Source organism: Legionella antarctica, from assembly GCF_011764505.1.
GTDB lineage: Bacteria > Pseudomonadota > Gammaproteobacteria > Legionellales > Legionellaceae > Legionella > Legionella antarctica.
On sequence record NZ_AP022839.1, the window covers coordinates 3,227,501 to 3,342,843 of the forward strand.

Sequence of the window (115,343 nt, forward strand, 5' to 3'; positions counted from 1 at the left end):
GGCAACGGAGTCATAACCTTGCAGTAGCGGATATAAAAATTCATGTATAGCAATTGGCTGACCAGATTGGTAGCGCTTGTTAAACTCATCGCGCTCCAACATTCTTGCTACAGTATGCGTGGCAGCCAGACGAATTAAGTCAACGGCGGTAAATTTGCTAAGCCACTGGGAGTTAAAAGCTACCGTAGTTTTTGCGGGATCTAAAATTTTAAAAACCTGGTGCTGATATGTTTTTGCATTCTCAATAACAGTCTCTTCACTCAAAGGCATGCGGGTAACATTCTTTCCCGTTGGATCGCCAATAAGGGCTGTAAAATCACCAATTAAAAAAATGACCTCATGTCCATAGTGTTGAAATTGTCTTAACTTATTAAGCAGTACTGTATGCCCTAAATGAAGATCGGGGGCTGTGGGATCAAAGCCCGCTTTAATTTTCAAAGGGGCGCCCTTTAGTAATTTTTTTCCTAATTCATTCATGGGAAGAACTTCTTCACAGCCGCGAATTAACTCGCGTTGATCTTCTGTAATTATTTCTAACATATTATTAAAACCTATATAAATGATTGACCAATCTTCTCACACCGAGTATCTTAGCCCGGTTAGCAAATTCCTGCTATACCAAAGTTGTAATTTTAGGTAAATTGTTACACGATGTTAAAAAAAAAATAACAAAACACCGAAATAAGAGGTCAAATTTATTGACTCTGAGTAGTGGTCACCTCCACTTAATGACTGTTATTTATTATACATTTAAATTAAACCATCTTGTGGATGACAGCAGTATAGGCAGCTAATGGATAAACGACCCAATATCCCAAAACAACATCAAGGTAAACCATCAAAATTATTAATGGCTTGTGCATTAGTTTTTGCCTTTTCGTTGCCTTACTTTCTAGTAACCCATTTCTCACATAATAAAAAAAATGACTTTAGTAAAAATTTAGCACTACCCGATCTGGACAGAACCTCAACCCATCAATCCAACAGACAAACTGATAATAACTTCTCGAAACCTGAACTTGCAAAAGCGCCTCCAAATCAATTATTTAAACTGGCCAAAAAAGCACCCCCACTCAAAACAGTAAAAGATAATGAATGGCAAACAATCAACCCCAGATCCGGGGATTCTATGGCTACGATTTTTCGTCGACTTGGGTTAAGCGCACAGAACTTACATGCAGTATTACAAAAAAATCCCCATGCAAAAGTCCTCACGACCATTAAACCAGGCCAAAAATTACAATTTTTGGTTAGTAAACAAAGACTGGAACAATTGATCATACCCATGAGTGATATTCAAACACTAACCGTTTATAGACAAGGTTCTGTGTATCAAACTCGTGTCGACTCGAAGAAAACCATAAGTCAGAACCAATATATAACAGGTGTCGTCAACGGCTCTTTGTATTCTACTGCTCAACGGCTAAATATACCCTCAAAATTAATTCGTCAGATGACTCAAATACTCAATAAAGAAATTGATTTTGCCCATGCCATACGTGCCGGCGATCAATTTTCAATTGCTTACGATGCCCTTTATGTCGACGACAAGAAAGTAGGTATTGGCGATATACTCGCAGTTTCCTATACCAATCTGGGTAAAACCTTCCAAGCAGTGCGACATACTAAAGCTAATGGTGATTTTGATTTTTATACCCCTCAGGGAGAAAGCTTGAAAAAAGCATTCTCCCGCTACCCAATTAAATTCAGCCACATCAGTTCAACTTTTGCTTTATCCAGGTATCATCCAGTTTTGCATTATCGAAGAGCACATAAAGGGATAGATCTGGCAGCACCTATAGGAACCCCCATACAAGCAACTGGTGATGGGGTGATTACTATTATAGACAGACATAATGGCTACGGTAATATGATTAAAATTAAGCATGACAAAAAATTTAGCACCGTTTATGGGCACATGCTTAAATTTCAAAAAGGACTTTCCAAAGGAAGTAAAGTAAAACGCGGTCAAGTGATAGGCTATGTAGGACAAACTGGTTTAGCTACAGGCCCCCACTGTCATTACGAACTGCATGTGAATAATCAACCGAAAAATCCAACAACTATTCCTCTACCTACTGCAGCTCCTATTTCTTCCAGAGAAATCGCAGCCTTCAAAGCAAAAACAAAAACATTGCTTTCCAGATTAAAATTGGTTGAAGAAGCAAGCCGCGCAGGAAAAAAAAATATTGACCTAGGCTAATCCCCTGGTTCTGTAATTGAGCAGCTTAAAAGCTCATGACTAAGAAACGTTTACAAAAAATACAGCGCCCCCTCAATACACGTAACCGTTCACGAGACGCGTCATCCGGAGCGAAGCGAAGGATGACGTGCATAAACTGAACGGTCGGATTTGAGTGCAGGTTGGGCGATCTCACCCGGATAAAAAGCGCAGCATACATCAGGTATGTGAGCATTTTTAGCCGGGTGAGATCGCCCAATCTGCGCCAAATACGGCCCGTTCAGGCGAAGAGGTAGCGGCAGATTAGGACCGCAGCCACAACCCCTGCGAAATCAGCTAATAACCCAGCAGGGATGGCGTGTCTCGTTTTTCTGATACCAATAGCTCCAAAATAGACTGCAATAACGTAGAATGTTGTTTCTGTGCTTCCCATCATGGTTGCAGCAGTTTTGGCAATTAAAGAATCTCCGCCATATTGGTGAATTAACTCTGCCATTACTCCGGTTGATGCGCTTCCCGAAAAAGGTCTGATTAAGGCAAGAGGCAGTACCTGAGGGGGCATCCCTATCATCGTCATCAGAGGTGCCAGTAGTTGATCCATCAAACTAAAAAAACCGGAAGCTCTTAACATTCCAATGGCGACCATCATCGCGATAAGATAGGGGATAATACTCACGCTGGTATCAAAACCTTGCTTGGCACCAATAATAAAGGCATCGAAAACATTTACTTTTTTTATAGCGGCATATAACGGAATACCTACAACAAAAGCTAAAAACATCCAATTAGATAATTGATTTGTAAATCCACTCATAAGCTGTCCGTCCTGTCCACTCGAAAGCGAGGTAGTTTCGCTAATTGTTTCACTGCAACTATAGCGACAATAGTTGAAACTGATGTGGCTATTAAAGAACTAAAAATCACGCTACTGGGATTGGTACTACCGTTCGCAGCTAAAAAAGCAATGGCTGTAGCAGGGATTAGTTGGACACTTGAAGTGTTAATTGCCAAAAAGGTACACATTGAATTAGTGGCAATTGTCGCGTGATTGTTCAGGCTTTGCAGCTCCTTCATCGCTTGCAGGCCAAAAGGGGTTGCAGCATTTGCCAATCCTAGCATGTTTGCAGCAATGTTCATTACTATGGCTCCCATGGCGGGATGCTCTGTCGGAATATCTGGAAATAGACGCTTGAGAACAGGCTTGAGAAGAGTTCCTAATTTTGCTACCAGACCTGACTCAGTTGCTATAGACATAATTCCAAGCCATAGAGCCATAATTCCAGTCAAACCAATAGCTACCTCAAATCCAAGTTTGGCAGAGTCCGTTACCGCTCGAACCACTTCATCGATACGGCCTTCAATAATGCCTACAATGATAGAAATTAGTATCATTCCTAACCAAATTATATTGAGCATTCTTGCCTCCATACCCTAAAAAGGGGTAGAATGTAGCACAATTTGCGCCTTAAACAGAACAAAAGACTCATGAAATACACTACCGCTCCCTTAAACTATTTGTTCTTTATTGCTTGTTTTATTAGTAGTTTTTTTTGTCATGCAGTTGACTCCAGTGCTCTTGAAGAACAGGCGACTTCAACTATAAACGAACTATACCATACACTTAATTCCATGCCGAACACTTCAATGGCGGAACGAATAAATTGGATTAGTAATCAATTTTCAGGAACAGTTTATGAACTGGGTTCTTTAGGTGAAGGCTCCAAAGCTCGCTATGATCAATTCCCGCAATATCGTGTAGATGCCTTTGACTGTGATACCTATGTCAATACCGTAATTTCGTTAGCTTTAGCAAACTCGGTTGATTCGTTTAAGCAATGTTTGAAATACACTCGCTATAAAGATGGCAGAAAGGCCTATATAAATCGCAATCATTTTACATCTATTGACTGGAACAAAAATAACCAACGACGTGGGGTTCTTAAGGATATTACTGTGAGTATCAAGGATCAAAACAATCGCTCTGTAGCGTTAGTTTCAGAGGCTTTAATTAACAAACCTGACTGGTATGCTCATAAAACTCTTTCTACTGTTAGATTGAAAAATGATAATAAAATAAAGCAGCAAGAACTTTTAAATGAATTAAAAACAAAAGGAAGTCGACTGGAGACCATGAATTCTAAAATTCCTTATATTCCTTTAACTGCATTATTTTTTAAAGATGATAAACCTAATCTTTATTTATTTTCACAAATCCCTCATGGAGCAATCATAGAAATAGTAAGGCCCAATTGGGATTTACGAAACCTAATTGGCACCTCATTAGATATTTCTCATTTAGGTTTTGCTATACGGATTCAAGGCCAGTTATTTTTTAGGCAAGCCTCTTCTCAAAAGGGTAAAGTGATCGATGTTCCATTGATTGATTATCTGAAAGAGGCGCAAAGTAGCCCTACGATAAAAGGGATTAATGTGCAGGTGGTAGTACCCACAAAACCCTTAGCAGATGCATGTAGTGTGGGGAATGAGGCTGAGCTTACGAAAAAACTGTGAACTATTGTTATGTGACTCAAAGGGATAATCAATCTTGTTTCCTAACCTTTATTTTATAAAGAATGAATTAATAATATTTAATCTCTTATTGCTTACTCATATCCTATGCGGAAGTGTCAGTATGGCCTACTCCATTGCTGCTATTGCTACCCAAAAAGGAAGTAGACAACATAAACGATACGGTCGCTATTTTTTTTACGCTATGACTGGTATTTTTATCACAGCGATACCTATGGCCATTATGAAGTCAAATACCTTTCTTTTTCTAATCGCCATATTCAGCTATTACCTGGCTTATACCGGCTGGCGTTATGCCCGACACCGTGAAAATACTATTCCTAAATCAGATTGGTTTGTTTGTTTGATGATGTTGGCTGCTTCAACAATTATGATGGTAATGGGAGTACGGGAATTTAATCTTGAGAATACTCAATCAATTGTACTCATAATTTTTGGATTATTAGGGGCAATTTTTAGTTTTAATGATGCGCGACTTTATTATCAGAACACTATTTCTACAACGACTCGAATAGTGAAACATTTAGGAGCTATGCTAGGTGGAACGATTGCCATTTACACTGCATTTCTAGTTACCAATGTACGCATAGGCTCACCCATAATACTGTGGCTAGGTCTAACCTTTCTTATTTCACCAGTCATTATTTATTGGACAAGAAAAGTAGAACAAAAAAAAGGCTTATTTGATTGCAAATAAGCCTTTAATAAGTCTATGAACAATGGTCCACCGGACTTTATTATTTCTTTCCCTCAGCAGTATCTTTCGCCTCTTTAGCAATTCCTAGCATTGCTTTTTCAATGATTTGAAAAGACTGTTGTAAATAATCTAATGCCTTATGACCATTCTCCACAGCCAGATTAATTTGCTTTTCCAGCATTTCCTCTGGTTTTTTAACTTGAGCGAACTCTTCAGGTTTTAAATACGTTAAGCCTTGTAGTGTTTTAACATTTAATTCAGCTATGGCTTTGAAAGGCTCTTGTATTTTTTTAGCCATTTCACCCCATTTATCAAAATTTTGTTGGTTCATGATATTCTCCATTATGTTGCAATGCACAATTTAATATTAGTACTGATCTCTGTTGTTTGTCAATGATATATTGAAAATAAATATTGCACTGCAACATATTAATTGTTTTCATTATACTTTAAATACTTTCTGCCACTCCTTCATCATTTGTTGCATTTGCTGATTCCAGACGTCTGTTGCCTTTTGATATGGATTATTTTGCAAGGGTTTATCCATAGAATGAAACAGTTGCTCTATCATCGCCTTTAAAGATGCATGCATGGGATGATTAGCTAAAGAAATTATCTGACGCAAAATATCAGCTGACAAAAATTGAGTAGGACCGGCCTCCATTTCAACAATTATTTGCAATAAGGTAGAATTAGTTAGATCTTTTCCAGTTTCTGAATCTTGTACCTTAAATAACACTCCCTCGACTACATAGTGCTGCAACTGATCAACGGTGATGTATTGGCTTGTTTCTGTATCATATAGTCTACGGTTTTTATATTTTTTTATTAATCGAGTCATTATTTACTCATAATTAGCTATTGAACACGAATACTTCTCAATTAGTTTTATAAACTCTATATTCGGCAGGAACTATTCGAAGACTCCAAAACTCGCCACACCAAACCATATCCTTGTGTTTAATGAGATGTAACTGGGGTCCTCGAATAATTCGACGGACATTGATGAAGCGAACTCCATGTCCTGATTATAAACTATTAAATATTCTATGCTATAAAGTTCAAGGATTTAGTACATGTGCAACCCACCATTCACACTAAGATTTGCACCTGTAATATAACGACTTTTTTCGCTGATCAAAAACTCAACTGCCCAAGCAATTTCTTGAGGTTCAGCTAATCGTTTTGCAGGGATGAGATTAATAATTTCGTCTAATATATCGGGTCTAATTCCCTGCATTAAGCGAGTATTTACATAGCCAGGAGACAGGCTGTTTACCGTAATATTTTTCATCATGAGCTCTTGAGCCAAGCTTTTTGTAAAACCATAAACACCCGCTTTCGATGCTGCGTAATTAGCTTGAGAAAACTGCCCTTTTTGCGCATTTACAGAGGAGACATTAACTATCCTACCTGAAGCTTGCTCCTTCATACTGTCAACAACCTGATGAGTTACATTAAACATTCCATCAAGATTAACTCGCAACACTTCATCCCACTGCTGCTTTGTCATTTTAGTAAATACTGCATCACGAGTGATGCCCGCGTTATTTATCAACGCATCAACGTTACCGTATTCTTTAATAATCGAACTAATAACTTCTTTGCACTGATCAAAATCAGTAACATCCATATGTCGAAAAGAGATATTTTTGTAATTCTGCTCAAATAAATCCTGTTCCCATAATTTACCCTTCTCATCGGAAATCAAATCAAGTGCAACTACATATCGATAAGTTGCGTCTAGTTCTTTGGCGACCGCGGTACCTATATCTCCTGTGCCCCCAGTAATCAATACGACGTTGTTATTTTGCATGTTATTCTCTTTAAGTTATGTCAATACAACTATTATTAGCCTGTCATCCTCACACAAAAACACAGTTGTCTTTAGAGGATGAAAGGACTCCAATTACATGTATTGGCCACCATTGACGTCCAAATTAGCCCCAGTGATAAACCCACTATCGGAAGATGCTAAAAAGGCCACAACATCGGCAACTTCTTTTGGATAACCCAACCGTCCAACGGGAATGCTGGCTATTATTGAATTTAGAACCTCTTCTTTTACGGTGGCAAGCATTGGTGTTTCTATATAGCCTGGAGAAATAGTGTTTACGGTAATGCCCTTTGAAGCTACTTCCAAAGCTAAACTTTTGGTAAAACCAAATAAGGCAGCTTTCGTCGAAGAATAATTACATTGTCCGAATTGTCCTTTTCGTCCATTAATTGAAGAAATACTGATGATACGTCCATATCCTTTGTCCAACATGACGGGTATCACATTTCGCGTCATATTAAATACGCTCGTTAAATTGGCATCTATTACTTGCTGCCATTGCTGTGGCGTCATTTTTCGCAAGGAACAGTCTTTGGTGATTCCCGCATTATTTACTAATACATCGATTTGTCCATAACGCTCTAAACTCAGAGCTACTAATTTTTCGCAATCATTGTATTGAGCGATATCACCATAGACCACATCAATATCAAAGCCTGCCTTTTGTTGTTCTTCCTGCCATTTTTTTGCCTCTTCGTGTCTTCCATCCTTGAAATAACAGGCAATAACTTTAAAGTCTGCAGCAAGACGCTGGCATATAGCGGAACCAATACCCCCGGTTCCCCCGGTTACAAGTGCAACTTTCTTTTCCATAACAACTCCCTGTTTTAAAAAATTACTCAATGATAATACTACAAATTAAATTGTTTCACTTGTCATTTTCGAAATTATTTTATCATTTAAAACCAGCAGGCATAAATACTGAGTATCAACGTCCCTGACGTTTTACTGAAAATTAATTAAATAAACCCTGACTTAGCTAAATAGTTATTTATTAGATTAAATGGTTTAATACTGGGTCCTGTTTTCACTTAAAAAGAGGTTATATGCTAAAAAATATATTGGTTACAACTTTGTCCTTAATCTCCGTTATTACCACTCAATTTTCTTATGCTAGCGACGATTCCTGCGAAATACAGGTTGCTGTTTCCAGTCCACCCATTTTGCCCAATAACAGTGTCGCTTTTAACGTAACTAATGACGAAGGTTTAAGTAAATCCGTTACTCTTCGTGGAGGTAATGCGCCGAAGATGATCGAAAAACTCAACTGTTCTCCGCGTCCTTACACTGTAAGCGCAACTCAATACTTCAATGCACCCATAGTAAAACTAACACCCCCCATTGGAGAATGCACATTAAAATCAGGAAATATCATCCTGAATGGTTCTGGCAATAGCGTTGCGGTAGTTTTTCCCAATGATTTTATTTGTACTCAATAAAAATCTGAGGTTTCTAAAAGAAGGTGAGTGTGGATTTAGAAATCCACACTCATTAAGAATTAATAGGCAGGAACATAACCCTTTAATTGTTGAGCAAATTGTCTTAATACATCAAGGCCGGACTCTTCGGCTTGACGACACCACTGCTGTAGTGCCTCGATCAACTCTTTTTGACTTGATGCAGTTTTTAACCAGACATTTTGTAATGATTGTTTGTAGCTGTACACAACTCGCAACTGTTCACGAGCTTCTAACAAAGTTTGCAAGCGGGTCTTTGCTTTAGTTGTTAATAATCTATCTTCACGACGTAACAAACTTCCTGCCCGTTGAAACAGTTTTTTATCTTCTTTAGTTTCTATGCTGTTGCTCTTCTCGTATTTTAAAATAGGTCTGATCACACTTTTGTAATAATTAGACATCACTTGAAATCGATTAGAGATCACTGCTTTTACTGTATCTATGTCTACCTGGAGCTTGCCTTCATCCATAGCCAGTTTGGGCGGTAATTTCTTTACTTTAGCCAGCCCGAAAAAAGAAAGAATACAGATATACATCCAGCCAATGTCAAACTCCCACCATTTTACAGAAAACTTGGCTGAGGAAGCAAAAGTATGATGATTGTTATGAAGCTCTTCTCCCCCAATCCAGAACCCCCAGGGAATAACATTGGTTGCCGCATCCAGACATTCAAAGTTACGATAACCCCAGTGATGACCTATGCCATTGACAACTCCCGCTGCCCACAAAGGGATCCATATCATTTGGATAGCCCATACAGTAAGCCCGGGAATACCAAAGAAAAACAAATCCACCAAAAGCATTAACAAAATGCCTTTTGCAGAGTGACGAGCATATACGTTACGCTCTATCCAGTCTGTTGGAGTACCATGAGAATATTTAGCTACCATCTCTTTGTCTTTACGAGCAGAGCGATATAGTTCAGCCCCTTGCCAAAACACTTTTTTTATCCCTAGAACTACAGGACTATGAGGATCACCCTCTACATCCGTTGTTGCATGATGTTTGCGATGAATAGCAACCCAATCGGCAGTTACCATCCCGGTGGTCAGCCACAACCAGAAACGAAAAAAATGACTGATGATAGGATGCAAGGTTAACGCGCGATGCGTTTGATTGCGATGAAGATAAATTGTTACAGCTGCTATAGTAATTTGGGTTAAAACAAGTATTGCCAGTATATAGCCCCAAAAAGTCAGGTTCAAGTAGCCGAAAACCATAGTAACTCCTGATAAGAAAAAAACAGTTTATAATATTTGATTAAATACAAAAAAACATTATATCCATATCGTATAATCATAACACATTTTCGATCATTATATTGCATGATTTCACTATGTAGCCGATAATTAACTAAATACCTACCGATTTTAATTAAAATATTTACTTCAGGATGACGCTATGAACGAAAAAATGCAAAAAATATTTGAAAATTTACTTCCGTTTGTAGTGGTAGGGGTCGCCATTGCATTATTTATAGGTTTACTGTTTATGTTTTTTTACATTGCAGTCTGGGGATTAATTATAGGCGGCGTGCTCTGGCTTATAGCTCTTGCAAAGCAATACTTGTTTCCTGATAAATCCACTAGAAAAGAAGACGAAGGCAGAATAATTGAGCATGATGATAAAAAATAATGCCTGAGTTACCAGAAGTGGAGACCACGAAGCAAGGAATTAAAAACCACCTCGAAGGTCAAAAAATCATTAATGTTACAGTAAGAAATTCTAAACTTCGCTTGCCTGTTCCATGTAACATGGATGAATTATGCTCGGGGAAAAAAATAACAGCTATTAGTCGCAGAGCTAAATATATTCTCCTTCATCTCACCCAAGGATACATTTTAATCCACCTTGGCATGTCAGGCCATTTGCGCATTGTGCCTGGTAACACTAAACCCACAAAACACGACCATATTGATTTGATACTGTCTAACGGGCTAAGTCTAAGATACTGTGATCCAAGACGATTCGGCTTGTTTTTCTATATTGATGACAATCCTCACCAGCATTCATTACTTGCTCATTTAGGCCCTGAGCCACTCTCACAGGATTTTACCAGTGAGTACTTATATCTGAGAACACGTCAAAAAAATAGTCCAATAAAGTCGCTGATTATGAATAATGAAATCGTGGTGGGGGTTGGTAATATATATGCAACTGAAAGCCTTTTTCTGGTCGGTATCCACCCCCAAACCACAGCAAAAAAATTAACGAAACAAGCATGCCAGACACTCACCACTCAAATCAAACATACACTCAAAGCAGCAATTGATGCAGGGGGTACTACTCTCCGTGATTTTTATACTTTCGATGGAAAACCAGGTTATTTCAGTGTGGCCCTAAAGGTGTATGGGCGAAAAAAACAACCTTGTTTTCAATGTAATGAGCTAATCGAAACAGTCGTCATCGCTGGGCGTCACTCCGCATTTTGTCCTCAATGCCAACCTTATAAATAGGGTGTGACAATTAAGATCAGTTTACAAATTAATTGTCCAGTGACCTGGTATCATGTAAAATGCAACCGCTCAACTCACCGTCAGGATTTATGATGTTACGTTTAAGGTTAGGAGGTCGTTTAACACAACACTACAAAGAGACAGGCCTCGTTTACCTTCCTGATTTTATGATCTACAACATCGATGAAAGAGAATATAGGAATTTTTGGAGTAGAATAAAAAATTATCCCCAAAATCGCTTATACACCGATGGTCTACAAGTCTATCGAGTGAATTGGTTGCAATCACTCTTTCAGTTACTCAAAGGATGGCTTGGATTTGATAATCATTGCGCTACTGATAAAGTAGAACTGACTTTAGCTAAAATTGCTTACTATGGTTATCTAAGAGGATTTCATCCGGTAGAGTTTGATGAATATAACCCGCCAATAATCTCTGATCGCTTTAAAAGCTTAATCGGTTCCGAAAGAAATAATCAAAACTCAGTTCAATTACAACAACTCTTAATGAGCTATTATCTAACTCACTCTACTAACTTCCCAACATTGAACCAACCCATTCTCCAGGATTTTCCATTTGGTCATACATTGGTTAGAGAGCAATTATATGCTTTGGTACCCTCCATTGATCCCCAGGAGGGGCAGATTGTTACGCAATCAATTAGAGGAATACACGGCCAAAACACATCGGCACAGCAGTCAGATTGTTTTAAATTAAGCCCCTTTGCCGAGGCATATGCGGCTCATCTTGTTGGCGAAAACAGACTTACCGAAGCTTTAAATTGGTCAGAGCAAGTTAAATTTAATTTTAAAGAACAATTTATTGATTTTTATATATCCCAAAAATACTGCGATTCAGAAGCGCTTCAAAAAGCAGTTGAACTTATTAAAATCTTATTCCGCTCCCCCAATGAAACAGCCCAAGCTAACGCGGTTAATTGCATAAAGCAACATTTCAGCCCGGAAGAGCAATTATACCATCTACAATCCTGTCCAGAATTAAGAACCAGGGTTGCGGTTACCTATTTAGAAGAGGCTAAAGCAGAAAAAAACAGATTCAGTTTAATAAAACTGATTCATGGGGATAAAGTACTCCCCTTATTAGCTCATGCAGTAAAGCTCGATCCCGGCATCCTGGATCAAGATAACTCGATGCAAGATATTGTCATGAAGGAGGAGTGGACTACGTTCCAATTTAACGAAGCAATTAAAGACAAACGGTTCCAGAAAGCAAAAATGCTGTTTGAAAAACATCCTTATTTTAATTTTAATAAAAAAAACGTGATGACCTTACGAAACTATCTTGATTCGGAAATAGATAGCAAAGCCTTATTAATCAAAACAGCACTGAAAAAAAATGATGTATGTTTAGCAGAAAAAACAGCATTGGAATTAGTTATTATTGCAAAATTAATAGCACGCATCACCCCTCATGAAAATCCTCTTTTAGCAGCTAACGTAAAATATGCACAGACTCTGCTTTACATTGACGAAATCAACAATCCTGATGTTAAAAATGCTGATTTGAATCGACTGAATAAAGCTCAAGAGAAACTAAATCAATGTACTTTATTTAATAATTTTCCAGGAACAGACCCGGTTCTGAATAAAGTGCTATTACGAAAAATTAATTGTCTTATTGAAAAAATCAGAGTATCCGTTCTTTTTGACGGCAGTTGGCAAGTGCGAGAGGTTTTTGTAAAAGAACATCAAGCAGAAATAGCCGCTTTAAAAAATAGCCTGAATGCCTTTATTTCTCTAAATGATAAAAAACAATCCAAAGAATTTCGTCCTATTCTAGGTAAAATGCATTACTTACTGGGTGATGTGATTCACTTTTTCACCCGAAACAAAGAGGATGCCATCCCCCATTTTAAAAGGGCTTTTCAAGTGATGCCTGAAAATCCATATTATCGTCTACGCTATTATGAAATGACAGGACACGATAGATATTCTGATGCAGTTAAAGAAATAGATAACATTGGTTTTCTTCAGTATACTAAATATAGCCATTGGATGACGGAACGATGGAATGATGAACAGTTTATGTCTGAAGGAATGGATATACACAACGTTACCGCCCGAGATCAGGGGGTATTTTCTAGCTTGAGTAGAATATTCTCCTGATCTATTCATTTTGATTCGGGCGGGTTGTCCAGGGAGTAAAGATGCCTTGCTGAAATCAGCTAGGCAATTTAATCGACTTGCTGTAAGATTACTTTCCTGAAAACAGAATGTCTGACAATGAAAATAAGCCGCATAAGAACTTTTTGGATCGTTACCACATTATTTTTTTATACAGCAGTAGTTTCTATCCGCTCAATACTTAAATATTTTTTTAGTACGCCAACCAGACCCTGGGTAGATAAAACCATCCATCATTGGATTGATCAACTATTAAAAAAAGTTCAGGTTCAGTACACCGTAGTTAATCCCCACAATGTACAACCCCAACCGGGTCAAGCAACTATTCTGATGTGTAACCATTCCAGCGCATATGATATTCCTCTTGGCTTTAAAGTATTTCCTAATCACTCCATAAGAATGCTTGCTAAAAGAGAGCTTTCCAAAGTTCCTCTGATGGGAAAAGGTATGGCTGCGGCTGAATTCCCTTTCGTAGATAGAAAAAACAGATATCAGGCGCTAAAAGACCTGGCTTACGCTCAGAAATTAATGGAAAGTGGGATCATTATTTGGATTGCTCCTGAAGGAACTCGCTCAAAAGATGGCAAACTCGCCCCTTTCAAAAAAGGCTCCTTCATTACCGCCATACAGGCAAAAGCAACAATCATTCCTATCGGGATAAGAGGTGCTTTTAATATTCTACCCGCTCGAACCTTCAGAATTAATCTGCAACAAAAAGCAGAAATTCATATAGGTAAGCCCATCCACGCAGCTGAATTCACTATTGAAAATAAAGATGAACTGATCGACCTAACCTTCCAAAGCATCAAGGAACTGGTTGGCGAAGAGAAATCCTAGTCTTTTATACCATAGCCGCCCAAACTGGTTACTACTGCTGCAGCGAGACCTATATCTCTTGGATCTGACGTTGCCGTTAATATGTTGCTGTCTTTATCCCAGGTAATAGCTTGCATGTCCCCATAGTTCTTGCGTAGTGGCATCAGCTGATAACCCATCGCTTTCAAACCCTCTTGAATAGCAGCTGAAAAGGTATCCGGCTCAAATTGGATGACATCAGGCAAATATTGATGATGAAAACGCATCGCCGAAACCATACTAATTGCTCCATAGGAATCGTTAAAAATTAACGATGCAATTAAAACCATACTAGGAATACGGCTCCCTCCTGGCGTTCCAAGAATTGCAACACGTCCAGGTAACTCAAGAAAGGTGGGTGTCATGCTGGACAATGGTCTTTTTCCAGGTGCAATTGCATTTTTCTCACTACCCACCAGACCAAAAACGTTTTGCTCGCCTGATTTAGTAGCAAAATCATCCATTTCATCGTTCAACAAAACTCCAGTGCCCGCAGCAACAACACTCGAACCAAAAATATAATTCACCGTCGTTGTCGCAGACACCCGATTGCCTTCCGAATCAATAATAGAAAAATGAGTGGTATTGGGGTTTTCTTTATTCGGCGCTGTGCCTTGTAATAGTTTACTGTCAATCGCTTTATCAGGAGCAATTAAACTACTTAATAGTTTTGCATTTTCTGCCGAAATTAACTTATTCACCGGAACAGTTAGAAAATCCGGGTCTCCTAAAAATTGGTCTCGCTGCCAATAGGTTAAACGCATCGATTCAACCAGGTAATGTACCCATTTCAATTTGGAAAATGAAGATAAATGATAATTTGCTAGTATATTTAGCATAGTCAACAGCCCCACACCTCCAGCAGAAGGAGGAGGGGCAGTAATTACTAACATATTGTGATAAGCACCCACCAGGGGTTCCCTAAGCTTAATTTTATAATCTGCTAAATCCTCAAGAGTCCAGATACCGCCGGCCGCATTGACCCCCTTAACCAGAAGTTTTGCTATTTCACCAGTGTAAAAGCCTTGCTCCCCCTTGGTTGCAATTGAACTCAACGTCTTAGCCAGATCTGTTTGAATCAGGCGATCACCAAGCGCATAAGGCTGATTATTTTTCAAATAAATTGCAGCCGTTGCAGGATATTTTTTTAATAAAATCAGACGATCACCCATCTGGGAAAAATGTCTAAATTGGGTGTCTACCGGAAAGCCTTCTTTAGCGAGCTTGATTGCTGGTGCAAGCGATTTTTCAAGGGGTAATTGTCCGTAGTGCTTTGCAATATACGCCATGGCGGCAGGCTGACCAGGAATAGCGGCCGCCAGACCACCATTCAATGACAAGCCAGGAATAACGTTACCATCACCCCCCAAAAACATGTTCTTGCTGGCTTTTTTGGGCGCAGTTTCCCGACCATCTATAAATATATTTTTATGATTCTTTTCATGGTGTAACAACCAAAATCCACCACCACCAAGACCCGAATGATAAGGAGCGACTACTGCTAATGTGGCTGCCACAGCAACGGCAGCATCAAAGGCATTGCCACCTTGTGCCAGAATTTCTAAACCTGCATTGGTTGCTAACGGATGAGCACTTGCTATGGCATAGCCTGGTGGGTAAGATGGCGATGGTTCTGCATTTAAGGGACTGGCCTGGAACAGAAAAAAAAAGACCAAGCGACCCAAGAATAACTCATATTTGCGATTCATTTTGCCTCTTGTGCAATTCCCTGACTACCACATCAGGTACAAATTGAGAAATATCACCATTTAAAGCCGCAATTTCTCGCACCAGAGTGGATGAGATAAACATCAGATTTTCAGAAGGGGTTAAAAATAAAGTCTCTACTTGTTTCGAAAGTTTTCTGTTCATTCCGGCTAATTGAAACTCATATTCAAAATCAGATACGGCCCTTAAGCCGCGTAGTATAATTCCAGCATTTTGTTCCATCACAAAATCGATTAACAAACTGTCAAAGCCAACCACCTGTACGCCGGGAATATCACCTACAACTTCTTCCAAAAGTTGAATTCTTTTTTCCAGGGAAAGAAAAGGCCTTTTAGCCTTATTACTGGCTACAGCGACTATAAGTTCAGGAAATATTTGAGCCCCTCGAGTGATAATATCGATATGACCATTTGTTACAGGATCAAAGGTACCAGGATATACTGCTTTTTGTTTCATATTATTTAATCATTAATTGATTATAAAGGCAGTCTAGCGTATTGTTAATTGAAAAACTACAGCAATGGACTTGAGGTAAGTAATGAATACAATAAAACAGTTAGGTATATTATCCTTTTGTTTATTAACCGCGTGTGCTCCCCCACCACAGCCCTCAGAAGAGTTACCAACAAATAAAATTATCCCACTGGAAAAACGCAAATCCGAAACAGCCACTGTTTCATCTTGGCAAATTCGGGGTGCTATGGCTGCCAAAAATAAGGCCAAAGGATGGTCTGCAACGATGAATTGGGTGCAAAATGGCCCAGACTCCTACCAAATCCGCTTGATGGGCCCCTTAGGTGGCGGTGCTGTAGTTATTAACAAAAAGGGACGTGTTATTACCTTCAAGGATGGGGCTAAAACGTCTACATCCACCAATGCAGATGAATTACTCCTGAAACAAACAGGAATTCGACTGCCGGTCAATAATCTTTACTATTGGGTCCGTGGATTACCTGCACCAGGAGGAGTTCAATCCGAGCAACATGATAGATACAACCATTTGGTGCAATTAAAACAAAATGGCTACACCATTAACTTTACAAAATATACCTCTGTTAAGGGAATCGATCTGCCTAGCATGATACGACTGGATGGTAATGGAGTAATGATTAAAGTAGTAATAAAAAACTGGACGGTTTAGGTGTTTTGCCATCATCATAACCTGCAAGTAATATGACTTTTGCGTTGCGGGTTGTGATTCAGTAATTTCCTGTTGCAACAGGTTAAGAAGCGAATAAATGGAGCAGTCTAATTTGACATTAATAGCAAGCAGGGTAAAAGGAGCTTAGCATTTCTGAGAGGGGTCACTTTGCAGTAACGTGTTAACACCCTTTAGCCTTAATTGCCCTACAGTAAAATTTAAAAATTAATTTGCTTTCTAAAGTTGACATCACCATAAAACCACTGCAAAATACGCAGCACAACGCAGGGATGTAAATTTTAGCTCAAGGATGAATTAAGAATCCACAAATTTTAGGGGTGTCGCCAAGCGGTAAGGCACAGGGTTTTGATCCCTGCATACCTAGGTTCGAATCCTAGCACCCCTGCCATTTTCTTGTTGATTCAAGTAAACAGACGGCAGAAGATACCCTGGAAGGATGCGTTCTTCGTATCGCTCAAATAATAATAATATCTTTCTGGCTGTCTTCTGCTATGTGTTTAAGTTAAGTGATTCACCTAATCTAAGGCTTTTTACACATGTCCACAATGATGATTTTTACTGGAAACGCTAACCCTGAATTAGCATTAAAAATTTCCTCTCATTTACAAATACCTATTGGCAAAGCTACTGTTGGTACTTTTAGCGATGGGGAAACTCTGGTTGAAATATTAGAAAATGTCCGCGGTAAAGATGTTTTTGTTCTCCAGTCAACCTGTGCTCCCTCAAACAATAACTTAATGGAACTGCTAATTATGGCGGATGCATTAAGAAGATCTTCCGCTGCTCGGATTACTGCAGTTGTTCCTTATTTTGGATATGCCCGTCAAGATCGAAGAGTCCGTTCTGCTCGTGTTCCTATCACCGCTAAAGTTGTTGCTGATATGATGGCATCGGTTGGAATTTGTCGCGTACTTACTGTTGATTTACATGCCGATCAAATCCAGGGATTTTTCTATATGCCCGTTGATAACGTTTATTCAACGCCTATTCTTCTAGAAGACATTAAGAACCAGAATTTAGATAATATCATGGTAGTCTCTCCAGATGTCGGAGGTGTCGTCAGAGCCAGAGCAATGGCAAAAAGACTCGATGATGCTGAGTTATCAATCATTGATAAACGCCGAAGTGGGCCAAATAAATCTGAAGTAATGCACATTATTGGCGAACCTGCTGATAAAAATTGTATCATTGTAGATGATATTGTAGATACAGCAGGAACCTTATGTTCCGCTGCACACGAACTAAAGAAAAATGGAGCAAAAAGTGTGCGGGCATATATCACTCATCCGGTATTATCTGGTCCTGCGGTGAATAACATCAAACATTCCGGACTTGATGAAGTCGTTATAACGGATACCATCCCATTATCAGAAGAAGGACGAAACTGCGAAAAAATTCGCGTGGTTAGCCTTGCGGATATGCTTGCCCAGGCAATTAAACGAGTAAATGTCGAAGAATCTGTCAGCTCAATGTTTGCTGAGTAAATCGCTCATAGCCCGTATTTGAACAACGTAATACGGGCGATACCTCAAACCTCTCAGCTCTATGCTTATCTGCTAGGTCTATTTCTAATCTGCTGGAATGAAAAATTATAAATACTGATTCAATACGTGCATCTGATAGGAATCTGGTTTTACACGAAAATTGTAGCCACCCCAGCCATGCCCTGTCGACCAGATTGTCCAGCCTACAAAGCCAAAATCTTTATCTTTGATTGCATTATCTTGCATGTATTGCATGAATTCATTAAGAGGCTGACTGCAGCTTGAAGCATTATTCCCTGTGCCGAACTCAGTGACCATCGCTTTAAGCCGATTTTTTTCCAAATATTGAGTAAAAGCATCTAAATTAAATCCATCTGGACCTTCTGTTTTAAGATCTTGCTGGCAGGTATCATGAGTTCCACTATAATCACTATCCAGATATTGATGCACGTTAATAACTATATTATCTAAATCAGTTATTCCTGATTTAGCAAAATTCTCCCGAGTAAATAAACTCGCATTGGTATAGACTTTCCCATCGCCTCCCGTCCATTCTCCAGTGGTCCAGGAATGAAGACCCGTCCAATTATTCCCTTCTATTAAAATTGTACCCTTAAATTGCTGAGCACGAAGCATTTTTATCAAAGCGACTTGGATTGTAAAAACTTTATCATCTGGAACCGCAACAGGCTCATTCATTAGATCAATCACAATATATTCTTTATCAATGCTGATGTCTTCTTGGATGAGGGTAACTAATTGTCCCCATGCGGATTGATAAGCCTTTTCATCTAAAATTAAATCACCATCTGGACAAGAAGCATCTCCAAAACAACCTGAATACTGCTCACCAAATTTCGAATAGCGCATATAAGCATGTAAATCTACAACAGCATGTACTTTAGCCTTGGTCAAAGTTTGCAAGAGGGGCTTGATATAATTGACATAATAGTCCCTATTGATACTACCAGTACCAGGACCATCCAATTGTAAATACCCCCAACTTACAGGGATTCTTACAGTATTCATGCCCGCTTCAATAAAAAAAACAGTATCTTTAAGATCAGAATAAGGGCTATTTTGATCAAGAATAGATAGGTTAGGAACTACTGCGGGATCAATCACCTTTCCAAACTCAAGACCAGATAAATTAATCCCTGCGAATTGCCAATTAGTAGCAGGTTGAGCTCTAACTAAGTCCTCATTAATTTCAATAGGTGTATAGGCTATAGACCCGCTGATCCGCCCCTTATTATCAATTCCAGGATTACTATATTGGATATGTATACCCTCTGGAGGTAGATAACTTATTATTGTATTCCCTTCTTTACTTAAATTAAGGTTCATCCACCCCAAGTACGTATTACTTACGTCACAACCATTGAAGCGAAGTGCGGCGCCCGCATAGCTAACTGTTCCGACATCTACTGAGCTGTCTGGAGCTAGCTTTAGCTGACTTTTTTGAATGCAAACATAGGGTTTCAAAATACCTTTAGGCCCTACTCCTTCTATATTATTGGTAAGGATAGTTGCCAGAGCCACTCCCGGGATTAAGGAAATCAACGGTATCGTTTTTATCACAATGTTCTCCAGTGAATTTATTTGATAAAATGTGTATAATATTGCATCACAGACGGATTAATAACCTGTCTTTTATAACAGGTTTTGGAGGAAAAATGCATGAGTTGACTTGTCAAATGTCTGAAAGCCTCACAGTAGATACCTTAAAACGGATCATTATCGAATTTTTTGCCAAAGAAGGGATAACAAGTCTCGCATTTACATTTTATAAGTACCACACCAAAACAGGCAGCCAAATCATTTATGACTGGGTCAGTCCCCCACTGCTCCCATGGCATCAGCATTATCTGGAACAAAAATATGCCGATATCGATAGAACACTGGAATCTTCGGAACACTCACTTATCCCTGTTTATTGGAATGTGAATCAACAATTAGCCCAGGCCAAAAATAGCCGTGAGCAGCGGATACGAAAAGAATCCATCGATTTTGGGATAGAAAAGGGGCTTAATATACCCGTCCATGGTTCATTCGGTGATTTTGTCGTACTAGTATTGCATCAACGGGTGCATCAGAATGGATTAGAACAGTGGCAAAATAAACAATATCAGTGGATGACAATTGCGCAGTATTATTTTCATTACTTAAGGAAATTACTGCTATCCGAGCAAGAAGACTCAAAAATACATTTAACCAATCGAGAACAGCAATGTCTTGAGTTAACGGCACAGGGTATTCGCATTGGGATGATTGCAAAAAATTTGGGTATTACCCAACGAACCTGTAATTTTCATTTACAAAATGCCAATAAAAAGCTGGGGGTAACCAATAAATACCTGGCTGCAACTCGCTGGCTGGAAGAGAAACAAAATTAAAATAACAAGTAAAGCCTTATACACCCTGTCATTCAGGAGGTAAACCAGTCATTTTTCTAATATGCCTCCCATCATCTCGACGACAGCAAAAGATGTCACGGATATAGCATCCCACATTAATTATATATCGATATATTCCTTCCTTATACAACTATCCGCCAAAGATGTTCTAAAGTTAATGTAGGCAATTAAATATTTTGAGAACAAGCATGTGTCTTGCCATGATAGCTTTAGACCAACATCCGCTATATCCCATTATCATTTTATCCAATCGTGATGAGTTTTATAAAAGAGCAACTGACCCTGCTCGTTATTGGCAGGAAAACTCTAATGTATTTTCTGGTAAAGATTTAATGAGAGGTGGTACCTGGCTGGGTGTTAATAGAGATGGAAAATTTTCCCTTATAACCAACTATAGGAGCCCTGACGGTTATAGATTATCGATGCAATCGCGAGGACTTTTAGCAAAAAAATTCCTATTTGAGAGTAAAGATACTTCGCCCTCAGCTTATGTAAAAACAATCGAGGCAGTTGCCAACACCTACAATCCATTCAATATGATTGTTGGGGATAGAACGAATGTTGTTTACTATTCTAATGTAATAAATAAAACCACCGATCTAATCTCTGGTTTGTATGGCATCAGTAATCATTTATTAGACACTCCCTGGTATAAGGTATTAAAAGCCAAGAACTTATTTAATCATTTATTAGTCGACCTGATAACCTATGAGGACCCTGGGATGATAGCAAAGATGTTATACCCTATTTTAGAAGACAGAACGCTTGCACCAGATAATTTATTGCCGAATACCGGTGTCCCCATGAATGTAGAGAAATCACTTAGTTCAATTTTCGTGGATATACCTGGTCAGGCATATGGAACAAGGAGTGCTACAATGATTTTGTTTAAAAAAAAGAATATCTTTTTTTTTGAAAAAACGTTTACAAACGGTAAGCTCATCTCTTTTAATAGTACGAATTTAAGAACAGGGTAGCTCCGAGGCTTTGCTACAGAAAAATAATGGGGCTCAGTCAATGGATAAAGCACCCAACTTTTTATTTCTTAAGTTTACCATTCTACCAGTTCGTCCTAACAAACTTACCTTAAACTAAGGACTATACACTTAATACTTCCTTAATCCATTTGGCTTATTATATGTTCAGTTTTACTTATTAGTTTGATAATTTTGAAAGAGAAAATTGAAGATTTATGCCCGCAATTAACCTTAGATGAATTGCAAAAGGTTGTATACGCAAAATGGCCTGGTACTCCTGGTAAAAAAATAACCACTATTAATTATACTTTTTATCCGGGTTTTCTATCATCAGATGTCACAAAGGTTATCTACGATACGTATTCAGATGCCACTCTAAAATCTCTGTCAGCGGAAACTCGAGAAAAAGTTGGACTCTCTTTAGAGCTTTGGCGTCTGGCTTGTGGTGAAACCATTAAGTTTAATTATGTAGAAAAGCTTCTTGTGAATCAAAGAGGTATTACTTTCATCGGTTGCGATAATCTCGGGCCTGCAAGTGGAGTAGCTTATCCCAGAATAACCGGTACCAGTATCGATGACGTACTGGTATGTCTTCCCAATATTATTTCAACTCCCTTTCAAGTAAAAACACTTTTTCATGAAATAGGGCATGCCTTGGGATTGGAACACGTCCATGAAGTCGACTCAATCAAACAACAATTAATGACCACAAAAGAAGGCTTGGGTTGTTCCACCATGACCTATAATCAGCTGCTTCGCTCAACTGTTAATAACTGTACAACTAAAGAATATTGCGGTGATCAATCCTACGCAATTTATCCAGGCCCTATGGATAAACAAATATGCAGCGCCTTATATCCACCTTTACCCACTTCTTCTCCTGTTGGAAAGTACTATAACTCTCTTTTTTTAGGTTTTTTAAATGGCTCTATAGAAAAAACTCTTGCTTCATTATTGATGAATCTGGAATTTATAAATCTTGATCAAAAAAATACTGAACTGGTATCTTTACTTTCTGCAACCATGTTGCGAATTTACCTGCAAGATTCAGCTTTCAACTCCATCAATGCTATAGCTTTATTAGAGTTCCTGGCTCGAGTTAATGATCTTCACCTCATTAAATGGATTGAGCTAATTAGAACTCTAGCAAATATTTCCGGTCTATTTATGTATCTTTCTGAAATATATGCTAATGAAGAGGCTATGATGCGTGGAATATATTTAAGCGCTTTATTAGGGGGTAGCGTTGCCGGCACCTTGATTGGACCTTTGGTTGGTGAAAAAGCTGCTAGTGTAACAAATACTGTTATACAAAATGTGGGTTATTTTTTTAACTGGAGCACCCAAGCAGTCTCCAAAATACTCCCAACTACCCTTCGAACTCATTCTGTTTCAAGTCGATTCTTTGGGACAATTGAAAAAGTCTCTGGAGATACCCCAGTAGAATCTGAAAACAGTGCTACAGATTATAAATCCGAAGGTGATTCCCATTATGATTCAGAGTCCTTTTATGATTCAGAATCCTTTTATGATTCAGAATCTTATTATGATTCAGAGCCTGAGCAAGCTCAATTAGATTTTTGTCAGTAGTATAAGGGACAACTACTGGGCAAATCCTATCTCATCAATTTTTCCTAATCCTCTTCTTCGGATCTGGGTATAATTTTATCCTGGAAAATCTAATAAAACCAGTACCACTAATAGGACAGCGATTAAATACAATACAGGTATTGTTTTACAACGGTCATTTCAAGCACTTCATGGCTAGAATGTAGGGTATTTCTATCGCTGCAAAGCTATCGAATTTTCAAGATTTGAAGCGAAATAGCCCTCCTTTTATTTACAGTCGTTAATCTAATTTAGGAGAATAAAGTTGTTTTAACTCTCTCTCCAATTCTTTTGCATTTTCGACTGCGCCAGAATCCTTTACCTTAAAGAAGCCTGGATGACGACCAACGGTAAAGAATTTTACTGCGCTATTGCAAAGTTCCGTTGCAAGATTAGTCAAGTAACTTCCCCAACCCAAATCTTTTTGCAATAAAGGCGTTGCAATAGTGATCAGACTTTGTGCCTGTTGAGGAAAAGCAGCTAATTTTTCATCATCTAGTTTATTAAACGTATTTTCATTGAGTTTGGTTAAGTCCTTATATAAATCTTCTGCTACTTTTATTGCATCCATGTGATGCTGCCCGACAGTGTCAATTTTTACTTTAAAACCATCTAAAATTTGTTGGATTTTGTGGCTTGCTTCAATCGACTTAAAAAACACGCTGGCATAAGATTTTTTGTGAAAATTATCCTTTCCACCATTTTGTAAAGCATCAGACTGACCAGGTACGTTCAGGCTTGATAATTGTTCATCGGTTAGGTCCGACAGGGCTACGGACATGCAGTGTCTCCTCAACGATTCAGGACAACAACCTTTTTGCCAACCTGTTTCAAAACCTTCTTGAGTATAATATGTAACGCTGGGTTTGTCATTTTGACTATGGAGATCAAAAGTAATAACCATTATTCCATTCTCAGCTGTAATAATGTCAAATGTAATTGGACATTCATTTGTATATTCTCTAGATTTCGTCATGACTAGCTCCATACATAAGCATTGTGTTTGGTAATTGTAGACAATGAATATTAAGAGACTATTAAAAGAACCCTCTAAGCCCATTATTGCGGGATATTTTTGACTAAGATTTGATTTTTTTGCAGGTATTAACCTTTCTCGATAGTGTCGCTAAGCTCGTGATTGATTTTAGCCATCCATGGCTGAAATCGACTCGCAAACGCGACAAGTATGCCTCCGGCGGCCCTGGCCGTCCTGTGTCCGCTTGTTTTTTCACCCCATTCGGGGTTCAAAAACAACGCTACCCCAATGACTGACGCCTTTTCGGATGCCTTATATTTTGCCTGCGGCAAAACATCCGGCTCTAAGGCTACCAGGGACTACCAGCCTCGCTCGTTCCTCGCTTCCTTGGCTGGCAGCGATAGATCATTTTCAACCTACTTAATCACTATAATGGACACTCCAATATATAATACTGAGAATTAATCCCTGTTTATCACTGTTCTAGAAAAACTGATCGGCTGTAACCGTCTGGCTTTAATACGCTGGCGGACGGATGGTAAATTTTCAGAACAGATTAATTGAATGGAACCACTTTTAGCCTGGTATAATAAAATAATAAAGTGATATGGGATTTTAAAGTTAGGAAGTTCTAAAATCGAACAGGCTACACCAGCCTGTTTTTTGTTAAAAAAATTGGCCTCATCTGGTTGCAATAGTTGAGGGAAAAATAATTGGTTGGTGTGATATCACTGCACTCGATCGACCTGTTTTCGCTCACATTGGCTCATTAGGCATTGGTGTACTAGCTCCCTATAGAAGTAAAGGCATAGGAAAAGCATTAATGGAAACAACTCTTCAAAAAGCAAAGGAGAAGGGATTCACAAGAATGCTGTTTGCATTGATGGGAACTATGAAAATCATATTTTTATGGCACGCCTATATCTGCAATAATTATCTTAATCACCGGAATAATTTTGATAGTTGCAATCGAAAAAAGAGTCAGGCGAGCTTTAATAAAATACAAAAAAAGGGAGTGAAGCTCCCTTTTTCTATTATAGTATAAATTTATTAATCACGTGTACCAACGTATTTATCATCAAAATATCGTCGTAATTTAGTTCTTAGAGTTCCACGACTGATTCCCAGCATAATAGCGGCACGGGACTGATTATACTTGCAATGTTCCATGACTGCACGAAAGAGAGGTGTCTCAATTTCTTCAAGTACAAACTGGTATAAGTCAACAGGATCAGTTCCCTTAAGCTCTGAAAAATATTTTTGTACTGAGTGAGTTACGCTTTCGGCCAGTGATGCTGTGGTATCCCCCGCATCATTACTGATTGTTGTCATTATTTTTAGCTCCTCCTTTTAAAAACGGTATATTACCGAATTGAGCAATTCGAGACAAGAGTAGAACGGAAAAAACTATATTAATATTCAATATATACGTTTATCCCTTTGCTTGATGCTCCTTCAAAATCCTTTGTAAATATAACAGGATAAGCTGTATTAAGCAGCTTATCCTGTACCAAATAGCTACTATTTCAGCATTGCAGGATCAAAGGGTTTTCCATTAACTGAGAATTTACCTTGCTCCAATTTAACTTCGGTCACATAGTCAGCATCCTGGCTTCTAATCAAACCGTTTTGCTCCATAGCTCCAATTTGTTTGTCAGCTTGCATTCCTGCTAACTGCTCCTGACTTGGTGGAGGCTGAGTCGCTTGTGGTTGACTATTTGCTTGCTGCGTATTTTGCATCTGCTGGAGCAGAGCTTGTTGCACATCAGGCTGTTTTGACATTTGTTGCATCACTGATTGCTGCATCAGTTGTTTCACGAGTAATTTGGGCATTTTCAGCATTGCATTACCTTGGATCTTTTGGATCAGTTCAAACGGATTTGAACTATCACCTGGAGGTAATGAAACAAGCAGGTTACCTTCAATTACTCCTTCAGGTATTTTGAGGCTTAACTTGGAAACTTCAAACTCAGCACCTTTATTAAACAACTTGGGCAACTCAGGAAGCATTGCCATCATCGCTTTTTGACGCTCGGCATCGGTACCATTTTGCATCGCATTCGCTTGTTTGTTTATATCTGCAAGAACTTCTGCATCAAGATTGCGAAGAGAAACCTCAAGTACACCTGGCCCATAATTTAGTCCATTAGCAACGACAGATTTTACCGCAAGGTTAAACTGAGTGCCAAAGAGTTTGTCCTTAATATCACTATCTGAACTTACAGTAAACTCACTGACTTCAAACATCTTTTTATCTTTCACCATTACATCAAAAGTAGGTAATGAAAGTTTTGCATCGCCCAAGTATAGTCCTGCAGGAGTTTGATGTAAATTGAAGTCACTTGATACTTTACCTAAAGTGACCTTGGTATCATCTTTAGACATCGTCATGCCATCTATAAGAATATCTCCATTTACTTTGGTCATATCAGAAGACATTTGTGTGGTGCTGTTCATTCCCATCCAATCAAAATTGCCTGTACCATCTTTAGATATTAGTTTAAATGAAGGAAGAGATAACTCTACAGTGCTCTTGTTTAGGTAGTTTACAAAAATGCTTAAATCTAATTGTGGTTTTTGTGAATCTTTGGAGAATGTTTCATCGAATTTTTGATTATACTGCTCTGGAATATTGAATGCGGTTTCAGCATAACCCATTCCAAAACGCAAACGATTGTTGGCATAGATAAAAGGACCATGATGGATTTTAACAGGCATTTCCATTTGATAATCCTGAGCTGCAACAGTTTGTGACTTACCATCATCAGCAGTGATCACACGCTCAGGAATATGTAAACGCCATTTAATTTTGGCATCAGAACTGAACCAACTTCTGTCATATTGCTCTATTTGAGCAAACAAACCATTAGTTTGGTTAATTACCTCTATGTTCTTTTTGATTGTTCTTTCAGTAAGAACTCCCATGCCATAATATCCGCCTAGGATTAAAACAGCCAGGATAATTATTAATCCTGCAAGTTTTTTCATTATTATCTCCATGTTATTAGTTTGCGAGCAGCATTACTCTAGTCCAGCAAAGCGCTGGTAAAAGTATAACAGTAAATAACCTAAGAGTGCGATATTCTATTGAAAGAAGATTGAAAGTAAACGAAATAATATTATCGAGTTCAGCACCTTTTAAGATGATGCTGAACGATCAGATTTGAGTGTTTTTAAGTGGTCATCCATGTTTCACAGGCTTACAATATGTTTCTTTAATAGTAAACGCTAAAACTAAAGCGACTACAGAACATAAAGGCAGGATTTTTAGCCCAGCCTGAAAATCCGAGAGCAATAAACTTTCAACATTATAAGCACGGGAACCCGAAACCATATCAACCAATCTTCCAACCAAGGGTTGTAACATCGCACCAACAAAAATTGAAGTCATATTAGTAAATGCAATGGAGGTACCTACCACATTTCTGTCATGTAGCTCAGTAGAAACAGCATACGCAATGGCAACACCAGTATTAGTAACACCAAAGGCAAAAAATATTAAGTAAGCTGTAGTTTGACTTAAATGAGGCAGAAACACAAAAAGGGTAGTTAAAACTATCCCACAAAGAGCCGACACGATCATCAGCGGTTTACGACGCCCCATTTTATCGGACAACCAGCCGGATAAAGGGCCACTGATACCCCATCCAATAAAAATTAAGCCTGTTGCAAAAGCTGCTGCGTGCATTCCTAAACCACGTCCATACTGCAAATAAGCAGGACCAATTGCCTCACCTATTACCGCAGTAGGTCCAAATAAAAATCCAGCATATAAGGCATTAAGCCAGGTTTGTCGACTTGATAAGATAATCTTTAAACTTTGAAAAATGCTTACCTTATTAGCTGATTGAACTTCATGGCGCTGTCCACCTGGCTTATCTTGGATAAATTGATATAGCAGACCAGCCAGTGCAATAAAAAGAAATGCAATGATTAACATACTGTGGCGCCAGCCTACATTACTAACTAAAAACGAAACTGGGGCCTCGCCAGCTGCTGCACCAAGCATACCTAATGATTGGGTTAAACCGGATAACAAACCAAGCATGGTTGGAGGAAACCATGACGTAGCAAGTCTAAGGGAACAAACAAAAGCAAAAGCAGCACTAAACCCGATTAACATTCTGCCTATAGATGCCATCATTAGTCCATCTGCCAGACCAAAAACACAGCAGCCAAAAGCGGTCACTAAAGACATAACAGTCAGTAACCAACGAATACTCAGACGGTCAACAGTCAACCCCACCGGGATTTGCATTAAAATATAAGGAACATAAAACGAAGCGGTCAATATGCCAAAGCCAGCTTCATTAATACCAAAATCCATTTGCAAGTAGCGGTGCATAACACCTGGAGCGACTCGGGCCAAGTAGTCAGAAAAATAAAATGCAGCAGCCAGACCCCAAACTAACCAAGCAAATCCCAAATTATTTTTACGCTTAATTTCCAATTTAGACACATTAATTTCATTCATGAGTTCTCTACTTATTACAGTCCTGATCCGATGACTAATCTAATAAATTTATCACTTATCAGCTCATCACAGATTATATTAAATTAGAGTGTATGGCTTTCAAGATAACTCTTGTGAATATTCATACTCCAGAAAAGCAAAGTGATAATCGCCTAGCTAACAAGTAAGTTCCAAATATTGCAAAATATTTTCAAGCGTTAACCGTATGCCATATTTATTTAAAATCTGATCAATAAATCAGCAAAATCCAGCATTCATTATACTGTTGTTGCAAGTTATTTCAACACGTAAGGACGTAAAAAGCAGGAAGACCATTTTAGCGATCCTTTGAGTGTGACATTAATCTTGCTTTGATGAAAGTAACTTCTCAATTTGACCAGGAATCTTATTCTATTGAAACACAGTGAAGGATAATGTTCCTAGGATTAAGAAAGCGATCCACGCAAGTAGTCTCGTGGCTGGAGTTCAGCTGTTGTTATTAGCGATAGCTACCAGACTCAGTTATAATAGTTCTTTTTTATAAGAAATAATAATGAACAGTCTTAACTCCGCTATTAAAGAGGCACTTCAATCTTCTGGAAATTTGAAGGAAGCAAATAAAGCCTACCTGGAATTTATTAAAGCCAACTTTATTATTCCGATAGAACAAAGCACTGATGATGAAAATCCCAAGGTATTATTCTTGCAGGATACTGCTAACCTTTTTCTTCCAGTGTTTACCGAGATGAACTACCTAGATGCCTGGGCAGCTGAAATCAGTACAGAAATAAAATTGCTCAGATTATCCGGAGTTGATTTATTGAAGGGATTGGGAGAAAACGTCACAGTATGTCTTAATATTGGAAGTGAATTTTACAAAGAATTTAATCCTTCAGAAACTGCAAGAATGAGATCTATGGTTCTGAAGTTTTTCAAATAACATTATTTTTTTAAGCCCTTGGGTATTCATATCCAATTGAAGAAGCATTAACACCATGCTCTTCAATTGGATGCGAACATCACGCTACTAGCTCAAGTAACTGATAACCTACTATTGCTGAAGCTGCTATCGCACCACTAATTTCAAAAACTAAAGATAGAAAACTGTTTTTCTGACAATATTGTTGATCATTTGCAGCAATTACTTTTTCAATACGTACTTCTTTGAGTTCTTCCTCTTCAAGACTACTCATATCAAATAGAGGTTTTTCACCATACGCTCCTGCCCACCAGCCCTCTAGCCATTGTTCTGCTTCTTGAGAGCCTTCTCGGAATGGATTATCTTCCTCAGTCACTTCCAAAATAGCACACTCGTAGCCAAAGAGATAACACTCTTCGTAACTTGGATGATCAATGTTAAATCTTAATTTAATGTGTGGTAATAAGGCTGTTGTGTCGTTCATGTTCGTATCCTCTCTTTATGGATCCAATATATAATTGCCTTTATTCAACTGTCTTTACTCCTGTGTTTAAATTAAAGCTCATGCATAAATTTCATTGTTTCCAAAGATATTTTCTGCACTTAAAGCAATTTTACGACTTTATTCTACTGCGTGCTCTCCGAAATAAAATATTTACATTTTTTTGACAAAACTATTTTTTATTTCTGAATAAAAATCAATGCTCTGATTATCGATTTTGATTTTGTATATAGAGATGCAAGTATCAGGCCAATATTTCAGAATTTTTTTCTTTCATGATTTAACCCACATTAATTGGTAAGTCTCTGGAGAAAAATAGAAGGGAATTTTAGGCGCCCGGCAAATTCTGCCGTTTGAAGGAATGTAAAAAAATAGCAGAAATATAAGCATTACCTTGAATAATCAGCCCCTATTATAACCATTATGGAGCCAAACGACGATGCTCCCACTTTCCTTCTAAGCGATAATATTGAATCCTGTCATGTAAACGGCTATCACGTCCTTGCCAGAACTCAATTTCATCTGGAATAATCATGTATCCACCCCAGTTATTTGGCCTGACCACTAATTCTTGGCCCTGCTGTAAAATTAACTCATTTAAAGCATGTTCCAAAAAATCTCTATCCTGTATTTCCTGACTTTGAGGGGACACTATAGCGCTTAATTGACTTTTAACAGGTCTTGAAGAGAAATACTCATCTGATTGTGCTTTACTTACTTTTTTTATACGACCCCGAATTCGTACCTGCCTGGCCATTTGTGGCCAGTAAAAATTTAGTGCAGCATAGGGATTATTTTGAATTTGTATTGCCTTGGCACTTTGATAATTAGTGTAAAAAACAAAATTACCTTCCTGCAAACCTTTTAATAAAACCACTCTCGAATCTGGGCAATTTTTTTCATCAACTGTGGATAGCACCATCGCCGTAGGATCATTTTTTTCATTTTTTAATACATCCTCCAACCAAACTTTAAATTGAGCTATTGGATTCAGGGAGGCAGAGTCCTCGCTTAAACTTAATTCACCGTAATCTCGTCTTATATCTGCAAGAGTTCTAAAGTTATTCATAAAACACCATGTAGTGAAATACTGATGGCAATTATACGATCAAGAATCCATATTTTGCGAGTGGGTGAATTATTAAAAAATTAAGACGTGTCACCAATTAAAATCGACTCCTCTCTCCACCGCGCGAAGCGGCTCATTAAATAGACTGTGAAATCAACTTAAAGAGCTCAAAGATGCTATTACCCTAAAATTGCGGCTATGAGCTTGAACCCATAGCTGCACGAGAAGTATCTTAGTATCAGCACTATATACTTGTAACAATGCAATGCACTGATTTTCATAAAAAAATCCGAACTGGATTGCTTCGCCAAGCTCGCAACACCTGAGTTTTATTCAGCAGACTTTACTTAACAGCTCAGCTGAATGGGCTTACAGAAAACTGATACTGTTATCAAAATTCAAATCACCAGCCAGTTACTTCAGCAATCGCATCACCTAAATCGGCCGGAGAACGAACTGTTTTTACACCAGCGACCTCCAGGGCAGCGTATTTTTCTGCGGCAGTTCCTTTACCCCCAGATATAATTGCCCCGGCATGCCCCATACGTTTTCCAGCTGGTGCTGTAACTCCCGCGATGTAGGAGACAACTGGTTTGCTTATATGGGATTTAATATATTCTGCTGCTTCTTCTTCTGCTGAACCGCCAATTTCTCCAACCATTATAATGGCCTGTGTTTGTGGATCTTTTTCAAATAAAGCTAAAGCGTCAATAAAATTAGTTCCAGGAATTGGATCTCCACCTATTCCTATGCAGGTACTCTGACCAAAGCCTTTATCAGTAGTTTGTTTTACTGCCTCATAAGTGAGGGTGCCTGAACGTGAAACGATCCCTACTTTGCCGGGCAAATGGATTGATCCCGGCATAATACCAATTTTGCATTCGCCAGGAGTAATAATTCCAGGACAATTGGGACCAATTAAACGTGCCTGAGTATTATTTTCCAGATACACCTTTATCTGCAGCATGTCGAGAACCGGAACACCTTCAGTAATGCATACTATCAGTTTAATACCAGCTTCTGCTGCCTCCAGGATAGAATCCTTACAAAATGGGGCTGGCACGTAAATCACACTTGCATCAGCTCCAGTTTCTTCCACCGCTTCGCGCATGGTATTAAATACAGGTAAACCAAGATGCGACTGACCACCTTTACCTGGTGTGACACCACCAACCATATGTGTTCCATAAGCGATTGCTTGCTCAGAATGGTAGGTACCTTGTTTACCGGTAAACCCCTGACATAATACTTTAGTTTGCTTATTAACTAATACACTCATTGTTAACCTCGAAATTTTAAACCGTTGTTGCATCAATAACCTGTTTTAACGTAACAGCCATAGCCAATCTTCAATATTTTGGGTCAATAAACCTGATTGTCATTGATGCAATACCATAAATAATTAAGCGACCGCTGCGACTATTTTCTGCGCCGCATCTGTTAAACTAGTTGCTGCAATTACGTTCAAATCACTTTTATTTAAAATATCAGCACCTAGTTGAGCATTATTACCCTCAAGTCTGACGACTACAGGAATTTTCACATCCACTTCTTTAACTGCAGCGAGAATCCCATCAGCAATGAGATCACAACGAACGATGCCACCAAAAATATTCACTAAAATACCTTTGACTTTTTCATCAGATAAAATAATTTTGAGTGCTTCACTCACTCTTTCCTTTGTAGCACCACCACCCACGTCAAGGAAGTTTGCTGGTTCACCACCATGAAGTTTAATCACGTCCATTGTTGCCATGGCCAAACCCGCACCATTTACCATGCAGCCGATAGTCCCATCAAGAGGAATATAATTCAACTCCCAATCACTGGCACGGTTTTCACGATCATCTTCTTGTGAGGTATCACGCATACTTTTTAGTTTGGGTTGTCTGTATAAGGCATTACCGTCTATATTAATTTTACCATCCAAACAAATTAACTGGCCTGATTTCGTTACTACCAAGGGATTTATTTCCAGTAAACTCAGATCGCACTCAACAAACATTTTACCCAGACACATCATTAAATGAGTAAATTGTTTGATTTGTTCGTCTTTCAAACCTAACTTGAATCCTGTTTCGCGACATTGAAAAGGCATCACCCCCACTAAAGGATCTACAATCACTTTGAATATTTTCTCTGGGGTTTCTTCAGCAACTTTTTCTATCTCAACGCCGCCTTCAGTAGAAGCCATGATCACGACACGACGGGTGGCTCTATCAACAACCGCACCAAGATATAATTCTCTGGCGATATCACAAGTCTCTTCGACTAATACTGCATTAACCGGTTGGCCGTGTGCATCAGTTTGATAAGTAACCAGTCGTGTTCCCAGTAATGATTTTGTTATTGCAGCAAGCTCATCTTTAGTAGAGACTATTTTAACACCCCCAGCTTTACCTCTTCCGCCAGCATGCACTTGAGCTTTCACTACCCATTTAGGAGTTGATAATTGGGAGGCTACCTGTAATGCATCATCAACATTATATGCAACTTCGCCATTAGGGGTAGGCAAGCCATAGCTCGCGAACAATTGCTTGGCTTGATATTCATGTAAATTCATTTGTCGTTACCTTTCTAAAAAAGCAAAACCCGTTTACACGGGTTTTGCAGTTAAACGTGATTATTAAACATTAAGTAAAAGACGAGCTGGATCTTCTAATAACTCTTTAACACTCACCAAAAATTGTACTGAGTCTTTTCCATCAATTAAGCGATGATCATAAGACAGGGCCACATACATCATGGGACGAATAACAACTTGTCCTTTTTCTGCTACAGGTCGGTCTTCGATTTTATGCATCCCTAAAATACCTGTTTGGGGAGGATTGATTATTGGAGTAGCTAATAAAGAACCAAATACACCACCATTGGTAATAGTAAATGTCCCCCCTTGCATTTCCTCCATTGATAATTTTCCTGACCTGGCTTTTGCTGCAACATCATTGATGGCCAGTTCAATCTCGGCCATACTCATTTGATCTGCATCTCGAATCACAGGCACTACCAATCCTCTCTCAGTAGACACGGCAATACCAATATCATAAAAGCCATGATAAACAACATCTTGACCATCTATAGACGCATTCACAGCAGGAAAACGCTTTAATGACTCAACCACCGCTTTAGCGAAAAAAGACATGAAGCCTAATTTCACACCATGTTTTTTCTCAAAGCTGTCTTTGTATTGGGCACGCATGTCCATCACTGCTTTAAGATTCACTTCATTAAAAGTGGTAAGCATGGCTGCATTATGCTGTGCTTGTAATAAACGCTCGGCAATTTTAGCCCTTAACCTGGTCATAGGAACACGTCGCTCTTCCCGAACTCCCATAGGAGTTGTTACAGGCTGCGCTTTTTTATTTTCGGCAGGTTTAGCAGATTTTTCTCTGTTGGATTCTATAAAGGAAATAACATCCTCTTTTGTAATTCGTCCTTCTTTACCCGAACCTTGAATTTGCCGTGGCTGTAAATCATTTTCTGCAAGCATGCGTCTGACTACTGGGCTTGTAGACTTATCTTCACTGGCGCTTATCGACTCTTTGGCAGAAGATTTTTCTTCTTTTGCAGGAGAGCTCGCAGCAGGAGAGCTCGCAGCAGAAGCGCCTTCAGTAATTGTTGCCAATAATTGACCTGAATTTACAGTATCTCCAACCTGGAACTGTATCTCAGAGAGTATTCCATCGGCAGGTGCTGGAACTTCAAGCACTACTTTATCCGTTTCCAGATCCACTAAATTTTCATCGCGAGTTACTTTATCACCCACTTTTTTATGCCACGTGGCTATAGTGGCGTCGGCTACTGACTCGGGTAGAACAGGTACTTTGACTTCAATAGACATGGTTATACCTTCTCATTATATTGTTTAAACTTATGTAAAAATCAGTACTACTCATTGGACCGCAGATACAGCATGGGATTAACCTAAAAATACACCTCCTTTGAGGTTATTTTTTACAATACTTCCCTTGCAAACTATCCAACTCCCCTATTCACCACGATCTTAAACTCATGGTGAGCAGATGCAACCTTATTTATTATCCAGTAAAGCTTGCTCAACCAAAGCATTTTGCTGTTCAGCATGCAGTGCAGGATTACCTACAGCTGGAGCAGCAGCAGATTCTCTACCTGCATAAGCCAAGGTTTGATCTGGACGCAGGCAATCTTTCATATTGTGCTGAGAAGAGAACCAAACCCCCTGGTTTTTAGGCTCTTCCTGACACCACACTATTTCTTTAGCCTTTGGGTATTTATCCAATTCAGCAATCAGCGCTTTCTTGGGAAATGGGTACAGTTGCTCGATTCGCACTATGGCTACATGCTCCAATTTCCTGTCACGGCGCATTTGCAATAAATCATAATAAACCTTACCACAACATAACACCACTTTTTTGACTTTTTGTTCTTCTATAGCATCAATTTCTGGGATAACAGTGTAAAACTTGCCCTTCATTAAGTCTTCTAAAGGAGAAACAGCCAATTTATGCCGTAACAAACTTTTAGGAGTCATTACAATTAATGGCTTGCGGAAATTACGAATGACTTGTCTGCGTAATAAATGAAAAATTTGCGCTGGGGTTGTTGGCGTACAAACCTGCATATTATGCTGAGCGCAAAGTTGCATGTAACGCTCTAACCGGGCTGATGAATGTTCAGGTCCTTGTCCTTCATAACCATGAGGCAGCAGCATCACTAAACCACATAATCGGCCCCATTTTTGCTCGCCAGAACTAATAAATTGATCCATTACAACTTGGGCCCCATTTGCAAAATCACCAAATTGAGCTTCCCAAAGAACTAAGTAAGAAGGTTCGGAGGAAGCAAATCCATATTCAAAAGCTAACACGGCTTCTTCAGATAATACTGAATCGATTACCGAAAATGATCTTTTAGTTTCAGTTGATATTTGTTCTAGTGGAACGAAGGTTTCACCTGTTTCTACGTCATGGAAAACAGCATGTCGGTGTGCAAAGGTTCCACGTCCACAGTCCTGACCCGATAATCTGACTCCAAAACCTTCCTGCAATAAGCTGGCATAAGCCATAGTCTCTGCATAGCCCCAATTCATCGGGATTTCACCCTCTGTCATTTTCTCACGTTCATTCAACAAACGCTGGACAACGGGATGCAACTTAAACCCATCGGGTAGAGTACTCAATTGTTTCGTCAATTTTTTTAATTCAGCTTTGCTAATCGTGGTATCGACCTTATCCGTCCATTTCGCGCTTATGTACGGCGTCCAGTCTATAGCAAATTTTCCTTCATAATTTTCATGGACCACATTTACCACCGCTTTACTGTGATCCAGACCATCCCTATAGTCATTGACTAACTGCTCTGCATCTTTGGCAGTTAACAAACCTGAATGAACCAATCGCTCAGCATAAATTTCACGTAACGGGCGCATTGATTTGATTTTTTTATACATGGTCGGTTGAGTTACCGCCGGTTCATCCGCTTCGTTATGACCATTACGTCTGTAGCAAACGAGATCGAGAACTACATCTCGCTTAAATTTCATTCTAAAATTAAAAGCAATCTGGGTTGCAAAAACCACAGCATCAGGATCATCACCGTTTACATGAAGAATTGGAGCCTGAACCATTTTAGCCACATCGGTACAATAGAGTGTCGAACGAGCATCAATAGGATTACTGGTTGTGAAACCTATTTGATTGTTAATAACTATATGAATGGTACCACCAGTGGAATAACCACGAGCTTGTGAAAAATTAAAGGTTTCCATGACCACTCCCTGACCTGCAAACGCAGCATCTCCATGAAGCACAATTGGAACAACAGTGTCTTTTTTTATCAAATCTTTGCGACGATTCAGTCGAGAACGCACAGAACCTTCAACCACCGGGCCAATAATTTCTAAATGCGATGGATTAAACGCCAAAGCTAAATGTAATATAGCTCCAGACTCCGTTTTAATATCTGAGGAGAAACCTAAATGATATTTCACATCACCAGTTCGATCATATTTAACCTTTCCTTCAAACTCCTGAAATAAATCTCCTGGTTCTTTACCAAGCACATTAATCAATACATTTAATCGGCCTCTATGCGCCATTCCGATCACTAATTCTTTTACACCCTCTTCGCCGGCCCGATTAATAATTTCCTTCATCATGGGAATTAACGAATCTCCTCCTTCAAGAGAAAACCGTTTTTGTCCAACGTATCGGGTACCCAAATAACGCTCCAAACCATCTGCAGCAATCAAATCTTTTAAAATATCAAGTTTTTTGGTTTTGGTAAAAGATGCTCGTCCCCTTACTGACTCCATTTGTTTTTGTAACCATTCCGTTTCCTCAACATCAGAGATGTGCATGTATTCAATACCAATACTGCCACAATAAGTCTCCTGCAGTGCCTGGTATATTTCACCTAGGGTCATTTCTGAACTATTGAAGTTTGTGCCAGCAAAGAACTTGCGATTTTTATCTGTTTTATCTAAGTGGTGGTAGGCTAATTCCAGACCGGGTACAGGTGCTCGCTCAGTCATCTCCAAGGGATCAAGTTGTGCTGCATGATGCCCTAAAGCTCTAAAATCATTTATTAAGTTGGCAACCTGGTATTGCTGACTGTCAGTTGATTGAATTACCGGACTGCTTTTCTTATTTGCGTTCTGCAGAAAATAATCACGAATATCCCTGTGAGATGTTTCTTTCGTTGCCCCGTTAATTTTGGGCAGGGCGCTGAAAACAGCCCTCCAATCGTCTGAAACTGATTCAGAGTCAGCAAGATAGTCCTCATAGAGACTATCAACGTAAGCCATACTTCCACCAGACAAATAGGAAGAAGCCCATTCATTTTGCAGATCGGAACTGCTCATTATTCTCTCCAAACGGTTTACCAGGTCACACGTCATGAAGCTAGCAAAATCATCATGATATTGCCCATCACAACGGAATCTATTCTGCCTGGTTTAGGGCTCAGTGAACGATTCCGACGGTGGTGGGAACAACAATATTCATTTAACTTATGACAATGTCCCAGATATTTAGCTGAGTACAAAAAATTTCTATTAAGTTTCCTGCGTCAACATTTGTGTGCGAATTTTGGCAATCGCTTGCGATGGATTGAGTCCTTTCGGGCATACATTCGTGCAATTCATAATAGTACGGCAACGAAACACACTAAATGGATCTTGTAATTTATCCAATCGATGATTTGTTGCTTTATCGCGACTGTCTGCTAAAAATCGCCTTGCTTGTAACAGTCCAGCAGGGCCTACAAATTTTTCTGGATTCCACCAGAACGAAGGACATGAGCTTGTACAACAGGCACATAAAATACACTCATATAGTCCATCCAACTGCGATCGCTCTTCAGGGGATTGTAACCGTTCCTGAGCCGGAGCGACCTTATCATTTTGCAAATAAGGCTCAATACGTTCGTATTGGTGATAAAATTGAGACATATCAACCGCTAAGTCGCGTATCACCGGAAATCCAGGTAATGGACGAATCACTATTTTGTCAGTCTTTAAGTCTGAAACGTGGGTAATACAAGCTAATCCATTAGTTCCATTGATATTCATACCATCAGATCCACATACTCCTTCACGGCAGGATCTTCTATAGGTTATTGAAGAGTCCTGTTCGGCCTTCAAGCGCTCTAGCAAAGTGAGCAGCATAGGATCGCTTTTAGCAGGTATTGCCAGCTCATAATCTTTCATGTAAGGTTTGGCATCGACCTCAGGATTATAGCGATAAATTGACAAGATTAAATTTCTACTATCGACCATGATATATCCTCTTTAGTAAACGCGTTCTTTCGGCTCTAAAGGCTCGACATGTTTAGGTGATGTATTCACAGGACGATAATCTATTATTTCATCTTCCTCAAAATACAGTGTGTGCTTAATCCAGTTCGCATCATCTCGTGCAGGGAAATCTTCCCGACTGTGTGCTCCCCGGCTTTCTGTTCGAGCAATTGCGGATTGTGCTGTAGCATAAGCTGTTGCCATTAAATTATCTAACTCTAAAGCACCGACACGCTCTGTATTAAATATATGACTTTTATCTTCGAGTTTAGCATGCGCTAATCGGTCACGAAGTACTTGCAAACGTTTTAAACCGGAAGCCATTACCTCACCAGTGCGGAACACACCAAAATCCTCTTGCATCACGCGTTGCATTTCATCACGAATTACAGAGGGACTCTCGCCATCTTTAGACTGATCCCAACGAGTGTAACGAACCAACGAGGCAGCAATATCATCTTCACTTATATAAGGCATATCGGGTAATTGATTTGATTGCCATAACTCCTCGACGTGTAAACCAGCCGCTCGTCCAAAAACAACCAAATCCAATAAAGAATTACCACCTAAACGATTGGCACCATGCACTGAAACACAAGCACATTCACCAACAGCATACAAGCCTTCTACTATATGCTCTTGTCCTTGACTTTTAGTAATCACTTGTCCATACATATTCGTTGGTATTCCACCCATACTGTAATGACAGGTAGGTACCACTGGTATAGGCTCTAAAATAGGATCTACACCGGCGAATTTCATAGAGAGCTCGCGAATACCAGGAAGCCGTTTCATAATAAGATCGGCGCCCAAGTGATCCAGCTTGAGTTTAACGTGATCAATACCTTGAGGATCAAAACCTTTACCGGCACGAATCTCTAAAGCCATGGACCGAGCTACCACATCCCGCGAAGCCAAATCCTTAACTCGGGGAGCATATCGCTCCATGAAACGTTCACCGTCTTTATTAATTAAATAGCCCCCTTCTCCCCGACAGCCTTCAGTTACTAAAGTTCCTGCTCCTGCTATCCCCGTAGGATGAAATTGCCACATTTCCATATCCTGCACTGGAATTCCCGCTCTTAAAGCCATTCCAAAACCATCGCCGGTATTAATAAAAGCATTAGTTGTCGATTGATAAATACGGCCAGCACCGCCAGTAGCAAGAATACATACTCGCGTTTGAAAGAACTCTACGTCACCAGACTCAATATTCATTGCAGTAACACCTGCAATGCGCCCGTGAGAGTCCTTAACAAAATCAAGAGCATACCATTCACTAAACACATGTGTTTTTGCTTTTAAATTTTGTTGATAAAGTGTGTGTAGTAATGCATGACCGGTTCTATCTGCCGCAGCACAAGTACGAGCAGCTTGTTCACCACCAAAATTCTTCGATTGACCACCAAATTGCCGCTGATAAATTTTACCATTATCCATGCGTGAAAAAGGCAAACCCATATGTTCTAATTCATAGACGGCTTCAGGTCCTGTCTTACAAAGATACTCAATACAGTCCTGATCACCAATATAATCAGCACCTTTAACCGTATCGTACATATGCCAACGCCAATCATCTTCATGAGCATTTCCAAGTGCCGAAGTAATTCCGCCCTGAGCCGAAACAGTATGAGAACGCGTAGGAAATACTTTAGATAACAAAGCGACCTTTAAACCTGAATTCGCCATCTGCAGTGCTGCGCGCATTCCAGCACCACCAGCACCAATAATTACTGCATCAAATGTGTTGCGTGCAATTGTCATGCTCATTGTCCCCAAACGATCATTAAGCCCCAAATAAACTGACTAAGGAGCCATAAAACAACCATCAACTGCACCGATAAACGTATCGCGGTACAGTTGATATAGTCTGTAGTTACTGTCCAAATACCTACCCAGGCATGCAATGTAAGGGCTAATAACCCAATTGCTGTTGCAATTTGGAATACATGATTGGCAAACAGTTCATGCCATTGTGTAAAATTTAAATCAGGATGTAACAGCAAGAAAATAAATAAAAAAATGGTATATACTGCAAAATATACTGCAGTAACTCGCTGAATCAACCAGTCTTTTAACCCATTACCTGTTAGGCTCGTGACATTATTTACCATATCCAAATTCCTAGAAAAATTGTCAAAATAACGGAAAGAACGATAACAAAAATGGCGCTGCGACGCGCTGTCTCAAGATGCTCGCCAAATCCCATATCCATAAGCAGATGTCTTATACCGGCAAGCACATGATAGATCATCGCTGCGCTGAAAGCCCATAACGCTAATTTGTAATAAGGGCTGGTTAGCATGGATTTTGTCTGTTCAAAAATTTCTTCAGAATGCAAAGATTTTCCCAGAATAAATAACATAACAGGCAGCAATATAAATAATAAAAGCCCTGAAATCCTATGTAATATAGAAGCGATAGCCATAGGAGGAAATTTCAAACTACCTAAATCAAGATTAACCGGTCTTTTCTTGTTCACTATTTGTTTCTTCCTCATTAGAAAATATTTTAAATAGAGCACCTTCCCCAATACAACTCGAATAAGTTCATTTCCTCACGGAATCCTTGTAAGGATTTTTTCTCAAACCATAACTTTATTGACAACTATTTTGCCAGAAAACAAAAAACAGGCAGAGATAGAACCACTTAGAACAACTAAATTCTATACATACTCGCGAAGTATAGCACTGAGTTTTTATCACGCAAAGTTAAGTCGTAAAGTAAAATGCATCACACTCTGTTCATTTATTAAAACCAGTACTATGATTACATAAACTGATTACAATATGATCGAAATGCTTGTTAAAAGGCCTACGTATAATCAACGATTAAAATGTGTAGCCTTTGCAATTTTGTCTTATCAAAATTTCAAATTCAATGAAGAAGTGACCAATACTCTTTTGGAGCTCATCCATAACTCGGATACCCAGTTGCCTTTGTTTATGCCCTTTGCCTTAAAAAAAGCTCTTGAAGAATTTGAGCTTCAAATACCTAACCCAATTATTTTAAAGATTCAAGCGGAAGAAATTGAATCTATTTACTCTTTGACGGAACTGCAGGAGTCTTTGTTTTCAATCGCCTTATTGATCAATACTCCCCAACAATTAGCTTGGTTGAACAGTTCAAAGGTCAGGAGTTAAGTAAACTTTATATCGAGAGCCTCAACTTTGTTGCAAAAACAATGCATATCTAAGAGACTATAAAACTCGCGTCCTTGCGAGCGAAATGACTAGGGTCTGTTGACATTTCACCTGCTGTCTACGTGCCCCGGCTTGTCCTCGGCATCCATTAGATCTAAATCATTGGCAAATTTCTTCATACAGATCACGCCATTCTGGATTAAATTTCTCGATTAAATTTATGTTCCATTGTCTTGGCCAATTTTTGAAACGTTTTTCACGCTGATTTGCGAGAATATAAACATAAGATGGATGCATTATATTTCCTTGGATGTTGGACAAACATCCAGATAATACCGCAAGAAATGCTACATAGGTAACCATAAAAATAAACACGCCATAGCAACAACAGAAGCATAATTTCGCTTTAATTTATCAAATCTTGTGGCAATTGCACGAAAATGCTTTATTCTAGCGAATAAATTTTCAACTAAATGCCTATATTGATATAGACACCAGTCCATATCTATATTGCCAATTTTAGAATTATTCTTTCTTGGGATAACTGGAATGGATGATTTTTGACGAACCGTGTCCCTTACCTCTTCACTATCATAACCTTTATCAGCAATAGTATGACCTGCGGCAGGCAGTTTTTCGATAAATTCTGGTGCAACTTTACAGTCGTGTATTTCACCACCAGTTATTTCAAAATCGATGGGTAACCCATGAGCATCAACAGCCATATGAATTTTTGTTGTATTGCCCCCCTCTGGATTTTCCAATAGCTTGATTTTCTTCAGAAGCTGCGCCAGCACTGTGTTGGTGCGCTTTTACAATGCTGCCGTCAATAAACTCCCATTCAAGATCTGATTCTTGAACAAGTGCTTTGAATATGCTCATCAATTTACCTTTTGATGACCATCGATTAAATTTTTGTTAGATTGAGTTCCAGCATCCAAATTCTGCTGCTAGGTCGCGCCAAGGGCAGCCAACCCGCATACGATATAACATTGCTTCCACTACCATACGAAGATTAGGCTTGTCATAAATCCTATGCTGTAGCATGATCTCCTTTAGCTTCGACCAAAACTCATCATTGAGCATTAATCTTAGCATTGCAAACTCGTTTTATACTTGGTATCAAAATCGTTAAATTATGAGTTTGCTCCTATTATTCAATGGATTAGGTAGTGCTGTTTTTGATTTGACTATCTACTGGATGCCGCGGACAAGCCGCGGCACGTAGGCGGCAGGTGAAATGTCAACAGACCCTAATTTAATTGGGAAAACTTAAGGTCAATTGATGTGAAATTTTTCATAAGATACTTTGGAGCATTGATCTATGATGCGATCATCGTATTGGTTCTGCTATTCGTTTTAACGGGGGTAATCGTTTTATTTAACAACGGTCACGCTGTTTCCCCTGAAACGCCCTGGTATCAATTCACCCTTGCCTGGGTCGCATTATTTTATTATTACAGTTCAATGAGGTCTGGTGGACAAACTCTCGGAATGAGGGCATGGCGAATTGAATTGGTTGCCCGTGATCGGCAAAAGCTCACCAGACAACAAATTCTCTCCCGTATCCTGTATTTCCTACCCGCAACATTTATAGCTCCTTTTTGTTTCACTCAAAGCCATATTATATTAGGTCAGTGGACAAAGACTTACTTTATTGTAAAGGGAGATGATGCTTCTTCTTAATCAAATCGTTAAAAAAATTTTTTATTAAACATTTAATTTATCGATAGATAAAAAACTATATTCATTGCTGCGCACCGAAGCAACCCGGCAAATTAAGCACCAACAGATCTCAGCTGAAGTTAAGATCTCTTAAAAACGCAACCCCTGAGTTAGCGCTTTATTCCGGCAGAATTGGAGTTATAGGAATGTTTGTAGGTCTCACGCGGTGCCTCAGGAGGATAGCCGTACTTGCTCGCCATTCGTTTCACATTTTCCAAATATCGTTCGCCCCATTCACCTGGTTCAAAATTAGTAACCACAACGTTATAACTTAAATTAATTATGGATTCAAACGCCTTTCTTTGCGCAATTTCATGTCCACCAAAGGCTACCTGAACCTCCGTCTCCGTACTTATTCCCCCGGATTTGAGGCGGGATATCAGTATATTGATCATTTTTTCTATGGTAAAAAATAATTTACACATCGACATGCCGGCACTCATCATATCTTCACTTTTTGAAGCAGACAGCTTATTCCCGGAATCATGGATAGAGTAGACAAACTCAAGCTCGTTATCGCTATCAGAGAGACTTTCAGGTTCAATAATTATTGGAGGAGAAATCCTTTCAATATGCGGGGAAGAGATGTAGAGATGAAAATCGGCCCAATGCCACCAAATTTGATAAACCCGCTCTACTATGGTTACAGGATTATTCAAATCTTGTTCTATTGAAAGCTTACGAAAATCAAGAGTGGTTTCTTTGATACCGGGTTTATCTTCATTCTCTGAATCAGGCATTTTTTACCCAAATATAAAAGTTTATAATGCTATATTAGCCCAAATTTAATTGATGAGCACGAAGGATAGAGTTTTTAAAGGTAAAAAACCCGTAAATATAACTAGTTACGACTAAATTATTTTAATCAGTCATTATATCACAGGGAAAACTAGTCCATTAGATTAGTTCGAAGAAAAGTATTGATAATACTCTGGTGGTTGAATGCGACATTTAAAACAAGTACTTTGACAATTTGCTTTCTCTTGGCATTTTCGAATTGCTCCTTTTTTAACCCATATATCCAACATAGGCTGCAAAGCAAGCAGGTCCAAATTAAACTCCCGAGTCAATTGTTGTGTACTTACAACCCTTTCACGACGGATATAATCACGTATTTGCAGCAGCACTAGACCTCCTCAGGCTTTGTCCGCCATAAACAAAAAGAACAATAACGAACATTAAACCAAGTAACATGCTTATTATCCAAAACAAACTAGACTGGGGGTGTTCTAAAAATTTAGCGGCCTGATAAAAAACAACCGCTGCGCTATAAGCGATGATAAAGGACCAAATAACCGAGATCCACATCAGTTGCTTATTTGCTTCTTGACGAATCACAGCCATCGTTGATACGCAGGGAATATAGAGAAGAACAAAAAGTAAATAAGCATATGCCCCTATTTGGCCATCAAATCGTTGAAACATTATTCCATAAACTGATTGAGATAACTGGCTGTCTGCTGCACTAGCCACTACAGGATTCCATAAAGCAGAGCCTAGTTGAGATAAATTATGCGGAATGGACCACAAGGAGGTCTGAATTCCTCCCCATAAATCAAAATGAGCCGTTGCCGTTTCCCCCAGGTGACCTAGTTGAGCATAGAGAGAATTTAAAGTGCCCACAACTACTTCTTTAGCCAACATTCCTGTTAACAGCCCTACTGTTGCAGGCCAGTTATCCTGATGAATACCCATAGGGGCAAATAAAGGCGTAATCCATTGTCCCATTATAGAAAGCAGTGATTCGGTATTTGCTTCCCCTGAATTAACTCCCCCGCCAAGAGTAATAGCATTCAATCCACCCAGAATAACGCAAATGGGAATAATCAATTTTCCGGCTCGAAAAACAAAAAAGCGCAGCCGAAGCAATGTTTCTTTAAACAAACGTCTAATTGCTGGTTTATGATAAGCAGGGAGCTCTAGAATTAATGGTGAGGCATGACCTTTTAAGGTCGTCTTGCGTAAGATGAGACCGGTAAATACAGCCATCAAAATACCAACAAGATATAAAGAAAATACTACATTTTGACCACCTGTTGGAAAAAATGCAGCAACAAATACCGCATAAATAGCCAACCGTGCGCTACAAGACATGAAAGGACTCATCATCACCGTTAGTAAACGATCCCGTTCTGAGTCCAGGGTACGTGCGGCCATAATTGCAGGTACATTACATCCAAAACCAACAATCATAGGTACAAATGATTTCCCGGGTAAACCCATGGCACGCATGGCTTTATCAACGACAAAAGCCGCTCTGGCCATGTAACCAGAGGTTTCCAATAACGATAGAAAGAAAAACATAGCTGCAATAACGGGAATAAACGTCAGGGTAGTATTTATTCCTTTTCCAATCCCATTGGCAATGATAGCAATTAACCAGTTGGGAGCGTGCCATCGTTGCAACAACCACGCGCTTCCCTGGACAAAAAGAGTGTCGGTACTGATGTCAAAAAAATCCTGAAAGGCGCCACCAATGTTAATCGCAAATAAAAACATCAAATACATCATGGCAAAAAATATGGGTAAAGCCCAAAAGCGATGCAAGACGATTTTGTCTAATTTTGCGGTAAAATGCTCACTGGCATCACTATGCTTTTGTTGAGCAACAGAAACAATTTCATGAATTTTCTGATAACGAGCATCCGCGAGTAACACATCGATACCAAGCCCAGGTTCAGGACACTGGTTTAAATCCATCGTAAGGAACTCATCTTCAAGTAAAGCATCGCCCTCTGCCAGCCTGCGAGAATAATAATAAGCAAGTGCCTGCTTGTAGCCTTTATTAATTAATTTTTGCTCCAGGGTATTTAATGCGTGTTGAACAGATGGTACCAAGGAGAGATCCAGCGGTGGAGTGACTTTGGGGAACTGAGCTAGTGCCTGAAGAAGAGTAGAAATGCCTATATTTTTATGTGCTTGAACTGGAATAACTGGACAACCTAATTGTTTTGCTAATGCATCGATATCAATGGCTATGCCGCGTTGCTGGGCAATATCCATCATATTAAGCACAAGAATGACAGGCTTGCCAAGCTCTAAAATTTGACTGGTTAAATACAAATGTCGCTCAAGATGACAAGCATCAATAACATTAATAATGCAATCAGAGTCCATAGTAACAATAGATTGGGCAGCAATTTGTTCATCCTGACTTAAACCATTGGCATTTGCCATCAGGGAATACACCCCCGGCAAATCGGTTACTTCAATTGCTTGCTCATCAAAAGTCAGTACGCCTGTCTTCTTCTCAACCGTTACCCCGGGCCAATTTCCTACTCGTTGATTATCACCAGTTAACGCATTAAACAGAGTAGTCTTACCACAATTAGGGTTGCCTATTAATAATACATGAGTCATATACGCTCCAATATTAAATGACTCGCCTCTTCTTTGCGCAAAGTTAAAGAGGTACCTCTGACTTCAATTTGTACAGGACACCCTAAAGGTGCGATTCTTGTTACGGAAAACGCTACACCACAGGTTACTCCCAAAGACAAAAGTCTGTGTCTGTATTGCGACTCAGTAGAACCAAAATCAACCAAGCGAACTCTATCACCTCGCACTAAATCTTTAATTTGCATGATGTAACAACACACTATTGTTTAATAAATTAATAATACCACAAATGCTATCGAGAAGCATTCTCAATTAAGCAAAAAAATAAACATTATTTATCCAAAATCTATTTAGACCAGGCCCATCTATCAGAGGATCTCGACCCTAAATAAGGTATATCCTCCATTTTTTATCGGAGCCTGATTGGAGAGCCCGGGTGATTATCCGACTCTGTTGAAGCTTCATAGAGTTCACTTTTTAACCGATCCTTCACACTATATCCTGAACGATTCGTCGTGGATGACGACTGAGGTAGTCGACAGATTGCATTTCTATTAAACGACTTAAGGTGCGGGTAAAGGTATCTTTCATTTCACCTTTAACATAAAGATCGGCAAGAGGAACTTCAGCAGAAATGATGAGATTAATTCCCCGATCGTACATCACATCAATCAGGTGAATAAACATAATGGTTTGTGCTGTATGATTTTCAGTTAAACAAGGTATGTCACTAACAAATACACTATCAAATTTATCGGCTATTTCTAAATAATCCAATTGACTACGTGGCAGGTTGCACAGAACCTCAAAAGCAAACCAAATGGATTTTTCATCACGTCGAATAAATGGAATATCTCGATTTTGGATGGTAATGCAACCATGTTCCCTAACACCATTAGCCAGAAGAAGAAACTGTTGTTTCATTGTTTTTTTAGTGGCCTCATTCAAAGGGTACAGATAAGCATCGAGTAAAGGCTGTCTCCCCATGCGATAATCGCGGTTTTCATCAAGTAAAAGGACTTCGCAATTAGTTTTAATGACCGCAATAGCCGGCAAAAATCGAACACGCTGAACCCCGTTGAGATATAAATCGTCTGGTTTTGTGTTAGAAGAGATCACCAGAATAACCCCCTGGGCATGCAAAGCCTGCAACAACTCGGCCAGGATCATTGCATAAGCCACATCATGAACCAAGAATTCATCAAAACATAATAATCGAATTGATTTTGCAATATCTTTTGCAATTTGCTTCAAGGGATCTTTTTGTCCTTGTGCGCGTCTCAGTTGCGTATCAATTTGTTGCATAAAATGATGAAAATGAAATCGTGCTTTTTGTTTTTCTTCAACATGCTGATAAAACAAATCAACCAAGTATGTTTTTCCAACACCAACTGGTCCATAAATGTACAACCCTTTAATTGAATTGTGTTTTACCCAATGAAACCAGGAGGGTTTAGGCTTTTTTAATTCATCGGCAAGCCGCTGCATGTGTTCCAATATTTCTCTTTGTAGTGGATCATTACCAATATCTTTACGCAGAATAGCTGCTTCATATTGAGCCACTAATGTCATAATGATGGTACCTGACTGTGCATGAATTCAATCAGTCGCTTTTTAAGCTCTACCAGTTTCCCATGAAAAAAATGTCCTGTATTCGAAAATTCAATTACCGGTAATACAGGAGAACACTGTTTGGCAAAATCCATTACTAAAGAATAAGGCACTACTTCATCTGCGTCCCCTTGCATGATTAGCCAAGGATGGGGGGCGGGATTAAATTCTCTGTAATTATAATGATGTATTGGTGGTGCAATAGTGAGTAACATTGTGTGTTTCAATTGTGCGGCAGTTCTGTAAGCAACATAAGATCCAAAAGAGAAACCAGCAAATACAGGTCTCAGATCCGCTTGTTCTTTTTGCCATTCCTTAACCAGGGCTATCATATCCTCACTTTCACCAATACCCTCATTGTAAGAGCCTGCAGACTGTCCAACACCACGAAAATTAAAACGTAATGAGGGAATACCCAGTTCCTTAAAAGCCCGTGCCATAGTGGTCACGACTTTATTATTCATCGTTCCACCTTGTAAGGAATGAGGATGACCAAGAAAAGCGACCAAAGCGGAACTTATCTGTTCAGGCACAGTTAATACCGCTTCAAGTTGGCCCGAAAGACCTTGAAGAAATATGGGATGCTCACCAGGACTATCTAATTTTTCAATGAAACTCATACCAAACCTGTTATTATAAAATACACAAATAATAACCTAGATTTTAAATCGATATAACTGCAGATTCAGGATTTAGCCAATTTTCCCAAACACATCCCTTTGATGCCTGGACAATAACCTATATAATCCTGGTTACCATCATAAAATGGTTGGGCAAAGCCGAACCATACAGGGTAAAGGATGACAATGTTTCAATCAGTTCTGTTAATTACACTAATGACCTTTAGCATCTTAACTCGAGCAGCCCTGCCAGCTGATTCAATCCAGCGCTGTTTAGATGTCAGAAGGTTCGCTGATTTGACCACGAGACAGAAAATGGCTGCCAAAGAGCCTGGTGTGTTGCGCTTTAAATTTCATAAAATTTCCGCATCGGAGCTTCCATTAGATAACCCTGTGGGCAATATGGATGAAATTATCAACGCATTAAATAATCAGATTGAAAACTGCAGCCAAAACCAGGGTGAATTTCAGACTGTTACTATTGCAGGTCATCAGTTCAAACGCCAAGAATGGTGCCTTGATACCAACAAAAAAATGCTCTCCCTTGCAAAAGAAGCCCATGGTGATTTTCAAAAATATTTATCAAGCATCAAAACTGAGTTTGATTGGTACAAAAGCGAGGGCTGGCCTGAAAATCATGCAGGATTTAAAAAAGGTGATTTTCAATTTACTGCCTATTACGCGCCAGCAGCCGTTGAAGCCCGCACGAAACCTGGCGGTGAGTTTTTATATCCAATCTACAGTAACCCAGGTGTTGTAAATGTTGCGTTGGAAAGTAAGAAATTTAATTTGAAAGTTCCGCTTTGCGGAGTTGACCCGCTTACCAAAATGGTACGCGGATTTTGTCTTAAAAATGCCAATGGCACATACTCTATAGCACCAGACCGAGAAGAAATTGATCATGGGGCTTTAAATCAAAAATATATAATTGGCTATGTTAAAGACCCAAATGACCCTGCTTTTTTAATGGTTGAGGGCTCTGGCGCATTAATTCTTGATGGAAAAATATCTCATCTTAATTACGATGGCTACAACGGCCGGCCACGCACCATGCTTGGCCGTGTGGTTCAATGCGCCCAAGACCCAACCTGTGGTGGCAATCTTGATACTATTGAACGTTGTTCTAAAGATCCTAAATGCCATGATGAAGCAAAGTTACGCTGTAACGTGTCTAAAAAAATAAAACAAAGTGCTGCATCAGAAAAGCAAATTCGCCAATATCTGGATAGCCTTAACCACGATAAAGCCGCTGACTTGCGAAATCGGGATCAAAGCTTTGTATTTTTTATTAAAGAAGATGGTGGGCCTTATGGTTCAGAAAATATTACTCTAACAGCACATGCTTCATGCGCGACAGATCACAAGGTAATCCCTGTTGGAATGATTTTTACCTATAATTGCCAAAAATCTACTTCGTGGTGTGTGGCTCAAGATACAGGCGGTGCGATTATGGGCGCTCATGTTGACGTCTATAAGGGAGAGGGAGATCAGGCGGGTGTTGAGGCAAACAATCTGAATCACACAGGCTCATTATTCGTGGCACTGCCAAAACGTAAATAATCTGAAGCCCAAGGGCTGTGGAGATAGACGTTTCGGCGTACCCGCGATATATTGCTGATAGTTCGTCAGTTTTTTGCCACGAACACGTTTCAGCATGTGATTTTTTTAAAAGACAAATTGTCCACTGCCCCGGAATTAGTCACGCTCAATCTTTAAAAAAACCGAATTTGGTGTCTTGATAAAAGAGCACTTGACCTGTTGAGATATCATGAATGCCGCCAATAATTCCGCACTCGCCTGTTGCAATAAGCTCTTTTAAAATGGGACTACGTTCCATAACAGCATGCACCGTTTTTTTCACATTAATGGTTGTAACCTTTTCTACAAACTCCTCGTTACATGAGGTGCGATTTTCGACTGTGGTTTTTTCAGCACTTACAGCTGGTTGTATTTTACTTAACAAGGCAGTCAAACTTCCCATTTCTACTTGATCACATGCACCTTTTATCGCGCCGCATTTCGAATGCCCCAAAATCACTATTATCTTAGCCCCTGCTACTTTGCAAGCAAACTCCATACTTCCCAGGATGTCTTCGTTGATAATAGTTCCCGCAATACGTACACTAAATACATCACCCAAACCTTGATCAAAGATCAATTCAACCGAGGTTCGTGAATCAATACAGCTTAAAATGATTGCAAAGGGATGTTGCCCATCAGAGGTTTCATTCACCTGCTGCAACAAATTACGATTGATTTTCAGGTTATTTACAAATCGTTTGTTTCCTTCTTGCAATAAGTGCAATGCTATCGCGGGAGTGATAGCTTCTTGCATTTCTTTGGTCAATGTTTTCATCGTTATGCTCCCAGGTAGAATCTAAGTATTAGGTGAATTCAATAAAATCTATCGTTTCCACAGTAATGTTTTTCTGTTTTGCGTTTACCCTGTAATCACGTATGTATTCAACAACATCATAAGCAATAGACTTTGATTTTGAACAATCAATAATCACTTTTGAATAAGGAGGGATATCATCCAAAGCTTGAATGATGCTGGCCTTATTAAAAAAAGATACCTCTTCTGCCAATACAAGATGGTGAATCGTATGCTCATTTTCCTTGGTGATTGTATCTTCCATATAATAGGCATTAAGATAGCTGTGGCGTAAGGTATAAAAAATACCAAAAGCCATACCTATACAAATTCCTTTAAGCAAGTCAGTTGCCAAAATGCCCACAATGGTGGCAACAAAAGGGATAAATTGCTCAAAGCCTAGTTGATATAAATGTTTAAACATTACAGGGTTTGCTAGCTTATAACCTATCATGATTAATATAGCTGCAAGGCTTGCCAGGGGAATCAAATTTAGAAATTTAGCAATAGTAGCAGCACTGATTAACAAGAAAATACCATGCAGTATTGCAGAAAGTTTGGTTTTTGCACCAAATGTAATGTTTGCGGAGCTACGAACAATTACCTGGGTAATTGGTAATCCGCCACACAATCCGGCTACTATGTTACCAAGTCCCTGTGCTTTTAGTTCTCTGTTTGTGGGTGTCACCCTTTTGAATGGATCCAGCTTGTCAGTGGCTTCCACACATAGCAGTGTTTCCAGGCTTGCAACAATGGATAATACAACAGCAGTTTTCCACACTTGAAGCTGGCTTATTGCAGAAAAGTCCGGCAAGGTAAATTGTTTGAAAAATTCGATTAAATTATTGGCAACAGGAATCTTCACCAGATGATCTGGATCCAGCTTAAAATTGAAGATATTTGATTGGAACAGCAGGTTCATTGCAATGCCCATTAAAACAACGACTACAGGACCCTGTACAAATTGAAAAAACTTATGTTTTTTTGTTAAAACTGTTTCCCAAAGAATCAGCAATGCTAACGATAGGACCGAAATTAAAATGGCACTAGGGGTAACAGCATTTAATGCACTACTGATAGTGTTAAGCGTGGCTTCGCCATCTGTTTGGAAATATGAAAGGCCGCCCACTGAGTCGCTATCATAACCCAAGGCATGGGGGATCTGTTTTAAAATAATCAATAAGCCAATCCCTGCAAGCATCCCTTTTATGACTGAAGATGGAAAGAAATAAGCAATAAATCCAGCTTTTGCATATCCCATAATAATTTGAAAAATACCGGCTAGACTTACGGCCAATAAGAACACCTGCCAGGAACCTAATGTGTTAATGGCCATTAATACAATTACAGCCAAACCTGCGGCTGGTCCGCTAACGCCCAAGTGTGAGCCGCTGGCTAGACCGACTATTATACCGCCAATTATCCCTGATATAATGCCTGCGAACAAAGGGGCTCCCGATGCCAAGGCAATACCAAGACATAATGGCAGAGCAACAAAGAATACTACTATACTTGCCATAAGGTCGTTTTTAAATTCTTTGAACATACTAAATCCCTCTCTAGACGCACACATATTGCTTACCAATGTCTTGATTAGTCAAGGTTTCCAAGTGGTTACAGTATAATGAATTATGCATTTGATCCACCATCCTTATATGGATTATCTGAAATATGACTCCATATAGTCTTGACTCCATTAATGGCTAATCGACTTTCTTCATCAAATTGTAAAACGCCTCCAAGATAAGCTAACCCTTGAAGTAGCCAGTTTGCTAATTCCGGTTGAATCAATTGATAATAAACCTGAGTCCCTTCTTTACGTTGTTTGACTACCTTTTTGGCTCGTATAGCAGACAGATGCTGCGATACTACCGAGTGACTGGTTCCTAAAATTGCTTGAAGACTATTGACGTTTTGCTACCCTGCATTCAGTTCCTCAATGATTCGAACCCGGTACTGATGAGCTATTAATATAGGCGCGGTTTTCTGGACACAAAAAAAGGTTTTTTAAGAGCTATTCTTCTTAATACAAAGAGGAGAATAAAATGTCTAAAAAGCGAGCTTATTATACGGCGGCCAAGAAGGCAAAAATAACGCTAGCTGCGATTGAGGGGAAACTCACACAAGCGCAAATTACCAGTGAATACGGTGTTCACGCAACGCAGGTAAAAACTTGGAAGCAATCGGCCATCAAAGCCATTAACGATTTATTCTCTGGGGCTAATGAAAAAGAAGCCAAGTCCCAAGAGCAGCTTGTTGAGGCATTATATCAAGAAATTGGTCGACTTCAAGCGCAGCTATCTTGGCTAAAAAAAAAGCATGAACTTTAGTCTGGATGAAAAGCGCGTCATGATTGATCCTCTTGCCGAGCTCACCATTCGTGAACAATGCTTGCTATTAGACTTGCCTGTTTCAAGTTATTATTATAGTGCCAAGCCCATTTCTGTCGAAGATGAAGCGCTTATGGCGCTACTTGATGAGCACTATCTGCAGTATCCATGTGAAGGTAAAATTAAGCGGGCAAGATGGCTGTCAAAAGAAGTAGGCTATCCTGTTGGTAAACGTCGAGTAAAAAAGTTGATGGAAATGATGGGGTTATCGACTGTTTACCCAAAGCCAAATACAAGCGTTCCCAATAAGGAGCATGAGGTGTTCCCTTATTTATTAAAAGAGGTGGATATCACCAAACCAAATCAGGTTTGGGCCGCAGATATCACCTACATCCGCATGAAAGGAAAGCATGTGTATTTAGTAGCTATTATGGACTGGTATAGTCGTTATGTGATTGGATGGGCTATTTCACCTACTATGGAGGCTGAATTTTGTATTGAGGCGCTTAGAAACGCTTTGCTGCATTCGCGTTGTGAGATCTTTAACACGGATCAGGGTTCTCAATTTACCTCAAAAGATTGGATAAATACGCTAAAATCTCACCACATTTCTATCAGCATGGATGGGCGAGGACGTTATTTAGATAATATATTTATCGAGCGATTGTGGCGTAGTGTTAAGCAAGAAAAAATCTACCGGTATGATTTTGATACAATTGAAGAGGTTGAGCTGGCCTTAACGGAGTATTTTGAGTATTATAATAACCGAAGGCTTCACCAGTCCTTTAATTATTTAACGCCCGCAGAGGTGTATTATGGCCGGAAAAGACCATAAACCCTAAATGAGAGCGTCATGACTTACCCACAAGGCCCACAGGCCTATACGAGAAAGTGAAGCTCTCCTGACCTGTGGACTTGTGGATAAGTCATTCTGATAGAGTTGTGGTAAAATGACCTAAGACAATTCGTAGTAGCAATCACTATTCATACGGTATTGAGTAGGTTTAAATAGGTTAATTTGAGTGAATTTTTAACTATAAATGATGGATGAATAGCTCTTATTTTTCCTTAATTTTGTTCCAGACATGCGGACCCATATCACAATTCGTTCTCTGAGCGATTTAATAGAGAAATTATACCCATGGGAAAAATCAGACGACTTGTTATTCTTGTTAATGGAACGGTCTCCATAACACAGAAAAAACCAGCTAAAGCAGGTAATTTCGGCTTTTTTAATCTTAGTAAGGCAGCAACCTGGTTGATGCATGATCCAAGTAATTTTATTAGTCAATTGTCGGAGCATTGCAAAGAAAAAAACATGCTTATTCTCGATGGCCCTGGAACAGATGTTACTGCTCCAGAGGGGTCGTTATTAAAATCAATGGGGGCCATGATCGATGGCCATATTGGTAATGGCGGACTTAATGCTAATCTTGAAAGAATAAAACAATTTTTAGAGCAACATTCGAAACAAGCGCTACAAGCAGATGAAACATTGAGCATTTGCGCTGTTGGCTGGAGTCGAGGTGGGTTTATGTTGATTCAAATAAAAAGCTGGCTTGAACAAAAATCAGCACAGGGGGATATCAAACTACACGCTGCGAATTTTCATTGTATCGATTCAGTAATAGGCGGTCCTACCGACAGACTGCGATATCTCTTCAGAAAAGAGATAGATTATAAAAAAACTCCAATTAATATTGGGGTGCATAGCTATTTGTCACACACTGGCAATCTCAATATATGGGCATCTCTCATTAGGTATCTTCCTGAAAAATATCAGATAAACTTGCCTTTCTTTAGTGCAATTCTCGATAATACTCAAAATACAACCTACTCTATTAGTGGGCAAGAATATACTCATAGTTCGGTTAAATGGCTATTCCCGGCAACTCACGAAGCGCTGGTTGGGAGGCCCAAAAACCAATCTGACCAATGGGCAGGAGATATTGTTCTGGCTGAAATTGTTCGTAATTTCATGGATCGTTCCTTTGCCCTTGATGAATCCTGGGCACAAAAGACGATTACCAAAGGACAAATTGGACTAGAGCAGCTACGTCAAAGCAATATATCTTTGGTAAGCTGCAGAAAATATTTGGATTTTGATAATCTTACAACCACTGTTTTTGGCAGAGTACCCAGAGAAAGCGATAAAATTAATTCATTTATGGATATCAGCGATTTTTCCCCGGAACCCGAATGTGATGGAAAGGCAAGGCCATGATTTCTTATCTAAAATTATCCAGGTATCAGGAAAATCAAGATGAAGACAGCATCCTGTCAAGCAAGTAAATTTGTTAGTATATATTCAACTCCATTCTATTTAATTATATGATATCAGATGATGCGTTGACCTAAATCAGGCAGCGACTTTTTATTTTACATTATTGGAGGACTTGATCATGAGACAGGTACCTGAATTACTAATTTCTTTCCGCATTTTTGTTCGTTTTCTCCTGCACAGGAGAACTGTATGAAAATCCTGGATTTTAAAAGAAAAAAACAAGAGCATCATAAAATTTCTATGATAACCTGCTACGATTATCCGTCAGCATGCATCGTTGCCGAATCGAATATCGATTGTGCTTTGGTAGGAGACTCTGTAGCCATGGCAGTACATGGCCATGACACGACCATTATGGCCACTATAGAGATGATGATACTGCATACTCAAGCAGTTGCTCGAGGACTAAAGAAACAATTTTTAATCAGTGATCTGCCTTTTTTAAGCCATAAATGCTCCCAAACCCATACTATTGAACACGTGAAAAGCTTGCTCCAGGCAGGAGCTCATGCAGTTAAAATTGAAGGTGCAGATAACGATACATGCCAAACGATCGCTCATTTAGTAAAAGCCGGAGTACCAGTCATGGGGCATATAGGATTAACCCCACAGTCCATTCATCAATTGGGTGGTTTTAAAGTACAAGGTAAAAATCAAGAACAAGCAGAAAATTTATTACAACAAGCCCTGGATTTAGAACAGGCAGGGTGTTTTGCTCTAGTCATTGAATGTGTACCCCAACTTCTGGCCAAGACTATAACCAGCGCGCTAGCAATACCAAGTATAGGAATTGGTGCAGGCTCAGATACTGATGGCCAAGTGCTTGTTTGGCACGATATACTCGGTTTACAAACTTCATTTAACCCGAAATTTGTCAAACGATATGCCAATGGAAAAGACCTTTTTGTCGGAGCTCTAAATTCTTACGTACAACAAGTACAGCAAGAACATTTCCCTACAGCTGAATACGCTTTTTAATAAAGAGAGCAAAAAAATGCAAATTATTTCTAATCTAAATGACTGGGTAAGCTTGCGTACTAGTTTACCCAATGATCGTACTCTAGGCTTTGTGCCAACTATGGGCAATTTACATGCGGGACATGCCTCTTTATTTTTAGCCAGTAGTAAGGAAAATAACCACACTATTGCCAGTTTATTTATTAATCCAACTCAATTTAATAAGCCAGATGACTTTACCCATTATCCGCGCACTCAAGAGGCTGATATCGAACTTATGGCCAATTCTGGAGTGAGCTTTTGCTTTATACCTACCGAACAAGAGATTTATGCCGATAAGTACACGTATCAAATTCAGGAAAATCAACTCTGCCAATTGATGGAAGGCAAATACAGACCAGGTCATTTTAATGGTGTATTAACCGTTGTGATGAAACTGCTCAATTTAACACGTCCAAACAGAGCCTATTTTGGTGAAAAGGATTATCAACAATATTTGTTAATTCAGGGAATGGTTAAATCACTTTTTATGAATATAGAGATAAAAGCCTGTCCTATTGTTCGTGAAACCAGTGGACTAGCATACAGCTCGCGAAATAACAGACTAACTAAAGAACAACGAATCCTTGCAAATCAATTTGCATCTATATTCCATCAGAACAAGCCTTGTGCCATGATAATTGAGGAGTTAACTGCAGCAGGTATTGTAGTAGAATATATTGAAGAATACCAAAACAGAAGATTTGCGGCAGTTATGATAGGCGATATTCGTTTAATTGATAATTATTTTTTACAACAAAATCTTTAACCGCAACATCGCACAGTATGCACGTTACCAGGAGCAAAAACTATTTCACAAAAAACACTGATTCATGATTAAATTTCATGACGAACTTTAAGAAAATACGGCACTTGGGTTTTTCAAAAAAAATCGAAAATCACACAATCGATTGATGACTGTATTCAGGATGAATATGATTGAAACAAATTGGCATGTAATTACTGGCGCTCCCTCTTCTGGAAAAACCACTTTAATTAACCAATTAGCAGCTGAGGGTTATTCCATAGCTCCTGAGGTTGCCAGAGAGTATATTGAGCGGTTATTGGCTAATAATCATACTTTAGCTGATATTCGCCGAGATACGCATCAATTACAGCGAGGAATCCTTGCAGTTGCACTTAAAAGAGAAAGGCATCTAAAAACAGATCAATTAATTTTTTTCGATAGAGGCACTGCCGATAGCCTGGGCTATTTTAATTACTATAATTTAGATGCGGCTCATATAACTCAAAACCTTCAAAAAACAAGATATAAAAAAATATTTTACTGCCATCAATTGCCGGTAGAATACGATAAAGTCCGTGTTGAAAATAATTCAAGTGCTAAAAAAATAGGAGATTTTATTTATCAAGCATACATTAAGCTTGATTATCAATTAATAGAGTTACCAGCCATTCCCGTAGATCAACGTATGGATATCATCTTGACTCATATCCAACCTGATTTAAAATCCACGATTAAAGAATTTTAACAGGGATCTGGTACTGGAATAAGGGGATGAAATCAAATTCGACGGTTTGGAAAAACCTGCATTACACCGCGCAAAATGCGGCAACATTTGATTACGGCAAACCAAAGCAATTTAGGAAGAACCTCCTCACAACGTACAGAGCAATAGCCAATTAATCTATTGGATAATAGATTATGGGTATTTCCAATTCTGGCAATTATTTTACCTTTTGGTTGTACATTGTTATTGCCGCAGCAAGAACAGCCGCTTTATGTTGCGGTAAGGATTTGTTGGAATACTTTAACCACTCCGGATGAGCATCAACCAATCCCGTAGTGAACCCCCCCTGCTGAAACTCTTCCGATTGAATCATTTCCAAATAATAGGGAATGGTAGTTTTAACACCGAACATACGCATTTCATCTAAAGCACGACGCGCACGGCGTAACACAGAAGACCAATCAAGAGCCCAAACGGTTAATTTCGCGCATAAAGAATCATAATCAGGGGGGATGCTATAGCCAGTATAAACTGCACTATCTGTCCGAACTCCGGGTCCTCCGGGTGGATAATAGCGGGTTATCCGACCAAAACTGGGTAAAAAATCATTTTGAGGGTCTTCTGCATTTATACGAAACTCAATAGCACAACCAGTGCGCTTAATTTGCTCCTGAGACATAGCAAGACGCTCTCCTGCTGCAATTCGTATTTGCTGCTGTACAATATCGATCCCGGTGATTTGCTCGGTTACTGGATGCTCTACCTGCAATCTGGTATTCATTTCCATAAAATAGGGTCGATTTTGTTCATCCAATATAAATTCGACTGTACCAGCATTAGTGTAGCCGACTTCCCTGGCCGCTTTTATAGCATCACTATAAAGCTGTTCTCGTATACCGTTATCCAGGCATGGGGCAGGAGCAATTTCGACTAATTTCTGATGGCGACGCTGGACAGAGCAGTCTCGCTCAAAAAGATGCAACAGTGTACCGAAATGATCCCCTAAAATTTGTACTTCTATATGACGTGGGTTTACAATAAACTGCTCCATATAAACATGAGCATCTCCGAAAGATTTCTGAGCCTCTGATTGAACACGAGCAAATTGCTGTCTGACTTCACTAGCACCATGACATAATCTTATCCCTCGTCCACCCCCACCAAAAGTCGCTTTGAGCAGTACTGGGTATCCCAGCATTTTGGCACAGACAACAGCATCTTCTGCCGTATCCAGATTGCCCTCACTTCCAGGAACGGTACGGATACCCGCCCTGCGCATAGCCTCCCTTGCGGCAATTTTCGACCCCATAGTCTTTATCACTGAAGAAGATGGGCCAATGAATACAATTCCTGCCTTTTCGCAGGCGGCGGCAAACTCAGCATTTTCGGATAAAAATCCATACCCGGGATGAATAGCCTCACATCCGGTTTCACGAGCACATTCTATTATTCGTTGCCCGTTAAGATAAGCCTCTAGAGGTTTTTTACTCAAACAATGAGCATGGGAAGCCCTTTTCACATGAAGAGAAAATTGGTCTGCTTCACTGTAAATAGCAACGGGCGCGATACCCATTTCGTTGCAAGCACGAACAATACGCAGAGCGATTTCACCACGGTTTGCAACGAGAATCTTTTTAAACATTTTACTCCTTAGAAAATCTCGCGTAAAAAATTGGTCATCGCCAACCAGGAACGTTGCTCTGCAAGCTGATTATAAAGTATTCCAGAATCTGCATCCTGTGCCTGCGGATTAGTAAAACCATGCTGCACATTTCCATACATATGCACCTGCCAATCCACTCTCGCTTGCGTCATTTCCTGACAAAATACGTTAACCTGCTCTGGCCTGACCATAGGATCATCGTAACCATGCAAAACCAGAACTTTAGCCTTGATTTTTTCAACCTGAAAATTTTCTGGTTTGCCAAGCAGCCCATGAAAACTTATGGCTCCTTTAATATCTGCTCCTGAACGAGCCAAATCCAGCGCGCATAATCCACCAAAACAAAAACCAATCACCGCAACACGGTTTTTATCTACCTCAGGCCTGTTAATCAGGGCATCAAAGGCTGCATTAATTCTAATTCGCAACTGCTCACGGTCAGAAATCAACGGCTCTATGAGTGCTTGCTTTTCATCGGTGGAAGTCGCAACAAGTCCTTCACCAAACATATCTACGGCAAATCCGACATACCCCATCTTTGCAAACAATTGTGCTTTTTGACAGGCAAATTCATTTCGTCCACTCCAATCATGGGCCACAATAACTGCAGGACGAGGTTTTTTAATCTTATCCTCATAAGCTATAAAACCATGTAAATCGAGTTTGCCATCATGATAAATATAATTTGATGTATGCATAAAAAATTCCTCTAAACTATAAAACCAGTCTAGGTTAATCATTTCAAAAGTCCAGTAATTTAACCTGAATTCCGCAATCGAATCCACCGGAAAGATACAATGTACTGAATTTTAATGTACTTTAATCATATAGGTATTAACTATTCCTGAAAATATTTAACGTCAGTTATGGATAAGATGCTTATTAAACCCAGCCACTATCTCGATCCGTTCGCCCTGAGGAGTCACTTTAGCGACGTCTCGAAGGGTTCTGCTACAGTGCCTAGCCTTCGAGACGGGCTAAAGCCCTCCTCAGGCCGAACGGAGCAAGGTAAAATCTGAGTTCCTTAGCCATAACTCACGTTATTTATCAAAGAAAAGGTAAAATCAGCGCATTAAAAACATCACTGCAATTTAGCCTTTTGAAATTTGACCTAAAATAAAAATTTTAGTCTAAACTAAAAGTAAATTGTAAGGGATATCATCATGATGACTGATTCAATCACTTATCTGCGAGATTTATTGCACGCCCAGTTATGCTATCAATTTTTTATTACTCCGATCCATCTGCCAATAGAAAAGAAATATCGGGATTTTGCCAAAATGGCTTGTGAGTTTATTGAGGACAAACGCAGCGAGGTGATTCATCAGGAGATGCCCCGTCATCATGTGTTGCATCGCTTTATCCCCCCTGATAATACTGCAGCTAAAAAAGTTCTTATTACGCATGGATGGATATCGCGTGCTGCTTATATGATCAAGTTGATAAAGGCACTTCATCAACAAGGTTATGATGTGTATGCTCTTGATTTTCCGGCACACGGAGAATCTAAAGGCCTTCAACTTCCATGGCCTGATGCTGTTGCCATTTTAAAGGAAATCATGAATCAACATGGCCCCTTCTACGGAGTTATAGGACATTCTTTCGGTGGATCGATGTTATTAAATACGCTTAATTTAGCGGGTCAACGTCCCGAATGGCAATTAAAACATACGCCTGAGCGTGCGGTACTTATCGCATCGCCTACCCGCATGCGCAGCCCAATAAATACGATAGCCAGGCGCTTTAAACTGACTGGAAATGGGTACCTACAACTGCGTGAGTTAATTCGTCAACAAGCCGAAATAGACCTGAATATGATTCAATTGCGTCGCTTCGTTACCCAAATGCTAGATATGCCTTTTTTATGTATACATGGTGAGCAAGACAGCACCATTAACCCTAAAGAGTCGATTGTATTTTGCAGGGAATATAAAAACGCTAACTTAACGTTATTACCAGAAGCAGATCATGTTAGCGTTTTAATAGATGACCGTGTAGAACAACTGGTCTGTGATTTTTTTGAAAATTAATATTCCATATGTTGGCGTATTTTTTTCATGGCATTCTTTTCCAGTTGTCTGACTCGCTCAGCAGACACACCATATTTTTCTGCTAAATCGTGCAGAGTTAATTTTTCCTCAGCTAACCAGCGTTGCTGTAAGATATCTCGGCTGCGCTCATCGAGCTGCTCCATAGCAAACATCAGTTTTTCACGACCTTGATCACCTGTATCTTCTTTCTCCAGGACTAGCGCAGGATCATCATTAGCGTTAAACAAATACTGTTCCGGGGCTTTAAACGCATCATCACAATCATCAGCATCGCGGGCATGGTATGGTGAGTCCAGAGCATTTAAACGCTGTTCCATAACTAATACATCTTCACGGCTCACTCCTAAATCTTTAGCAACTGCGTCTACTTCCTCACTACTAAACCAGCCCAACCGATTTTTCATCTGGCGCAAATTAAAAAACAATTTACGCTGGGCTTTAGTGGTAGCAATTTTAACAATTCGCCAGTTACGCAAAACAAACTCATGAATTTCTGCTTTAATCCAATGAACAGCAAAAGATACAAGACGAACCCCCATTTTAGGGTCAAAACGTTTTACTGCTTTCATTAAGCCTAGATTACCTTCCTGAATTAAATCATTTAAGGGTAGACCGTACCCCAAATAACCTCGGGCTACACGAACAACATAACGCAAATGAGCAAGAACCAGGCGTCTTGCAGCTTCAATATCACCTTCAGAATGAAAACGCTCGGCACAAGCAATCTCTTCTTCCTGAGTGAGCATAGGAATTTGATTTACTCGATGAATATAGGAATCGAGACTACCAACGGGTAGATTCATTGCAGCAAGTTGCAACTGTTGACTCATACTTCTTCCTCCAGTTATCAACAAAAAAAGAATAAATTAATACCATACATGTAGAAATTCACTAAAATCAACACTAGATACTAAGGACTGTTGCCAATTGGTTTCTCGACGTCCCGCGACTTATTCGCGGGATCCAGTTAGGACTCTTTGTGAACAAAATATCCGTTCTTTTCACGAGACTTCTGGATGCCGCGAACAAGCCACGGCACGTAGGCCTCTAAGATCAATTATCAGTAGATCCTGGATTCCGAATACCAATAGGAAATACAAAAATCCATGTCATTAATGCCATTTTTGCACTAATGTACCCTAAACTTGATTATACATCAATTATAGGGTTCTATGGAGGACAATTGTCGTTTCACAGACAGGCATGCCCCAAGCCAACCGAGTATAATAGCAAACAATACAAGTAGCAAGATTTGCCTTATTGACAATCCTGTTAGCGGATAGTGCATTTGATAAGCAACAGCCAGCTGATTAACCGCAACGCCTAAACTTAAGATAAAAATATTAACCAGAAAAACCGCAAGTATTGCACCCGCGAGTCCGTACCAAACACCAGAATATAGAAAGGGCCTGAGTATAAAGGGATCAGTTGCCCCAATTAACTTCAAAATTTGAATCTCTTCATGGCGATTATGAATAGCTAAACGTAAGGTGTTACCGATGATTAAAACCACAGCCAAAGCCAATAAGGACATTAACGCTTTAGCTACCTTCGCTGCAAAACCTGAAATAACGTGTAATCGATTAATCCATGCCATATCAAGTTTCACCTGAGTCACTTGAGGTAAGGCCTCCAGCTGTCGTTTTAATACATCCAATTTTGCCGGAGAGTCGGTAATCAGAGAAGGTACCACCTCAATAACAGAAGGTAGGGGGTTTTCTGGAAGATAGCGCATTATGTCCTGCATTCCTTCTTGTTGGATCAATTCAGATAATCCATCTGCCGCTGATTTTAAACTGGCTTGTCCAACTCCTTGAGTATCGCGCACTTTCTGCAATAAAGTCGCTTGCTCAGCATCAGTCATCCCCGTTTTCAAATAAATGGAAATCTGACTGCCTTGCTGCCATCCAATAGTCAACTGACTTAAATTATCGGTAAACACCCAAAAAAGGGCTGGCAAGGCTAGAGTAATTGCAATAACAATAACTGTCATCATGGTTGCTAATGGTTTACGACACAAGAGATTGAGACTGTGAGTTGCTGCTTGCAGGTGATAGGCAAGAAATGATTGAGATTTTTTTAACACAATCGACCTCCTTTTAGCATCGTAATGCGATGCTTCATTCTCGCTATCAAAGCTAAATCATGGGTTGCGATTAATATGCTGACCCCGACATGATTAAACTGTTCAAAAATAGACATGATTTCCGAAGAAAGTTTAGGATCTAAATTTCCTGTTGGCTCATCGGCTAGTAATAAAGCTGGTTTGTGAACTACGGCACGAGCAATACCCAATCTTTGTTGCTCACCGCCCGATAAATGGATAGGCAACATTTTTTCTTTACTTAATAAACCGACCATATCCAATGCTGCATGCACTCTCTTGGCAATCATAGGATACGCCATGCCTTGAATTTGTAAGGGTAAAGCAACATTATCAAAAACAGTTCTGTCATTAAGAAAACGGGGGGATTGGAACGTAATTCCTAATTGGCTTCTGTGAGTTGCGACATCACGTTTTTTTAAGTGATTTAACTTCAACCCATTCACTGTTAATTGACCTGATGTAGGCCATTCTAATAAGGCAATTAATTTAAGAAGGGTACTTTTCCCGGCTCCAGAATGCCCGGTAAGAAAAGCCATTTCGCCTTTTTGTAAAGAAAAATTCACCTGACTTAATGCTTCAAAGCCACCTGGATAACGCTTACTAACCTGGTCAAATGTGATCATCATTGAATATTGCACCGACAAATTGCGCTGCATCAAAGGGCCGTAAATCTTCTATGCCCTCACCAACACCTAGATAACGAAAGGGTATCCCCAAATCATTAGCTATTGCAAATAATATCCCGCCTTTCGCTGTTCCATCAAGTTTAGTCATCGTAATCCCAGTCAAACTTATTGCTTCATGAAATTGTCGTGCCTGAATCAAGGCATTCTGTCCTATACTGGCATCTAACACCAACATAGTTTCATGAGGAGCCGTAGGTTCGAGTTTCTGTACTACGCGTTTCACTTTCTTTAGCTCTTCCATCAGATTACTTTGCGTATGGAGCCGTCCTGCAGTATCAGCAATTAAAACATCCATCTTTCGTGCCCTGGCAGCCTGCAAAGCATCAAATATAACAGAGGCACTGTCAGCCCCTGTATGCTGGGCGATGACGGTGATATCATTTCGCTCGCCCCATACATGCAACTGCTCTACTGCCGCAGCTCGGAAAGTATCACCAGCAGCTAACATTACTTTTTTACCTTGCTTTTGAAATTGCTTGGCTAATTTGCCAATAGTAGTTGTTTTGCCCGCCCCATTGACACCAACCATCAAAATAACAAAAGGTGATTTATCAGCTGTTTCTAAAGCCAAAGGCTGTGAAGTTTCGCCTAATAGACTCTGCAAATGAATTTTTAAAGCCTCATATACCGAATCTCCGTTAGATAATTCCTTGCGCTCTAGACCCTCTGTTAATTGCTTCAATACGGTCTGGGTGGTATCAATACCCAAATCAGCACTGATTAATAGAGTTTCTAACTCTTCCATCAACTCCGGGCTGATTTCTTTTTTGCCAAGCAATAAACGACCAATGCCATCACCCAATTGATGGCGTGTTTTACTTAAACCCCGCTTAAAACGTGCAAAAATACCTTCTTTAGTAACCTCAGCCGTAGGCTGAATCAACTCATCGCTTTGCTCAGAGATTGTTTCAATGTCACTTTCTGCAGTGTTTTCTGGATTTTCTAAAGCCTCTGGGGCTTGATTTCGTTTAAACCATTTAATCATTTAGTGTACAAATCCTAAGAAATGTGAAATTCTATCACCTTTTTAGCTTTGAGGTTAAGTTGTGCACAAAATACTCATTACCTTACTGATGATACTGTCTTGTCAGACCTTTGGCCAAGTTCAAGAGTTTATCCTGAATAATGGTTTAAAAATACTGGTTAAAGAAGATCATCGTGCTCCCATTGCTGTTTCCATGATTTGGTACAACATTGGCTCTGCAGATGAACCTGGAGGTATAACAGGTGTTTCACATGCTATTGAACACATGATGTTCAAAGGCACCTCAAAGTTTCCCTTAGGTGTCTTTTCCAAAACGATTGCCGCACAAGGCGGCCAGGAAAATGCGTTTACCAACAATGATTACACAGCTTACTTTGAAAAAATAGATGCGTCACGACTTGCAACCAGCTTTGAGCTAGAAGCAGATCGAATGAATAATTTACTCCTTAATGCCGACGAATTTGCTAAAGAAATTAAAGTCATTCAGGAAGAGCGTCGCCTGCGAACTGATAATAATCCCCAGGCCCTTGCCTTTGAGCGCTTTTTAGCCACTGCTCACCTAACTGCTCCGTACAACCATCCGGTAATTGGATGGATGAGTGATCTCCAACAAATGAACACTGAAGACCTTAAAAAATGGTATCAGCGGTATTATGCCCCCAATAATGCTACTTTGGTGGTAGTAGGGGATGTTAATCCCGAACAAGTGCATACCTTGGCAAAGCGATATTTTGGTGCTCTTCACAAGCGGGAAATTTTTGAACGAAAACCCCAAAAGACCCCTCCTGCTTTGGGTAAAAAAACAGTGGCTATCCGGGCCCCGGCAAAGTTGCCCCTGCTCATGATAGGATATACTGTGCCTGGTGTGAAGACCGCAAAAAATGCCTGGGAACCTTATGCTCTGGAACTTATAACCGGCATTCTTGACGGCGGAGAAGGTGCCCGTTTTGCAAAAAATCTCATCAGAGGCCACCATGTTGCTACTGGTGCAGATGTCTATTACAACCTTTACTCACGCTACCCGACACAATTTATTCTGTATGGTGCTCCCAATCAAAATCATGAGATCAAAGATTTCCGTAAAGCACTACTTGCCGAGATCAATGATTTAAAAAATACCCCTGTAGGTGAACAGGAATTACAACGAATTAAAAACCAAATTATCGCCCAGAAAACTTTTGAGAAAGATTCAATTTTTGGTCAGGCAATGGAGTTAGGTCTGTTAGAGACAGTTGGTATCGGTTGGAAACATACCGATAAGTATGCCAATGCAATCAAAAGTATCACCCCAGCACAAATTCAACAAACAGCCCAACGTTACTTTCAAGAAAACAACGTGACCGAAGCAGAATTAATACCTTTGAGAAATAACGAGGTGAAACCATGAAAATATTCAGCATATTTATTACCGCTGTCATTCTAAGCATCTCTCATCAAGCATCAGGGAACACATTCAAAACAGAAAAATGGCTGACCAAAAATGGAGTTAAGGTGGTGTTTTACCAAGCCATGGAGGTACCCATGCTGGATATTAGTATCGCCTTTTCCGGCGGTTCTGCCTATGATGGTAATCAATACGGTTTGAGCGCTTTAACAACCCATATGATAAACCAGGGAAATTCAGGAAAAAATGCAACATCTATAGCTGAAACGCTTGCAGACACAGGCTCGCAATTTAACTCCGAAACCAGCAGAGATATGGCTACGCTTAGTTTAAGAACTCTTACCAGTAAAGAAGCTCTGAATCAATCAACAAATATATTTAATCAGATTATTAATCACCCGGATTTTCCTGATGAAGCATTTGAACAAGAAAAAAAACAACTGCTTATGGCCATCGAACAGGCTGATGAATCTCCTGATGAAATAGCAAACATTAATTTTTTTCAAGCGTTATACCAACAACACCCTTATGCTCACCCAGTCGATGGAGTCAAAGCGACGGTCAGTGCAATCAATAAAAAACAGGTTATTGAATATTATAAACGATATTTTGTTGCCAGTAATGCTGTGTTAGTAATGGTAGGTGCAATTGATAGTCCCACAGCCCATCAATTAGCTGAGCAATTAACCCATGATATGCCCAAAGGGACCCCCGCTCCACGGATTGCCAAAGCAATGCAGTTAACCAAAGCAGAAGAGATACATGTTCCATTTCCATCTTCTCAAACACTGGTCCGTTTGGGTGAAATTGACATTGATCATCATAATCCTGATTATTTTCCATTAATGGTAGGTAACTACATTTTAGGTGGTGGCGCTTTAGTTTCAAGATTAGCTATAGAAGTAAGAGAGAAGCGCGGTTTAACTTATGGAGTAACCAGCCAATTTACCCCTATGCCAGGGAACGGGCCGTTTATTATCAGTTTATCGACAAAAAATAATCAAGCTGAAAATGCCCTTAAAATTACCAAAGATACGTTAAATTCATTTATTGATAACGGACCAAATGCCCAGGAATTGGAGTCTGCAAAACAATACCTCACCGGTAGTTTTCCCCTTTCCCTTGCAAGCAACAGGGCTATTGCAAGCCTGTTATTGCGTATGACTTTTTACCAGTTACCCGAAAATTATTTAGATGATTATGTTGCCCAAATTAATGCCGTAACTGTTGATAAGATAAAACTGGCTTTTAAACAACAAGTGCATCCTGATAAATTACTACTGGTTACGGTTGGTCGATCTTGAAACAAGTCATTCGTATCATAGGCGGTTTATATCGAGGTAAAAAATTGCACTTCCCTGAGGTGGAAGGTTTAAGGCCAACTCCTGACCGGGTTCGTGAAACCCTGTTTAATTGGTTAATGAACGACATTAAAGATGCCCGCTGCCTGGATGCTTTTGCCGGCAGTGGGGCTTTGGGTTTCGAAGCATTTTCAAGAGGTGCTTCAAAAGTTACGTTTATAGAACAATCTCCTAAGGCCCATACCAATTTACAAAAAATAATAGCTCAATTTAACAGCCCTGACCTAACACTGGTTAAAGCGGATACCCGACTTTATCTCCAACAAAGTACTGAGCAATTTGATATTATTTTTCTGGATCCACCCTTCGCGCAAAATTATATCCCTCAATGTCTCAATACCCTGGTGCAAAAAAAACTGATACCTTCCGGGGGGCTTGTTTATTTAGAATCACCCGAATCTATTGAAATAGAACCAACACAATGGCAACAGATTAAATTGAAACAAGCAGGACAAATTATATATGGATTATTTGAAAAACTTTAATTAGTATTATCGTTAAAACCTTCTGTTTTGGAAGCACCATATAACAATATCTTGACAAGCAGCCTTGCTCCTGTTTCAATCAAACCAATACTCATAGATATTAAAGACATTGAATGAACAACAAGATTGTCATTATGTTTATTGTTTCAGCGTTACTAACAAGTTGTGGTGGTACGTTTAGAAAACCACCAGTAAATAATCCTAGTGATGACGCGACTATAAAACTAGCAGAAGCAGCTGTTTCAGTAAGTGATTCCATGCTCGAAATGGCTCGTATTGAAAAAGTGATTACCCCCCCCCATAGAGACAATACTTTAACGATACCCAACGCATACAACCTGCAGGCAAGAGCTAGTGTAGACTGGTCTGGACCCATTGAGGAATTAACAGGTCGTATTGCTAAAGCATCACATTTTAAATTACGTATCCTGGGAAGGGAACCATCATTACCCGTATTAATTAGCCTCAACATTAAAGATCAAAGCCTAGCAGAAATCCTTCGTGATATTGACTACCAAGCAGGTAAAAAAGCCTATATTCACGTCTATCCTAACAGTCAGGTTGTAGAATTACGTTATGCCAAAATTTACTCCTAGTTTTGCTATTATATTTTCAGTCTTACTGGTTTCCTGTGCCTCTTCTCGAGTAAACATGGGGGATACAGGCTCATTGGCAGGCATACAGGCAATGGCCAATGGTAAATATTCACGTGTTCAAAAGAAACAAAAAATGGGTAGAATTCGTGAAATGGCTCTTAAAGAAACCGCGTTAAGTCTCGGTGCCCAGGGGGGACTGGCATGGCGATCAAAACAAATTGATGAGGCGCTTACCAAACAATCCAGGAATCTGGATACCATTTATGATTTTAATTCCCTGATCCTGGAACATAATATTTTACCCCCCGTATTGCTAGAAGGTAGGAATACTTTAAATCTGGCTGATGCGCAGAGCATAAGAATTTCTGATCGTACTTACAAGGTCTCGAAACAAGCACGCTTTGTCACCACACCACCGACCTGGCGTCAGTATCTTTGGATGGATTATTTAAAACCTGAAGCCCCTAACGTTACTCTACTGCCCAAAACCAAAGCAGAAAAAACTATTTGGTGCATCTATACTGCCAAGGGATGGAAAAATGGTATCGATCAAGCCAACATTATTCTCGAAGAAAGCATATCTCGTGTTAAAGAAGATTTTGGCGGTATGATTCTTTACAGAAAATTATTAGCCATGAATATGGTATCACCCCCCTATGTTTCTCATACTGACCTGGGTGTTACTGGTGATGCTTCTGAAATCCATATCGATGATAGAGTGTTACGAATTACGGCATTACCAGCACTCAACATAAACAGTAGCGAGTGGAGAGCTGCAGTTGCAAAAGACGAAAATGCTTTGGAACAGTTTAAAAACATGGAAAAAATCGCAAATCAGTCTAGAATTAAAATAACGAATAAATCCTGGCAGCCAGTGATTGCCCCTGTAAACTGATAATAATATGAATAATATTCATTTGATGCCTGACGAGCCAACCCGTTTCACCCCAATGTTCATGGATAGAATGCTGGAACATGCAGAAAGTCTGAACGCTTCGGATATCACCATTCAAACTGGTGAACCTATCTTTGCTGAAGTCTACGGAAAGTTGCTTAAAATTACTAACCGCCGGTTATCAAATACAGAGCTGGGTGATTTAATCAACTCAATTTATGGACCCAATGGTACAACACAGCTGCTTTCTGGCAAAGATATAGATACTCATTATGAATTTCGCCCCAATCGTGGCGTACGTTACCGTTATAGGGTCAATGGGACTGCTTGTCTGGTTGAGGGACATGATGCAATTCAGATTACTTTAAGAACCATTCCAACAACCCCACCCAAATTAAGTACTATGAATCTTCCTGATAATATCCTCGAAGCCATAGCTCCACAGGAAGGTATTGTATTTATTACCGGAGCAACCGGTTCTGGTAAATCAACCCTTCTTGCATCCATCATTCGAGAGCTTATAGAAACTACGGATTCAAATAGAAAAGTATTAACCTATGAATCACCAATAGAATTCGTTTATGATGAAATTGAGACGATTTCTTCAGTAGTAAGTCAATCAGAAATTCCACGTCACTTACCCAGTTTTGCTGATGGAGTTAGAAATGCTTTACGTCGAAAACCCCGTTTGATCATGGTAGGTGAGTGTAGAGATGCCGAAACTATTAGTGCTGCTCTGGAGGCGGCTCTGACTGGACATCCCGTTTATACGACCCTGCATACTTCTGGTGTAGCCGAAACGATGCGGCGTCTGGTTACTTCGTTTGCTGGAGAAGAACGACTCGGAAGAACCATAGACATTCTAGAAACTATCAGGTTATGTATCTGGCAAAAACTGGTTCCTACAGTTGATGACAGGCGAGTCGCTCTTAGAGAATATTTGGTGTTTGATGAAGAAGTGAGAGACCTGCTTTTGGATGGAGATCCTAACGAAGTAACATCTTCTACGCGTAAACTGGTAAGACAAAGAGGTCAATTAATGACTTTGGATGCCAAAATGAAATTTGAACAAGGCATCATTAGTGAACGGGTTTATAAACTGATTATTGCAGGTGCTAAAGACTATCAACAACAATAGCGCATCACATCCTAATTTACTCTTATTTTCTGGGTGTCGCTAATTAAGTCAGGGCACATCGGTCTTATTAAGGATGAATAAACAGATCTACCTGATAAATCAATAAATGAGGCGCCATCATCGATAGAAATGCAATGTGTTATTACAGAAGTGCCAAAGCCTTATTTTTACCAGTAAAACCGGTAGATGAAATTAATGGGTTTGAGCTAAAACTAGGTCAACATTCTTATCTATTTTGTGAGAATGAAACACCATTTAATAATACCAGCAGTGCCCGCATCGCTGTTGATAAATATACTACTAATAAACTACTGGAAATGGCAGGTATTCCTGTACCTAAATCAGTTGCCCTTCATCTAAATGAATTTGACCAAAATAAAACAGAAGAGATGATAGCTCATTTAAAATTTCCCCTTGTAATTAAACCTGTCGATGGCACTCTTGGCACTGGTGTCTTATGCAATATTCAAACTCTTGAAGAACTTTTATTTTTTCTACCGACCCAATTCTCCCAATACGATCATTTGCTGATTGAAGAGTTTCACGGAAAATTAAAATCATACCGAGCATTGGTTTTTAATAAGCAGGTAATCGGGATTGTTCAGAGGCATCCAGCTCATGTAACTGGTGATGGCAAACACAACATCCAGGAGCTTATTGATTTGAGTAATATTCAGCGTAAAGAAATTAATCCGTTTTTAGGTGCAATATCGATTGATACTGAATGCCAAATCAGGTTAAAAGAACTTGGTTTAGACGCAGATTACATCCCCTCAGCCGGAGAAAAGTTAGTCCTATGCTACACCAGTAATGCGACCAGAGGGGGCCTCTATGAGTCATTAGGAAACCAAATTTGCGAAGAAAACCGTAAAATATTGCGCCAGGTAGCTACAGTGTTGAACTTGAAACTCACCGGTATTGATGTTGAATGCGCTGATATCAATAGTCCAATGACCCGATCTAATGGAATCGTATTGGAAGTAAATCACTGTCCAAGTATTCGAATTCATGAATTTCCATTAATTGGAACTCCTCACTTTGTTACCAGACAGATCATGCGCTCATTTATCTTTCGCCATCCACTAGCTTATTTATATTCACTTTTTTCAAATGAGCCTACTGCTTTTTATTTAAGAACACTCCTTACAATCAGTATACTGGGAATAGTTTTTTGGTTAATTCCATAGATTGGCGCAAACGCTTAAAATCATAACACTCTTTTTACTATTATTAACTGGAGAGTCTAAGCTTATTACCCCTATTTGTATTAGAATTATAATATAAGGTTACCAGTACAGGTCGCTCAATGAACTCAATTCAGATATTAGATACTTCTTTAAGGGATGGAGGACATCGAACTAATTTCCACTTTTCTGATCAAGAATTAGAACGAATTCTGGTGCCTCTTGATAATTCGGGAATAGAATATATTGAAATTGGGTACCGAAATGGCTCCCTGCATCCAATAGAAAATCTGGGCAGAGCAGGATTATGTGATAAAAATTATCTGCTCTTGTGCCAGTCATTAATTAGAAAATCGATCATTGCGGTAATGGCACACCCCAATAATATTACTAAATCCGATCTTATCGAATTAAAAAGCTATGGTATTGGTCTTCTAAGACTGTGTGTGGCTAAAAATTGCTTATTAGAAACGTTACCTATCCTTAAACTTGCGAAAGAAATAAGCTTACCGGTTTCCGTCAATTTTATTCATATGACTTATTACACTGACGATGAGCTGGATGACGTGGTAAGACAGGTAAGTAAGCATGAGCCTGATATGATCTATTTTGCAGATTCAAATGGCAGTATCCTACCGCAGAGGATTAAATTCATTTACGAAAGATATGCTCGTATTTATTCGACTCCTTTTGGCTTCCATGCCCATGATAACATTGGCTTAGCACAGATGAATGTTTTAACTGCGATAAACTCCGGTGCTCAGGTGATTGATGCATCTCTGGCAGGTATGGGAAAAGGTACCGGTAATTTGAAAACTGAGTTTTTGGTTGCCTATTTGCATGCCATTAATATAAAAAAGTACGATTTAGCAACCGTTTTAACTGCAGCCAATTTTGTGAGAGAGGCATTAAAGATAGGTCATGAGGCCATTGAAATGGATGAGTTTGTCAGAGGAATTTCCGATCTTTCAACAGCTGACCTTAAATTGTTTAACCTGAAAAACTAGCCAAATTATAGCCTGTGCCAGATTAATAACAACATTATGCCGGGCACATTGTTGCAACTGAATAATACAGGATAAAAATGCAAAAAAAGAAGATATTAGTGATTACACCCGTTCAACACTATCCCTCTTACATTGAACCTATTATTAATCCTTTATCCTTTCTGGAGGAAGAGTATAGTATTCATCCTATCGATTCTCTTGCCAAAATGCAGGACATTCCTAATAAGGAGTATTACCACTATTGGGAGCAGGAATTAAGTAAATACCTGCCTCATTACGATGCCTTTTTTGGATTTTCCTTTGGGGGAATTATTTTACAACAATGCTTTTCTCTCTTCGTGAATCTCAATAAACCAATTGTACTTTTTTCAACGCCAACCTTTGCTGACTCAACCCTCACTAAAAAACTTGGAAAAGTGATTGCTCTTTGTAAAGAAGGCAACATGGATGACGCACTTTTCTCTCTTTATAAACATGTATATTACCCTCATGAAATACCCTCACAAGAACCTCATTCTTTTGATCCGGTACTTGCTGCAAAACGTATGATTTACGGCTTAACACGTGTATTAGAAACCAACTCAACATTCGTTTTAAAAGAAAATCAGGTAAATCATCTGCATTTAATCGGTGAGCGTTCACATCTAGTGAATAAAGATAACGTGGCTGCTCCTCAACAAGGAATTTTATTGAGTGTACCTGGAGCAGGGATGAGGATGCTTCGGGATAATCTTCCTTTTTGCAAAAGGGCTATATTGGAGACTTTAAACAGTGAAGCCGAATAACGAGCTAAAGATTGCAGTTTTACCAGGCGATGGGATTGGAATTGAGGTAACCCATGCTGCACTACCTATAATTAAAGCACTAAATCTCCCTGTCCAGCTTTCTTTTGGTGAGATTGGATGGTCTTATTGGCAAAATGAAGGTAATCCATTTCCAGATAAAACCTGGCAACTCATTGCTGAATCAAATTCAGTTTTATTAGGGGCTATAACCAGCAAACCTCAACGAGAAGCCAAGAAAGAATTAGCCGAAAAATTTCAAAAAAATAATCTTCATTATATCTCCCCGATTATCCAGTTACGGCAGAAATTAGACTTGTTTGCCAATGTTCGCCCCTGTTTTTCTATCAATAATCATGCGGAAAAGAAATTCAATTTTTGTATCATTCGTGAAAATACAGAGGGTCTGTATTCAGGATTTGATTTTTACCCCATTCCTGAGTCCATACATAATTTACTTAGTAACGACCAACATTGGCAGTCCACTCCAGTTAATGAAATCAGTTGTGCATTACGCCTGCAATCCAAAGCAGGATTATTACGTCTCTTCAACTTTGCATTTCAATATGCCAATTCTAATGGGCTAAAACGAGTAACTTTTGCAGATAAACCGAATGTCCTGCGTCAAAGCAGTGAATTTGCCAGAGAAATTTTTGAAAAGGTAGCCAGTCTCTACCCTTATATTGATGCAGATATTTTAAACGTCGATGCAGTGGCTTTATGGATGATAAGACGCCCTGAAGAATTTGGCGTTATCGTGACTGAAAATATGTTCGGTGATATTTTATCTGATGTTGGAGCGGGGATTATGGGCGGCTTAGGCTTTGCACCGAGTGCCAATATTGGCCAAAAGGGCAGTTATTTCGAACCCATACACGGCAGTGGACCACGCATGAGAAATAATAGCGCCAATCCTAGCGCCATGTTTTTATCAATTAGCATGCTCTTGGATCATTTTGGTTATCAAAGCCAGGCAAAAAAAATTATTAACGCAGTGATCGCTGTGGTGAACAAGAATCGCGTTGTAACTTATGATCTCGGCGGAAATGCCACAACTGTTGATATGGCTAATGCAATTATTGATCAGTGTCTGAATTGCAATTACGATCTCAACATGGATTCATTTTCCATCAAAAATAATGAACTTAAACAAAATATCTTGAATAATGGCCTCAATATGAACGAACATTTGCAAAAACTATATTCATTCAGCAGCGCAGAGCTATCTGATGCACTCGATTCATGCGGCATAGAAGGCGCCCTGTTAAATATCAAGCCATTATCACCAGGAATGAAATTGATTGGCCCTGCTTATACCGTGCAATATAAATCGAATCAAAAAAAAGCATCAGCGTTTAAAAATGCCGCTAATTACATTGACTCCATCCCCGCCAAATCAGTGATTGTTATTGACAATAACGGCCGTAGCGATTGCACTGTCTGGGGAGATATTCTTACTCAGATAGCGATACAAAAAGATATTGCTGGCACTGTAGTTCATGGAGCTGTTCGAGATGTTGAAGCGATTCGCAAAGCAAACTATCCTGTATATAGTACAGCAGTACATATGCGCTCGGGTAAAAATAGGATTCATAAAAACAACGAACAATGCCCTCTGGTCATTAATGAGGTGACCATAAATCCAGGGGATATTATTTTTGCTGATGATAATGGGGTTTTAGTAATCCCCTTAAATTCAGTGATCGATATCATGAACAAAGCAAACACTATTAAATTGACCGAAAATAATATCAAAGCGGCAATCAGATCAGGTTCTAGCCTGGAGCAGGCACGGAAAGATTATCGCTACGATCAACCCTGGCTTGATGATGAAAAAAAATAGAGGTTAAATTGCGTCCACTTACAGCGTATCAATTTATTGATATTCATTACCATGCAGGTCCAGATCTTTATGAGCGTCGATGGGATGCCATTAAAGCAGGACAACTTTATGGGACGCTAAATGGGGCGGCTGTTTTAAAAAGTCATTTAGGAGCAACCAGTGTGCAGGCTACTCTTGCTCAAAACATGGGCTTACCTATACTATCTTCCCTGGTTTTAAATCACCTGGCTGGAGGAATAAATTATCGAGTCATACAGCATGCACTAAGTGAATTTCAACCATCAATTGCAGCAAAAATGATTGTGCATTTTCCCACAATTACAGGACGAGTGATTCAATCTAAATTATCAAGAACAATAGCTCATGATTATTTAAGCAAACACAGCCTTAAAAGTGAAACAATTTTTAATACGAAGCAACAATTACGTAAAGAAGTAATCGATATTTTAAAAATGGCAAATGATTACCCTATTGTCTTGTCAACCGGGCATGCTTCACGTGAAGAAGTGTACAGTTTAATTGATGCCTGCATTCAGTATCATGTTCCTGCATTATTATTAAATCAGCCGGCGAATCCACTAACTGGATTGAATGCGCAAGCGTTAAGTATACTGACCCAAAATGACTTTATTTGGGTTGAGCAAACTGCATTAACCTATTTATTAAATCATCAAGATAAAGAGGATTTCGCAGCAGTTTTAACGTCCATACCCCGAGTTATATACAGCTCTGATCTGGGTCAGATGGACCAAATGGATGTGCCAGATTGGCTTACTTTCTCAAAACATATTTTTGATGAATTGGAATTATCCGAGCAACGACAGGATGATTTAACCCGGGCGAATGCAGTAGCGTTACTTAGTCTTTAAAAAACTTCTCGTAAAAAGGAGTCCGTACTTTCCCAAGATCGTTGATCGGCAAGCTTATTATAATGCAAACCCATCTCATCATCATTTGCTTGTGGATTGGTAAAAGAATGTTGAACAAGACCATACATATGAACCTGCCAATCGACTTTTCTTTGATTCATTTCGACAGCAAATTGTTCTACCTGCTCAGGTGGCACCAAAGGGTCATCGTAACCATGTAATATCAGTATCCTGGTTTTTAAGTGGGCTAGAACCGTTCCTTCAGGCGCTGAAAGTAAACCATGAAAACTAACAACCCCTTTAACATCTGCACCAGAGCGAGCCAGGTCCAGCACGCATAATCCCCCAAAACAATAACCTATGGCAGCAATTTTATCTTTATCAATTTGAGGTAGTTGGGTAAGAAAGTTAAAAGCTGCACGAATACGATCCGTTAATTTTTGCCTATTTTGCACCAGCGGAGTCATCAAGGCTCTTCTTTCCGATTTATCATACCCAAGCTGGGCATTACCATACATATCAATAGCAAAACCAACATACCCCATAGTAGCAAGCTGTATTGCCTTGTCACAGACCGCCTCACCGCGTCCACCCCAGTCATGAGCCACCATGACCCCAGGGAGTTTTTTTGAACAACTGTTATCATATGCGATAAAGCCCCGACATATAGCTTCTTTATCGCTATAATCTATTTCTTCAGTAACTATCATTTTGCTTCCTCTATAAGAGTTGGGAGCATGCTAATGGATAAATAAAATCTAACCTGACTGCCAACTCTTTTTATCTTTTTACTCCTAAGCATCCTGTTGTGTTGCCTGGCTCCCCAATTTTGTTCTTTAGTATCCTTAACCTTCTCCAGAAGGTTTGGATTGGGTACTTTCACCTGACATTTTAGCCTTACCAGAACCACCAGGTTTAGAAATCTTGCCAAGCGCTTTCTGACCATAACCACCGAGCTTATTACCCATTTGCCCTTGAGCATCTTGAGTTGCTTTACCAGCCTCTCCAGATTTTGTTTTCACTTCCTCACCCCATTGAGCAGCCTCCTGGCCTGTACTTTCCGGGTTGCCACCTATCCAACGTAACACTTTATCAGGCAATAGGGAGATCAAAGTAAATGATTTCTGCACAATGACTAAATACATGGTTGTATAAATTAATATAGAGAAAAAGTACGCATAAATACCTGCCCAATCTGTATATTGGGTACCTTTAAAAGCAGAGTTGACCCCGGAACCTTGAGACTCGAGTGAGTTCTCGGGATTGACCTTCTCCATCGAGCCATAGGTACCCGTCCAGGACTCCTTACACATGCCCCATGCAGAATTTTTACAGGCATTAGGATCTTGAGAAGGACTGCTTTGCATGTAACCAATAGCATGATCAAACCCGGCATTAAGAAGCCATACCCCAACATAACAAAGAGCTATTGCTGAAATATACCCAATAATCATCAAAGCAGGTCTTAAAAAGATATTCATTAAGATCATAATCGCCGCCTCACCTTTACCAAAGGCATCATGCCCTTCAGGATGAGTAACCCCCAAAGCTACAATAGGGGCGGCGACCATCGCTTCTATGACTGAAATCATCCAGGCCAAAGTACCAAAGGTAAAAATCATATAAGGTAAAATAGGAATGTAATACGCTGTTGTGAACCCGACAGTGACCATAATCCCAATCCAGGCCAATAATAGCGGCATGGCAAGAGCAATTAGGGCAAAAATAAACAATCCAAAAATGGGTATAATTGCGCTGGTAACAGCCAGATTCAATAACATCATCCATAAATTAGCAGAAAAGTTAATGTACATAACGCCCATATTAGCCAGGGCTACAACTGGATTAACTCCCGGTGCCGATACCGTTTCGAGTCCCTTTTGGAAAATAGTTGCCATCCCTTGTAGCGGAATCATTAAGAAAGCCATAATGACCTGATTGATAATTTGGGAAAACATAGCAAGGAAGGCATTGTATATATATCGAAATATGGCGTTGTAAAACAAGTTACCCATCATTCGTCCCAGGCAAAATGAGAAAAATGCAATTTTCACTTTTCCACAGTCAAAATTCTGTTGTTGCAAATAATAAGTTTGAGGTTCCACACTGAAATGAATCATATTAGCAAATTGTAACGGTTCCAATCCGGGTTGACCTTGCACCTGCATCATCATGGAGTTATTTACAAAGCCATACACCGATGAAGAAGTAAGCGTCTTGTCGACTGTGCTTGCTGCAATTGAACTACTGTCTAATTTAGGCTTTTTTGCAGCTGTTCCTGGAATAGGCACCCCTCCTGCTCCTGCTGAAACGTATGTACCGTCTATTAGTGCCTGTACCTGAACAAGGAGAGCGGCACTATTTCCAAACCAGGTGCACAATAACGCGTAAGAATCAGCATTGCACGTGCCTGAAGCAATCCCGTTAAAACCAAAAGTACTGGAGTCCAAACCTGTACCTGTATCTGTTGCAGCTGTCGTATCAGCCGCATTTCCATTTAAAGCAACCAGGTCAAAAAAATAAGACCCTGCCATGATCCATCCCTTATTGGTAGCCTCATTGATAAAAGCGCGGGTGTTATTCTTATTTTGAAAATCATTTGCAATGCTCATCAAATTCAAGGTAGGAGTCATAATCCCGTTATAATCGCTGATTGCCCCCTGAAACTCTGTTCCGTTAAACAATACTCCGCTGCCTGAAGCAATGGGTCCCCAGATAACACACTTGTCAGTGTACGTACCACAAACCGTGCCTGAAGCGGTAAGAGGTACACCAAATTGTTCTCTGGCAATCAATGAATAATAGTTCTTACTGGCATCAGATCCCGGACTGTTACTACCGGTCGAAGGAGTTATAGCCGGATTATTATTAACCATTACCTGAGCGACCGCGGTAAGATCAACATACATTTGCTGGATAGCTATAGCTCGGGACATTTGCGCTGTTTTGAACTGAGAATCAGTAACCCCCATAGTACCTGAGGTGCCCAGGCCCGCTATGGATTTCCACTTAATAGTCCCGCAAATACCGTTTAAAAAATTAAAGGTAGATGACTTTGTAAAATTAGGCATTGGCGCTTCATAATCTTTCGGAATAATATTTTTGTTGCTATTCATTTTATCATTCTGAACTGCGACCACATTTACTGTAGTGATGAAATCAGGAATAGCCGCATTGCAAAAATCTTTTAATGCATCAGAATTACATGGTGCTGAGGTACTGGTACTGTTTTGACTCATTTCAAGATAAGTTTGTCTTTGAGCTTCTAGCTGTTTTTGCAAACCTAACATACAGACCTGGCCAGCAAGAATGGACATGGCTCCTCCAGGCACTCCGGACGATTGAGGATTGATAAGACCTCTCGTTGGATTTGATTGTTGGGCCTGGATAATTACCCCACCTCGATTCAAGTAACCTAAGGCAGCTTCCCACACTTTATCTGCAGCCCCAATTCCCTGCACTACTATCCACATAACAAAAATTTGCATCAGACAATAACCTGATGCTTTTGGTATTAACAGGGCCAAGCCCAGTGTTGACCGAACAGGAATCCAGATAGAGGACCATTTTTGACCGAGCATTTGTCCTTCATGAGCGGTATTCATTGTGGACACCATCAGTGTATACATGATGATGACTCCGCCAACTGCTAAAACTGCTGAGTTAAACACAGCAAACATGGTACCCATAATCTGGCTGCCAGTTCCATGCAACACGCCATCCACTATACCGAATAAATTACCCAGAAATACTATCGAGTAGTCACTGGCAGGAGGGGCAAAACTTAAGGTGCTGTCCGCTAAAACTAACGCTGGAAAAAAAGAGAGAAGTACGGCTACAACCACTTTATTCATTCTTTCTCCCCCAATAAGCCTTGTCGATACCATTCTTTGAAGGTACAACCCAATTTACGATTTTTAATCTGGAAATACCAAAAATGATAACGGAAAGCCAAAACCAAAGCGATAGATGTAACTGACAGGCTGATGAAAAATGCTTTATATGAGCCATAAAAAAGGTGATATCCGGAATACCCCAGGATGAGTACCGCCGCTGTAAGCATCACCATGCTTAAGCGAAATAAAGCCTTTTGTTTTAACAACAAATCGGCATCACTTAAATGCATCTTGGATTGTGCTGATTCAAACGATTCGACAGTGGTAATTTGATCCGGAACAAAAAAACTCTTGATGCTGTTTTTCAAAGCAATAGTAAATGCTTTAGTTCGGTCCCAATCAAACCATGTGCGGATATTTATTATCCGTGAAAAAACTCTTACAATTCTGGAGCCTGATTTCTTTTTCATATTTTTTACTTTTTTAGTAATGGACTTTTACCCTTCATAATATACTATAGTAGTATGTAGTAGTTTCGTCCATCAATCCATGACAGTAAAAAAAGAGTAAATAATGCCTGATTTAAGCCATGAAGCCTCCGCCAAATACTGGTTTGAGTACATAGACCCGATGATTTACCGGGTTATCACGTTTATGGAAAATGTAGAAGACTGGACTCTGGATGGAAACCCTGAGTTTGAAGAAGCCATGACTCAATTAGGTAAAGAACTTGACGACATCGAAAAAATTGACATGGGGTTATTAGCTGAAGAAGAAAAGTTTATTCGGATCGTTGGAAATATTAAGTCAGGAAGAGGTTTACGTTTACTGCAAGCCATAGATACCGTTCATCCAGGCAGTGCTTCTCGTGTTTTAATCCATGCAGAGGAAACGAGTTTAGGCAGCCATGATCCTGCAGGATTTTTTCTCAAACGAAATATAGTATTTGAACGATTACGTTTATTATCTCGCGTTTTTTGCCAGTATCGCTTAAAACTCGTTTTACGTGCACTTGAAGGGGATGAGTAATGAAATTAGTATCCAGGCTTTTTTTTATTAATCTGTTTTGCCTCACCGCATTACCCGCTGTGGCAGATAATGGTACTGTTGGCGTTGGGTTTCAGACGGGCCAACAACCAAATAATAACACTCAAACCCTACAGCAGTATTTACAATATTTAGGGGGGTACTTAGGTTATGACTTAACGCAGTCCCCTACTGCAAATAATTCAACTATTAGCCAAAAATTACTTAATGAAGTTGCTACTCAACTAGTCCAGGGTTATGTATTTACTACTTTTTTTGGAGCGATACCGGTTAACACCTATTCTCAGGCGTTATCTCAATTTTTACCTACATCATCTGCAGGAGCCAACATAATTAATTCTCGAGCTAATCTCACCTTTAGCTATCAGAATTACTCCAGCCCCTCTCAAGGACAGGGAGCATTGACGGTGTCGAATTTAATTGATCAACAAACCTATCAACAAGACCCGGTAAGCCAAGCGGTATTAAATATTTTAACGACCCCTGACTACACCTATTGCATGCAATTTGACCAAAGCGCCTGGAACCAGAGCTGTAATTATTTGTATCAAAATCTGGTAATGGCCAACGTGGTAGGTGATATTCCAAATCCAGGCAAAGTTCAATTTTTTAGTTTCCAGGAAAATCAGCAGCTCCTCGGTCAACTTAATAGTAATTCCTTAATAGCGCCCTTGTTATATTCCACTGATAGCCCAGGCCAAGGTACTGGAAGTCCCACGCCCTCCGGAAATAAAAACCCCGGATTAGAAGCACAAACTCAAATCGAAGTAGCGGCTAATTTTATTCGTTACGCTTCAGGACAAGTAGCTCCAGGCACCTTACCTTCACTGCAATCATATACCACTTTGTACAATACGGCCTACCCAACAGGGAAGACAAGCATAACCCAGGTGCAACAAAAACAAGCCCAAGCTACTTTAGCTACCTACTTTGCCAACTTACGGATTTTTGCAGCTCAAAGCTCCGTCGGCATGGGCAACCTGTACTACATCCTGTCCAAAAGATTGCCTCAAAAGCTGGGAACAAGTTCTGATAACAGTCCGATTCTTTCCAGCGAAGCGTTGAGTGAATTTAGGATGGCAAGCTGGAGATTATTTAATTCAGATCTAAGCACAAATAAGCAATGGATTAATCAAATAAACAATGCATCTTCCGCTACGGTGCAGAAAGAAATTGCTACCTTATTAGCGGAAATTAATTATCAGATGTATCTGGACCGTCAACTACAAGAACGTATTCTGTTGACCAATTCTATTATGCTCATTCAAAACACAAGATCAAGTCAACCCAGCGCAGATTTTGGAAATAGTGGCAGCAGCACTGACAGTACAGGTGGTGGCCAGTAATCTATTTTATGCTCCCAGACCAGACCGACGCTCTGGGAGCATCTCTAGCAGATCCTTTCTGCGTTCATTCATCAAACTACATACCGCTTTTGCCACTTTGGCGCTTATAGACCTTATAAATGTAATCAATCTTTCTTGCAGGTTCTTTAGGAAGTTGCTTATATATCCAGCCGGACTCCAAGGTAGCAACTAATTTGTAGTTCTCAAAAAAATGTTTCTTTTTTAATAGTTCAAAAAGATAATTACCTTGCCCTTGAAGGGGCAGATAGGTAGTGATAACCCAATCAGGTTTAATATAATCAGCAAGATATTCTGCATACTGATTTAAATTTTGATTATACGGGGCGTGGGTTAATTCAAAATTATTAATACAATCTGAGTCAATAAAACGAATATCAGTGCGACCCTTAAAGGGAACAATGCCACAATCACCAAAAAGAACGGTAGCTCCTTTTGTCGCTTGAGTATTAAGAATTTTAGCAACCGCTAAACGAATTTGAGTTCTTTCTTGATATTGTTTCAGGAGTGCTTGTAGATATTGCGGCTCATTACCTGGAATAAACCAAATCGTTACAATGATAATGATACCAGCAGCAACTATTTTGGGATCTAGGTAGTGCTGCTTAAAATACTTTAAAAAATGGATAATTCCCAAAACGGGTAGTAAAGAAAAAAGAGCAAAAGGCCCCAAAAACAGGCGAAGTAAATGAGCAATAACTGGATTTGCTTTCCAAAGCAAAAGTGTATAAAGAGCTGATGGCAGCCACAACAACCAATGCCTGCAATCCTTGGAGGATAAAAAATAGGGAAGAGAAGCAAGAAGCAAAGGAAAGATAACCAGTAAATAATCAAGATCTAAACTGAAAATCTGCCCTGGTTCTAAAGCCTTACACCGGTAACTATTAGGAATCCATTGACCAAAATAGTGTAGTCGCCACGTAAAATAGACCAGATAAGACACCAGAAAACAAACAATAAAAATCAGTCCCCAAACATACATCGTTTTGGACGTTGTAAAAATTGCTCCTATCCCAACGCGATTTAAATGGCACCAAGTAAATAATAATATCGGAACCAACCAAATTACACCCTCAAATCGAGTCAAACATAATAACAAAAGAGCACCATTAGTTATTACCCATGCACCTGTTGAGCTCGTGGAAACCTCAAAATCCTGTGTTGTCTCTTTAACCGCGCGAAAACCTAAAGCTACCGCACACTGCCAAATCAATAATAGAGATAAAGCACAGTAAAACATACTTTCCATTCCACTCACTGTCCACCATGCAACGCCAAGGAAATGGCTAAATATAAAAATGGGAAGCATAGATAAAAGTGGACTAAAAAAAAGTCGACCCAAACGGTATAAGAAAAATAATCCGGCTCCTAAACTAAAACAGGAAATTAATTTTATGGTGGTAACTAGAGAGAATTTAAATTTGATTAGGAAAGCCGCAATGATAATCCATAAAAAATTGGAGTATCCTTCAACTCGGGGAAGATCGGGATGCCAGAGTAATCCCTTTCCTGTGGCTAGTTGGCGGGCATAAACCCAGCTAATGTACGCATCATCCGTAGTAAAATCCCAAATTGAAATTATGGTTGTGATTAAATCATAGGCGCAAAAAACAGCGAGGGCTGTAGTTAAAAAAAGCTCTTTTCTTATTGATAAAGAATTCAAAATTCAATAATCTCCTAACTAGGACTGTTGGGCATTTCATCTTTGAAAACTGGACGTGTCGTGACAGGTCTCGGGGACAATCCCGGCACTATTATTTTCCAAAGTCCTTATACAGCAAATCTGCGTCAGGGCGTGCTCCCTGAGACGGATACTGACAAACACATCCAGGAAATCTTCCGCTGATACTTGAAATAGCAAGGTCGAAAACACGTTCAGTTTATTACATTGGCTCTTGTGATTCCAATTACTTTTAATCATAGTGTCATTACTGGAAGTGAGGTTCATATTAAGAATACATCCGCCTTAATTTCTACAGCTATCATTGAACGTGAAAGTTAAGTAATTTAATCTTTGTGTGGCAATTTAGTGCGTGCTAACCTAATATTCAGCAATAATTTATTTCAAAATAAGCTCCATCAGGAATTGAACATGATGTCAAAACAAATAATTTTTCAAGACTCCTTCTTAGTCTCAGGGATTATGTGCCATACAGGCTGCGGGAATACGATTCAAAATTTACTCAATAATTGTTTGGATGAATGTAAAGATGAAAATGTCCTACCGAAAAATGCGCAACTAATTATAGATGCAGAACCTCAAGCCTTTGGTATTCACCGCTTATTTATAACAATTGAAACTAATGACGAGTTTAATCACGATGATACCAATCAGTCTCAACTTATTGCCCGATTTAGAGAAAGTTTAAGCTCTGTTTTTGACCTCATCGATAACCATCCGGATACTGCACCCAAGGACTCCCTAAACGTCAATTGGATAAATATTCTCGCCAATCTTTTGGCGATGGGTGCTATCATTGGTTTAACCATCTTGTTCCCCCCTTCATTGCTCCTGACTATTGGATTAACCTCTCTTTCCTTTTTAACCACTGCATTCACCGCCAGAGAGTATCTTACTGGTTTTTTTCAAAATCTTTTCAATAATAATAGTCTTGCTAACATGACAACCACAGTCAGCTTAGGCTGGATGCTCTCTTTAGCGCACACTCTTTTTCATGCGGTTACCATGCCCCTTGCAAGCAACTTTTCAATGGTTTTCATGAGTTTTATCATGCCAATCATGCTTATCACTGTTATTAATGGCATGGATGAGATTAAACGTCAGGTATTAAATAAGTCGAAAAAGATGCATTTACAGGGAATGAAGACCTTATTCCCGCAAATGTCTGACGAATATCCCTGTTACCAAATATCAGAAGCACTTCAAAACCTGTTATCCCAAGAAATAACTGCGGATAAATATTTAAAAAACCCAAGTAAGATTCTTCCATCTATACAAATGCAACTGGATAGTGAGAACTTACAGATGAAAAAAAAACGTTCTCTCAAAGCTGGAATGATAATTAAGGTTAATCGCGGTGAATGTTTCCCTGTTGATTGTATTCTTATTCAGGGAAACACTATTGTAGATCCTTCACTTTTAACTGGTGAACCGCAACAAAGTAAACGTTGCATGAGTTCTATTCCCGCTGGCGCGATCAATCTTGGTCAATCTGTATCTGTTTATGCCACCAGGGACTCCTATAACAGTACCGTGAATAAATTATTATTTCGCTCAAACAGAGCAAGAGAAAGCATTGCAGCAGAATCAAACCGAAGATTTACTTATTTTTATACGACCTTGATTGCTTTGGGAATTATAGCAGCAATTGTAACCCCATTTGCTTTAGGAATACTGACTATTCCTTTATTATTGCAAAACGTCACCGGTATTTTATTTGCAGTCTGTCCTTGCACTATGGCCATAGCTCATCAGCTGCCGAACTTACTTAACAGCTACCAACGTAATCATAAAGGTATTCTTATCCGCGATGAAAATTTGTGTGCTCATTCTAATGATATTCATACTATTGTATTTGATAAAACCGGAACTCTGACTACGGGTAACAGTGAAGTAGAATCATCTGAAGGGATTTCCTCCTCATTATGGGAAAGAGTTTATCTATTAGAGAAACACTATGGAGCAGAGCATCCGCTTGCTAAAGCTATTACTCATTATTACGAGACTAAAAGTACCCATCAAAGCCTTATTAAAGATATAAAAGAGGCATACACGGATTTAAGGCATCAAGGTTTATCTGCGGTAGTTCAGGGCAAACAGATTCATATGGGGAATGCAAATTATTTACGATGCTCTGGAATAGAACTGCCCAAGCTTGACCTCCAAAAAATAGAACAGGGATTTTCACCTGTATATGTGGCTGAGGACAAGGTTTATCAAGGTGTAATTTATATCAAACATGAAGTGAGACAAAATATATTGGGCGCACTCAATCGTTTAAAAAAAGAAGGAAAAAAAATAATTATGCTGACTGGAGACAGCCAATTGTCTGCAATAAGTTTTAATCAGCAAAATGGTGATATTTTTGATTTGGATAATATATATGCAGAACAGACACCTCAGGATAAAGAAAATTTTCTGAGTAATTTAATGCGATCTGAGCATGTAAACCCTAAAGGAATTTGGTTCGTTGGTGACGGCTTAAATGATGCACCCTGTGCCAGAATGGTCACTGAAAAAGGCGGTATAAGCTGCGCCATAATGTCGGATAATAAAGCTGCTTTTTTCACTGACATCAGCTTAAATGGTTCTTTGGACTATCTGTTTGAACATAATAAACTCAATAATTTTTTGAAGAAAAACGTTCTCCAAAACCAGGGACTATTAACTTATGGAGGAGTCGCTTTTTTAGCCTTCATTATTACTTTTTCTATTGCCGGCATTGCAGTCTCTCCAATCATACCTTTATTTATAATGGCCTCAACCACACTATTCGTATTATTTAATTCTTATCGAGTACAGCTGTCGATTGATACTGCTTTAGAAAAAAAGACTTCATGGTTAAAGCAGCTTTTGGCTTCTGATTTATCCATAAGTTTACTGGTTGGTGCCAGCACTCTGTTAATTTTTGGTTTATTAATTTCAACCGTAGCTACAGGAGGATTAGCACTTCCCGCCATTGTCTTTACAGCTGGTGCTGCTGCTGCAATAAGTAGCGTTTGTATATTGGGAGCGGGCACTTTATTTGGGGTATTTACATTCTTAACCACTACTTATTTAATTGCCGATAAATGGGTGAACGCCTACATAGAAGATGATAGTGCAGCTCTAGTCTCTCCTGCCCCTTTAAAAAGCGGGCATCTGTCCTCTTCTTCCCTGTCTGAAGAAGAACGTCACGATCTTACATCCAATTCCAGGCTGACCTCACCAAGCAGAAAATCTACTGAAACTGTAGAGGACAATAAAATACCTGAAGAAGCACAGGCAGTTATACTGGCCGGGTATTATTAATCTCTTTTTTAGTAGGTACCTGGCTGCACTCAATCGAAATTATTTTTATAATTTCCTCAATGGGCAAGCCCATAACATTGTAATAGGAGCCTTTTATTTTTTTAACAAACGTATGCCCCACGTTCTGGATACCATATCCTCCTGCTTTATCGAAAGGGTCTCCTGTATCAATATAGTTTTGTATTTGCTCTTCTGTAAGTTGGTGAAAAGTAATATTGGTTGTTACATAATCAATATGATATGGGTCCGCATGTCTGGAACAAAATTAAGGAAAAATAAGAGCTATTCATCCATCATTTATAGTTAAAAATTCACTCAAATTAACCTATTTAAACCTACTCAATACCGTATGAATAGTGATTGCTACTACGAATTGTCTTAGGTCATTTTACCACAACTCTATCAGAATGACTTATCCACAAGTCCACAGGTCAGGAGAGCTTCACTTTCTCGTATAGGCCTGTGGGCCTTGTGGGTAAGTCATGACGCTCTCATTTAGGGTTTATGGTCTTTTCCGGCCATAATACACCTCTGCGGGCGTTAAATAATTAAAGGACTGGTGAAGCCTTCGGTTATTATAATACTCAAAATACTCCGTTAAGGCCAGCTCAACCTCTTCAATTGTATCAAAATCATACCGGTAGATTTTTTCTTGCTTAACACTACGCCACAATCGCTCGATAAATATATTATCTAAATAACGTCCTCGCCCATCCATGCTGATAGAAATGTGGTGAGATTTTAGCGTATTTATCCAATCTTTTGAGGTAAATTGAGAACCCTGATCCGTGTTAAAGATCTCACAACGCGAATGCAGCAAAGCGTTTCTAAGCGCCTCAATACAAAATTCAGCCTCCATAGTAGGTGAAATAGCCCATCCAATCACATAACGACTATACCAGTCCATAATAGCTACTAAATACACATGCTTTCCTTTCATGCGGATGTAGGTGATATCTGCGGCCCAAACCTGATTTGGTTTGGTGATATCCACCTCTTTTAATAAATAAGGGAACACCTCATGCTCCTTATTGGGAACGCTTGTATTTGGCTTTGGGTAAACAGTCGATAACCCCATCATTTCCATCAACTTTTTTACTCGACGTTTACCAACAGGATAGCCTACTTCTTTTGACAGCCATCTTGCCCGCTTAATTTTACCTTCACATGGATACTGCAGATAGTGCTCATCAAGTAGCGCCATAAGCGCTTCATCTTCGACAGAAATGGGCTTGGCACTATAATAATAACTTGAAACAGGCAAGTCTAATAGCAAGCATTGTTCACGAATGGTGAGCTCGGCAAGAGGATCAATCATGACGCGCTTTTCATCCAGACTAAAGTTCATGCTTTTTTTTTAGCCAAGATAGCTGCGCTTGAAGTCGACCAATTTCTTGATATAATGCCTCAACAAGCTGCTCTTGGGACTTGGCTTCTTTTTCATTAGCCCCAGAGAATAAATCGTTAATGGCTTTGATGGCCGATTGCTTCCAAGTTTTTACCTGCGTTGCGTGAACACCGTATTCACTGGTAATTTGCGCTTGTGTGAGTTTCCCCTCAATCGCAGCTAGCGTTATTTTTGCCTTCTTGGCCGCCGTATAATAAGCTCGCTTTTTAGACATTTTATTCTCCTCTTTGTATTAAGAAGAATAGCTCTTAAAAAACCTTTTTTTGTGTCCAGAAAACCGCGCCTATATTAATATACCATCGTTGTTCTGGTAGGAAAATTAAAGCATAACCTGTGTACACTTTGTGAACGTTGCCGCTCAGCATCCGCAGCATTCTATGTGCATCCTCAAAGTCATGAGGTTTTTCTAAAATATGATTTTTATAAACCACCGTTGTATCAGCGGCAATTATGAGATCGACGTTTTCTGATCCAACCAGTGGTATGATGGCCTGAGTTTTTTCTCTGGCAAGTCGAGTTACATAGGTTTTAGCTTCTTCTCCATTTTGCAAACTCTCTTCAATATGAGCAGGTATGATCGAGGCAGTTAATCCGTGCTCTTGTAATATTTGCAGGCGTCTTGGTGATGCGCTGGCTAAAATAATTTTTAATAGCTGATTTGATTTCATTCAAGAGTATTCTCATATAGAACATTCTATCTATTCTACAGCTTCTTAAAAAATCAAAAAATATAATTTATCAGGTATAACGAGAGTTTCATCTTCTTAGCTCTTAACCTACGCTTGTTGTAAACAACCTGTATAATACAACCCATACTTATTATCTAAGGATTCACTTGAATCACGAGAGTCAAACACCCTATGCTCAACTCGATCCAAATGTCATTTTGGATGCAGTTGAAAGTACAGGTTTTCTTTGCACAGGCAGCCTGCTTGCACTCAATAGTTATGAAAACCGCGTTTATCAGATAGGGGTTGAAAAAGCTGAACCTCTCATCGCAAAATTTTATAGACCTCATCGCTGGAGTTCAAAAGCCATTCTGGAAGAACACCAATTCTCTCTTGAACTGGTACAACATGAACTACCTGTTATTGCGCCACTGGTTATAAATGATAAAACCTTACACCATCATCGGGACTTCAGATTTGCCCTCTTTCATAGACGAGGCGGCCGCCCCCTGGAATTAGATAATAGCAAGCATTTGGAATGGATGGGGCGTTTTATTGGGCGATTACACGGAGTAAGTGCATGCCAATCATTTGAAAATCGACTCCAATTAAATACCCAAAGTTACGGCCATGAACCCTATGAATTTCTGATTGAACACGGCTTTATTCCGGATTATTTAAGACCAAACTTTTGCAAAACAGTCGAAACAGCCTTACAAAAAATCAAACAGATAATACAAGGTATAGGTCACGTTAATCAAATACGCTTGCACGGTGATTGTCATGCCGGAAATGTGTTATGGAGCGAATCAGGTCCCCACATTGTAGACTTGGACGATTGCCTCATGGGGCCGGCGATACAGGATATTTGGATGTTACTTTCCGGTGAGCCCAAACAAATGGATACTCAACTGACCAAGATTCTACAGGGATATTGTGAGTTTCATGATTTTAACCCGCGCGAGCGCCATTTAATTGAAGTATTACGAACACTTCGTATGCTCCATTATTCAGGATGGCTTGCAAAACGCTGGACTGATCCAGCATTCCCATTGAGTTTTCCTTGGTTTAATACACCTGTATATTGGCAAAATCAGATAGTAAATCTTAATGAACAGATTGAATTATTAGATCAAATTGAATGCTAGCCAGAAATTGATACAAAAAGCCAATCCAAAAAGAAAATTCATTATTAATGGACTATACTGTTTAATTATCTCTGTTATTTTCAAAATAGTTATAATCAGACGAATCGCTGCAAATAAGTTAAAAGGAGCCTGAGGAGAAGAGAAGAAATGGATGCTATTGGGGTGATTATTAATAAAAAAGCAAAAAATGCCGGTAAGGCCAAATATTACTTAGATGGTTTAAAAAATGCCAACATTCCTCATATCTCCTATAGAACCACACCAAAAAATTTACCTGCGGTACTAAAGCAATGTATTCATGAGCATCAAATTATTTTGGTAGGTGGAGGTGATGGGACAATACGAACTGCTGCTCATTATTGTGCCAATATTCCAATAATTTTAGGTGTTATTCCCCTGGGAACCCTTAACCATTTTGCTAAAGAATTAGAGTTACCTTTTACTATTGAGAAACTTGTTGACAGCTTAAGTGCAAAAAAAACAGTCAAGATTGATTTAGTCAAAGTTAATGATTTCATTTTTATAAATAACTCATCCATAGGTTTTTATCCCAGGTTTGCTGTCAAAACAGAAAAATACAATAAAACCTACAACAAATGGTTAAGCTATATCCCTGGATTTATTGAAAGCTTTAAACAACATCCTGTTTTTAATTTGACAATAAAAAGCAAAAATTTAAATCTGAATTTGCGTACTTCATTTTTAATGGTAAGCAACAATCTTTATTCTTATGAGTTTCCAGCAACCTAATATAGGCGCGGTTTTCTGGACACAAAAAAAGGTTTTTTAAGAGCTATTCTTCTTAATACAAAGAGGAGAATAAAATGTCTAAAAAGCGAGCTTATTATACGGCGGCCAAGAAGGCAAAAATAACGCTAGCTGCGATTGAGGGGAAACTCACACAAGCGCAAATTACCAGTGAATACGGTGTTCACGCAACGCAGGTAAAAACTTGGAAGCAATCGGCCATCAAAGCCATTAACGATTTATTCTCTGGGGCTAATGAAAAAGAAGCCAAGTCCCAAGAGCAGCTTGTTGAGGCATTATATCAAGAAATTGGTCGACTTCAAGCGCAGCTATCTTGGCTAAAAAAAAAGCATGAACTTTAGTCTGGATGAAAAGCGCGTCATGATTGATCCTCTTGCCGAGCTCACCATTCGTGAACAATGCTTGCTATTAGACTTGCCTGTTTCAAGTTATTATTATAGTGCCAAGCCCATTTCTGTCGAAGATGAAGCGCTTATGGCGCTACTTGATGAGCACTATCTGCAGTATCCATGTGAAGGTAAAATTAAGCGGGCAAGATGGCTGTCAAAAGAAGTAGGCTATCCTGTTGGTAAACGTCGAGTAAAAAAGTTGATGGAAATGATGGGGTTATCGACTGTTTACCCAAAGCCAAATACAAGCGTTCCCAATAAGGAGCATGAGGTGTTCCCTTATTTATTAAAAGAGGTGGATATCACCAAACCAAATCAGGTTTGGGCCGCAGATATCACCTACATCCGCATGAAAGGAAAGCATGTGTATTTAGTAGCTATTATGGACTGGTATAGTCGTTATGTGATTGGATGGGCTATTTCACCTACTATGGAGGCTGAATTTTGTATTGAGGCGCTTAGAAACGCTTTGCTGCATTCGCGTTGTGAGATCTTTAACACGGATCAGGGTTCTCAATTTACCTCAAAAGATTGGATAAATACGCTAAAATCTCACCACATTTCTATCAGCATGGATGGGCGAGGACGTTATTTAGATAATATATTTATCGAGCGATTGTGGCGTAGTGTTAAGCAAGAAAAAATCTACCGGTATGATTTTGATACAATTGAAGAGGTTGAGCTGGCCTTAACGGAGTATTTTGAGTATTATAATAACCGAAGGCTTCACCAGTCCTTTAATTATTTAACGCCCGCAGAGGTGTATTATGGCCGGAAAAGACCATAAACCCTAAATGAGAGCGTCATGACTTACCCACAAGGCCCACAGGCCTATACGAGAAAGTGAAGCTCTCCTGACCTGTGGACTTGTGGATAAGTCATTCTGATAGAGTTGTGGTAAAATGACCTAAGACAATTCGTAGTAGCAATCACTATTCATACGGTATTGAGTAGGTTTAAATAGGTTAATTTGAGTGAATTTTTAACTATAAATGATGGATGAATAGCTCTTATTTTTCCTTAATTTTGTTCCAGACATGCGGACCCATATCAACCTTTAAAAGAGAAAGCTTCCATAAATCATTACTTGGTCTTTATTATTTTAAACACGGCAAAATACGGATATTTAAAATATTCCAAAGCATATTTTCCAAAAAAAATCTTTTTGAAATAAAGCAATCGAAATACCCTATTGAAATCAATTTTGAGAATGAGAAAAAAATAACCATCTCACTCGATGGCGAAACCACCCAGATAAAATCTCCTTTATATTATCAATCTTTACCTTCTGCCTTAACTATTTTGAAAAATCCATCATGAGAATTAATATAGGCGCGGTTTTCTGGACACAAAAAAAGGTTTTTTAAGAGCTATTCTTCTTAATACAAAGAGGAGAATAAAATGTCTAAAAAGCGAGCTTATTATACGGCGGCCAAGAAGGCAAAAATAACGCTAGCTGCGATTGAGGGGAAACTCACACAAGCGCAAATTACCAGTGAATACGGTGTTCACGCAACGCAGGTAAAAACTTGGAAGCAATCGGCCATCAAAGCCATTAACGATTTATTCTCTGGGGCTAATGAAAAAGAAGCCAAGTCCCAAGAGCAGCTTGTTGAGGCATTATATCAAGAAATTGGTCGACTTCAAGCGCAGCTATCTTGGCTAAAAAAAAAGCATGAACTTTAGTCTGGATGAAAAGCGCGTCATGATTGATCCTCTTGCCGAGCTCACCATTCGTGAACAATGCTTGCTATTAGACTTGCCTGTTTCAAGTTATTATTATAGTGCCAAGCCCATTTCTGTCGAAGATGAAGCGCTTATGGCGCTACTTGATGAGCACTATCTGCAGTATCCATGTGAAGGTAAAATTAAGCGGGCAAGATGGCTGTCAAAAGAAGTAGGCTATCCTGTTGGTAAACGTCGAGTAAAAAAGTTGATGGAAATGATGGGGTTATCGACTGTTTACCCAAAGCCAAATACAAGCGTTCCCAATAAGGAGCATGAGGTGTTCCCTTATTTATTAAAAGAGGTGGATATCACCAAACCAAATCAGGTTTGGGCCGCAGATATCACCTACATCCGCATGAAAGGAAAGCATGTGTATTTAGTAGCTATTATGGACTGGTATAGTCGTTATGTGATTGGATGGGCTATTTCACCTACTATGGAGGCTGAATTTTGTATTGAGGCGCTTAGAAACGCTTTGCTGCATTCGCGTTGTGAGATCTTTAACACGGATCAGGGTTCTCAATTTACCTCAAAAGATTGGATAAATACGCTAAAATCTCACCACATTTCTATCAGCATGGATGGGCGAGGACGTTATTTAGATAATATATTTATCGAGCGATTGTGGCGTAGTGTTAAGCAAGAAAAAATCTACCGGTATGATTTTGATACAATTGAAGAGGTTGAGCTGGCCTTAACGGAGTATTTTGAGTATTATAATAACCGAAGGCTTCACCAGTCCTTTAATTATTTAACGCCCGCAGAGGTGTATTATGGCCGGAAAAGACCATAAACCCTAAATGAGAGCGTCATGACTTACCCACAAGGCCCACAGGCCTATACGAGAAAGTGAAGCTCTCCTGACCTGTGGACTTGTGGATAAGTCATTCTGATAGAGTTGTGGTAAAATGACCTAAGACAATTCGTAGTAGCAATCACTATTCATACGGTATTGAGTAGGTTTAAATAGGTTAATTTGAGTGAATTTTTAACTATAAATGATGGATGAATAGCTCTTATTTTTCCTTAATTTTGTTCCAGACATGCGGACCCATATCAAATCGTACATATTTCCGATCTTCATTTTGGAGCGCATGACACAACGATTGTTAATGCGTTCCTTGAAGATATAGCCTTGTCAAAACCTGACCTGATTATTATTTCGGGAGATTTAACCCAGAGAGCCCGCACCAAAGAATACCAACAGCTATCAAAATTCCTGAACTATTTTACGATGCCCCTACTTATTGTTCCTGGTAATCATGATATTCCTTTATATAATCCGTTTAAACGATTCTTGCATCCATTTAAAAACTATATTCAGTACGTTTCCTCTCAGCTTGAGGCAAGTTTTAGTACTGAAGAAGTCAATATTCTAGGCGTGAATAGTGCTACTCCCTTCAAAATTAAAGATGGCAACTTAAGCGATGAGGCAATAGCTCAAATAAAAAATCATTTTTCGAATACACCAAATCAATTAAATATTTTATTTTTTCATCATAACCTTCAATATTTTTTAGGATTGCATCAGCCCTTAAATAATACAGCAGAATTTTTGACTTATTTAAAAGAAAGTCCGATTCATATCGTTTGCACCGGACATCTTCATTACGCAACTTTAAAATTGATTAATAAAAACAGGGGAGAACAATGCGCGTTACTTCATGCTGGGTCAACATTTTGCCCGCGCACCCATGATGGAAAAAACAGTTATTATTCAATGAACGTAAATCAATTAAGGTGTTCTATAGACTGGCGTGTTTTTCATAATAAGGCGTTTAAATCAGATCAGATTTATGATCTTGATTTTTCCCCTAAGGGTATAACTGATGGGAAGTTGCAGTGACCCAAAAAGGTTAAACAATCTCGATAAAATATATTTTTTTGAATTTATTTACGAGATTCATTTAATTCAATGGATTGTGTTTTATTATTTTCTTGTTCAGTATCAATATCCGATGCTCCGAACAAAGTATGACTTAACCCATTCATTAACCCGGTAAAAATATTCGTAATATTATTAGAAATTCGAATAGCAAATTGAAACGGTAACAAAGACTCAAGAACCTCTACTATTGATTTTTGAATTTTACTGTTAATTTCCGTAGATTGGGCGATGTTTTTTATTATCCAAATCAATTCATTATTGGTTAATTCCATCTGAAAGTCGTGCAATGCCAAGATTGCTTTTCGAATACGCATCAAATACTGTTTATTTTCCTCATGCTGCTCTAAATTAATATGTTTGCTTAATATTGATTCAAATGCCGCATCAAAAGAACTAGATTTGGAAAATGCTTCAGGCAAATCAGATAACGCTTTGCAAAATAGCGCAATTTCATGTTCAGATGGTTTTTCTAATGCCATTTCACCAAAGTCATATTGACCAAGTTGAACTTTGCCGTTTTCAACGTATACTCGCAGTTGATTACCATGTCTGTCAGAGTCAAAAGGCAATCCACTAAATATATTAGTTAACTCTATGGTCATGATTGCCTTGGCGACTTCCTTTTTTAATCGAATCTCATTAATATAGGCGCGGTTTTCTGGACACAAAAAAAGGTTTTTTAAGAGCTATTCTTCTTAATACAAAGAGGAGAATAAAATGTCTAAAAAGCGAGCTTATTATACGGCGGCCAAGAAGGCAAAAATAACGCTAGCTGCGATTGAGGGGAAACTCACACAAGCGCAAATTACCAGTGAATACGGTGTTCACGCAACGCAGGTAAAAACTTGGAAGCAATCGGCCATCAAAGCCATTAACGATTTATTCTCTGGGGCTAATGAAAAAGAAGCCAAGTCCCAAGAGCAGCTTGTTGAGGCATTATATCAAGAAATTGGTCGACTTCAAGCGCAGCTATCTTGGCTAAAAAAAAAGCATGAACTTTAGTCTGGATGAAAAGCGCGTCATGATTGATCCTCTTGCCGAGCTCACCATTCGTGAACAATGCTTGCTATTAGACTTGCCTGTTTCAAGTTATTATTATAGTGCCAAGCCCATTTCTGTCGAAGATGAAGCGCTTATGGCGCTACTTGATGAGCACTATCTGCAGTATCCATGTGAAGGTAAAATTAAGCGGGCAAGATGGCTGTCAAAAGAAGTAGGCTATCCTGTTGGTAAACGTCGAGTAAAAAAGTTGATGGAAATGATGGGGTTATCGACTGTTTACCCAAAGCCAAATACAAGCGTTCCCAATAAGGAGCATGAGGTGTTCCCTTATTTATTAAAAGAGGTGGATATCACCAAACCAAATCAGGTTTGGGCCGCAGATATCACCTACATCCGCATGAAAGGAAAGCATGTGTATTTAGTAGCTATTATGGACTGGTATAGTCGTTATGTGATTGGATGGGCTATTTCACCTACTATGGAGGCTGAATTTTGTATTGAGGCGCTTAGAAACGCTTTGCTGCATTCGCGTTGTGAGATCTTTAACACGGATCAGGGTTCTCAATTTACCTCAAAAGATTGGATAAATACGCTAAAATCTCACCACATTTCTATCAGCATGGATGGGCGAGGACGTTATTTAGATAATATATTTATCGAGCGATTGTGGCGTAGTGTTAAGCAAGAAAAAATCTACCGGTATGATTTTGATACAATTGAAGAGGTTGAGCTGGCCTTAACGGAGTATTTTGAGTATTATAATAACCGAAGGCTTCACCAGTCCTTTAATTATTTAACGCCCGCAGAGGTGTATTATGGCCGGAAAAGACCATAAACCCTAAATGAGAGCGTCATGACTTACCCACAAGGCCCACAGGCCTATACGAGAAAGTGAAGCTCTCCTGACCTGTGGACTTGTGGATAAGTCATTCTGATAGAGTTGTGGTAAAATGACCTAAGACAATTCGTAGTAGCAATCACTATTCATACGGTATTGAGTAGGTTTAAATAGGTTAATTTGAGTGAATTTTTAACTATAAATGATGGATGAATAGCTCTTATTTTTCCTTAATTTTGTTCCAGACATGCGGACCCATATCACATCTTGAACTTTAGTCGGTAATTCATTAAATTCTGTACCTTCTAATTTGGTGATAATACGATAACCATCTCCTCCACAGATATATTGAGCAGGCTTGATGTCAAAATCATAATCACTAGCGAATTTAAACCGGTCATTTATATAAAGATACTGTGCTAATAAAAATTGCTTTTGACTTGCAACAGGATCGAGCTCAACAAGTGATTGTTTTTCCGCCTCAGATAAAATAGATAACATAGGCTCACGGATTGAATTCATTCTCTCATGCTTGCAATGCTTAATGGTTTTTCCCAAGTGAGCAAAGCCTTTATTTGCATTTAGGGCTGCTTGTTCACGTAACAAAATTAATACGGCTTTAGTATCATCTTGTAATATCACTTCAAGGGCCAGATTGTATGATGCAGAACCAAGCAAACGGCCAACATATTTTATTTTAGCCCTATCATTTTGAGTAACATGCAATTCAAGTAATCGCCATAGTTCCCAACGCGCTAGTGGGCTTGCATGACCTTTCACATGAGCAAGGTCACTACGTAAAGAAGAGGGTGTGCCTGGATAACTATGAATAGCCTGCGCCAATTTCACATAAGCAGGCCCCATGTGCTCACACAAAGATGCGATTTTCTTACCTGTTGTAAGCGTCGTTGAATTATCGTGTTTGTTTGACGCCACTAATATACCTGCAAGTAAAATACCGCGTTGATATTTATTTGATGTTTCCAAATAAGAATTAAGTAGTTCCATGGCAAAGTGATCATCTGAGTTTTCTTTAGCTGCATTAGGAAATAAACGTTTTCCCACCAATTTAAGAGCCTGTTTATAAGCTTCTTTTTCTTTCTTTTCAGAACTCGTATGTTGCGCCGGGATAAGCAGATGATTAAAAATAACCGCGCGTTCCTCCAGTGATACATCCCAAAAGTGATGATAAATACTTGTATTGTAATATCTTATATCGTCTTCTTTAATGATGATGCTCTCTTTATTCATACCCATCACCTCTAGAATCTTATCGCGCTTAGGATGATTCATTATGAAAGTCGTAAATTGTTTCAGTGATGGTTCAGATAATGATGAGGAGAGAAACTCAATAAGTTCTTGTTGATCTTTTTGTTCTTCGCCAAAATAAAGTGAAAGAGCTGAAAGTCCTGTTATTCTTGTGTTATCAATGTCAACCTGTTCGTTTTTTCTATAGGTTTTAATTTTTAAGTCGTGAACATGAGGCTCTGCAAAGTGGCATACTTTTTCTTGTGCTTGAATACGATCAAGCAATTTGGCAAAGACCGTTTCTCTGTCTCTTACTGGTACATGCTTAGCAATGCATTCAAGTAGAGGTTCTATATTTTGAAAATAAGTTTCTGAACCATCATCAACATCATACTGCTTCATTGCGGCAGCAATAAATAAATCAATAAGCGTTTTAGTGAATTGAAAGTCGGAAATCGGTTCTGAAAAATCTTGGTTAAATAAAATGAGCTCGAATAATTCTAATTGTTTAGGCACGGACGATTGTTTTATGCCTTCAAAAAGTAGCTGCTGATAACGCAATTGATCTTTAAGAGAAGGATAAGTACCACACGTATTAAATGCTCGATATAAATAGACTAAATTTTTTAATTGCTCAACGGATAATTGTGATATTTGACTCGGTAAATTCCATTCAATCTTTTTTACGAAATTCCTAACAGGAGATGAGCCATGTTTTGAGTTTTTAGCAGTTTTTTGGATAAGAGCAACTAATTTTTGAGTGTCTGCTGATAATAACGTATACGGTTTTACCAGTTTTAAATGTCCTTCCAATAAATCCCAAATTGGATGATAGCTTCGAACATCATGTTGAACTAGTTGATTATAAATTTTAGTCAGGCTCTCGAGAGTAAGGGTTTCATGATTTAGATTTAAAAGATCAATATACTGCTTCGCTGGTAACTTACATGGACCATGAAATATTCCCGAGCTAAGATAAAACTCCATTTTTTCTTTAGGTGAAAAGAAATAAACTTTAGAATTTTGATATCTTCCTTCAATTATAAACTGCACAAATAGCGAATCATAGTCCAATTGATGCGGGTGTGAACCGAGGCGGCTCTGAATATAATACAGACTATTTGGATTGCTTTTGAATAGAAAAAAATCTTTCACTACTTCTTTATCATCTGCAGTTCCATTTTGCATAATGGACGTGAATTGTTGTAATAAAAATTGGGTTGCTTCACCATTGAAGTTACAGGTTGGCTCTCTAGGAGAGGACGCTATTGGTGTTGTCAGTAAATCTGCATTTTTTTTAACAAATAGCTCAATTTTATCTTTGAACCCCAGCTGTGAATTGAACATATCTGTGATTAACATTTTACGACTAATAATATGTTTAAAGGTATGAATCTGTGTTTCATATTCAAACTTAAAGCCATCCACCTTGCGGTCATAATATTTATGCATTAATGCAAATAAATCATCTGGAGATAGGGTATTTAAGACCGAGTGGCTGTGGTTTCCCAAAATATAAAATAATTTCGCAATGTTTTGATCAGAATATCGTGTCATATACTTTAAGAGCACGCCTGAGTTTTTTACTGAGTTATCTATTGCAATATGTGTTCCGATTTCTGATCCAAAATAACGGGAATTTCCCGTAGGATAAACCTTGTGTATTTTATAAAAATCGCGTATGTATTCATCTACCGAACGCCCAACATTTACGTCAAATAGCTTCATAAATTCGTTATCCCATAAGTCTATAAATTCTGAAGCTAAGGTGGATGCCATACTATATGAAGAACTTTTCGTTATCTTTATTAGTGATTCAAGACACTTTAAAAATGGTCCTAGAGCCCGAACGTTATCATCTACTAGTCCATATTCATCTTTTTTGGGTTTTGTTAATGCAATATATATTTGATCAAAACCAGGGACTCTTGCATCATATGCTTGCTGAATTAACCGATTCACTGCAATAAATTGCTGTTCATCGTTAAAATCAATGTGCATAGATTCCAGTAAGGAACAGTATTCCCTAACTCGGCGTGTTAGAGAATGCCGATGTAATTCATGCGGTATTAATTCAATTTTCAAATCAGCAAAACATGAAGTGAGATAATTTAATTGATCTACAATCGATTTTTTAGTTTTAAAATCTTGACTAAAATAAGTTTTGAATTGTAGAGGCAGTAGTTCATTTGCAATATCTTTAGGTAAAGGTATTTCCTTTGACTGTTTAGAAACATGTTCATCTGACGCTAACATGGTTGTAATCGCCTTAATGCGTTGTTCTATGGCTTTTTGTTGTTTATCCACATCAAGATAATCAAGTAGGTTATTTTCTAATTTATGGTCTTGCTCCTGATATGATTTGAGAAAACCATGGTATAAGCGCAAATAGTGAATTAAACCATCACCACAGTTGTTATGGGCAATTAAATCACGATCACATTCCAAAAAGCGATTAAAATCCAAGCGGAACTGCTGACCAATTAGACCATGATGCAAAATCTCATACAGTGTACTGGCAACACCAATTTGTAAATCGTCAACGGATGCCTTACCCTCTTCAATGAGCTTAAAAAAATCTTTATGGATAGCAATTCCTACTGTTTTTAAACCTAATATGGGCATAATCAACTTATTGCTGCAGGTGGTAATAAAGAAATCAATGGGGGTCTGAAAATTGGTGGGACGACTTTTTTGGGCTAACTCAAGCAATAAGCTACGTGTTAGCTGATATCCATCAGAATCAATGGATGTTAATTGATACTCATCCGTGATAATCGCACTGCGTTTATCGATGTTGCGGTTTTCAGTGATGGCATAATTTTTCTGATCATCACCTATTTTAGCATAAATATCATAATCTTTTTCCGTATAAATAACTGAGTCCCATTTACCCTCAGAAGAGTAATCATAATACTCATCAGGAATCGTGTGGAATTTGCTTGCATAACATACTAACTGATTCCAGGGATCAATCAATACTGCTTCCTGGCCCCAGGTTTTAGTATCTTTTAAATCACTATTTGGTTCTCGGTTGATGGCAATGAAAACATGGTTATCTAGAGCCTCCCCTTCGTTATTTAACCAATCTAAAGTAATGAACTCTATTCTGTTAACATAAAAGACGAGTGGAGATTGAAAAATTTTATGTAGAGCTAACGAACTATGTTCTCCACAATAGCCTGAAGTACATTTTGTTTGATCCCAATGGTAACCCGCAGCAAAGTGATTCAGTTTAACCAAATTTTCATAGAGCTTATCGTTGTCTTTCAAATCTTCTTGTTTATCTTGAAAATACGAACTTACTATAGAAACGAGTTGATTTTTAAGAATTTTTCTGTGTTTAACTAGTTCACTATCTAACTTCATTCGTTTGGTGAATTGATATTTGGCTTCTAATAACTTATTGCTAATCGTAAGGCCGTATTTATTTTGTAGGGATTTGATTTTTTGATCTATAGTCTGTTTAAGGTTATCTCTTAGTACATCCAGAGTGACCTGCACTGGTTTTTTCAATATTTCATTTACAATCTTGATTTCCTCATAAACAGTACCAACAGAGTCTATCGCCATTGCAATAAAATTAAGATGCTCAGAAGAAGAAAACTCTTTATCAATTAGCTGGTTTTGTTGGGCATAGTTATTAAATAACCTAGTAATATGTTTATTTAAATAATATTCAACCTCTGCACGCTCCAATTCCTCGTCGAAATTTTGCTCGTCCTCTAGTGAGGGACGATAACGGTTAGATGCCAGAGGGATTTGTTGGTTTATTTCAGAGCATATTTTTTTTGCACACTCGAGTACCTCCTGTTTGGAGTATAAATTTTTTGGCATCGTAACTCATTAAATCATTAACAAGGTCGAGATAATACCATAAAAAGAATCAAATAAGGCCATACTGGTTCATTATGATGCACCTGCCAATGCTAAAGGAGTTTGTTTTTACTCTATAAACTTTCCCGCGTGTACTTACCTCCCTAGGTCTTAATCCTTTAGAATATAAATGGGTACAAGCTAAAGCTATTCGTAGAAAACCTAGCTGCTGGATTAATGAATTTTTCAAATCTCATTTGTTTGTAATCAATATATAAAGATCCAGCTATAGTGTGTCGATTCTTTCTTTGAGCATCATATCTTTCTTTCGTAAAAAAATTATTAAAAATCAGATAATTATTAGTGATTCGAAAGCTACAGCCTTAGCTGCTTGAATCCTATTAAGTTTGATTTGAGGAGAATTGAAGAAAAATTTTAAGCAACTAAACCCAATACCTTCATTTAAAACTCTTTAACTCACAGACGGAGTATTCTCAACTGGCCTTTAAAAAATTTCAGCTAACTTTTTAATTACATCATCAACAGATATTAATTTCATGGCTTCATCTCCATGCACATGTGTGCCCCAAACATGTTGATCCATCGTCAGTCCTAAAACCTGTTCGACTGCTTGTGGGTATCGATCCACTACCAAATGTTGAAAAACATAAGGACCGGAAACTAATGGGTTAGTTACTGCATGCAGGGCTACCACAGGAGTATTTACTGCAGCAGACATATGAGAAGGCCCTGTATCAGGACAAAGAACCGCTGTCGCTTTGCTAATCACGGCTAACAATTGTTTGGGTTTTGTTTTACCCACCAGATTGATCGCCGGAATTTCCTGAAGAATTTGATCAGCCAGCAACTTATCATAATCTCCTGGACCTCCCGTTAAAACAATCTGAGCCTGCCATAGCTTTCGAGCTTGTTGCAGCACGCTGATATATCGCTCTACTGGCCAGCTGCGTTCTGGCTTGCTTGCTGCCGGATTAACAACAAGGATAGGACCTTGTTGGGGTAAATGATTTTCTGCCCATTCGTAATCGGCAGCAGCTATGGATAAGTCCCAACGAATTATTTTTTCCCTGACACCCAAGGGCTCTGCAAATTTTAAAAAACCGTCTAGCGTATGATCCAATCCAGGAGCAATCCGCTCTTTCACAAACCATCCATGTATATCTTTTGCCCGCAGCGCATCATAACCAATTTTACGCTTGGCTTTAATTAGGGGGTAAAGTAAATTGGTCCTTAGACTCGCCTGAGGTGCAAGTAAAACATCAAAGTAGCGAGAACGCATTTGCTTTTTAAATCGCCATAAATCACTTAGACTTTTAGGCTTATCAATGACGATAAACTCCACTCCATCGATTCCTTCCACCAGATCAAATGCCGGTCTTGAAATAATCCAGGTCAATTTGGTATCAGGTAAGCAGGTTTGCAGAGTACGGATTAAAGGAACCATCATCAGAACATCCCCTAAAGCGGAGAGTCTGATGATACAAATAGAGTTAATCATTCTGCAACACAAATCGCGATCCGCAATAAGGACATACTTCTACACCTGTTTTTTCTATAGGAAGGTACACTTTAGGGTGAGCATTCCATAGTACCATATCGTCTGTTGGACAACTCAGTGGCAATTCATTTGGGTGCACAACATAATTTTTTTTAGTACTTGCCGGTTCTTTGTTTGATGTTAGCATGATTTTCCTTTACGGCATGGGTAGAATTAAGAAACACCATTATCTAATATTTCCTTGGTTTTCGCTATAATCTCTTCACTAAAAGTCCGATCTTGCGGATCATAAAATAAAGCATCATCCCAATGTCTGAGCCAGGTTAATTGACGCTTAGCCAATTGCCTTGTTGCAGCAATTCCTTTCTCACGCATAGCCGCGTAATCATACTCCCCTTGAAGATACTCCAAAACCTGCCTGTATCCAACACAGCGCATTGCCGGTAAATTCACTTGCACCTTCCATTTGTCCTGCAAATGATTAACCTCCTCAACCAGTCCATCAACCAGCATTTGCTCAAATCGTTGAGCAATTCGCTCATGCAACCACGATCTATCTTGGGGAAAAAGAACAAGATTTGTAAAACGAAAATTCGAGACCTTTTTTTCTTCTGCAAGCAACGTGGATAAAGGTTTCCCCGTTAAATAGTATACCTCTAGAGCTCTTTGAATTCTCTGTGCGTCATGAGCATGAATACGGTCAGCAGTATTGGGATCGATATCCGTTAATTTTTGATAGAGCTTAGGCCAGCCATACTGAGAGGCTTCATCCTCTAATTGCTTACGCAAGTTTTCATTAGCTTCTGGAAGTACAGATAATCCCTTTTGCAAGGCATTAAAGTACATCATTGTCCCACCGGTCAGTAAGGGCACCTTTCCTTTACTGATAATAGAATCGCACCATGAAGACGCATCCGTACAAAACTGTGCAGCTGAGTAAGACTCAACCGGATTTTTGATATTAATCAGATGGTGGGGAGCTGATTGGAGTTCCTGGCTCGAAGGTTTAGCAGTGCCTATATTCATATCCCTGTAAATCATAGCGGAATCAACACTAATAATTTCAAAGGGAAAGCGTTTCACTAACTCACAGGCTAAGGCAGTCTTCCCTGAGGCCGTGGGTCCCATCAAACAAAATACTAGATTAGACATGTACGAACATCCTGCAATCATCTACTGATAAAGCTTTAAAGATACCCTCAAGCTCAGCTCCCTGATTTCGGGCACTCAATAAAAAGAAATTCAATTCCATTCGTTCTTCGCTACTTAAACGTTTAGGATCAAAACGCTGGCATTGACATATTTCTTGAATCACCTGTTCAAGCTGAATAGATTCTAACTCAATTAATGACTCTATAAATAAACGAATGTCTAAATAGGGAACTTTAATAGGTACGGTTCGAATTAGCAATCTGTCTTCTTTTGACCATTCTGTGTGAAGTCCCGCCTGTTCAACAGCCTGTTGGAATTGGCTCATTCTCTCTTTTAATTTTGGCGATACCTCGTAGCTAACGGGTACCAAGAGAGGTCGACTCTCCAACGGTAAATTAGCCGAATTTAATTGGTTCATTAACCATTTTTTTTGGAGGGCAATCAGATCTACAATATGGGGTTGTTGCTCTAGAAAAATCAAAACATATTGATCATTGAGAAATGTCCAGGAAGATTCATTTTCAACTAATAAGGTTGATTTTCCGGAGACAGCGTTTCGAGGCGAACTACTCCATTGTGCAGAAGGATGAGCTCTTCGAGATAAACCATTTTGCTCCTGCAGGGTAGTTCCTGGACCATCATCTGATTTTGCAGAGGCTGATAAATTGGAGACGGGCTCAGTTCCTCTTAAATGGTTCGGTGATAAATAAGGCTCGCAAATATCCACAGACTCTTTAGATGCAGAATAGGAACCATACTCATATACTTTTTCCTCATTTTTTAGTGCCCCTGCTTTTAAAGCATTGGTTAATTGTGAGGTAACAAAATCATGGACTAAACGAGGTTGTTGGAATCGCACCTCATGTTTGGTTGGATGAACATTCACATCAACTTCAGCTGTATGGATAGTTAAATATAGCAGGCAGGCAGGAAATCGACCCGGGTAAAGTAACCCATCGTACGCTTGTTTTAATGCATGATTTATTAACTTATCTTTAACCATACGATGATTAATATATACCCATTGCCTGTCATTCTGACTGCGTTGATAATTAGGACCACTTACCCACCCGCAAAGACGCATCACCCCTCGTTCTGTATCAACACTAATCGCATCTTTTATAAATGCTGTACCAAATATTTTCGTCATGCGTATCTGTTTGGCTTGCTCATTGATCGCTGCGGGTAAAGATAGGATGAGTTTATTATTATGCTTTAAAACTAAACCAATTTGAGGAGCACTCAAGGCAAAACGTTTAATGACCATTTCTATGGCTTGAAACTCCAATTTTTCATTTTTAAGAAATCGCTTACGCACTGGGGCATTAAAAAACAAATCAACAACATCAATCGTTGTCCCAACATTACGGGCACAGGGTGCAAGAGTACTTATGGAGTCATGAACCTGCAGCATCATCGCATGTTCTTGTTGCGCCGGTCTTGAACTGATGGTGAATTTGGCAACAGAAGCGATACTCGCCAAAGCCTCTCCTCTGAACCCCATGCTGTTAATTGCATATAAATCATCTAATGTTGTGATTTTACTGGTAGCATGTGCGGCAACGGCTAAGGGCAGATCCTCAGCAACAATACCTACCCCATTATCACTGACCTTGATTTGATTCAGTCCGCCATACCCTATTTCAACGGTAATAGAATCTGCTCCTGCATCCAAAGAGTTTTCCAATAGTTCCTTAACAACGGAAGCGGGTCTTTCTATTACCTCTCCTGCAGCAATTTGATTGGCTATTGCAGGAGGTAGTTGATGAATTCTTATGCCCATGTGGAAGGTATGGCTAGTTTTTGTCCAGGATTCACTCTAGCATCACCTGGTAAATGGTTCAATCCTTGCATTGCTGTAATAGAGGTATGGTAACGCGCCGCTATTTGGGGTAAGGTTTCTCCTGTTCTTACGATATGAAATTTATTTGTAGTCATTGCTTCTATGCGCGTACCATGAGGAGGATGATCCCAAAAATAGGCTTTGATTCCTTGAAAAATTGCCTGGCTTAACCGGATTTGATAAGCAGCATTAGTTAAATTTCTTTCCTCAACGGGATTTGAAATAAATCCGGTTTCCACTAAAATGGACGGTATATCCGGAGATTTTAAAACCATAAACCGTGCCTGCTCCACCTTGCCGTTATGCAAGTTGGTAAAACCGCCCAATTGCCCGAGGACCCTTCCCCCCATTTGCAAACCTGAATTTATAGTTGCCGTTTGGGATAAGTCAATTAATACAGAGCGTACTACGCCATTGGTATCATCCAATTCTTCCAGATTCACTCCACCTAGTTCGGAATAGTTTTCTTTTTCAGCAATCCAACGTGCAGCTTCACTGGTTGCTCCGCTTTGGGATAAAGCAAATACTGACGCGCCATTGGAATGAGGATTATTAAAGGCATCCGCATGAATAGAAACAAACACATCTCCATTATACTTTCTGGCAATTGCCAGGCGCTCCCTAAGGCCTACATAATAATCATCTGTGCGAGTTAAAACTGCGCGCATGCCCGGTTGTCTGTCTATTAGTTGTTTTAACTTTAGCGTTATTGCCAGAACCACATGTTTTTCTTGGCTGCGCCCTGGACCTTTTGCTCCCGGATCCTTGCCACCATGACCTGCATCTAACACGACCACCACATCGCGCAAATATTTATTAGAGGGGCTATGAGGAACATTAATAGGCATTTTATGAGTAATGACAGGTTGATTTTGATCCATTTTGATTGGTATTTTTGTGGAACTGGTTATTCTCTTTTTTGATTTGGCTTGACTAAAAGGGACGTTTGAATTAATAGCCTCATGAATATTTTTGCTACCCATCAAATCGACTCGAATACCATTAACTTTTCCTTTGTACAGCCAGGGAGAAGTTTTTACCTGAACTTTTTGATTAATATCCAGTACCAATCTTAAGGATTTGGCATCAGGAGAACCACTTCGTACCTGCTTAATAAGGGAGTTTGTAATTCTTAATTGGTTTAAATTGACTCCCAGTGTCGTTGTGCTTAGATCTAATACTACGCGGTCAGGTAGAGTCAAAGTGAATAATTTATGAGTGAACGAGCCTTTAATAGTAAAAAAAAGAGTTGTGTTATTTGGCTGCTGTGACACAGTAACATTTTTTAGCAGCGCCGCAGATGCAGCAATAGAGCTGATAGACATCATTACCCACAAACCCCATGCGCGCATGATCATTATTCACCTGCCAGGCAAGCTAAAATTCTTTTGCCAGTTTCGCTTGATGCGGTAATTTGCATCTCACGTCCAGCCCCTTTAATACTTAAGTTAAAACGAATATCAACTCGTGGCAAGGTTTTTCCGGCATGTTCTGCCCATTCAATAAAACAAATACTCTCATTAGAGAAATAATCCCTAAAACCTAAATATTCTAACTCATCCTCATGATGTATTCGATATAAATCGAAATGATGAATGTGAAGGTTATGGCATATATAGCTTTCTACTAATGAAAAAGTGGGACTCTTAATTGCTGACTGGATGCCCAGGCTTCTAAGCATGGCACGAACAATTGTCGTCTTACCTGCACCAATATCCCCACTCAAAGCAACGACTAAAGGAGCGCTTAAACAAGAAGCCAGTTGTGATGCAAATTGTTCGCTGGCTTTTTCGTTAATTAGTTCTAGAGTTATTATTATTTTATCGTTTTCACCAGGATTCATTTCTTAGTATTGCCATTAAGAATTTTAGGCAAAATATCAAGCAAATCGGTGGCTAATATTCCGACATGACCCAAATCCTCTGCTACTGTATCTCCGGCACAAGCATGTACCCATACTCCTAACTTTGCCGCCTCAGCTAAAGATAGACCCTGAGCGCAAAGTCCAGCAATTATACCGCTTAATACATCACCCATTCCAGCTGTAGCCATACCAGGATTACCTTTTGGGCAAATAAAGGTCTTTTGCTCATCCGTCTCAATAATGGTCCCGATTCCTTTCAGTACCACAACACCCCCATATTGTTGTTGTATAGCCGCTGCAGATTGATATCTATCTGCCTGTATTTCTGCTCCCGAACAAGACAACAGACTACTTGCTTCGCCAGGATGCGGGGTTAAAACCCAATTATCGTCTACTTGTGGGTATTCTGATAGCAATCTCAATGCAGAGGCATCAATTAGCATGGGCAACTGCGAGGTAATTGCGGCTAAAAATAAGGTTCTTGCCCAATCACTTTCACCAAGTCCAGGCCCGATAACGCAGACTGTTGCATTAGCTAAAAGAGGTTTTAAATCCTTGGCTGTTTTAATCCCCCAAATCATCGCCTCAGGAACCAAAGGTAAAACACTGTGAGCATGTTCGGGCCAAGTGGCGATGTTTACTGACCCGGCACCTGTTCGCATCGCAGCTTTAGCTGTCAAGCTCACTGCACCTGGCATGCCGGGTCCTCCTCCTATAACCAATACGTTTCCGTAATTGCCTTTATGTGAATTCTTTTTGCGTAAAGCTAAAGGCAAAGATAGGCTATTAATATTTAACAAAAATGCGCAGGGATTCAATTTAGCGATACAGGCTTCGAGTTGTAAATGTCTGCAATGAATTTCACCACAATAATCCGGGCCGTCTAAAGTGTACATACCTGCTTTAAGTGCAATGAACGTAAGTGTGAAATTGGCCTTGACACAGAAGTTTTCTACCTGTCCTGTATCCGCATTCAATCCCGAAGGAATATCCAGGGATACGACGGGTAATCCACTCGAATTAATCTGATGAATAGCCGTAGCGATCACACCATGGACAGGCCCTTTTAATCCTATCCCCAACAGAGCATCTACAATTAACTCCGCCTCAGTCTCAAGTGCTTCATCTGCTGATTGACAATCAACTCCTGCAGCGAGAGCCAATAAAGCAGCATTTTTTGCTGCGGAAGGCAGGTCTTCCAAAGCGTTACATTGATATACAGTGACCGACAGCCCATGCTCATGAGCTAACCTTGCCAGGATATAACCATCGCCAGCATTATTTCCTGAGCCACAAAATACCGCTATATGCCGCACTTGAGGATATAAACGCTGTACGAAAAAAAATGCCTCGGTTCCTGCTTGAGACATTAAATCATTTTCATCCAATGGATACAGTTGCATGGCTTGTTGCTCACAAGCTCTGATTTGATCACTGCGGTAGAGGACATGATCTGGCTTAACCACCGTTTGCTCCATACTGGTTCATAGTACATAACGTCACTGTAAAGTCCAAAGTCAAGCTAAGAAAGAAAATCCCAATGCTGCGAGAGTAATACAACAATCTCGTACGGTTTTACCAAAAAACACGTTAGATTCCTTCGGTCCGCTAGCAAAGACAGTAATTTTTAGCAGTGTCTCCTGCCCATAGCCACCTGTTGGGCAATTGGGCCAATGACATTACCTAAGGTATTACCATTAGCCAACCTACGATTTTTCTTAATTTAAAAGTGATAGTGCAAAAAAAACTACTTCACCAATTTCAAAGATGGCTTTCTTGTACCAGTATCAGACTCAGATGAGCCGGAAGAGCTAGCTGGAGGAGGCCCCTCATCCTCTTCAATTGCAAAAGCAATTCCTCTGCCATTTTCTTTAGCGTAAATCTCTAAAACTGCATTTGGAAGAACAAAAATTTGCTCTGTTTGCCCTGAAAAACGAGCTGTAAATACAATGCGATCATTTTCCAGCAAAAGTCCCCGTGTTGCAGATGGAGAGATATTTAGTACAATACGCTCATGACGGATATGTTCCTTAGGAACCTGGACGCCCGAATAGGTCGCGTCAACCAGTATATAAGGTGTTAACTCATTATCTACAATCCAATCGTAGAAAGCGCGAATCAAGTAAGGTTTATTTGATGTCATTGCCATAATATTAAGCCGCTCTTATTTGTCTCTCAGCATCTGTCAAACTCGTTTGAAACGATTCACGTTTGAACACACGCTGCATGTATGCAATTAATCCCTCAAACTCTGGCACAATTTCCAGACCTAATTTAGGCAGACGCCATAACAAAGGAGCTAAAGCACAATCCAATAATGAAAATTCATCACTTAGGAAATAAGGTTTATCAGCAAATACAGGGTCAAGACTGGTTAAACTTTCAAGTAAATTAGCTCGAGCCTGATCAGCATTTTCATCTCTATTGATGAACGTCATTAAATAATACCAATCCTGTTCTATTCTATGCATCATTTTACGAGTTTCTGCACGAGCAACCGGATACACAGGTAATAAAGGAGGATGAGGAAAACGTTCGTCTAAATATTCCATAATAATCCGAGCTTCGTAAAGTACGAGCTCTCTATCAATCAGCGTTGGAACAGTGCCATATGGATTTAGGGCTAGAAGATCTGCGCCTGGCTCATCTTGCTTTACAGCAAGAATTTCTACATTAACACCTTTTTCAGCCAACACAATACGGACCTGATGACTGTAAACATCATCAACATCAGAAAATAAAGACATTATAGTGCGCTTTGCGACAATTGCCATTAGCAACTCCTATGGATTCATTAAAGCTGTATCAATAGCATTTCCATGCCAAAGAACAAAGAACAACATTCTACCACATTTTTAACCCGCTGGGTTACTTTGCTTCTAAATCTATTTATTTATACAAATAAAACGTATCCTGTCAGAATCGCCGGGTAAGTGTCTGCCACTGAGCCCGGACTAATCCGAGCCGCGCGCGTCAGCAAGCGGAATTATCTCGAGATGCTTATGTGGTGCATGGAACCTGCCGCACTTTAAGTAAGATTAATTCAGCCAATGATGGCATTTCAAATTTTTTAGTCACCCTATCGTAAATATACTGATAAACGTTAACTTTCAGTTTTCTGGCCGTCTGTACAATCGTGGCAAACGTATCCTTTGATTTGGTGCCATTTTGGGAGACCGTTTGGAGATTGATGTCGCGTATCCTTGCTTGAAACCGTGTCCCTAATTCAGAGGCATTGTTGTGCAATGGCAGAAATGGATGGTCTAACACCAATAATAACGCTTGTTTTTTAGCACGTGTCTTTGCAATGCGTTGATCTAAAACATCATAGCCTGTCGTGGTTGCGAACAAAGTATCAAATTGCATTGATAGTTGTTGGGCCATTGATTGAGATGGAGCCGTCTTGTAAGTCAATAATGCATGGTAGAAATCCCATAATTGCTCAAGAAATACAGCCAATATATTCTGATTCATATCTGAGAATGGAGTGAGTTTTTTATAATGACGACCTTCATGGATCCAGCACAGCGCATGATGTAGGGCCAATTTATTAAACTGAGGCGCATCATCTGTCATTAAATAATGGATGAAGTATTTCGAGTGCTGATAATAGGCAAGAGCTGCTGACTCAAGAATTATGCGTCGATTCGTGCTGTGTTTTTTTGGATTTGGAAAAAGTGTTCCCATCAAACTATCGATTGATTCACGTGTGAGGGGTTGTGCATGCAGCATTGGTTTAATTTGATCCAACCATTTTTTTGCGAGACCAAACTCATCCATTAACTCATAAGCCTCCTGATTAAACATAAACTTTAATTGGTCTCGACACAGCAACTCCAATAAGGTCAAGCGATCTTTTTTACGACGAGTGAAGTATGCTGTAAAAAAGTCATTACATAAAACATGGGTGTAGTGATTTTTGCCGTTAACACGACTGCCTGTGTCATCCATCTGCTGGTACAAGCCTGCGTTGCTACCGGCATCGACAATATCTTCTTTTTCCTGATGAAAAATATCATTGCCTTCTGTCAGCATGGAAGCAATTTTACCATGTGATATTTGAATACCACATGTTTTTAAAAAGCGCTCAATGGCGCTCTCCGTCATCCCTGCATCACGGTATAATGTGATGACCAGCGCTTTAACCCCAGGACCAAATTCACTGCCCTTATATTCGCCAGGAATCGGCGCAATAAAGGTTTTTTTCAAAGATGGTGAGTAATACGTTTCCAGCTTGAATTCAACATTATCCGTGATGATTTTTAGATCCTGGATGATTCGAATCTCAAAACCCTTGAACTTGGCGTCATCTGGCAGCGTTGCTTTGTCCAGAGCAATCGTAACACGTCTATCAATACGTACGTTTTTTTTGTCTTTGCCTGTGTTTTTATTGTTCCCTTTACCACGTTTATTGCGATCTCCTTCAGATGAATGATTGGAATTGCCTGTATTATCGCCATTGCTACCTTTGGATTGACCGCGAATATTAGGTTTGCCCTGTTCACCCTTAAGGCGGTTTATCTCATCACGTAATACTTGGTTTTCCTCTCTGAGCAAAGCATTTTCTTCGGCAAGCATTTCGACCAAATTAACCAATACCTTAATGATAGTCACGGCCTTTTTGTCGGCAAGACTATCGATATCTTTTGTTAACTCATCTAAAACTTGTTTGATTTCTTGGCGTTTCAT

108 protein-coding genes, 1 tRNA gene and 2 pseudogenes (2 of these 111 running past the window's edge) are annotated in these 115,343 nt (G+C 39.3%); 49 read left to right on the top strand and 62 right to left on the bottom strand.

Going from position 1 to position 115,343, the window contains the following annotated elements:
* A protein-coding gene (gene tyrS, locus HRS36_RS15230; RefSeq protein ID WP_173237950.1) for a tyrosine--tRNA ligase crosses the window boundary here: on the bottom strand, positions 1 to 540 show its 5' portion. 669 nt of this gene lie to the left of the window's left edge; 540 of the gene's 1,209 nt are visible here — the first part of the coding sequence; its start codon is at positions 538 to 540; its stop codon lies off the left edge, out of view.
* 253 nt (positions 541 to 793) lie between these two features.
* Here tyrS and HRS36_RS15235 point away from each other — a divergent pair, with 253 nt between their 5' ends.
* The gene (locus tag HRS36_RS15235) at positions 794 to 2,203 is read left to right on the top strand and encodes a peptidoglycan DD-metalloendopeptidase family protein (protein ID WP_173237951.1); all 1,410 of its coding nucleotides are present in this window, start codon (positions 794 to 796) and stop codon (positions 2,201 to 2,203) included.
* Between the two features lie 259 nt (positions 2,204 to 2,462).
* Here the strand turns inward: HRS36_RS15235 and HRS36_RS15240 are convergent, their stop codons facing one another.
* Together HRS36_RS15240 and HRS36_RS15245 are read right to left on the bottom strand one after the other, a co-directional pair.
* Positions 2,463 to 2,996: a spore maturation protein gene (locus HRS36_RS15240; RefSeq protein WP_173237952.1), complete on the bottom strand. Its 534-nt coding sequence runs from the start codon at positions 2,994 to 2,996 to the stop codon at positions 2,463 to 2,465.
* The gene (locus HRS36_RS15245; RefSeq protein WP_173237953.1) at positions 2,993 to 3,598 is read right to left on the bottom strand and encodes a nucleoside recognition domain-containing protein; all 606 of its coding nucleotides are present in this window, start codon (positions 3,596 to 3,598) and stop codon (positions 2,993 to 2,995) included. Before HRS36_RS15245 ends, HRS36_RS15240 begins: the two co-directional genes overlap by 4 nt.
* Positions 3,599 to 3,667: 69 nt before the next feature.
* Between HRS36_RS15245 and HRS36_RS15250 the strand changes: the two genes are divergently transcribed.
* Together HRS36_RS15250 and HRS36_RS15255 are read left to right on the top strand one after the other, a co-directional pair.
* The gene (locus HRS36_RS15250; protein WP_173237954.1) at positions 3,668 to 4,693 is read left to right on the top strand and encodes an N-acetylmuramoyl-L-alanine amidase-like domain-containing protein; all 1,026 of its coding nucleotides are present in this window, start codon (positions 3,668 to 3,670) and stop codon (positions 4,691 to 4,693) included.
* A 121-nt stretch (positions 4,694 to 4,814) separates the two neighbouring features.
* Positions 4,815 to 5,408 carry a hypothetical protein gene (locus tag HRS36_RS15255; RefSeq protein WP_173237955.1) on the top strand — a complete coding sequence of 198 codons (594 nt, stop codon included), beginning with the start codon at positions 4,815 to 4,817 and terminating at the stop codon, positions 5,406 to 5,408.
* 40 nt (positions 5,409 to 5,448) lie between these two features.
* Here HRS36_RS15255 and HRS36_RS15260 read toward each other — a convergent pair whose 3' ends face one another.
* From HRS36_RS15260 to phbB (HRS36_RS15275), 4 genes are all read right to left on the bottom strand, one after another.
* The gene (locus HRS36_RS15260) at positions 5,449 to 5,739 is read right to left on the bottom strand and encodes a phasin family protein (protein WP_173237956.1); all 291 of its coding nucleotides are present in this window, start codon (positions 5,737 to 5,739) and stop codon (positions 5,449 to 5,451) included.
* Positions 5,740 to 5,850: 111 nt separating this feature from the next.
* Positions 5,851 to 6,249 (bottom strand): polyhydroxyalkanoate synthesis regulator DNA-binding domain-containing protein, encoded by a 399-nt coding sequence (locus HRS36_RS15265; RefSeq protein ID WP_173237957.1) that lies wholly within the window; start codon positions 6,247 to 6,249, stop codon positions 5,851 to 5,853.
* A 228-nt stretch (positions 6,250 to 6,477) separates the two neighbouring features.
* Positions 6,478 to 7,224 carry an acetoacetyl-CoA reductase gene (phbB, locus tag HRS36_RS15270; protein ID WP_173237958.1) on the bottom strand — a complete coding sequence of 249 codons (747 nt, stop codon included), beginning with the start codon at positions 7,222 to 7,224 and terminating at the stop codon, positions 6,478 to 6,480.
* A 93-nt stretch (positions 7,225 to 7,317) separates the two neighbouring features.
* Entirely contained in the window at positions 7,318 to 8,058 is a 741-nt protein-coding gene (gene phbB / locus HRS36_RS15275) for an acetoacetyl-CoA reductase (protein WP_173237959.1), read from the bottom strand.
* A gap of 233 nt (positions 8,059 to 8,291) precedes the next feature.
* On the opposite strand from phbB (HRS36_RS15275), the gene HRS36_RS15280 reads away from it, so the two are divergent.
* Positions 8,292 to 8,684, top strand: coding sequence for a hypothetical protein (locus HRS36_RS15280; RefSeq protein ID WP_173237960.1), 393 nt, complete (start codon positions 8,292 to 8,294; stop codon positions 8,682 to 8,684).
* A gap of 59 nt (positions 8,685 to 8,743) precedes the next feature.
* On the opposite strand, the gene HRS36_RS15285 is transcribed toward HRS36_RS15280, so the two are convergent.
* Complete coding sequence (locus HRS36_RS15285; protein WP_173237961.1) at positions 8,744 to 9,922, bottom strand: DesA family fatty acid desaturase; 1,179 nt, start codon at positions 9,920 to 9,922, stop codon at positions 8,744 to 8,746.
* A gap of 181 nt (positions 9,923 to 10,103) precedes the next feature.
* Here HRS36_RS15285 and HRS36_RS15290 point away from each other — a divergent pair, with 181 nt between their 5' ends.
* From HRS36_RS15290 to HRS36_RS15305, 4 genes are all read left to right on the top strand, one after another.
* Complete coding sequence (locus HRS36_RS15290; protein WP_173237962.1) at positions 10,104 to 10,337, top strand: hypothetical protein; 234 nt, start codon at positions 10,104 to 10,106, stop codon at positions 10,335 to 10,337.
* Entirely contained in the window at positions 10,337 to 11,158 is an 822-nt protein-coding gene (gene mutM / locus HRS36_RS15295; RefSeq protein WP_173237963.1) for a bifunctional DNA-formamidopyrimidine glycosylase/DNA-(apurinic or apyrimidinic site) lyase, read from the top strand. Before HRS36_RS15290 ends, mutM begins: the two co-directional genes overlap by 1 nt.
* Positions 11,159 to 11,250: 92 nt before the next feature.
* Complete coding sequence (locus HRS36_RS15300) at positions 11,251 to 13,284, top strand: hypothetical protein (protein ID WP_173237964.1); 2,034 nt, start codon at positions 11,251 to 11,253, stop codon at positions 13,282 to 13,284.
* Between the two features lie 117 nt (positions 13,285 to 13,401).
* Positions 13,402 to 14,139, top strand: coding sequence for a lysophospholipid acyltransferase family protein (locus HRS36_RS15305; protein WP_173237965.1), 738 nt, complete (start codon positions 13,402 to 13,404; stop codon positions 14,137 to 14,139).
* Here the strand turns inward: HRS36_RS15305 and ggt are convergent.
* Positions 14,136 to 15,866 (bottom strand): gamma-glutamyltransferase, encoded by a 1,731-nt coding sequence (gene ggt, locus HRS36_RS15310; protein ID WP_173237966.1) that lies wholly within the window; start codon positions 15,864 to 15,866, stop codon positions 14,136 to 14,138. The genes HRS36_RS15305 and ggt overlap by 4 nt on opposite strands.
* The gene (gene coaD, locus HRS36_RS15315; protein ID WP_173237967.1) at positions 15,850 to 16,341 is read right to left on the bottom strand and encodes a pantetheine-phosphate adenylyltransferase; all 492 of its coding nucleotides are present in this window, start codon (positions 16,339 to 16,341) and stop codon (positions 15,850 to 15,852) included. Before coaD ends, ggt begins: the two co-directional genes overlap by 17 nt.
* A gap of 82 nt (positions 16,342 to 16,423) precedes the next feature.
* Here coaD and lolB point away from each other — a divergent pair, with 82 nt between their 5' ends.
* The 3 genes from lolB (at position 16,424) to HRS36_RS15330 (ending at position 18,531) form a co-directional block, all read left to right on the top strand.
* Positions 16,424 to 17,026 carry a lipoprotein insertase outer membrane protein LolB gene (lolB, locus tag HRS36_RS15320; RefSeq protein ID WP_173237968.1) on the top strand — a complete coding sequence of 201 codons (603 nt, stop codon included), beginning with the start codon at positions 16,424 to 16,426 and terminating at the stop codon, positions 17,024 to 17,026.
* Positions 17,027 to 17,360: 334 nt separating this feature from the next.
* Positions 17,361 to 17,435, top strand: a tRNA-Gln gene (locus HRS36_RS15325).
* Positions 17,436 to 17,583: 148 nt separating this feature from the next.
* Entirely contained in the window at positions 17,584 to 18,531 is a 948-nt protein-coding gene (locus tag HRS36_RS15330; protein WP_173237969.1) for a ribose-phosphate pyrophosphokinase, read from the top strand.
* 105 nt (positions 18,532 to 18,636) lie between these two features.
* Here HRS36_RS15330 and HRS36_RS15335 read toward each other — a convergent pair whose 3' ends face one another.
* Positions 18,637 to 20,016 (bottom strand): cellulase family glycosylhydrolase, encoded by a 1,380-nt coding sequence (locus HRS36_RS15335; RefSeq protein ID WP_173237970.1) that lies wholly within the window; start codon positions 20,014 to 20,016, stop codon positions 18,637 to 18,639.
* Between the two features lie 191 nt (positions 20,017 to 20,207).
* On the opposite strand from HRS36_RS15335, the gene HRS36_RS15340 reads away from it, so the two are divergent.
* The 3 genes from HRS36_RS15340 (at position 20,208) to HRS36_RS15350 (ending at position 23,515) form a co-directional block, all read left to right on the top strand.
* Positions 20,208 to 20,927 carry a helix-turn-helix transcriptional regulator gene (locus HRS36_RS15340; RefSeq protein ID WP_173237971.1) on the top strand — a complete coding sequence of 240 codons (720 nt, stop codon included), beginning with the start codon at positions 20,208 to 20,210 and terminating at the stop codon, positions 20,925 to 20,927.
* A 221-nt stretch (positions 20,928 to 21,148) separates the two neighbouring features.
* Positions 21,149 to 21,925, top strand: coding sequence for an NRDE family protein (locus tag HRS36_RS15345; protein ID WP_173237972.1), 777 nt, complete (start codon positions 21,149 to 21,151; stop codon positions 21,923 to 21,925).
* Between the two features lie 192 nt (positions 21,926 to 22,117).
* Positions 22,118 to 23,515 carry a zinc metalloprotease gene (locus HRS36_RS15350; RefSeq protein ID WP_173237973.1) on the top strand — a complete coding sequence of 466 codons (1,398 nt, stop codon included), beginning with the start codon at positions 22,118 to 22,120 and terminating at the stop codon, positions 23,513 to 23,515.
* Positions 23,516 to 23,774: 259 nt separating this feature from the next.
* Here the strand turns inward: HRS36_RS15350 and HRS36_RS15355 are convergent, their stop codons facing one another.
* A complete protein-coding gene (locus HRS36_RS15355) occupies positions 23,775 to 24,509 on the bottom strand; it encodes a hypothetical protein (protein ID WP_173237974.1) in 735 nt (244 codons plus the stop codon).
* A 727-nt stretch (positions 24,510 to 25,236) separates the two neighbouring features.
* On the opposite strand from HRS36_RS15355, the gene HRS36_RS15360 reads away from it, so the two are divergent.
* A complete protein-coding gene (locus tag HRS36_RS15360; protein WP_267313968.1) occupies positions 25,237 to 25,554 on the top strand; it encodes a GNAT family N-acetyltransferase in 318 nt (105 codons plus the stop codon).
* 5 nt (positions 25,555 to 25,559) lie between these two features.
* On the opposite strand, the gene HRS36_RS15365 is transcribed toward HRS36_RS15360, so the two are convergent.
* The 3 genes from HRS36_RS15365 to HRS36_RS15375 all read right to left on the bottom strand — a co-directional run bounded on the left by HRS36_RS15365 (position 25,560) and on the right by HRS36_RS15375 (position 28,983).
* A complete protein-coding gene (locus tag HRS36_RS15365; RefSeq protein ID WP_018576070.1) occupies positions 25,560 to 25,841 on the bottom strand; it encodes a helix-turn-helix domain-containing protein in 282 nt (93 codons plus the stop codon).
* Between the two features lie 189 nt (positions 25,842 to 26,030).
* Positions 26,031 to 27,497 carry a YdgA family protein gene (locus HRS36_RS15370; protein WP_173237975.1) on the bottom strand — a complete coding sequence of 489 codons (1,467 nt, stop codon included), beginning with the start codon at positions 27,495 to 27,497 and terminating at the stop codon, positions 26,031 to 26,033.
* A gap of 193 nt (positions 27,498 to 27,690) precedes the next feature.
* Positions 27,691 to 28,983 carry an MFS transporter gene (locus HRS36_RS15375; RefSeq protein ID WP_173237976.1) on the bottom strand — a complete coding sequence of 431 codons (1,293 nt, stop codon included), beginning with the start codon at positions 28,981 to 28,983 and terminating at the stop codon, positions 27,691 to 27,693.
* A 532-nt stretch (positions 28,984 to 29,515) separates the two neighbouring features.
* Between HRS36_RS15375 and HRS36_RS15380 the strand changes: the two genes are divergently transcribed.
* Positions 29,516 to 29,902, top strand: coding sequence for an SseB family protein (locus tag HRS36_RS15380; protein ID WP_173237977.1), 387 nt, complete (start codon positions 29,516 to 29,518; stop codon positions 29,900 to 29,902).
* Positions 29,903 to 29,981: 79 nt separating this feature from the next.
* On the opposite strand, the gene HRS36_RS15385 is transcribed toward HRS36_RS15380, so the two are convergent.
* The 10 genes from HRS36_RS15385 to sdhC all read right to left on the bottom strand — a co-directional run bounded on the left by HRS36_RS15385 (position 29,982) and on the right by sdhC (position 41,708).
* Complete coding sequence (locus HRS36_RS15385) at positions 29,982 to 30,365, bottom strand: transmission trait enhancer LetE (protein WP_173237978.1); 384 nt, start codon at positions 30,363 to 30,365, stop codon at positions 29,982 to 29,984.
* Positions 30,366 to 30,804: 439 nt separating this feature from the next.
* On the bottom strand, positions 30,805 to 31,452 hold the full coding sequence (gene pdxH, locus HRS36_RS15390) for a pyridoxamine 5'-phosphate oxidase (protein ID WP_173237979.1): 648 nt from the start codon (positions 31,450 to 31,452) through the stop codon (positions 30,805 to 30,807).
* Positions 31,453 to 31,855: 403 nt separating this feature from the next.
* A complete protein-coding gene (gene sucD / locus HRS36_RS15395; RefSeq protein WP_173237980.1) occupies positions 31,856 to 32,731 on the bottom strand; it encodes a succinate--CoA ligase subunit alpha in 876 nt (291 codons plus the stop codon).
* Positions 32,732 to 32,854: 123 nt separating this feature from the next.
* On the bottom strand, positions 32,855 to 34,015 hold the full coding sequence (gene sucC, locus HRS36_RS15400; protein WP_173237981.1) for an ADP-forming succinate--CoA ligase subunit beta: 1,161 nt from the start codon (positions 34,013 to 34,015) through the stop codon (positions 32,855 to 32,857).
* Between the two features lie 63 nt (positions 34,016 to 34,078).
* Complete coding sequence (gene odhB / locus HRS36_RS15405; RefSeq protein WP_173237982.1) at positions 34,079 to 35,293, bottom strand: 2-oxoglutarate dehydrogenase complex dihydrolipoyllysine-residue succinyltransferase; 1,215 nt, start codon at positions 35,291 to 35,293, stop codon at positions 34,079 to 34,081.
* 189 nt (positions 35,294 to 35,482) lie between these two features.
* Positions 35,483 to 38,293, bottom strand: a complete 2,811-nt coding sequence (locus HRS36_RS15410; RefSeq protein ID WP_173237983.1) for a 2-oxoglutarate dehydrogenase E1 component — start codon at positions 38,291 to 38,293, stop codon at positions 35,483 to 35,485.
* A gap of 192 nt (positions 38,294 to 38,485) precedes the next feature.
* The gene (locus HRS36_RS15415; protein ID WP_173237984.1) at positions 38,486 to 39,208 is read right to left on the bottom strand and encodes a succinate dehydrogenase iron-sulfur subunit; all 723 of its coding nucleotides are present in this window, start codon (positions 39,206 to 39,208) and stop codon (positions 38,486 to 38,488) included.
* A gap of 12 nt (positions 39,209 to 39,220) precedes the next feature.
* Positions 39,221 to 40,990, bottom strand: coding sequence for a succinate dehydrogenase flavoprotein subunit (gene sdhA / locus HRS36_RS15420; protein ID WP_173237985.1), 1,770 nt, complete (start codon positions 40,988 to 40,990; stop codon positions 39,221 to 39,223).
* A gap of 2 nt (positions 40,991 to 40,992) precedes the next feature.
* Positions 40,993 to 41,340, bottom strand: a complete 348-nt coding sequence (sdhD, locus tag HRS36_RS15425; protein ID WP_173237986.1) for a succinate dehydrogenase, hydrophobic membrane anchor protein — start codon at positions 41,338 to 41,340, stop codon at positions 40,993 to 40,995.
* A complete protein-coding gene (gene sdhC / locus HRS36_RS15430; RefSeq protein WP_173237987.1) occupies positions 41,334 to 41,708 on the bottom strand; it encodes a succinate dehydrogenase, cytochrome b556 subunit in 375 nt (124 codons plus the stop codon). The genes sdhD and sdhC overlap by 7 nt, the downstream gene beginning before the upstream one ends.
* 316 nt (positions 41,709 to 42,024) lie before the next feature.
* Between sdhC and HRS36_RS15435 the strand changes: the two genes are divergently transcribed.
* A complete protein-coding gene (locus tag HRS36_RS15435; RefSeq protein ID WP_226905497.1) occupies positions 42,025 to 42,369 on the top strand; it encodes a hypothetical protein in 345 nt (114 codons plus the stop codon).
* A 159-nt stretch (positions 42,370 to 42,528) separates the two neighbouring features.
* Here the strand turns inward: HRS36_RS15435 and HRS36_RS15440 are convergent.
* Positions 42,529 to 42,648, bottom strand: a pseudogene (locus HRS36_RS15440) (GIY-YIG nuclease family protein); the annotation flags it as partial.
* Between the two features lie 68 nt (positions 42,649 to 42,716).
* Positions 42,717 to 43,467 (bottom strand): annotated as a pseudogene (locus HRS36_RS15445) (IS5 family transposase).
* A 189-nt stretch (positions 43,468 to 43,656) separates the two neighbouring features.
* Here HRS36_RS15445 and HRS36_RS15450 point away from each other — a divergent pair.
* Positions 43,657 to 44,055, top strand: coding sequence for an RDD family protein (locus tag HRS36_RS15450; RefSeq protein ID WP_226905498.1), 399 nt, complete (start codon positions 43,657 to 43,659; stop codon positions 44,053 to 44,055).
* A 149-nt stretch (positions 44,056 to 44,204) separates the two neighbouring features.
* Here the strand turns inward: HRS36_RS15450 and HRS36_RS15455 are convergent, their stop codons facing one another.
* The 6 genes from HRS36_RS15455 to HRS36_RS15480 all read right to left on the bottom strand — a co-directional run bounded on the left by HRS36_RS15455 (position 44,205) and on the right by HRS36_RS15480 (position 49,664).
* The gene (locus HRS36_RS15455; protein ID WP_173237989.1) at positions 44,205 to 44,834 is read right to left on the bottom strand and encodes a virulence factor; all 630 of its coding nucleotides are present in this window, start codon (positions 44,832 to 44,834) and stop codon (positions 44,205 to 44,207) included.
* 162 nt (positions 44,835 to 44,996) lie between these two features.
* Positions 44,997 to 45,221 carry a FeoC-like transcriptional regulator gene (locus tag HRS36_RS15460; protein WP_173237990.1) on the bottom strand — a complete coding sequence of 75 codons (225 nt, stop codon included), beginning with the start codon at positions 45,219 to 45,221 and terminating at the stop codon, positions 44,997 to 44,999.
* Complete coding sequence (gene feoB, locus HRS36_RS15465; RefSeq protein ID WP_173237991.1) at positions 45,202 to 47,454, bottom strand: Fe(2+) transporter permease subunit FeoB; 2,253 nt, start codon at positions 47,452 to 47,454, stop codon at positions 45,202 to 45,204. Before feoB ends, HRS36_RS15460 begins: the two co-directional genes overlap by 20 nt.
* The gene (locus HRS36_RS15470; protein WP_173237992.1) at positions 47,451 to 47,678 is read right to left on the bottom strand and encodes a FeoA family protein; all 228 of its coding nucleotides are present in this window, start codon (positions 47,676 to 47,678) and stop codon (positions 47,451 to 47,453) included. The genes feoB and HRS36_RS15470 overlap by 4 nt, the downstream gene beginning before the upstream one ends.
* 244 nt (positions 47,679 to 47,922) lie before the next feature.
* A complete protein-coding gene (gene zapE, locus HRS36_RS15475) occupies positions 47,923 to 49,005 on the bottom strand; it encodes a cell division protein ZapE (RefSeq protein ID WP_173237993.1) in 1,083 nt (360 codons plus the stop codon).
* Positions 49,002 to 49,664 (bottom strand): alpha/beta hydrolase, encoded by a 663-nt coding sequence (locus HRS36_RS15480; RefSeq protein WP_173237994.1) that lies wholly within the window; start codon positions 49,662 to 49,664, stop codon positions 49,002 to 49,004. Before HRS36_RS15480 ends, zapE begins: the two co-directional genes overlap by 4 nt.
* Before the next feature lie 186 nt (positions 49,665 to 49,850).
* Here HRS36_RS15480 and HRS36_RS15485 point away from each other — a divergent pair, with 186 nt between their 5' ends.
* Positions 49,851 to 51,224 (top strand): MltA domain-containing protein, encoded by a 1,374-nt coding sequence (locus HRS36_RS15485; protein ID WP_173237995.1) that lies wholly within the window; start codon positions 49,851 to 49,853, stop codon positions 51,222 to 51,224.
* Positions 51,225 to 51,369: 145 nt separating this feature from the next.
* Here the strand turns inward: HRS36_RS15485 and HRS36_RS15490 are convergent, their stop codons facing one another.
* The 3 genes from HRS36_RS15490 to HRS36_RS15500 form a co-directional block, all read right to left on the bottom strand.
* A complete protein-coding gene (locus tag HRS36_RS15490) occupies positions 51,370 to 52,020 on the bottom strand; it encodes a carbonic anhydrase family protein (protein ID WP_173237996.1) in 651 nt (216 codons plus the stop codon).
* 28 nt (positions 52,021 to 52,048) lie between these two features.
* On the bottom strand, positions 52,049 to 53,584 hold the full coding sequence (locus tag HRS36_RS15495; RefSeq protein ID WP_173237997.1) for a SulP family inorganic anion transporter: 1,536 nt from the start codon (positions 53,582 to 53,584) through the stop codon (positions 52,049 to 52,051).
* A gap of 83 nt (positions 53,585 to 53,667) precedes the next feature.
* On the bottom strand, positions 53,668 to 53,829 hold the full coding sequence (locus HRS36_RS15500; protein WP_173237998.1) for a hypothetical protein: 162 nt from the start codon (positions 53,827 to 53,829) through the stop codon (positions 53,668 to 53,670).
* Between the two features lie 254 nt (positions 53,830 to 54,083).
* On the opposite strand from HRS36_RS15500, the gene HRS36_RS15505 reads away from it, so the two are divergent.
* The 6 genes from HRS36_RS15505 to HRS36_RS15530 all read left to right on the top strand — a co-directional run bounded on the left by HRS36_RS15505 (position 54,084) and on the right by HRS36_RS15530 (position 59,141).
* Entirely contained in the window at positions 54,084 to 54,368 is a 285-nt protein-coding gene (locus HRS36_RS15505; protein ID WP_173235475.1) for a transposase, read from the top strand.
* The gene (locus HRS36_RS15510) at positions 54,358 to 55,203 is read left to right on the top strand and encodes an IS3 family transposase (RefSeq protein ID WP_173235473.1); all 846 of its coding nucleotides are present in this window, start codon (positions 54,358 to 54,360) and stop codon (positions 55,201 to 55,203) included. The genes HRS36_RS15505 and HRS36_RS15510 overlap by 11 nt, the downstream gene beginning before the upstream one ends.
* A 306-nt stretch (positions 55,204 to 55,509) precedes the next feature.
* Positions 55,510 to 56,592, top strand: a complete 1,083-nt coding sequence (locus tag HRS36_RS15515; RefSeq protein ID WP_173237999.1) for a hypothetical protein — start codon at positions 55,510 to 55,512, stop codon at positions 56,590 to 56,592.
* Between the two features lie 249 nt (positions 56,593 to 56,841).
* Positions 56,842 to 57,630, top strand: coding sequence for a 3-methyl-2-oxobutanoate hydroxymethyltransferase (panB, locus tag HRS36_RS15520; protein ID WP_173238000.1), 789 nt, complete (start codon positions 56,842 to 56,844; stop codon positions 57,628 to 57,630).
* Between the two features lie 16 nt (positions 57,631 to 57,646).
* A complete protein-coding gene (gene panC / locus HRS36_RS15525) occupies positions 57,647 to 58,417 on the top strand; it encodes a pantoate--beta-alanine ligase (protein ID WP_173238001.1) in 771 nt (256 codons plus the stop codon).
* Between the two features lie 160 nt (positions 58,418 to 58,577).
* On the top strand, positions 58,578 to 59,141 hold the full coding sequence (locus HRS36_RS15530) for an AAA family ATPase (protein WP_226905499.1): 564 nt from the start codon (positions 58,578 to 58,580) through the stop codon (positions 59,139 to 59,141).
* A 196-nt stretch (positions 59,142 to 59,337) separates the two neighbouring features.
* On the opposite strand, the gene HRS36_RS15535 is transcribed toward HRS36_RS15530, so the two are convergent.
* Positions 59,338 to 60,762, bottom strand: coding sequence for an acetyl-CoA carboxylase biotin carboxylase subunit (locus tag HRS36_RS15535; RefSeq protein WP_173238002.1), 1,425 nt, complete (start codon positions 60,760 to 60,762; stop codon positions 59,338 to 59,340).
* 8 nt (positions 60,763 to 60,770) lie between these two features.
* Complete coding sequence (locus HRS36_RS15540) at positions 60,771 to 61,481, bottom strand: dienelactone hydrolase family protein (protein ID WP_173238003.1); 711 nt, start codon at positions 61,479 to 61,481, stop codon at positions 60,771 to 60,773.
* Between the two features lie 465 nt (positions 61,482 to 61,946).
* On the opposite strand from HRS36_RS15540, the gene HRS36_RS15545 reads away from it, so the two are divergent.
* Entirely contained in the window at positions 61,947 to 62,813 is an 867-nt protein-coding gene (locus tag HRS36_RS15545; RefSeq protein WP_173238004.1) for an alpha/beta hydrolase, read from the top strand.
* Here HRS36_RS15545 and rpoH read toward each other — a convergent pair.
* The 4 genes from rpoH to ftsY all read right to left on the bottom strand — a co-directional run bounded on the left by rpoH (position 62,810) and on the right by ftsY (position 66,612).
* The gene (gene rpoH, locus HRS36_RS15550) at positions 62,810 to 63,664 is read right to left on the bottom strand and encodes an RNA polymerase sigma factor RpoH (RefSeq protein WP_173238005.1); all 855 of its coding nucleotides are present in this window, start codon (positions 63,662 to 63,664) and stop codon (positions 62,810 to 62,812) included. The genes HRS36_RS15545 and rpoH overlap by 4 nt on opposite strands.
* Positions 63,665 to 63,990: 326 nt before the next feature.
* A complete protein-coding gene (gene ftsX, locus HRS36_RS15555; protein WP_173238006.1) occupies positions 63,991 to 64,920 on the bottom strand; it encodes a permease-like cell division protein FtsX in 930 nt (309 codons plus the stop codon).
* On the bottom strand, positions 64,914 to 65,564 hold the full coding sequence (ftsE, locus tag HRS36_RS15560) for a cell division ATP-binding protein FtsE (RefSeq protein WP_173238560.1): 651 nt from the start codon (positions 65,562 to 65,564) through the stop codon (positions 64,914 to 64,916). Before ftsE ends, ftsX begins: the two co-directional genes overlap by 7 nt.
* Positions 65,551 to 66,612: a signal recognition particle-docking protein FtsY gene (ftsY, locus tag HRS36_RS15565; protein ID WP_173238007.1), complete on the bottom strand. Its 1,062-nt coding sequence runs from the start codon at positions 66,610 to 66,612 to the stop codon at positions 65,551 to 65,553. The genes ftsE and ftsY overlap by 14 nt, the downstream gene beginning before the upstream one ends.
* A 61-nt stretch (positions 66,613 to 66,673) precedes the next feature.
* Here ftsY and HRS36_RS15570 point away from each other — a divergent pair, with 61 nt between their 5' ends.
* From HRS36_RS15570 to HRS36_RS15620, 11 genes are all read left to right on the top strand, one after another.
* Positions 66,674 to 67,999, top strand: a complete 1,326-nt coding sequence (locus HRS36_RS15570; RefSeq protein ID WP_173238008.1) for a M16 family metallopeptidase — start codon at positions 66,674 to 66,676, stop codon at positions 67,997 to 67,999.
* Entirely contained in the window at positions 67,996 to 69,300 is a 1,305-nt protein-coding gene (locus HRS36_RS15575) for a M16 family metallopeptidase (RefSeq protein WP_173238009.1), read from the top strand. The genes HRS36_RS15570 and HRS36_RS15575 overlap by 4 nt, the downstream gene beginning before the upstream one ends.
* A complete protein-coding gene (gene rsmD, locus HRS36_RS15580) occupies positions 69,297 to 69,842 on the top strand; it encodes a 16S rRNA (guanine(966)-N(2))-methyltransferase RsmD (protein ID WP_173238010.1) in 546 nt (181 codons plus the stop codon). Before HRS36_RS15575 ends, rsmD begins: the two co-directional genes overlap by 4 nt.
* Positions 69,843 to 69,955: 113 nt before the next feature.
* Entirely contained in the window at positions 69,956 to 70,438 is a 483-nt protein-coding gene (gene dotD / locus HRS36_RS15585) for a type IVB secretion system lipoprotein DotD (protein ID WP_173238011.1), read from the top strand.
* A complete protein-coding gene (locus tag HRS36_RS15590; RefSeq protein ID WP_173238012.1) occupies positions 70,419 to 71,333 on the top strand; it encodes a type IV secretion system DotC family protein in 915 nt (304 codons plus the stop codon). Before dotD ends, HRS36_RS15590 begins: the two co-directional genes overlap by 20 nt.
* A 25-nt stretch (positions 71,334 to 71,358) precedes the next feature.
* A complete protein-coding gene (dotB, locus tag HRS36_RS15595) occupies positions 71,359 to 72,471 on the top strand; it encodes a Dot/Icm type IV secretion system ATPase DotB (protein ID WP_173238561.1) in 1,113 nt (370 codons plus the stop codon).
* Positions 72,472 to 72,605: 134 nt separating this feature from the next.
* Positions 72,606 to 73,658: a UDP-N-acetylmuramyl peptide synthase gene (locus HRS36_RS15600; RefSeq protein ID WP_173238013.1), complete on the top strand. Its 1,053-nt coding sequence runs from the start codon at positions 72,606 to 72,608 to the stop codon at positions 73,656 to 73,658.
* Between the two features lie 119 nt (positions 73,659 to 73,777).
* A complete protein-coding gene (locus tag HRS36_RS15605) occupies positions 73,778 to 74,662 on the top strand; it encodes a beta/alpha barrel domain-containing protein (protein ID WP_173238014.1) in 885 nt (294 codons plus the stop codon).
* A 77-nt stretch (positions 74,663 to 74,739) separates the two neighbouring features.
* Positions 74,740 to 75,447, top strand: a complete 708-nt coding sequence (locus HRS36_RS15610) for a hypothetical protein (protein WP_173238015.1) — start codon at positions 74,740 to 74,742, stop codon at positions 75,445 to 75,447.
* Positions 75,434 to 77,287, top strand: a complete 1,854-nt coding sequence (locus tag HRS36_RS15615; protein WP_173238016.1) for an isocitrate/isopropylmalate family dehydrogenase — start codon at positions 75,434 to 75,436, stop codon at positions 77,285 to 77,287. Before HRS36_RS15610 ends, HRS36_RS15615 begins: the two co-directional genes overlap by 14 nt.
* 8 nt (positions 77,288 to 77,295) lie before the next feature.
* Positions 77,296 to 78,156 carry a DUF6282 family protein gene (locus tag HRS36_RS15620; protein WP_226905500.1) on the top strand — a complete coding sequence of 287 codons (861 nt, stop codon included), beginning with the start codon at positions 77,296 to 77,298 and terminating at the stop codon, positions 78,154 to 78,156.
* On the opposite strand, the gene HRS36_RS15625 is transcribed toward HRS36_RS15620, so the two are convergent.
* The 3 genes from HRS36_RS15625 to icmV all read right to left on the bottom strand — a co-directional run bounded on the left by HRS36_RS15625 (position 78,153) and on the right by icmV (position 82,462).
* The gene (locus HRS36_RS15625) at positions 78,153 to 78,866 is read right to left on the bottom strand and encodes a dienelactone hydrolase family protein (protein ID WP_173238017.1); all 714 of its coding nucleotides are present in this window, start codon (positions 78,864 to 78,866) and stop codon (positions 78,153 to 78,155) included. The two genes, HRS36_RS15620 and HRS36_RS15625, sit on opposite strands and share 4 nt — an antisense overlap.
* Positions 78,867 to 79,001: 135 nt before the next feature.
* Positions 79,002 to 82,010: a type IVB secretion system protein DotA gene (gene dotA, locus HRS36_RS15630; protein ID WP_173238018.1), complete on the bottom strand. Its 3,009-nt coding sequence runs from the start codon at positions 82,008 to 82,010 to the stop codon at positions 79,002 to 79,004.
* Entirely contained in the window at positions 82,007 to 82,462 is a 456-nt protein-coding gene (gene icmV / locus HRS36_RS15635; protein WP_173238019.1) for a type IVB secretion system protein IcmV, read from the bottom strand. The genes dotA and icmV overlap by 4 nt, the downstream gene beginning before the upstream one ends.
* 103 nt (positions 82,463 to 82,565) lie before the next feature.
* Here icmV and icmW point away from each other — a divergent pair, with 103 nt between their 5' ends.
* Both icmW and icmX read left to right on the top strand, forming a co-directional pair.
* Positions 82,566 to 83,021: a type IVB secretion system protein IcmW gene (gene icmW, locus HRS36_RS15640; RefSeq protein ID WP_173238020.1), complete on the top strand. Its 456-nt coding sequence runs from the start codon at positions 82,566 to 82,568 to the stop codon at positions 83,019 to 83,021.
* Entirely contained in the window at positions 83,021 to 84,385 is a 1,365-nt protein-coding gene (icmX, locus tag HRS36_RS15645; RefSeq protein WP_173238021.1) for a type IVB secretion system protein IcmX, read from the top strand. The genes icmW and icmX overlap by 1 nt, the downstream gene beginning before the upstream one ends.
* A 76-nt stretch (positions 84,386 to 84,461) precedes the next feature.
* On the opposite strand, the gene HRS36_RS15650 is transcribed toward icmX, so the two are convergent.
* Positions 84,462 to 85,661: a protein LphB gene (locus HRS36_RS15650; RefSeq protein WP_226905501.1), complete on the bottom strand. Its 1,200-nt coding sequence runs from the start codon at positions 85,659 to 85,661 to the stop codon at positions 84,462 to 84,464.
* A gap of 834 nt (positions 85,662 to 86,495) precedes the next feature.
* On the opposite strand from HRS36_RS15650, the gene HRS36_RS15655 reads away from it, so the two are divergent.
* On the top strand, positions 86,496 to 89,375 hold the full coding sequence (locus tag HRS36_RS15655; RefSeq protein WP_226905502.1) for an HAD-IC family P-type ATPase: 2,880 nt from the start codon (positions 86,496 to 86,498) through the stop codon (positions 89,373 to 89,375).
* Here HRS36_RS15655 and HRS36_RS15660 read toward each other — a convergent pair.
* From HRS36_RS15660 to HRS36_RS15675, 4 genes are all read right to left on the bottom strand, one after another.
* Positions 89,353 to 89,610 (bottom strand): Maf family protein, encoded by a 258-nt coding sequence (locus HRS36_RS15660; RefSeq protein ID WP_226905659.1) that lies wholly within the window; start codon positions 89,608 to 89,610, stop codon positions 89,353 to 89,355. The two genes, HRS36_RS15655 and HRS36_RS15660, sit on opposite strands and share 23 nt — an antisense overlap.
* Positions 89,611 to 89,877: 267 nt before the next feature.
* The gene (locus HRS36_RS15665) at positions 89,878 to 90,723 is read right to left on the bottom strand and encodes an IS3 family transposase (RefSeq protein WP_173235473.1); all 846 of its coding nucleotides are present in this window, start codon (positions 90,721 to 90,723) and stop codon (positions 89,878 to 89,880) included.
* Entirely contained in the window at positions 90,713 to 90,997 is a 285-nt protein-coding gene (locus tag HRS36_RS15670; RefSeq protein WP_173235475.1) for a transposase, read from the bottom strand. The genes HRS36_RS15665 and HRS36_RS15670 overlap by 11 nt, the downstream gene beginning before the upstream one ends.
* A gap of 34 nt (positions 90,998 to 91,031) precedes the next feature.
* A complete protein-coding gene (locus HRS36_RS15675; RefSeq protein WP_173238023.1) occupies positions 91,032 to 91,451 on the bottom strand; it encodes a Maf family protein in 420 nt (139 codons plus the stop codon).
* Positions 91,452 to 91,618: 167 nt separating this feature from the next.
* Between HRS36_RS15675 and HRS36_RS15680 the strand changes: the two genes are divergently transcribed.
* From HRS36_RS15680 to HRS36_RS15710, 7 genes are all read left to right on the top strand, one after another.
* Positions 91,619 to 92,599 (top strand): serine/threonine protein kinase, encoded by a 981-nt coding sequence (locus HRS36_RS15680; RefSeq protein ID WP_173238024.1) that lies wholly within the window; start codon positions 91,619 to 91,621, stop codon positions 92,597 to 92,599.
* A gap of 147 nt (positions 92,600 to 92,746) precedes the next feature.
* Positions 92,747 to 93,349, top strand: a complete 603-nt coding sequence (locus tag HRS36_RS15685) for a diacylglycerol/lipid kinase family protein (RefSeq protein WP_173238025.1) — start codon at positions 92,747 to 92,749, stop codon at positions 93,347 to 93,349.
* Positions 93,350 to 93,423: 74 nt separating this feature from the next.
* A complete protein-coding gene (locus tag HRS36_RS15690; protein ID WP_173235475.1) occupies positions 93,424 to 93,708 on the top strand; it encodes a transposase in 285 nt (94 codons plus the stop codon).
* A complete protein-coding gene (locus HRS36_RS15695) occupies positions 93,698 to 94,543 on the top strand; it encodes an IS3 family transposase (protein ID WP_173235473.1) in 846 nt (281 codons plus the stop codon). The genes HRS36_RS15690 and HRS36_RS15695 overlap by 11 nt, the downstream gene beginning before the upstream one ends.
* A gap of 614 nt (positions 94,544 to 95,157) precedes the next feature.
* Positions 95,158 to 95,442 carry a transposase gene (locus HRS36_RS15700; protein WP_173235475.1) on the top strand — a complete coding sequence of 95 codons (285 nt, stop codon included), beginning with the start codon at positions 95,158 to 95,160 and terminating at the stop codon, positions 95,440 to 95,442.
* On the top strand, positions 95,432 to 96,277 hold the full coding sequence (locus HRS36_RS15705; protein WP_173235473.1) for an IS3 family transposase: 846 nt from the start codon (positions 95,432 to 95,434) through the stop codon (positions 96,275 to 96,277). Before HRS36_RS15700 ends, HRS36_RS15705 begins: the two co-directional genes overlap by 11 nt.
* Positions 96,278 to 96,589: 312 nt before the next feature.
* Positions 96,590 to 97,330, top strand: coding sequence for a metallophosphoesterase family protein (locus tag HRS36_RS15710; RefSeq protein ID WP_338033753.1), 741 nt, complete (start codon positions 96,590 to 96,592; stop codon positions 97,328 to 97,330).
* Positions 97,331 to 97,374: 44 nt separating this feature from the next.
* Here HRS36_RS15710 and HRS36_RS15715 read toward each other — a convergent pair whose 3' ends face one another.
* Entirely contained in the window at positions 97,375 to 98,040 is a 666-nt protein-coding gene (locus HRS36_RS15715) for a hypothetical protein (protein ID WP_173238026.1), read from the bottom strand.
* A 49-nt stretch (positions 98,041 to 98,089) separates the two neighbouring features.
* Here HRS36_RS15715 and HRS36_RS15720 point away from each other — a divergent pair, with 49 nt between their 5' ends.
* Together HRS36_RS15720 and HRS36_RS15725 are read left to right on the top strand one after the other, a co-directional pair.
* A complete protein-coding gene (locus tag HRS36_RS15720; protein ID WP_173235475.1) occupies positions 98,090 to 98,374 on the top strand; it encodes a transposase in 285 nt (94 codons plus the stop codon).
* Complete coding sequence (locus tag HRS36_RS15725; protein WP_173235473.1) at positions 98,364 to 99,209, top strand: IS3 family transposase; 846 nt, start codon at positions 98,364 to 98,366, stop codon at positions 99,207 to 99,209. The genes HRS36_RS15720 and HRS36_RS15725 overlap by 11 nt, the downstream gene beginning before the upstream one ends.
* A gap of 195 nt (positions 99,210 to 99,404) precedes the next feature.
* On the opposite strand, the gene HRS36_RS15730 is transcribed toward HRS36_RS15725, so the two are convergent.
* From HRS36_RS15730 to HRS36_RS15780, 11 genes are all read right to left on the bottom strand, one after another.
* Positions 99,405 to 104,297 (bottom strand): hypothetical protein, encoded by a 4,893-nt coding sequence (locus tag HRS36_RS15730; RefSeq protein ID WP_173238027.1) that lies wholly within the window; start codon positions 104,295 to 104,297, stop codon positions 99,405 to 99,407.
* Between the two features lie 484 nt (positions 104,298 to 104,781).
* Positions 104,782 to 105,795 (bottom strand): glycosyltransferase family 9 protein, encoded by a 1,014-nt coding sequence (locus HRS36_RS15735; protein WP_420814308.1) that lies wholly within the window; start codon positions 105,793 to 105,795, stop codon positions 104,782 to 104,784.
* Positions 105,788 to 105,982: a zinc-finger domain-containing protein gene (locus tag HRS36_RS15740; protein ID WP_173238029.1), complete on the bottom strand. Its 195-nt coding sequence runs from the start codon at positions 105,980 to 105,982 to the stop codon at positions 105,788 to 105,790. Before HRS36_RS15740 ends, HRS36_RS15735 begins: the two co-directional genes overlap by 8 nt.
* Positions 105,983 to 106,008: 26 nt before the next feature.
* On the bottom strand, positions 106,009 to 106,947 hold the full coding sequence (gene miaA, locus HRS36_RS15745; RefSeq protein WP_173238030.1) for a tRNA (adenosine(37)-N6)-dimethylallyltransferase MiaA: 939 nt from the start codon (positions 106,945 to 106,947) through the stop codon (positions 106,009 to 106,011).
* Positions 106,940 to 108,730 (bottom strand): DNA mismatch repair endonuclease MutL, encoded by a 1,791-nt coding sequence (gene mutL / locus HRS36_RS15750; RefSeq protein WP_173238031.1) that lies wholly within the window; start codon positions 108,728 to 108,730, stop codon positions 106,940 to 106,942. Before mutL ends, miaA begins: the two co-directional genes overlap by 8 nt.
* Positions 108,721 to 110,142 (bottom strand): N-acetylmuramoyl-L-alanine amidase, encoded by a 1,422-nt coding sequence (locus HRS36_RS15755; protein WP_420814309.1) that lies wholly within the window; start codon positions 110,140 to 110,142, stop codon positions 108,721 to 108,723. The genes mutL and HRS36_RS15755 overlap by 10 nt, the downstream gene beginning before the upstream one ends.
* 5 nt (positions 110,143 to 110,147) lie before the next feature.
* Entirely contained in the window at positions 110,148 to 110,633 is a 486-nt protein-coding gene (gene tsaE, locus HRS36_RS15760; protein WP_173238033.1) for a tRNA (adenosine(37)-N6)-threonylcarbamoyltransferase complex ATPase subunit type 1 TsaE, read from the bottom strand.
* The gene (locus HRS36_RS15765; RefSeq protein ID WP_420814310.1) at positions 110,630 to 112,132 is read right to left on the bottom strand and encodes an NAD(P)H-hydrate dehydratase; all 1,503 of its coding nucleotides are present in this window, start codon (positions 112,130 to 112,132) and stop codon (positions 110,630 to 110,632) included. Before HRS36_RS15765 ends, tsaE begins: the two co-directional genes overlap by 4 nt.
* Before the next feature lie 269 nt (positions 112,133 to 112,401).
* A complete protein-coding gene (locus HRS36_RS15770) occupies positions 112,402 to 112,803 on the bottom strand; it encodes a ClpXP protease specificity-enhancing factor (protein ID WP_173238035.1) in 402 nt (133 codons plus the stop codon).
* A 4-nt stretch (positions 112,804 to 112,807) separates the two neighbouring features.
* Positions 112,808 to 113,428, bottom strand: coding sequence for a glutathione S-transferase N-terminal domain-containing protein (locus HRS36_RS15775; protein WP_173238036.1), 621 nt, complete (start codon positions 113,426 to 113,428; stop codon positions 112,808 to 112,810).
* A gap of 226 nt (positions 113,429 to 113,654) precedes the next feature.
* Positions 113,655 to 115,343 carry the 3' portion of an IS66 family transposase gene (locus HRS36_RS15780; RefSeq protein WP_173235423.1) on the bottom strand. It continues 3 nt past the right edge of the window, so the window shows 1,689 of its 1,692 coding nt (coding positions 4–1,692); the start codon falls outside the window, past its right edge; the stop codon is at positions 113,655 to 113,657.

Coding starts and splice junctions, on each gene's coding strand:
- HRS36_RS15235 (WP_173237951.1), top strand. CDS start 794: ATGGATAAACGACCCAATATCCCAAAACAACATCAAGGTAAACCATCA.
- HRS36_RS15240 (WP_173237952.1), bottom strand. CDS start 2,996: ATGAGTGGATTTACAAATCAATTATCTAATTGGATGTTTTTAGCTTTT.
- HRS36_RS15245 (WP_173237953.1), bottom strand. CDS start 3,598: ATGCTCAATATAATTTGGTTAGGAATGATACTAATTTCTATCATTGTA.
- HRS36_RS15250 (WP_173237954.1), top strand. CDS start 3,668: ATGAAATACACTACCGCTCCCTTAAACTATTTGTTCTTTATTGCTTGT.
- HRS36_RS15255 (WP_173237955.1), top strand. CDS start 4,815: ATGGCCTACTCCATTGCTGCTATTGCTACCCAAAAAGGAAGTAGACAA.
- HRS36_RS15260 (WP_173237956.1), bottom strand. CDS start 5,739: ATGAACCAACAAAATTTTGATAAATGGGGTGAAATGGCTAAAAAAATA.
- HRS36_RS15265 (WP_173237957.1), bottom strand. CDS start 6,249: ATGACTCGATTAATAAAAAAATATAAAAACCGTAGACTATATGATACA.
- phbB (WP_173237958.1), bottom strand. CDS start 7,224: ATGCAAAATAACAACGTCGTATTGATTACTGGGGGCACAGGAGATATA.
- phbB (WP_173237959.1), bottom strand. CDS start 8,058: ATGGAAAAGAAAGTTGCACTTGTAACCGGGGGAACCGGGGGTATTGGT.
- HRS36_RS15280 (WP_173237960.1), top strand. CDS start 8,292: ATGCTAAAAAATATATTGGTTACAACTTTGTCCTTAATCTCCGTTATT.
- HRS36_RS15285 (WP_173237961.1), bottom strand. CDS start 9,922: ATGGTTTTCGGCTACTTGAACCTGACTTTTTGGGGCTATATACTGGCA.
- HRS36_RS15290 (WP_173237962.1), top strand. CDS start 10,104: ATGAACGAAAAAATGCAAAAAATATTTGAAAATTTACTTCCGTTTGTA.
- mutM (WP_173237963.1), top strand. CDS start 10,337: ATGCCTGAGTTACCAGAAGTGGAGACCACGAAGCAAGGAATTAAAAAC.
- HRS36_RS15300 (WP_173237964.1), top strand. CDS start 11,251: ATGTTACGTTTAAGGTTAGGAGGTCGTTTAACACAACACTACAAAGAG.
- HRS36_RS15305 (WP_173237965.1), top strand. CDS start 13,402: ATGAAAATAAGCCGCATAAGAACTTTTTGGATCGTTACCACATTATTT.
- ggt (WP_173237966.1), bottom strand. CDS start 15,866: ATGAATCGCAAATATGAGTTATTCTTGGGTCGCTTGGTCTTTTTTTTT.
- coaD (WP_173237967.1), bottom strand. CDS start 16,341: ATGAAACAAAAAGCAGTATATCCTGGTACCTTTGATCCTGTAACAAAT.
- lolB (WP_173237968.1), top strand. CDS start 16,424: ATGAATACAATAAAACAGTTAGGTATATTATCCTTTTGTTTATTAACC.
- HRS36_RS15330 (WP_173237969.1), top strand. CDS start 17,584: ATGTCCACAATGATGATTTTTACTGGAAACGCTAACCCTGAATTAGCA.
- HRS36_RS15340 (WP_173237971.1), top strand. CDS start 20,208: ATGCATGAGTTGACTTGTCAAATGTCTGAAAGCCTCACAGTAGATACC.
- HRS36_RS15345 (WP_173237972.1), top strand. CDS start 21,149: ATGATAGCTTTAGACCAACATCCGCTATATCCCATTATCATTTTATCC.
- HRS36_RS15355 (WP_173237974.1), bottom strand. CDS start 24,509: ATGACGAAATCTAGAGAATATACAAATGAATGTCCAATTACATTTGAC.
- HRS36_RS15365 (WP_018576070.1), bottom strand. CDS start 25,841: ATGACAACAATCAGTAATGATGCGGGGGATACCACAGCATCACTGGCC.
- HRS36_RS15370 (WP_173237975.1), bottom strand. CDS start 27,497: ATGAAAAAACTTGCAGGATTAATAATTATCCTGGCTGTTTTAATCCTA.
- HRS36_RS15375 (WP_173237976.1), bottom strand. CDS start 28,983: ATGAATGAAATTAATGTGTCTAAATTGGAAATTAAGCGTAAAAATAAT.
- HRS36_RS15380 (WP_173237977.1), top strand. CDS start 29,516: ATGAACAGTCTTAACTCCGCTATTAAAGAGGCACTTCAATCTTCTGGA.
- HRS36_RS15385 (WP_173237978.1), bottom strand. CDS start 30,365: ATGAACGACACAACAGCCTTATTACCACACATTAAATTAAGATTTAAC.
- pdxH (WP_173237979.1), bottom strand. CDS start 31,452: ATGAATAACTTTAGAACTCTTGCAGATATAAGACGAGATTACGGTGAA.
- sucD (WP_173237980.1), bottom strand. CDS start 32,731: ATGAGTGTATTAGTTAATAAGCAAACTAAAGTATTATGTCAGGGGTTT.
- sucC (WP_173237981.1), bottom strand. CDS start 34,015: ATGAATTTACATGAATATCAAGCCAAGCAATTGTTCGCGAGCTATGGC.
- odhB (WP_173237982.1), bottom strand. CDS start 35,293: ATGTCTATTGAAGTCAAAGTACCTGTTCTACCCGAGTCAGTAGCCGAC.
- HRS36_RS15410 (WP_173237983.1), bottom strand. CDS start 38,293: ATGAGCAGTTCCGATCTGCAAAATGAATGGGCTTCTTCCTATTTGTCT.
- HRS36_RS15415 (WP_173237984.1), bottom strand. CDS start 39,208: ATGGTCGATAGTAGAAATTTAATCTTGTCAATTTATCGCTATAATCCT.
- sdhA (WP_173237985.1), bottom strand. CDS start 40,990: ATGACAATTGCACGCAACACATTTGATGCAGTAATTATTGGTGCTGGT.
- sdhD (WP_173237986.1), bottom strand. CDS start 41,340: ATGGTAAATAATGTCACGAGCCTAACAGGTAATGGGTTAAAAGACTGG.
- HRS36_RS15435 (WP_226905497.1), top strand. CDS start 42,025: ATGCTTGTTAAAAGGCCTACGTATAATCAACGATTAAAATGTGTAGCC.
- HRS36_RS15455 (WP_173237989.1), bottom strand. CDS start 44,834: ATGCCTGATTCAGAGAATGAAGATAAACCCGGTATCAAAGAAACCACT.
- feoB (WP_173237991.1), bottom strand. CDS start 47,454: ATGACTCATGTATTATTAATAGGCAACCCTAATTGTGGTAAGACTACT.
- HRS36_RS15470 (WP_173237992.1), bottom strand. CDS start 47,678: ATGCAAATTAAAGATTTAGTGCGAGGTGATAGAGTTCGCTTGGTTGAT.
- zapE (WP_173237993.1), bottom strand. CDS start 49,005: ATGACATTAGTGGCTCAATATGAAGCAGCTATTCTGCGTAAAGATATT.
- HRS36_RS15480 (WP_173237994.1), bottom strand. CDS start 49,664: ATGAGTTTCATTGAAAAATTAGATAGTCCTGGTGAGCATCCCATATTT.
- HRS36_RS15485 (WP_173237995.1), top strand. CDS start 49,851: ATGTTTCAATCAGTTCTGTTAATTACACTAATGACCTTTAGCATCTTA.
- HRS36_RS15490 (WP_173237996.1), bottom strand. CDS start 52,020: ATGAAAACATTGACCAAAGAAATGCAAGAAGCTATCACTCCCGCGATA.
- HRS36_RS15495 (WP_173237997.1), bottom strand. CDS start 53,584: ATGTTCAAAGAATTTAAAAACGACCTTATGGCAAGTATAGTAGTATTC.
- HRS36_RS15505 (WP_173235475.1), top strand. CDS start 54,084: ATGTCTAAAAAGCGAGCTTATTATACGGCGGCCAAGAAGGCAAAAATA.
- HRS36_RS15510 (WP_173235473.1), top strand. CDS start 54,358: ATGAACTTTAGTCTGGATGAAAAGCGCGTCATGATTGATCCTCTTGCC.
- HRS36_RS15515 (WP_173237999.1), top strand. CDS start 55,510: ATGGGAAAAATCAGACGACTTGTTATTCTTGTTAATGGAACGGTCTCC.
- panB (WP_173238000.1), top strand. CDS start 56,842: ATGAAAATCCTGGATTTTAAAAGAAAAAAACAAGAGCATCATAAAATT.
- panC (WP_173238001.1), top strand. CDS start 57,647: ATGCAAATTATTTCTAATCTAAATGACTGGGTAAGCTTGCGTACTAGT.
- HRS36_RS15530 (WP_226905499.1), top strand. CDS start 58,578: ATGAATATGATTGAAACAAATTGGCATGTAATTACTGGCGCTCCCTCT.
- HRS36_RS15535 (WP_173238002.1), bottom strand. CDS start 60,762: ATGTTTAAAAAGATTCTCGTTGCAAACCGTGGTGAAATCGCTCTGCGT.
- HRS36_RS15540 (WP_173238003.1), bottom strand. CDS start 61,481: ATGCATACATCAAATTATATTTATCATGATGGCAAACTCGATTTACAT.
- HRS36_RS15545 (WP_173238004.1), top strand. CDS start 61,947: ATGATGACTGATTCAATCACTTATCTGCGAGATTTATTGCACGCCCAG.
- rpoH (WP_173238005.1), bottom strand. CDS start 63,664: ATGAGTCAACAGTTGCAACTTGCTGCAATGAATCTACCCGTTGGTAGT.
- ftsE (WP_173238560.1), bottom strand. CDS start 65,564: ATGATCACATTTGACCAGGTTAGTAAGCGTTATCCAGGTGGCTTTGAA.
- ftsY (WP_173238007.1), bottom strand. CDS start 66,612: ATGATTAAATGGTTTAAACGAAATCAAGCCCCAGAGGCTTTAGAAAAT.
- HRS36_RS15575 (WP_173238009.1), top strand. CDS start 67,996: ATGAAAATATTCAGCATATTTATTACCGCTGTCATTCTAAGCATCTCT.
- dotD (WP_173238011.1), top strand. CDS start 69,956: ATGAACAACAAGATTGTCATTATGTTTATTGTTTCAGCGTTACTAACA.
- HRS36_RS15590 (WP_173238012.1), top strand. CDS start 70,419: ATGCCAAAATTTACTCCTAGTTTTGCTATTATATTTTCAGTCTTACTG.
- dotB (WP_173238561.1), top strand. CDS start 71,359: ATGCCTGACGAGCCAACCCGTTTCACCCCAATGTTCATGGATAGAATG.
- HRS36_RS15600 (WP_173238013.1), top strand. CDS start 72,606: ATGTGTTATTACAGAAGTGCCAAAGCCTTATTTTTACCAGTAAAACCG.
- HRS36_RS15605 (WP_173238014.1), top strand. CDS start 73,778: ATGAACTCAATTCAGATATTAGATACTTCTTTAAGGGATGGAGGACAT.
- HRS36_RS15610 (WP_173238015.1), top strand. CDS start 74,740: ATGCAAAAAAAGAAGATATTAGTGATTACACCCGTTCAACACTATCCC.
- HRS36_RS15625 (WP_173238017.1), bottom strand. CDS start 78,866: ATGATAGTTACTGAAGAAATAGATTATAGCGATAAAGAAGCTATATGT.
- dotA (WP_173238018.1), bottom strand. CDS start 82,010: ATGAATAAAGTGGTTGTAGCCGTACTTCTCTCTTTTTTTCCAGCGTTA.
- icmV (WP_173238019.1), bottom strand. CDS start 82,462: ATGAAAAAGAAATCAGGCTCCAGAATTGTAAGAGTTTTTTCACGGATA.
- icmW (WP_173238020.1), top strand. CDS start 82,566: ATGCCTGATTTAAGCCATGAAGCCTCCGCCAAATACTGGTTTGAGTAC.
- icmX (WP_173238021.1), top strand. CDS start 83,021: ATGAAATTAGTATCCAGGCTTTTTTTTATTAATCTGTTTTGCCTCACC.
- HRS36_RS15655 (WP_226905502.1), top strand. CDS start 86,496: ATGATGTCAAAACAAATAATTTTTCAAGACTCCTTCTTAGTCTCAGGG.
- HRS36_RS15665 (WP_173235473.1), bottom strand. CDS start 90,723: ATGAACTTTAGTCTGGATGAAAAGCGCGTCATGATTGATCCTCTTGCC.
- HRS36_RS15670 (WP_173235475.1), bottom strand. CDS start 90,997: ATGTCTAAAAAGCGAGCTTATTATACGGCGGCCAAGAAGGCAAAAATA.
- HRS36_RS15675 (WP_173238023.1), bottom strand. CDS start 91,451: ATGAAATCAAATCAGCTATTAAAAATTATTTTAGCCAGCGCATCACCA.
- HRS36_RS15685 (WP_173238025.1), top strand. CDS start 92,747: ATGGATGCTATTGGGGTGATTATTAATAAAAAAGCAAAAAATGCCGGT.
- HRS36_RS15690 (WP_173235475.1), top strand. CDS start 93,424: ATGTCTAAAAAGCGAGCTTATTATACGGCGGCCAAGAAGGCAAAAATA.
- HRS36_RS15695 (WP_173235473.1), top strand. CDS start 93,698: ATGAACTTTAGTCTGGATGAAAAGCGCGTCATGATTGATCCTCTTGCC.
- HRS36_RS15700 (WP_173235475.1), top strand. CDS start 95,158: ATGTCTAAAAAGCGAGCTTATTATACGGCGGCCAAGAAGGCAAAAATA.
- HRS36_RS15705 (WP_173235473.1), top strand. CDS start 95,432: ATGAACTTTAGTCTGGATGAAAAGCGCGTCATGATTGATCCTCTTGCC.
- HRS36_RS15720 (WP_173235475.1), top strand. CDS start 98,090: ATGTCTAAAAAGCGAGCTTATTATACGGCGGCCAAGAAGGCAAAAATA.
- HRS36_RS15725 (WP_173235473.1), top strand. CDS start 98,364: ATGAACTTTAGTCTGGATGAAAAGCGCGTCATGATTGATCCTCTTGCC.
- HRS36_RS15730 (WP_173238027.1), bottom strand. CDS start 104,297: ATGCCAAAAAATTTATACTCCAAACAGGAGGTACTCGAGTGTGCAAAA.
- HRS36_RS15735 (WP_420814308.1), bottom strand. CDS start 105,795: ATGATTAACTCTATTTGTATCATCAGACTCTCCGCTTTAGGGGATGTT.
- HRS36_RS15740 (WP_173238029.1), bottom strand. CDS start 105,982: ATGCTAACATCAAACAAAGAACCGGCAAGTACTAAAAAAAATTATGTT.
- miaA (WP_173238030.1), bottom strand. CDS start 106,947: ATGTCTAATCTAGTATTTTGTTTGATGGGACCCACGGCCTCAGGGAAG.
- mutL (WP_173238031.1), bottom strand. CDS start 108,730: ATGGGCATAAGAATTCATCAACTACCTCCTGCAATAGCCAATCAAATT.
- HRS36_RS15755 (WP_420814309.1), bottom strand. CDS start 110,142: ATGCGCGCATGGGGTTTGTGGGTAATGATGTCTATCAGCTCTATTGCT.
- tsaE (WP_173238033.1), bottom strand. CDS start 110,633: ATGAATCCTGGTGAAAACGATAAAATAATAATAACTCTAGAACTAATT.
- HRS36_RS15765 (WP_420814310.1), bottom strand. CDS start 112,132: ATGGAGCAAACGGTGGTTAAGCCAGATCATGTCCTCTACCGCAGTGAT.
- HRS36_RS15770 (WP_173238035.1), bottom strand. CDS start 112,803: ATGGCAATGACATCAAATAAACCTTACTTGATTCGCGCTTTCTACGAT.
- HRS36_RS15775 (WP_173238036.1), bottom strand. CDS start 113,428: ATGGCAATTGTCGCAAAGCGCACTATAATGTCTTTATTTTCTGATGTT.